Raw genomic sequence first — 102094 nt, forward strand, 5'->3', positions numbered from 1 at the left:
CGCCCTGCGGGGCAGCGGTATGTCTTTTGGTACTCCGCCAACACTTAAACCGATCAGAGGTCACCTCATGGACCAGTTCATTCTGCAAATCCTTAACGGACTTGATAAGGGTTCGGCTTATGCGCTTATTGCGCTCGGGCTTACACTTATCTTTGGAACGCTTGGCGTTGTCAACTTCGCCCACGGGGCGCTCTTCATGCTGGGCGCGTTCTGCGCCGTCACCGTCAGCAAACTTCTTACGCTCAGCCACAAAGTAGTGGATGAAACACGGACCGACTTTTTGGGTAACCCAATGCAAGTCGAAGTTCCTTATATTCACGATATATTTGGCGCCACGCTTGGCGATAAAATGATCGACTGGGCAGTTCCGCTTTCAATCCTTTTCGCTATTCCTGTGATGATCGCAATCGGCTTCATCATGGAGCGCGGTTTGATCAAGCACTTTTACAAGCGCCCGCACGCTGACCAAATCCTTGTGACCTTTGGCCTCGCCATCGTTATCCAAGAGATCATCAAGTATTACTACGGCGCGAACCCAATCCCCACCCCTGCCCCAAGCGCCTTTAAAGGAAGCTTCGACTTTGGTGTGCTGATTGGCTTTGATCCGAACGCGATCATCTATCCGTACTGGCGTCTGGTGTATTTCTTCTTCTCGCTTGTTGTTATTGGCGCTGTCTTTGCTTTCTTGCAGTTCACTACCTTCGGGATGGTTGTTCGTGCAGGCATGGCAGACCGTGAAACAGTGGGCCTGCTGGGCATCGACATCGACAAACGGTTCACCATCATGTTCGGCATTGCGGCCGCAGTCGCGGGTCTTGCTGGGGTGATGTACGTTCCAATCAATCCACCAAACTATCACATGGGCATGGACTTTCTGGTGCTGAGCTTTGTGGTTGTGGTCGTGGGCGGCATGGGGTCCCTACCGGGCGCTGTCGCTGCAGGCTTCCTCTTGGGTATCCTCGAAAGCTTTGCCTCAACCTCTTGGGCGGTCAGCAACCTGCCAGGAATCAACCAGGTCATCATCTACCTGGTCGCAATTATCATTCTATTAACACGTCCGCGTGGCCTGATGGGTCGCAAAGGCGTGATGGAGGAATAAGCCAATGCTCGGTCTCGAAAAGAAAGACTTCCGGCTGCTTCTTGTTGTCATTGGCCTGACACTATTCGCACCAATTATCCTGAACCCGTTTCCTGCGGGGTCAGAGATGGCCCAGTTCAACGCAGGCTATCCTGATCTAATGCAACGCTTTGTGATCTTTGGTATCTTTGCCATTGGGTTTAACATCCTGTTCGGCCTCACTGGGTACCTGTCATTCGGACACGCTGCGTTCTTGGGTGTGGGTTCATACTCTGCCGTCTGGATGTTCAAGCTGCTTAGCATGAACGTGCTGCCAGCAATCATCCTTAGCGTCATCATCGCGGGCCTGTTCTCGCTGCTGATCGGGTTCATCTCGCTGCGCCGTTCGGGGATCTACTTCTCGATCCTGACACTTGCCTTTGCGCAAATGTCATTCGCGCTGGCCTATTCGGTACTGACACCTATCACCGGTGGTGAAACTGGCCTGCAACTTGCACTTGATGATCCACGTATCTTGGGTGCGTCACAGACAGCAAGCGGCAACATCCCTGTGCCATCCCTGTTCGGACTTGAGATGCGTGCATCTTACGAAATGGCAGTCGGCGCATGGTCGTTCACCTTTAACGCAGGTTACTACCTCGCTGCGATCATCCTTGTGCTTGCCTTTTATCTGGCGATCCGGATCTTCCGGTCCCCATTTGGCATGATGCTTCGTGCGATTAAATCCAACCAAACGCGCATGAGCTACACAGGTCTGAACGCACGTCCTTACACACTGGCCGCATTTGTCATCTCTGGCATGTACGCGGGTCTTGCTGGTGGTCTGATGGCTTCAATGGATCCGCTGGCTGGTGCTGAGCGAATGCAGTGGACGGCTTCAGGTGAGGTTGTTCTGATGACCATCCTTGGTGGTGCAGGTACGCTGATTGGCCCAGTTTTGGGTGCAGGTATGATCAAGTACTTTGAAAACATCTTCTCCAAGATCAACAGCCAAGTTCTGCACGAATGGTTTGGCTTCCTGCCAGATGGGCTCGAAGACTTTGTTGTCACGCTGATCTACCCATTCGTGGGTAAGGGTTGGCACCTGACACTGGGTATTGTGTTCATGCTTGTCGTGATCTTCCTGCCAGGTGGCCTAGTTCAAGGTGGTCAGAAAATCCTCGCTGCCTTGCGCCGCAAAAAAACCGATGACGCCAATCCCGGCGCCACTAAACCGGCCGAATAAGGAGAAACGGATATGGGAATCCTTGAAGTAAAAGGCATCAACAAACGGTTCGGTGGCCTGCAAGCGCTAGGTGATGTGAACCTAAGCGTCGAAGAAAACACCGTCCACGCGATCATCGGGCCGAACGGTGCGGGTAAATCCACACTACTGAACGTTCTGGTTGGCAAACTGATCCCTGATAGCGGTTCGGTCATGTTTGACGGGCAGTCAGTACTGGGGCGCAAGCCGCATGAGATCAATCAGATGGGGATTAGCCGGGTGTTCCAAACACCCGAAATCTTCACCGATCTGACAGTGTTCGAAAACGTGATGATCCCCTGCTTTGCCAAACGTGACGGTGCATTCCGTATGCACGCGATCGAAAGCATCGTGTCCGAAAAAGGTATTCGGGCACAGGCCGAAGAAATGCTCGCCGACGTGAACATGCTTGAAAAGCGTGACATGCTGACATCCAGCCTTTCACGTGGTGACAAACGTCGTTTGGAAATGGCGATGTGTCTGGTGCAGGATCCAAAACTGCTGTTGCTCGATGAGCCAACAGCAGGCATGGCGCGGGCTGATACGGAAAACACGATCAACCTGCTCAAAGAGATCCGGACCAAACGCGGCATCACGATGGCCATTATTGAGCACGACATGAACGTTGTGTTCTCATTGGCGGAACGGATCACCGTGTTGGCACAGGGTACACCCCTTGTCGAAGACATCCCGGAAAACATCAAAGGCCACCCAAAAGTGCGCGAAGCCTACCTTGGCGAAGCACAGGTCTAACCTTCATCCAGCGGCCAATTCTTGTATCAGGAATTGGCCACAAACTCTGACACAGAGTTTGGCACCCCGGAGACAAACATGAACGAACCATTCAACAAACACGCAAATAACGCGGCCACCCACCCCGCCTTTCTTAGCGTTTGGGAAATCGAAGCCTACTACGGCGAAAGCTATATCGTCCAAAACGTGAGCTTCAACATCCACGAAGGCGAAATCCTCGCGCTTCTTGGCCGAAACGGTGCTGGTAAAACATCAACACTGCGCACGATCGCACGTCTTGACGACCCAGAGCTGAAGCACGGTGAAATCTGGCTAGACCATAAGCCGCTACACGAAATGAAAAGCCACCAAGCAGCTGCCGAAGGCATCGCATTGGTTCCCGAAGACCGTCGGATTATTCCGGGCCTAACAGTGGAAGAAAACCTGCAGCTTGCACAAATCGCACCACCAAAAGGCTGGTCGCTGGACCGCATCTACGATCTATTTCCTCGCCTAGGTGAACGCCGCAAGCAAGAAGGCGTGACACTTTCTGGTGGTGAACAGCAGATGCTGGCCATCGCACGCGCACTTGCTCGCGACATCAAAGTGTTGCTGCTTGATGAACCTTACGAAGGTCTGGCACCGGTTATCGTTCAAGAGATCGCCAAGACGCTTGGGATCATCCGCGACCAAGGCATCACAACGGTGATCGTTGAACAAAACGCGGTTGCTGCGCTGAAACTGGCCGACCGTGCGGTTATCCTTGATACCGGAACTGTGGTCTTTGACGGCTCTGCTGCTGAAGTGCTCGAAAACGATGCGTTGCGCGCGCAATATCTCGCAATCTAACACGAAAAAGCCGGGCGTTTCTTTCGTCAACGCCCGGCTATATCCAAGTGGCAACACAACAAATTGCCAAAGCGCTGCATTTTGATGCGCGCCCGCTTCCCCCCCCGGCAGGCTTGCCCTATAAGTAGCCCAATGCTTTGTGACGTAACGTCGCAATGCGAGCGAATTAAAGGCAAACGGCCGAGGACAATATGAGCAACAAAACCTCTCACGACAGCGATGTCAGCTTTATTCAGGCTCTGGCAGAGCTTTTGCGCGAAAACGATCTGACAGAGCTTCAAGTCAAGCGTGACTATGCTGAAAATGATAGCCTTAACGTCCGCGTTAGCCGCCAAACACAGACGGTTGTGCAAGCTAGCGTTCCTGCTGTGGCCCCTGCCCCAGTAGCCGCCGCAGCGCCTGCAGCAGCGGCACCGGCAACCGAATCTGCTGATCCAGCAAGCCACCCGGGCGCAGTCACATCACCAATGGTTGGTACCGTTTATATGGCCCCTGAACCGGGTGCCGCGCCATTCGCATCTGTTGGCGCGACCGTGAATGAAGGCGACACACTGCTTATCATCGAAGCGATGAAAACGATGAACCACATTCCTGCTCCGCGGGCTGGTACCATCAAACGCATCCTGGTCGAAGACGGCGGCGCCGTCGAATTTGGCGCCCCTCTTGTGATCATCGAATAAGGGCGGGCCCATGTTCGATAAAATCCTTATTGCAAACCGGGGCGAAATTGCGCTGCGCGTTGTGCGCGCTTGCCGCGAAATGGGTGTCAAATCCGTTGCGGTACATTCGACTGCTGACGCAGATGCAATGCACGTCCGCATGGCTGACGAAGCCGTCTGCATCGGCCCACCTTCATCAACGCAAAGCTATCTATCGTTTCCGGCGATCATCTCGGCCTGTGAAATCACTGGCGCACAGGCGATTCACCCCGGCTATGGTTTCTTGTCTGAAAACGCTGCATTCGTGCAGGCAGTTGAAGATCACGACCTAACCTTCATCGGCCCCACAGCGGAACATATCCGTACGATGGGTGACAAAATCACCGCCAAAGACACGATGAAGGCGCTTGGCGTTCCATGTGTCCCCGGATCTGACGGCGGAGTTCCTACGCTAGAAGACGCGCAACGCATCGGTGAAGAAATCGGTTACCCCGTCATCATCAAGGCAACAGCCGGCGGCGGTGGACGCGGCATGAAAGTGGCGAAAACAGCCGCTGACATGGAAAAGGCGTTTCATTCGGCCCGTGCCGAAGGCAAAGCCGCCTTCGGTAACGACGAAGTCTACATCGAAAAATATCTGACCACACCGCGCCACATCGAAATTCAAGTTTTCGGTGACGGCAAAGGTAACGCGGTACACCTTGGTGAACGCGATTGTTCGCTTCAGCGCCGCCACCAGAAAGTGTTTGAAGAGGCGCCCGGCCCCTGCATCACACCTGAGCTCCGTGCGAAGATCGGTAAGGTCTGTGCGGATGCGGTTGCGAAAATCAACTACATTGGCGCGGGTACCATCGAATTCCTGTTCGAAAACGACGAGTTCTACTTCATCGAAATGAACACGCGTTTGCAGGTTGAACACCCAGTGACAGAGGCCATCTTCGGCGTCGATCTGGTGCGCGAACAGCTACGCGTGGCTTCTGGACTGCCTATGTCCTTTACGCAGGACGATCTGCAAATCAACGGCCATTCGATCGAGGTCCGGATCAACGCTGAGAAACTTCCAAATTTCTCGCCTTGTCCCGGCACGATCACGCAGTATCACGCGCCCGGTGGCCTTGGTGTTCGCATGGATAGCGCGCTTTACGACGGGTACCGTATCCCTCCCTACTACGACAGCTTGATCGGCAAGCTCATCGTCCACGGTCGTGACCGCCCAGAGGCGCTTGCGCGTTTGGCACGTGCCCTTGGTGAACTGATCGTCGATGGCGTCGATACCACGGTGCCGCTGTTTCATGCGCTTCTTGCAGAAGAAGCCGTGCAGACCGGTGACTACAACATTCACTGGCTCGAGCACTGGTTAGAAGAAAACCTAAACGGTTAAATCGAAATCACGCGGTCCGATCATTCGGGCCGCGTTTCTTTTAGGCGGCATACACGACGATCAAAGATGCAAGATCTTACTCCTGAACTTTTGTTGTCGGCCTATGCACAAGGCGTGTTCCCCATGTCAGAAAGCCGCGACGACCCGGAAATATTCTGGGTCGATCCAGCCATGCGCGGTGTTCTACCCCTCCATGGCTTCCGAATTTCGCGAAGCTTAGCCAAGACACTAAAGCGTGGTCATTTTGAGGTGAGCTTTGATACGGCATTCCCAGAGGTCGTACGGGGATGCGCTGACCGGGACGAGACGTGGATAAACGATACAATCTTTGATCTTTACTGCACACTACATGAACGCGGCGACGCCCATTCGGTTGAGGTCTGGCAAGATGGCGAATTGGTTGGCGGTGCTTATGGCGTCACTGTTGGCGCGGCATTCTTTGGTGAAAGCATGTTCAGCCGCGTCACAGACGCATCAAAGGTCGCCCTCGCCTATTTGGTAGATCGGCTACGCTTGGGTGGTTTTTTACTTTGCGACACGCAGTTTATCACTGACCACCTTGCCAGTCTTGGCGCGGTCGAAGTCACCCGTTCAGATTATCATGAGTATCTTGCCGCAGCGATCAGACAACCCGCATCATTTGACGTACCGGGAAGCGTTCCGTCGGCTCAGGACGTACTACAGCGCAACGCCCAGACATCATAACGCGGATGATCCATGGCGTTCAGAGCCGGAGAAGAGGCGATCATCCATCCAGCAAAAACAGGTTCTTCTTGATCGCGATACTTAACGACCAGCTCAATATACGCGTCACCCGAAGGATTTGATTCGGGGTAGCGGCAATCGTTCAATGTGACGTGCAAATAACCCAGCCGACCAGTTTCACCGGTCTGCAAGGTCAAGTCTGTATGATCGCCTGTCAGCTTATCCAACACGCGCACAACGCCGCTTGTTGCTGAAACAGCAACCTCTTGTTGGGCAGTAGCGGCCAATGGCAGCAAAGCCGCAATCGTCGTCGAAAAGATCAGTGATTTAAGCATGATCAACGCACCCTTACTCGGGGGTCCATGCCTCATAGTCGGAACGTTCAGCAGGTGCCGCTTTACGGATAGAACCGGCCGGCGCATAAGCCCCCGTAGTGCCTGTCAGGTTTTCCTGGTGTGGCTTTTCCCATGGTTTATGCGTTAACGCGACCTCTGATGGGGCCTCGTCCCATGTGTGGTGCAGCCAGCCGTGCCAGTCGGGGCTCACGCGCGACGCTTCGTTTTCGCCGTTATAAATCACCCAGCGACGGCTATCGTCAGCATTGCGATAGAACACGTTGCCTTCGGCATCTTCGCCGACTTTAGTGCCGTTACGGCTTGTCCAAAGTTGGGTGCCAAAAGATTGACCATCCCACCATGTAAAGATGCGTTTGATATTATGACCTAGGCCCATGTCGCGTCTCCGTTTGCGTTGCCTCTCCATGCCTGAAATAGGCAGAAAGGTCTAGTCCGGTTAAAGCCCTGCGCGATACGCGGTAAGCTCAATTTCAATTTTGTACTTTGGGTCGATCAGCGGGCAAGAAATCATCATCGCAGCAGGTGGATTGTCACCAAATGTCTGCGACAGGATCGGCCAGCATGCCTCAAAATCTGACGGGTTAGGAACGACGTAGGTCACCCTAACAGCATCAGCAAAGCTCGCTCCTGCTTCGGTTAGCGCCTTTTCAATGACAGCCAACGCCGCGGCACATTGTTCCGCTACATCGGTTGAAATGCTTTCCCCCGGTGCGACGGTCCCTGAAACGTGAACCCAACCATCTGCAACAACCGCGCGGCAATACCCGATTTTATCCTCGAAAATGCCGCCCGATTTGATGCGTTTCATGATTTAGCTAGCTGAAGCAGTTTCTTTGGCTTGTTTACCATCGTCGTGGATCATCAGAGGTGCCACATCAGATGTCACAGCCTCTTCGTTCACGACAACCTCGGTCACGGTGTCCATGCCCGGCAGGTCAAACATCGTGTCGAGCAAGATGTCTTCCATGATGGAACGCAGACCACGCGCACCAGTTTTGCGTTCAATCGCTCGTGCGGCAATCGCAGACAGCGCATCTTCGGTGAAGGTTAGCTTGGTGTCTTCTAGTTCAAAAAGGCGTTGGTACTGCTTAACCAGCGCGTTCTTTGGCTTTGTCAGGATCGTGATCAGTGCGTCAGCATCCAGATCTGTCAGTGTCGCAATCACTGGTAGACGACCAACAAACTCTGGGATCAGCCCGAATTTCAGCAGATCTTCGGGCTCCAGGTCTTGGAACACTTCGCCAACGCCACGTTCGTCAACTTCCTGCACGTCGGCACCAAAGCCCATGCTTGTACCTTTGCCGCGCTGCGCGATGATCTTATCCAGACCAGCAAACGCACCGCCACAGATGAACAGGATGTTCGTCGTGTCGACCTGAAGGAATTCTTGCTGCGGGTGCTTACGGCCACCCTGCGGCGGCACAGATGCAACCGTACCTTCCATGATTTTCAGCAATGCCTGCTGCACACCCTCGCCCGATACGTCACGGGTGATAGAAGGGTTGTCAGACTTGCGAGTAATCTTATCGACCTCATCAATGTAAACGATACCGCGTTGTGCGCGTTCAACATTGTATTCAGAAGCCTGAAGCAATTTTAGAATGATGTTTTCAACATCTTCACCGACATAACCAGCCTCGGTCAGTGTCGTCGCATCAGCCATTGTGAACGGTACGTCCAGAATACGCGCGAGCGTCTGCGCCAAAAGCGTCTTACCGCAACCGGTTGGGCCGATCAGCATAATGTTGGATTTCGCCAGCTCGATATCAGATTTATCGGCGTGGTTAAGGCGCTTATAGTGGTTATGCACAGCGACCGACAAAACACGCTTTGCATGCATTTGGCCGATCACATAATCATCAAGCACCTTACAAATTTCGGTCGGGGTCGGCACACCATCGCCGGATTTAAGGCCAGCGGTTTTGGTTTCCTCACGGATGATATCCATGCACAGTTCAACGCATTCATCGCAGATAAACACTGTTGGCCCGGCAATCAGCTTACGCACCTCGTGTTGGCTTTTGCCACAGAAGCTACAGTAAAGCGTGTTTTTGCTGTCGTTTCCGGTCGTAGTCGCCATCTCAAACCCCTTGGCCTATAGGCCCGTCAAACATAATTCGGGCTGCCCCTATCGCAACTTTAGGGCAGCCCGGCAAGGTCCACAACGTCAAAATGACCCAAGATGGGTCACGTTAACGAAACCCTCAATCTTCAGCTTTTTCGCGGTTCTCAACGATTTCGTCGATCAAACCCCAATCTTTCGCCTCTTCCGGAGACATAAAGTTGTCGCGCTCAAGGCCTGCTTCAACTTTTTTCAGCGTGTTGCCAGTGTGCTTAACGTAAATTTCATTCAAGCGTGTCTTGAGCTTCTGGGTTTCGGCAGCGTGGATCATGATGTCCGTCGCCTGCCCCTGATACCCACCAGATGGCTGGTGAACCATGACGCGGCTGTTCGGCAACGAGAAACGCATGCCGGCATGGCCAGCGGTCAACAAAAGCGACCCCATAGAAGCGGCCTGACCAATAACCAGCGTGCTGACCTTTGGCTTGATGTATTGCATCGTGTCGTAGATCGACAAACCAGATGTCACAACGCCACCTGGGCTGTTGATATACATGCTGATTTCTTTTTTAGGGTTTTCCGATTCGAGGTGCAGAAGCTGCGCCACGATCAGTTGGCTCATGCCGTCATGCACCGGGCCGTTCACAAAAATGATCCGCTCCTTCAAAAGGCGCGAAAAAATGTCATAGGCGCGTTCACCCCGAGCGGTCTGTTCAACGACCATTGGGACAAGGTTCATGTAGGTCTCGACGGGATCTTGCATATGTATTGCCTCACTGTTGGACGGTGTCGTCCTAATTCAAAAGTCCTGACAGAGTCTTAGTGACAGGCGTCAGGGGCTTCAAGGGTTGCAGGGAACGTTTGACGAATCGTAAGTAATGACTTACGGTAAGTCATGGATTACCAAGATGCAATCACCGCCCTCGCTGACCCAACCCGCCGTGTCATTATTGACCGCCTACGCGGTGGACCGCTGGCCGTTGGGGCCATCGCAGAAGGCATGAAAATCAGTCGACCAGCGGTCAGCCAACACCTACGCGTACTATCCGATGCCGGACTTTTGACCGTCACGCCATCCGGAAACCGGCGGCTCTATGCCATCGCGCCTGATGGCGTCGATGAATTGCGCAAATATCTGGATAGCCTGTGGGATGATGCCCTGACCGCCTTTGCCCGCGCCGCCCATGACAAAGCAAGAGGACCACAGAAATGAATGACCCGATCCACAAAATCATCGATGTGCCGCTAACACCGGAAGAGGCCTTTGCCCTATTCACAGACGGCATCGACAGCTGGTGGCCCGGCGCGACACATTCTGTTTCGGCCAGTGACGGCGACACCCCGCAAAACATCCGGATTGAACCGCACAAGGGTGGCAAGATTATTGAGACCACACGAGACGGCAATGAATGCATCTGGGGCGAAATCATCGCTTATGATCCCGGCGCATTCGTATCGTTCACATGGCACCCCGGCAAATCTGAAACAGAGGCCACTGTCGTCGCTGTGAGTTTTAAAGAATTCAAAGACGGTACCCAATGTGCCCTGACGCACGGCGGATTTGATATCCTAGGTCCGTTGGCCGATGCGGTCAGCACCAGCTATATGACCGGATGGGATATGGTTTTGGGGTGCTTTTGTGGCGCCTTGAAAGCTCCGGTGAAAGCGTAGGGGCACACCACAACTGACAATATCTCGTGAATTTGCGCTAGCTGGAATTCTCTTCCGAACGCGAATTCCACTTGTACCCTGTCACATCGGCTAGACGCTGCAATTGCTTCTTTCGTTGCTCAAATAGGTACTCTCCCAACCACGTAATAAGCGCGTCCCATTCAGGTGGTGCACCAAGTGCAATTCCAATATTCGCCTTCGTATCGACGACTATCTGGTCGTCTAAAATTTGCAGTTCCAAGAAGTTTTCTACTGACTCGTGGCCGTCTTCATGTGCATACCGCTTGTTCCTTAGATCCATAATCGTTTCGTGAATTTTCTGAAGGTGTGCAGGAACCTTACTCTTGCTAACCTTTCGCGTCCCGCCAACAAAAATGCGCGCGTATTCGACGACAAAGGCAGACTGCATCATATCGAGCGCGAAGATAGCATCCATAGAAATGGTTTCAGGGTCAAACGGACCAAGTTCCCTTAACCTTTGATAGATAAACGAAACCTTTGCAAAAGAATAACCGTTTTGGGTGTCATGAGCCAAGCGGTTGATGTCATCACTAAAATCTTGAAGTTCGACCGGAATTTCTGCTCCTGCGTTCTTCTTGTTCATTCAGTCCGCCATCTCGTCGCTGAGAGACCACAGTACGGAACAGCTACCCCACATGAAACAACGTCCCAAACAGTTTCGGATCAAGGCTCTCGCTTGCGAACGTATCGCCTTCGGTCAGCACAGACACCGCGTCGTGGCTGTGCAGGCTTTCTTGGTGGCTCGCAATAACTCGGAAATCTGAGACACGGCTGTCCTGTTGTAGTTGTTCGGTGAACAACCGAACGGCGTCTTCGACAAAGATCGGGTTGGCGGCGTTGAGTTCGGCAAAGGCCTGTTCATCTTCGCGTTTGACCATGACTTGGGTTTCAGTGGGCACCGCTGCGCGGGCACGGTCGATCAGGTCTTCAAACCACAGGCATTCGCTGTGCGGCTCAAGCAGGACCGAAATACGCGCGACAGATCGCTGGGAATGTGGCGTGGCAAGTTGGCCACGGAACTGGCGCGCGTGCTCTGATAACTCCAGCGAACATGGGCAAGTCGATGAATATACATAGTCCAAATGCATGATCTTTTTGCGCACGCCGGCGCTTTCGACCAGTTCCAGCGCAATGTCGTAGTATTGATAGCCTGACAGGCCAGACCGCAGGCTTTCGACCTTCATTGGAAAGGAAAACCGCATCTGAATACGCGCATCAAAGCTTTCGAGGTCGGTCTTATACGCATCAAGCGCGCGTTCGATCACGTCAAAGCTGAATGTTTCTTCAGCATGTTTATAAAACGTCCGCATGATCCGGGACATGTTAATGCCCTTCTTTTCGGCGTCCAGCGACACAGTGCCGGTTACCGAAGTCTCAAGCGTCAGATCGCCGCCATCGCGGGTATGAAAACGGATGGGCAGCCGGAAGTTGGAAATTCCGACGTGCTGGATTTGCTGCTTGGCCCCTTTGATCAGGCTCGACGGGCCGTTTTGCAGGTCAGGCATTGATGCCTTGTAGGCGTCATCGACCTCAAACGCGTCCGGATAGGCGCGGGCTAGTGCAGGATAGTTCGATACCTCTTGGCCAGGGATCAAGCGCGACACAAGCGGATCAAGCGTGGCGACCTCTTCTGCCGTCACATCGCCCGCCCAACGGCGCAACACAGCAAGCGCATCTTCAGCCTCTTGACGGCTTGGCTTATCGTTCAAGTCAGACGTATGAATGTTCACTTTCGCCCCTTCTGCCACAGGTTTACCCTCTTTTAGATGGGTGTCACCGTCGGCATTCTCAACCATATCCTTATAGATACGCAAAACATCCGACTTCAGATCAGTCATTCTCGGTCTCCACTTTCCATCGCCGAACTTGAGCGACCTTAGCACAGCAAACAATGGGTGACACGTTGATGTTAGCGGAGTTGTCACGCGCGACGTAGCCACCGCGCGCTAACCGTTAACCAATCGCTGCGCGCAGATCAGCCAAAAGATCGTCGGCATCTTCAAGACCAACACTTAGGCGGATAAGGCCCGGGGTGATCCCAAGGTCGGCCTTGGTTTCTTCTTCAAGGCGCTGGTGCGTCGTGGTGTAGGGATGAGTAGCGATCGATTTTGCGTCACCAAGGTTGTTCGAAATTGTAAAAATCTCGAGCTTGTTGAGCAGAGCAAAAGCCGCCTCCTTGGAGCCTGCATCAATCGACAGCACCGTACTGCCCGACCCCATCTGCGCCTGCGCCAATGCGTTTTGCGCATGGCTGGAAAGGCCCGGGTAGATTACGTTTTCAAGTTTCCCGTCCGCCTCTAGCCCAGTCGCAATTTTCAGCGCCGCATCGGCTTGGGCATGAACACGCAGTTCAATTGTCTCAAGCCCCTTGAGCATCAGCCAAGCTGTAAACGGCGACATCGAACCGCCAGTGTGTTTCATGTAGGGTTCAACTGTACCGCGGATGAATTCTTTGGTCCCAAGGATGACACCGCCCAATGCGCGCCCCTGCCCGTCAATATGCTTGGTCGCGGAATAGATGACCGCGTCGGCACCTTGGGCAATAGCGTCAGAGAACACAGGCGTGGCAAAGACGTTATCAATGATAACCTTTGCGCCAACAGCCTGGGCCAGCTTCGCAACCGCTTTGATGTCGACGACTTCCAGCGTGGGGTTTGATACGCTCTCAAAGAAGACCGCTTTGGTGTTTGGCCGAATTGCTGCTTCCCAAGCGGACATATCAGTGCCGTCTACAAAGGTTACTTCGACACCGTAGCGGGTCAGGATTTCTTCAAGAATATACAGACAAGACCCAAACAGCGCCTTGGCCGAAACCACGTGGTCGCCCGCACGCAAAAGCGAAGATAGCGCGCCGTTGACAGCCGCCATACCAGAAGCAGTCGCAAAGGCATCCTCGGCCCCTTCGAGCGCTGCAATGCGTTCTTCGAACATCGCGACGGTGGGGTTCCCGTAACGCGCATAGATGAATTCATCATCACCCAAAGCAACAAAACGCGCCTCGGCGTCTTCGGCAGTCTCATAGACAAAGCCCTGCGTCATAAAAATCGCTTCGCTCACTTCGCCGTAATGACTGCGCCGTGTTCCTGCGTGCACCGCTGTTGTCCGCTTGCTCCAGTTTTTCATCGTCATATCCCCGCGCAATCGCGCATTAAAAAACCCCGACACCGGGAAAAGGGTATCGAGGCCGTAAAAACCGCAACCCTCTTTAGCAGATTATTTAACGTGGCCCGCAATCCGGTAACAAATCGCCACGTTGTTTGCATAGGCCCCATGCGTAAATACGTCAAGATGTGCGTGTTGTTACACAGCCTTAATCAACCCATCACAGATCAGTCAGCAAAGCTGCCAAGACTGCCCAACCGGAACGTGGGTTTGAGCGGCCTACCACGCCCAATTGCATCAAACGCAAAACACGCCACTCCCCTATTTTAAGGTACTGCTGAACGAAGGAAGCGCAGACACCGATTAAACAACCTTGCCAAGCGAAACCATTTCTTAAACCTGCGCTGATAGCACTGATAGGGTCCTTATCAGGTGATAATCATGCAACATCGCTCCCACAGATACCGTACGCAATACCCCATCGAAATGCGCACGCCTGTCGGGGTAGTGATGGGGAAAATCGCTGACGTGAACAATCACGGTGCCCGCATCGAACGCGTGCGCCCGATGCATCGGGGTAGCAAAGTATCGTTCAATGTCTTGGGGCGCCCGGTGAATGCTGTTGTGGTTTGGTCGACTAGTGATCAGATCGGGATCACCTTTCGCCCGCATATCAACGATGATGTGTTAGATACATTACGTTACCGCCGCGACGCGCGTGCGGGATCACATCGCGGGGCTGTTGGATTTGGCTTTACGGAAATGCGTTAGTCTTGCGTATTCTCTGGTTCTTCAATCAAATACTTTTGCAACCCAACGATCTGCACCCAAAGGAATACGAACAGCGCAGCCGGAAAAGCAAAGGTTTCAAGCTTGACCCATAGATCGGTCGTTTGCGTGCGCCAGATGACTTCGTTTGCGACTGCCAGCACAACAAACATCCCAGTCACGCGTTTGGTGAAAATCATCCAACCTTCCCGTTCCATAGGCAGGAATTCTTCCATCACATACTGCAGATAGCTTTGACCGCGAAGTAGGCCGACACCCAGAATACCCGCCATGAAACCGTAAACGATGGTCGTCTTCATTTTAAAGAACCGCTCATCGTTGAAATAGGCCGTGAGCCCACCAAAAAAGATGACCATAAAGGCAGTGAACACCTGCATCCGGCTAAGTTTTCCGGTTAGTTTCCAAAGAATAGCCATCGAGATGAGCAGGATCGGAATGAACACAAGCGCGGCGACAATAAAGCCGGAATATTCCGTTCCGCCAAACAGATAGGTTTCGTCTTTGATCTTCACATAGATCAAGAAGAATGCCAGCGTTGGCCCCAATTCAAGAACCTGTTTCAATACTGGATTGATCTGTTTTTCAGCCATGGATGTCTCCCTTAGCCTCCCATTTCTACGATCACAGCGCCTAGTGCAACCAGCGCCATCAAGAACAGGCGGCGAGGCCCGACCTTTTCACCTAAAATGAACCAACCGATTAAGGCGGCAAATACGGTGGATGTCTCGCGTAGCACGGCCGCCTCGCCTACTTTGTCGAGGCGGGTCGCCATCATCACGCCGCCGAAACTGACCCATGCGATCAACGCACCAGCCAACCCACGCCACATCAGTGGTCGCAGAACAGGCGGCGCGGCCATACGCCGATACCGCAATACAGCCAAGATGGGCATGTCGAGCGCGGTCACGAAAAAGAACCACGCCAAAAACGTAAACGGATCAGGTGACTGTCGAATACCGTAGGCGTCATATGTCGTGTAAACCGCAACAAGCATCCCGCAAACCAATGCCCACAATAGCCCAGTTTTAAGCGCGGCAATGTCGATCATTTCTTCTGACAGATTCCGCAATGCCAGCAACAGGATACCACCAGAAAGGCAGGCAACGCCGACCCACTGAACCGCGCTGAAATGCTCGCCAAAAAACAGCGATGCCGCAATAACGGTGACAAGTGGCCCAGTGCCCCGCACCACCGGATAAACCACTGTGTATGCGGCCTTTTCATACGCAAGCGCCATTGTGACCTTGTATGCAAAGTGAACGACAACCGCCCCCACAAGAATGATCGCGGTTGTCGCGTTGGGCCATGGAACCAAAAACAGCGCGACTGGAGCCGAAATGATGGCGAGCCAAATATCAATCGCGCCGCGTGACAACCACGGGTCGTACCGCCCCTTTTGCAATGCGCCAAATACCGCATGTGCAACTGCCGACACCAAAGCTAGAATCGTAGCCAGCCGCGCGCCCTCGGGAGTGCCCGCGATTGAGACCAGCCAGTCTGCTAAATTATTCAAAAATCACCTGATTTCCAAGACAGATCAATTGTCAGACCTGAAAGCAACACCCCCATGGCTGTCGCGATGTCATCGTCGCTTTCCGCGTTTCTTAATGTTGCAGACGGTATCCCCACCTGCATCGCACCTAACCCTCGCTCAGAAGAGATAGAGACATCCAGCGTGCCCTGCCGTTCAGCCACCATGCTCAGGAACGCTTGGCGGGTGTCAGTGCTAACTTGCAAACGTGGCACATCGCGTAGCGCATTGCCGACGCTAACGCGATTGACCGCGGACAGATCGATATCAAGATCATCCAACAAGGATTGGTTCACCGCGACTTGCCCCCGCAGGTTGGCCATCCGCATACCTAGTAGGCTGGACTGCATATTCGCTACGGAACTAAAATACGCCCCCTGCATCAATACGCTTGCCGAGACCCCGCTCCCGTCTGTGTGACGCAAAGTGACATTTTCGACGATCAGCTCCCCTACGTCAGCCAATCGACGCAACCGAAGTGATGCATCATATTCCCGCGCGCCCAGCGCAAGATCATCAAAGCGTAGCGCCATCGCTTCTGGCAGGCCCTCACCGGCGAGCAAAGGATCGACGTCTTCGAACTGAAATCCGAGTGTCGAAAACCCCGCTTCAGCCCATTCTGGCAGCTGCTTGCTATTGATCTCGCACCAGCCATCATCGGCCAGTGTCACGGTTACCTTCTTCGGGGACTTATCCATATTTGCATATGGAATCACTGCTGCTTCAAATGCTTCCCAGCTATGTTGGCATTGGTCCGCGGTCATAGTGTCATAAGCAACTGCTGGCGATGCGGCCATGCATGCCGCAAAGATCAGCGTTCTCATGCGTCGACCCCAACCAGCGCTGCTGCAAATTCTTCAGGATCGAATGGCGCAAGGTCATCGATCTGCTCGCCAACGCCAATCGCGTGGATAGGCAGGCCGAATTGGTCGGCCAGTGCGACCAGCACACCGCCCTTTGCCGTGCCATCCAGCTTGGTCATCACCAATCCAGACACATCGGCAAGTTCTTGGAACACCTTAACCTGTTGGACCGCGTTCTGCCCTGTCGTTGCATCAAGCACCAACAGCGTGTTGTGCGGTGCATCGGGGTCTTTCTTGCGGATCACCCGCACGATTTTTGCCAGTTCTTCCATCAGGTCAGACCGGTTCTGCAATCGCCCGGCGGTGTCGATCATCAAAAGATCGGCGCCATCGGCCTCGGCCTGCGTCATGGCGTCGAATGCAAGGCTAGCTGGGTCGGAGCCTTCGGGGGCGGTCAGCACAGGTACTCCGGCGCGATCACCCCATACCTGCAATTGCTCAACGGCAGCCGCGCGGAAGGTATCACCCGCAGCGATGACAACCTTTTTGCCCGCCGCCTGAAACTGGCTGGCTAGTTTACCGATTGTCGTTGTCTTACCTGCGCCATTCACGCCAACGACCAGAACCACCTGGGGTTTCTTCGCATAAAGCGGCATGGGCCGCGCGACAGGTTCCATGATCCGCGTGATCTCATCCGCCATGAGCTGTTTGATTTCAGCCACCGACAGTTTCTTGCCCAAGCGCCCTTCGGCCATGTTCGCCGTGACGCGCAGCGCGGTATCCACACCCATGTCAGCCGTAATCAGCAATTCTTCAAGCTGCTCTAGCATCTCATCGTCAAGCGTGCGGCGCACAACGGTTGCCTGTTCAGCACCGAACATGCGTCCTAAAATGCCAGATTTTTTAGGGGCTTCTGGTGCGTCCTTGACCTGCTCAGGTTCATCAACAGCCACTTCAGGTTCCGGTACCGGCGTCGGTTCGGGTACTTCGACCTTGGGCGCCTCAACGACGGGCGGTTCTTCCACTCCGCCATCGCTAACGATCGCGTCCAGACCTTCGTCAATTTTGGAAGATGATCCCGTTAGCCGATCTTTGAGCTTTTTGAAAAACGACATGCGCCAGCGCCTTTGGTAAATTACGTCTTATGACCTAATCCCTTGGGCAGTGATTGAAAAGACCCGGTCAGATTTCGTCGCTGAAATGCTGCATGACCAGTTTAATCGGGTTCGGCGCCGCCTGCCCCAGCCCGCAAATCGATGCATCTGCCATCGCTGCGCAAAGTTCGGTCAAAAGCGGTTGATCCCAGTGATCGGCCTGCATCAGTTTAACCGCCTTTTCACAGCCAACCCGACAAGGTGTACACTGGCCACAGCTTTCGTCCTCAAAGAAGCGCAGCATATTCAGCGCAGCACTGCGTGCGCTGTCTTGGTCGGACAACACGACAACGGCTGCGGATCCGATGAATGTGCCGTGCGGCTGCAATGTATCGAAATCTAGCGGAATGTCGTTCATCGATGCAGGCAACAACCCCGAGGATGGGCCGCCCGGTTGATAGGCTTTGAACATATGGCCGTCGGCCATTCCGCCGGCGGCACCAATAACGTCAGTAATGGTCGATCCTGCTTCCAACAGATAAACACCCGGGTTGGCGACACGCCCAGAAACCGAATAAGAACGCAGGCCCTTGCGTCCGTTCAATTCATTGCGGTGCAGCACCTCTGGCCCTTCGCGACAGACACGCGCCACCCAAAGTAGCGTTTCGACATTGTGCACTAACGTTGGCCTGTCAAAGATGCCGACTTGCGCCACAAACGGTGGACGGTGACGTGGAATGCCGCGTTTACCTTCGATGCTTTCGATCATCGCGCTTTCTTCGCCACAGATATAGGCGCCGGCCCCGCGACGCAGATCAATGTAACCCGGCGCGACAATACCCGCGTCCTCTAAGGCGGCAATCTCACGGCGCAAAATTTCAAGCACCGCCGGATATTCGTCGCGCATGTAGATAAAACACGTATCGGCCTCGACCGCCCACGCAGCGATCAACATACCCTCAAGCATCAGATGCGGGGTGCGTTCGAGGTAGAACCGGTCTTTAAAAGTACCCGGCTCGCCTTCGTCACCGTTTACCGCCAAATAGCGTGGTCCAGGGTTTGCACGTACAAAGCCCCACTTCTTGCCTGACGGGAAACCCGCGCCGCCTAAACCGCGCAGGCCAGATGATAGTAGTTTGTCTTGGACGGCCTCCCAATCTCCACCGTCGCGTAATTCGCTCAAGACACGATAACCACCGTCGGCAATGTAAGCAGCGTAGGTTTGATATTCTGGGACATGGGCGTGAGTATCATTGGCAGCAATCGCGGCCTGCACCTTATCGACAGTTGCGTGATCAATATGGTTGTGACCGATCTCTAACATCGGCGCGGTATCGCAACGCCCCATACATGGCGCACGCAACACGCGGACTTGGGCAGGGTTCAACCCATCCTCTAGTGCTGCTTTCAATTGCTGCGCCCCTGCAAGCTCGCACGATAGGCTATCGCAGACCCGGATCGTCAATGCAGGCGGTGGCGTGTCGTCTTCTTTGACAATGTCGAAATGTGCGTAAAAGCTCGCGACTTCATAGACTTCGGCCTGTGACAATCGCATTTCTTCGGCCAATGCATACATGTGAGCCGCTGACAGATACCCATAAGCGTCTTGAATGAGATGCAAAAATTCAATCAGCAAATCCCGTCGACGGGGACGATCACCCAAAATCGCTTTGACCTCTGCCCAAGCAGCATCGTCCAACTGGCGACCTTTTGGGGTGTGACGCCCTTTGCCCTTGCCGGATTTCCAGACACCGCTTTGTCCGTCTGCTGCCATTTCATTCCCCTTCGTCGTTGGCAAAAACATATCGTCACGCCCCATGGGCGACCACAAGAAAGCGACGTAACGCGCCAGTTAGCGCCTCACGCCACATTTGAAGTGACGCAACCAAATCACCATGGTACCGATGCCATATGACCCCACAAATGCGCCAATTTGCTATAATTACCTTAGTCCCGGTTGCCTTGCTTGGCATGGCTGCAGTTCAAGGTGGGCTTTGGGTCCTTGCCGCGTTGATCTACCTGACAGGTTTTGCGCGACTTGTTGATAATGCAGTTAAAACTGACAGACCTGCATCCGAATTTTCGGCGGGTACGACGCTGTCTGTGGCGCTGGCGCTGGTGCATTTTGTGCTGCTTGCACTTACCGTGTTTGCCCTTGCTGGCAATGACCACGCCTTGATGGAAAAACTGGGTCTTTTCATCGCTGCCGGGATGTTCTTTGGTCAGGTCAGCAATGCGAATGCACATGAGCTGATCCACCGTGGTAGCCGCGCCCTGCACCGGTTGGGTATGTGGGTTTATATTTCATTGCTATTTGGGCATCACACTTCGGCACATGTTCTGGTGCATCACCGTTATGTCGCCACACCATCAGACCCAAACACATCGCGACGCGGAGAAAGCTTTTACCGCTTTGCATTTCGCGCATGGATTGGATCGTTTCGTCAAGGGTATGCTGCAGAGGCCACACGACTCGCTAAGGTTAACCGTCCAAAGTGGCGCAACCCTTATGTCGTTTATGTGGGTGGGGCCGCTGGATTTATGCTGCTTGCGCTGATGATCAGCCCGAAGGCGCTGATCGCCTATGTCTTGCTGGCGGGCCACGCGCAGATGCAGCTGCTTATGTCTGACTATGTGCAGCATTATGGGCTAATGCGCGCAATGGGTGAAAACGGAAAACCCACCCCCATCGGGCCAGAGCACAGCTGGAACAGCCCGCATTGGTTCACCTCTGCAATGATGCTGAACGCGACCCGGCATTCAGATCACCACGCGCATCCATCACGTCATTACCCTGCCCTCACGATTCCAGATCAGGCGCCGATGCTGCCAAAGCCTCTGCCAGTGATGGGGGCAATTGCTTTGGTGCCCCCAGTTTGGCGCCGCATGATGGACCCGCTCGTCGATAGGATGTCCGATGCTTAAATCGCTGTTTATCCTGCTGATGCTGACTGGCGCAGCCAATGCCCAAGACCGCATGGACGCAAGCACCTTTGAGGCACATGTCGAAGGCCGCACGGTGATCTATGAATACATCGCCAACGGCAACATTGGTATCGAACGCTATTTGCCCGGACGGCGTGTGATGTGGTCATCCAAAGCAGGCATCTGCCAATATGGCGTCTGGTTCGAAAGCAAAGGCGACATATGCTTTCGCTACGACGATGATCCAGAACCCAAATGCTGGACCGTCTATGATGAACCCGGAGGCATACGCGGCGTCTATACGACCCGACCACCGTTCACAGTCATCCGCGAACTGCCCGACCGCGACGACCCGTTGATCTGCAACGATCTGTCTTCATGACACCTAACGCCACCGCGCTTGCCCGTTTTGGCTTAGCAAACCCGGTCCTTACGGATCAAAGCAAGATCGCGACAATCTGGAAGGTCGAACGCAAAGGCCGCCCTGCAGCGCTAAAGATATATCACGATGGCGACAGCAAGGACGAATGGCCCGGCTTTGCACTTCTAGCAAGCCGCAAAGGCAATGGCGCAGTTGAGATTTTTGATACCCACGATGGAATGGCCGTTATGGAATGGCTGGATGGTCCGTCTTTGGGTGATATGTCCCGCACAGGCAATGATGACGAGGCCAGCGCGATTTTAGGAACGACAGCAGCGGCGCTGCATGCCGTCAATGCAGACTGCGACCTGCCGTTATTAACGGACCGGGTCAACGCGCTACTGCAGTTTAGGGCCCAATCCGGCTGGCCCCAGCACACCACTGAAGTGATCCGCGCGGCACAAAGCCTCGCGCACTCAATGATCAAAAACCAACGCAATATCAGACTACTACACGGCGACCTTCACCACGATAACATTCGCCAAGGTACCCGAGGTTACGTCGCCTATGACGCCAAAGGGCTGATTGGCGATCCAGCCTATGATTTGGCGAGTGCATTTCTAAATCCGATGGACGCGCCAGCAAGGGTTGGCTGCCACGCGCGCATGATCAGGATGGCCGCGATCTTGGCCAATACCACGGGAATTTCTGCGAAGCGTTTATTGGATTGGGCCGCAGTCCACTGCGCCCTAACCATAGCTTGGAAAAACGCGCCTGTGCCCGATGTCACCCTGCTTACGACAATGATGGCGGCGCGCGAAGTCAGTCCGCGTTAACTCTTACACGACCATCAGCGAATTCAATTTCAAGTCCACCCACGGCTTGGGCTTGGCGCGTGACAACACCTGCCTCACCGCGCACCACCGCGTACCCCCGCTCGAGCGTCGCTTTATAGCCCAAGGTTTCGCGCAGTCGTTCTAATGCAGCCAGCCGCGCAACACGTTCGGCCTGTTGACGCGACGCACGATCAGATAAGCGCGACAATACCGTTCCTAGGCGTTCAGATTGCCGCGTGACCCGCGCAGCCAACAAGGTTGGTGCCAAACGATCAGAAAGCGCAGTTAAACGGCGCCGATCTTCGGCAATACGGCGGCTTAGGATCGCCGGGCGAAGTGACGCCTCTGACAATTGCAGCCGCTTTTTCGCGGCCGCCGTTTTCAATGCAACAGGAAGCCGTTCGCCAAGATGGTCCAAACGCTGTGCCGGAACATTCAGCAGGCTTTCCGAACTTGGTAGCGCACGCCCCAAATCACGCACTCGCTGCTGTCGCTGCTGAACGCCAGTCGACAAAGCACGGCCAAGACGCGCGCCCTGCTGATCGACCCAAGCAAGCAATTCCATCCGAACCGGCACTGCCAACTCGGCCGCCGCTGTCGGGGTTGGTGCACGATGATCGGACACAAAGTCGATCAGTGTCGTATCGGTTTCATGCCCTACTGCCGATATCAGAGGAATTTGCGAAGCGGCGGCCGCGCGAGCAACGATTTCCTCGTTAAAGCCCCACAGATCCTCTAGTGATCCACCGCCGCGGGCAACTATCAACAAATCTGGCCGGGGCAAAGCACCACCCGGTGTTAACCGGTTGAACCCTTCGATAGCTGCAGCAACGTCAGGCGCACAACGCCGCCCTTGGACAGCCACCGGCCAAACCAACACCTTGCGCGGGAAACGATCACGCAATCGGTGCAAAATATCACGAATAACTGCGCCCGACGGCGAGGTCACCACCCCGATGATTTCGGGCAAATAAGGAAGCGGTTGTTTGCGTTCTGGCGCAAACAACCCTTCGGCAGCCAAGGCCGCCTTTCGCTTTTCCAGCATTGCCATCAAAGCACCAGCACCCGCAGGTGCGATATCTTCGATGATCATCTGATATTTAGACTGCCCCGGAAATGTTGTCAGCTTGCCGGTTGCAACGACTTCCATGCCTTCTTCGGGGCGATGCGCGAGCGCTTGTGCACGGCCCTTCCAAATGACGGCAGACAGAACAGCGCGATCATCTTTTAGATCAAGATATAAGTGTCCTGATCCGGGACGCGAAACGCGCCCAACTTCGCCACGCACGCGAACGTGCGAAAAGCCGCCTTCGATCGCCTTTTTTACTGCCCCAGACAGTTCTCCAACTGAAAACTCCGGCGTGTTATCCGCCGGTCCATCATCAAACAGGTCCATCAGCTTTCCTTTGGTGTCGAGTTTTGCAGCGGCAAGGATGAGTATTTCCACTGCAAGAATGCGCTGCCTGTGATGACCATCGCGCCGAAAAATGCAAACAGAAACGACGAAAATATCATCGACAACGCAAAGGCGGCAAAGCCAACAGCCCACATCAAAAACTGCGATAGGCGCACAAGGCCGTCATCCGGATCGGGCCAGTACTGCACCTGTGGGCGACCAAATTCTTGCGCGTAGTAGTCCAAAGTCAGCCCATATGCTGGGTCATCTTCTAGTGGCGGCAAATCGTCGGCGCGGTGAATCGTGCGACCGATGACCCTTGGACAGAAGTCTTCGAAATAGGCGCGGTGATCTGCGATATGCAAACGCCATACTTGGTCCACAATCGGCGAGGGAGTCAGATCTTCGCCCGTACTACCGATCAGGTACATGAAGCGACGGTATTCCTCGACCATCGTGTAGCAAACATCGACCGAATGACCTGTCGCGTCCTCAAGTTGGTCAACCAGCGAACGCGACAATGGGCGTTCGTGAAAGCTATAGCCTTCAAGACGATGCCAAAGCCTGCGATCCCGCTTTTCGTAGTTCATCTGCGGCCCTTTCAGCACTTTGGGTGTAAAATTAGCGCGTTAGGCAACAAAAGGCCAAGCAGAAATCAGAAAACGCGCGGATAAGCGGATTCTGTACACTTGTGATCAGACCCGTCCAACCGTAGAACCGCGCAAAGACACCAACGCATATGGGGCAGTGATGAACATTTTGATTTTGGGCAGCGGCGGACGTGAACATAGCTTGGCTTGGGCCGTCAAACAAAACCCCAAATGTGATCGCTTGATCGTTGCGCCGGGGAACGCCGGTATCGCTGCAATCGCGGAATGTGCGGATATCAATATCCTTGATGGCGACGCGGTTGCCACCTTCGCCGAAGAAAACGCGATTAGCTTTGTCATCGTCGGACCAGAGGCCCCGCTTGCCGCTGGTGTCGCTGACCGGCTGCGCTCGGCTGGACTGCTGGTATTCGGTCCCAGCCAAGAAGCCGCGCAGCTTGAGGCATCGAAATCATTCACCAAAGCTATCTGTGATGCGGCCAACGCGCCAACTGCTGCTTATGCGCATTTCACAGACGGCGATGCCGCACGCGACTATATCCGCGCCCAAGGTGCCCCTATTGTCGTCAAGGCGGACGGACTTGCTGCTGGTAAGGGCGTGATTGTCGCCATGACAGAAGATGAAGCCCTCGCTGCGATTGACGACATGTTCGACGGTAGCTTTGGCGATGCCGGTGCCGAGGTCGTGATCGAAGAATTCATGGAAGGCGAGGAAGCATCATTCTTTGTCCTATGTGACGGAAAAACGATTCTGCCTGTGGGCACTGCCCAAGACCACAAACGTGCCTACGACGGCGACACCGGGCCAAACACTGGCGGCATGGGCGCCTATTCCCCTGCCCCGGTCATGACGGACACGGTCACCCAAAAGGCGCTAGATGAAATCATTCAACCAACCATGGATGAGATGGCAAAGCGCGGCACACCATTCCAAGGTGTTCTATTTGTGGGGCTGATGATCAAAGACGGGCAGCCACGTCTGGTCGAATACAACGTGCGCTTTGGTGATCCAGAGTGCCAGTGTCTGATGATGCGATTGGGTGGCCAGATTCTTGACCTGCTGCAGGCCTGCGCCGAAGAACGCCTTGATCAGGTTCAGGCAAACTGGGCAGACGATCACGCGCTTACCGTTGTCATGGCTGCAAAGGGATATCCAGGCGCATACGAAAAAGGCACTGTGATCAAGGGACTTGAAACCCAACCCGAAGACAGTTCCCACATGGTATTTCACGCTGGGACGACCGAAAAAGATGGCCAGATCACAGCTACTGGTGGTCGTGTCCTAAACATTACAGCACGTGGTGCCACCTTGGCTGAGGCGCACGAGCAAGCCTATGCGATGGCGCAGAATGTGGATTGGGATCAAGGATTCTACCGGTCCGACATCGGTTGGCGCGCACTTTAGATACGGCTGCGCCGACGGTAGATACGAAGGGGTTAATACGCTTACCCCTTTCGTATCAGACGGCCTCCGAAAGGCCTGAGAATTATTTAACATTCCGATAGTGAAATGCAAATTTCATCGATATTGCTATTTACAGCAATGGTTCAGGTATCTATTGCCTGCAATCGTAGATAGCGATATTAATAGATATACAAGCTACAGTTGCATATATTATCACTGTCGTGAGGTTAGAATGTCTTGTCGGATTATGAGTTGTGCGCTGGTTGCTGCACTAATTTCTACAACTGCGGGGGCTGATTGTTTCGAACGCCCGGATCGAATTTCGATTCTGCTTGGATCAGAGCATGTGAACGCCACGACTGATTACACCGAGTTCAACCCCGGTGTATTTTTGTCATGGGACTGCGAAAGCATTATTCTTACTGCTGGCGTGTATACAAACAGCTTTGGGGATGCCTCTCCGTCGGCTCTTGTGTCCTACCCCATTATCGAAACAAACGATGGTAGCTTAGCCGCCTTTGCCGGAGCGAGCTATTTCCCTGACGTTGAAGGTTTGGACTTAGGGTATTCTGGGAACGTCGTTCCACTCATGGGGATGCAGCTGAATTACAAAAACACCTTCGTACAAGTGCTGCCCGGTGTCGAAGACAGCTTTGATCTACTGATCACCGCGGGCCTTCGCTTTCACTTAAATTAATCACAAAAGCCGCACTCACTAGAGCGCGGCTTTTTTGTTAGATTTACTTGACGCTTACGCGGCGCGACCAACCAATACCGATGTGATCTCTTCGCCGGCAACAGATTCCTCGCTACCTGCAACGGCAGCAAATTCACGTGTCAGGCGCTCAAGCGCTGCTTCATAAAGCTGACGCTCAGAATAGCTTTGCTCGCGCTGGTCGTCTTGACGGTGCAAGTCGCGCACGACCTCTGCAATCGCAATCAAATCACCCGAGTTGATCTTCTGTTCGTATTCTTGTGCACGGCGTGACCACATAGCCTTTTTGACTTTGGCCTTACCTCTTAACGTTTTCATCGCGTGTGACACCACATCTGGGGTCGCCAACGCGCGCATACCAACTTCGGTTGCTTTGTGCGTAGGTACGCGTAGTGTCATCTTGTCCTTTTCGAACGAAATGACAAACAGCTCGAGCTCAAACCCGGCTACCTCTTGGGTCTCAACCGATACAATTTTGCCAACCCCATGTGCAGGGTAGACAACAAATTGCTCAGGGCTGAATTCACTTTTCTTCTTACTCATGGTCGTCCTTTCTTAATGATCCAACGGCGACAATGACGACAAAAAATCCGGCGGAGACTTTACGTCACCGTCGGCGATATCGTCTGTGTCATAGGATCAATTTGTTCGCAGCATTAGCGTTATCATATCATAAAAACGCCACATCTAAAAGCGCCGCATTGCAGCGATAAAAACGTCAATGAAATCAGGCAATTTGGCAGCCGTATTGCGCCGAATCAGCCGCCTTCGCCGGGCGCTTCAGAAAGCAGCTCTAGCTTGCCTTCTTTGCCATCCATTTCCTCGGCTGTGGGCAATGGATCTTTTTTGGTCACGATCACCGGCCACATCTCGGAATACTTGCGGTTGAACTCAACCCATTTTTCCATGTCCGGCTCTGTGTCCGGACGGATCGCATCTGCGGGGCATTCAGGTTCACACACACCACAGTCGATGCATTCATCAGGATGGATGACCAATGTATTCTCACCCTCGTAGAAGCAATCTACGGGGCATACTTCAACGCAATCTGTGTACTTACACGCGATGCAATTTTCGGTGACAACATAGGTCATAGGCACGTTCCACTTTGTATCAAAGGCCTAGCTAGGACAGTGCGCCCGATCATTCAAGGTCAATTGAACCGTCTATGCTGCGATGCGTCATCATATCCCGGCGATCCTTCTTTGTTGGACGCCCTTTCCTATCACCGCCCGGATTATAGGGACGACGTTCTACGACAGGTGACATATCTTCATAGAGTGTTTGCGCTTCGGGCGCAGGGCCGCGTCGCTCACCACAACCAAGGATTCGCACGACCTTTGTTGCGTCGGCCTGCGTGAACGTCAAAACGTCACCGGGCCCAACAGCGCGGGCTGGTTTGCTGACGGGTGTTCCGTCAACACGTACCTTTCCAGAAGTAACCACCCCGGCAGCAAGGCTGCGCGATTTGAAAAACCGCGCATGCCACAGCCATTTGTCTAGCCGGATCGTTTGCCGGGGTTGGTCGGTCAATCCTTTTTGAACCCTGCCAGTGCGGCTGCAAACGGGTTGTCAGGATCAATCGCTTTTTCGCGCTTTGGCTTGGCAGCGAAGGTTTGTGGTTTGTTACCACCCTGCTGCTTACCTTTGCCCTTACCCTTGGGCTTGCCTTTACCGCGTGGGCGGTCGTTTTGCGGACGCGCAGGGCGTGCAGCACGGCCACCCCACGTGAAGGTGTAAAACACTTCCATCTCTGGGCCGGTTTCTTCGGCAGGTGCGGCAGGTTCTGCTTCTGCAGTAGCAGCTGGCGCGGCCTCTGCGTCAGCAGAATCAGCGGCAGGTGCTGCTTTCACTTTTTCACGCTCAGCTTTTTCGGCTTTGTAGCCAAGTCCGCTCATCAGATCAGCGAACTGTTCAAGCGTCATACCTGTGATCGACAACATGTCAGGATTTGCTTCAAACCCGCCACGGCTGTCTTTGTCACGCAGCATATCGGCCAGACGTTCCAGCATATCGATACGAATCGCACGCTCGCCGGCAGCACGGTAGCCTGACATCGCATAGTAACCCGGCACCGCATCTTTGGCGGCAGGTACAGTCACCAGACCCGGTGGTGGGCTTTCTGGAAATTCTTGCAGACCTTTGGCCAGCGACCAAAGAACCAAACGCAGACGTGTCGGCGCAGGCTTTAGCAAAAGCGGCTGGAAGATCGTGAACTGACCAAAGCGAACGCCATGCTTGCGCAGCGAACCGCGTGCATCTTGATCAAGCGCTTTGACTTCATCGGCAACTTCACCACGTGGGATGATGCCAAAACCTTCGGCCATCCGGTAGGCAAAGCCTTTTGCCGTACCTGTCAGCGTTTCATCGTTTTTCAACGCAAGCAGACCCTCAAAGCCCGCTGCGATTTTACGATCAATGAAATGCTGTAGACGGCGCTGCACCTTTGCAGCAACGTCTTCGCCGGCCTCGTCATCAACAAAAGCAGTGACACCCGGTTTGAACGGATCAGATCCGGCAACGAGTTTACCTACCGCATGGTCGCCCCACATAAGGCCACCCTGTTCGGTAAAATCAATCTCGGGGTCTGGTGCGTTATAGAACCGGTCGGCAAGCAGGTGGAACTGTGGAACCAGCGCCTGTACTGACGCCTGACGCAATGTCTTGGCCTCATCTGGGCTACCAGCCTTATCCATCCGAAAGCGGAATCCTTCCAACCGTCCGACGAATTCGCCCTCTACGGTTACTTCACCTTTGTCGTTTACGTCAGCCAAAAGGCTCTCCTTCTGTTTGAGCCGCCGAAGCAAAATGCTTGTCCGCCGGTCCACAAATCTTTGCGTTAGCGCGCCGTGAAGCGCGTCTGATAGTCGGTCTTCTACAGCGCGCGTCTCCTCGCGCCAATGGTTTTCGTCACGCAACCAACCGTTGCGCTGTGCAACATACGTCCACGTGCGGATGTAGGCCAGCCGTTTTGATAGGATATCAATGTCCCCGTCCGTGCGGTCAATGCGTCTGACCTGTAGACCGAACCAGTTGGCGGACACATGCCCAAGCTGATGCAAGTCGTTATAAATATGCGTCAAAAGGCTGGCATGTTCACCCGAAGAAATCCCACGAAAGTCCGGCACGCGGCAGACGTCCCATAGCAGTTTGACTGAGGGACCATCGGTCGCACGTGCGGCGACCTCTGGATCACCACCCAGTGTCTTTAACGCCTTAAGGTCATCGCTTTCGCGAACGCGGGTAAGCCAGCGATCATTCGTGCGTTCTTCTAAGGTGGATATCAGCCGTTTTACGGACCCGAACTGCAAACGGCTGTTGCGCCACTGCAGTTTCGTTACTGGGCTGAACTTGTGTTCTGTTATCGCTTCGACAACCGCATCGTCCAGCGGAGGTGCCTCGCCTGTTACGCCAAAAGTACCGTTTTCCATATGGCGGCCTGCCCGCCCTGCGATCTGCGCCAGCTCCTGCGGCTGCAAATGGCGCATGCGGTGGCCGTCAAATTTAATCAACGATGAAAACGCGACGTGGCTGATATCAAGGTTCAGCCCCATCCCAATGGCATCTGTTGCCACCAGATAGTCGACATCGCCGTTTTGGTACATTTCCACCTGCGCGTTGCGCGTGCGCGGTGACAACGCGCCCATGACAACGGCGGCGCCACCTTTCGTGCGGCGCAAGAGTTCAGCGATTGCATACACATTTTCGACTGAAAACCCGACGATCGCAGACCGCGCAGGCATTCGGCTTAGCTTTTTCGAACCTGTATAGGTTAACTGCGACATGCGTTCGCGGTACATAAATTGCGCTTCGGGAACCATGGCAGCGATTGCACCGCGCATCGTATCAGCACCCATAAACAGGGTTTCATGCAGGCCACGCGCATTCAACAAGCGGTCTGTAAAGACGTGACCACGTTCGGGATCGGCACAAAGCTGGATTTCATCAATGGCAAGGAAGTCGCAGCCCATTCCCTCGGGCATAGCCTCGACGGTGCAGACCCAATAGGCCGCACGCGGCGGCACAATACGTTCCTCGCCCGTGATCAGCGCGACAACGCCGGGACCCCGTTCTGCGACGATACGATCATAGACCTCGCGGGCAAGCAGCCGCAATGGCAGGCCGATCACACCTGTCCGATAAGACAGCATGCGTTGAATGGCATAATGGGTTTTGCCAGTGTTCGTCGGGCCAAGAACGGCCGTAATCCGCGCGGTGGTCATGGTTTTCCTCAGGACTTGCCCGCGCCTTAAAGCGCTTGCCCCTCTAGTTGCAACTGCAAACGCGCAACGGCGTCTTTTGTCGCGACGGACTGCGGGTTGATTTCAAGAATCATTTTGTACAGTTCCAGCGCATCTTCGGGGCGGTTCAACTCTTCCATGATCACGGCCAAACCGTCGATCGCTTGAAAATGGCGCGGCTCAATATCCAGCACGTGGCGCACGTCCTCTAAGGCAGGGCCTGTCATACCAAGCAAATAGTACGACGTCGCGCGCCCAAAGTACCCACCCGCAAAATGCGGAGCGTGATCGACGAGTGCCGAAAAATGTTCAACAGCAGCATCTGTTTGACCATCGCGCAACGCGTCCTGACCACGGCGCAATAGCAAATCCATCGCAGGTGACCCGCTTTTTTCCCACTGTGCGACAATTTGCTGCTCAATACGCGCGTAAGAACCCTCATCTGCCTCGAGCAGCTCTTGATATAAGTTATTCAGCGTCGTTTCCTGCGCACCAGCAGGTAAGGAAATCCCCACTGCCAAATAAAGTGCCGTAACGATACGTTTGATGCGATGTGTCAGCGTAACCATAACAACTAATGTAACGCAGAACGCGGCCAACACCAGAGGTCGGCCGCCACATCAACGAAGAAGGACGAAAAAACATGAGCGATGTTGTGACCGAGGCCGTAGCTGCCCTGAACGCAAAGATGGACGGCGCAGGCTTTGACGGCTCTGCCAAATTTGTAATCGAAGGTGAAGGTTCAATCATCATCGATGCAGACGGCGCGCGCGCAAGCGACGACGACGCAGACGTTTCTTTGACCGCTGACACCGAAACATTCAAAGCGATTCTTGACGGCGAACTGAACCCAACAACGGCATTCATGACCGGAAAACTGACTGTCGATGGCGACATGGGTCAGGCGATGAAGCTTTCTAGCGTACTGGGTTAACGATGGAATCAGCACCTCTTTTTGACGACATTGCAAATGGTCCTGCGGGGGGTGCTGCCCATTGGCTACGAACAACTGATGGGCTGCGCATTCGCGCGGGCCATTGGAAGAAAAAGGATGCCAAAGGCACCGTACTGATCTTTCCTGGTCGCACCGAATTTATCGAAAAATACGGACGCGCGGCAAAGGCATTGCACGAACGCGGCTTTGCTAGCGTTGTCGTCGATTGGCGTGGTCAGGGCATTTCTGATCGCATGACGGCGAACCGGGCAATTGGCCACGTCGCTCGTTTCCCTGACTTTCAGCATGATGTTGCGGCACTTGTGGCCTATGCAAAGGCCCAAAACCTGCCAAAACCCTATTATATGATTGCCCATTCAATGGGTGGCTGCATTGGCCTCCGCTCTTTGATCAATGGACTTGATATCAAAGCTGCGATGTTCTCAGCGCCGATGTGGGGCATTCAGATGTCTGTTGCCCTGCGCCCTATTGCATGGGGGCTTTCGACAGTAAGTAGGCATCTTGGGTTTGATGAAACTCTTGCACCCGGACAATTTGAAAAACCTTACGTTTTGCGCGCCTCGTTCGAGGGCAATACGCTAACGAATGACCGCGACATGTACGAAACACTGGGACAACAGCTGCGCTGTCATCCTGACCTAGCGCTTGGTGGTCCGTCATTGCGTTGGCTAAATACATCCTTGCGTGAGATGCACCGCCTTAGCGCGCTTCCGTCGCCTACGAACATCCCATGCCTCACCTTTCTTGGAAGTAACGAAGCTATCGTTGACCCAGTGCGCATCCGCGACCGCATGGCAAATTGGCCGAACGGCCAATTGCGCGTCATTTCCGGCGGCCAACACGAGATGATGATGGACAGCCCTGCTATTCAGGCAAGCATCTTTGATGCGACAGCGTCCCACTTTGAAGCGACATCGAACGCCAAAGTCATCGCCTAACGATCAAACCTTTGAACATGTTGGGGGCTTTCAACTGCCCCGGCACATACCTATGTTGTGCGCAAACAACCGTTCAGAGGTATGATATGAAGTTCCCACAGCCCGTATTCGACGCAAACGCCATTGGCGGAAAAGACTTGGGCAATCTGCCTGAGTGGGATTTGAGCGATCTTTACACAAGCGAAGACGCACCCGAACTGACGCGCGATATGGGCTGGCTCGAAACCGAATGCGCCGCATTTGCGAGTGATTATGAAGGTAAACTGGACACCCTAGACGCTGCAGGGCTTCTGGTAGCCGTTCAGCGGTACGAACAGATCGACGTGATCGCTGGGCGCATCATGTCTTTTGCTGGGCTGCGTTATTATCAAATCACAACAGATAGTGACCGCGCAAAATTCATGGCGGACTGCCAAGACAAGATTACAAATTTCACCACCCCGTTGGTGTTCTACGGCCTTGAATTTAACCGGTTGGATGATGACCATCTTGCCGGGCTATTGGCTGCAAACGACGACCTTGCCTGTTACAAACCTGTGTTCGACCGAATGCGTGCGATGAAACCGCATCAGCTATCCGATGAGCTAGAGAAATTCCTGCACGACCAATCCACTGTTGGGTCTGCCGCATGGAATCGCCTGTTTGACGAAACAATGGCCGGGCTTGAATTCGACGTCGATGGCGAGACCTTGAACCTTGAAGCGACGCTAAACCTGCTCACCGAACAAGACCGCAGCAAACGCGAAGCCGCGACACATGCTTTGGCGAAGGTTTTTCAAGACAACATCAAAATCTTTTCTCGCGTGCACAACACGCTTGCCAAAGAAAAAGAGATCGAAGACCGCTGGCGCAAGATGCCGACCCCGCAAACAGGCCGGCACCTGTCTAACCACGTCGAACCCGAAGTCGTCGAAGCGCTGCGCAACGCCGTGGTCGCCGCCTACCCGCGCCTGTCGCATCGTTACTACGCGCTGAAAGCCAAATGGCTGGGACTTGAGCGGATGCAGACATGGGACCGCAACGCGCCCCTCCCGATGGAAACGACCCGTACCGTTGATTGGGACGAGGCGACAAAAACCGTGTTGGATGCCTACGCGAGCTTTGATCCAAAGATGGCAGAAATCGCACAGCCGTTCTTTGACAAAGGCTGGATCGACGCCGCCGTTAAGCCCGGCAAGGCCCCCGGTGCATTCGCCCACCCTACGGTCACACCAGTGCACCCCTATGTCATGTTGAACTATCTGGGCAAACCCCGCGATGTCATGACACTAGCCCATGAACTGGGGCATGGCGTGCACCAAGTTCTGGCAGCAGAACAAGGCGAACTGCTCTCGTCCACCCCGCTGACACTGGCGGAAACGGCATCAGTGTTTGGTGAGATGCTAACATTCCAGAAACTTCTGGACGGGGCAAAAACCAAAGAAGAACGCAAAGTCCTGCTAGCAGGCAAAGTCGAAGACATGATCAATACGGTCGTGCGTCAGATCGCGTTCTACGATTTCGAATGCAAACTGCACGCAGCCCGCGCCGAAGGCGAGCTGACACCGGACGACATCAACGCGCTTTGGATGTCAGTGCAGGCGGAATCATTGGGTGAAGTCTTTGACTTTGCACCCGGTTATGAAACCTTCTGGGCCTACATCCCGCACTTTGTGCATTCGCCCTTCTACGTCTACGCCTATGCGTTTGGCGACGGGCTAGTGAACGCATTGTACGCCGTCTACGCAGAAGGCGATGCTGATTTCCAAACCAAGTATTTCGAAATGCTGCGCGCGGGCGGATCCAAACACCACAAAGACCTTCTTGCACCGTTTGGCCTTGATGCGTCTGACCCAAAATTCTGGGACAAAGGCCTGTCCATGATCGAAGGTTTCATCGACGAACTTGAGGCAATGGAAGAGTGACATCCGTCACGCTGACGCCGCTCACACCTGCCCTAGCTGACAAGCTACGGCAGGTTACGGTGGCACCTGATCAGGTCGTGTTTTCGGGGCAACCTACTGAAGTCATCGACCTGAACGATCCCGTAATTGATGTGCATGTGATTTTGTCTGACGGCGCAGCCGTGGGCATGTTTCGCATTGATCGCGGGTTTCACAACCACCACCAGTTTGCCGCGCGCAGTATCTTTGGGCTACGAACGTTTCTGATTGATCAGCACAAGCAAGGCCGTGGCATAGCAAAGGCATGTTGTCAGCAGCTCCATTCCTATCTGTCTGCTGCATACCCAAAGGCCGAGGCGATCATGCTCACGGTCAACTTACGTAATCCCGGCGCATATCGCGCCTATGTAAGCGGTGGGTTTATCGATACTGGCGCCCAATACATGCACGGCGGTGCAGGGCCACAAAATATCCTGAAGTTTCAGCTAAAAAAATAGGGGCCGCGCTGGCCCCTATTTGCATCATTTTGTTGTCTTTACCGGACTTTCAGCGTCGCTAGACCGATCATCGCGAGGATCAATGAGATGATCCAGAAGCGGATGACGATCTGCGGTTCGGCCCAACCCTTTTTCTCGTAGTGGTGGTGGATCGGCGCCATCAAGAACACGCGTTTGCCGGTACGTTTAAAGTACAGCACTTGGATAATCACGCTTAAGGCTTCGACGACGAACAGGCCGCCAACCACGGCTAGGACGATCTCGTGCTTGGTTGCAACGGCAATGGCACCCAATGCACCGCCCAATGCAAGCGACCCAGTGTCGCCCATAAAGACCGCCGCAGGTGGCGCGTTATACCACAAGAAACCAAGCCCACCGCCAATAAGCCCGGCACAGAAAATCAGAATTTCACCCGTACGCGGCACATAGTGGACATCCAGATATTCTGTAAAGTCGGTCCGGCCAACCGCATAGGCGATGATCCCAAAGGTCGCGGCGGCGATCATCACAGGCATAATTGCCAATCCATCAAGCCCATCAGTCAGGTTCACAGCATTCGCAGCGCCGACGATCACAACAACCGAAAACGGTACAAACAGAATGCCCAGGTTGATCAGCGTATCTTTGAACACGGGCATGGCAAGCTGGTTGCTTAGGTCATCTGGGTGGTAAGCGGCGGCCCAATATCCGGCAACGCCCGCAATCAAAATACCCAGCAAAATACGCACCTTACCGGATACACCTGCGGTATTCTGTTTTGATACTTTCGCGTAGTCATCAGCGAAACCGATCGCCGCAAATGACAGCGTCACGAACAGAACCATCCATACGAATGGGTTATCAAGCCGCGCCCAAAGCAGTGTCGATGTTGTCAGCGCGCCAACGATCAGCAGCCCACCCATTGTAGGGGTGCCTGCCTTTGCAAAATGTCCCTCGGGGCCATCGTCGCGAATTGGCTGACCTTTGCCCTGCTTGCGACGCAGAACGTTGATTAGGGGCGGCCCAAAGATGAAACCGAACAGCAGTGACGTCATGAACGCCCCGCCCGCGCGGAAGGTGATATAGCGGAACAAGTTGAAAAAATCGCCGCCATCGGAAAGTGACGTAAGCCAATAAAGCATGAGGGAATCCTATTCTTCTTGGGGGCGGCGATGCCCCAGTTTACGGATGGCGTCAACGACCAGACTAATTTTACTGCCAGCCGACCCTTTAACCAGCACAACATCGCCTGCGTCCAACATGCGTGAAACTTGGGGAACAAGGTCGGCGGGGCTTTCGGCCCACAGCCCGCGCTGGTGCTGCGGCAAGGCACGCCACAGATGATACATCAACGGACCGGCACAATGGACTTGATCCATTTTCTGCAAATGACAGTTTTGCGCCAAGGCACCATGCAATTGTGCGGCACCTACTCCCAAACCGCCCATATCCCCAAGGATCACGACGCGCCGTCCTTTGATGATCCGACCTACGTTGTCATGGGGTTCAGAGGCTGCAATGACTTCTAGCGAGGTATCGACAGATGTCGGGTTAGCGTTGAACGCATCATCCAACAGTTCAATCGTTTCCCCATCATTTGCGGGGTCGAGTACAATCCGTTCACGCGTACCGCGTCCGGTCGATGGGGCCCAATGCGCAAGATCAAGTGTAGCCGTAACGGTATCAACGCCCATCGCCGTCACAGCCGCGAGCGCACCAAGCGCGTTTACCGCGAAGTGCCGCCCCGGCACCGAAAGCTTGAACAAATAGTCCTGCCCCTGCCCGTTCGCCAAAATGACGGTCACGTCCCGGCTAAGCCGCACATTTCGTAGCGCCCAATCATTGCCTGCCTTGCCAAAACTGGTGGGCTGGCCTTTGCCCGTGCCTACACGCAAATGCACGGCAGTCTCGTCATAACCGTGAAAGATTGCGACGCCGTCTTTGCCTAGCCCATCAAAGATCGATGCCTTTTCATGCGCGATTGCGGTGATGCTTCCGAATGCCTCTAGGTGTTCAGGGGCAACCCGCGTCACGATGGCCACATGTGGCTGAACAAGTTGCGAAAGCGGGCCAATGTCGCCGGGTCGGCGTGCGCCAATTTTAATCACGGCAAAATCGGCGTCTGGCGGTAGCGTCGCAAGACAAAGTGGTACATCCCATTGGTTTATATAGGAAGCTTGGGGTGCGTGGCATTTACCCTGCCCCGAAAGCATAACGCGCAACATTCCAATGGTAGACGCTTTACCAACCGACCCCGTAACCGCAACAATCTGTGCTTTAGCACGGAACCGCGCTGCACGCGCCAGATCACGAAGCGCCCGGAGCGTATCGGGCACAGTGACAAGCGGCATATCGGCGGACACGCCAGTTGGGGATTCGCATACAATTGCGGCGGCTGCGCCCTTTTCAAACGCCTCGGCGACGTAGTCGTGCCCATCTGCGATATGCTTCAATGCAACGAATAGATCGCCCTTGCGCAACGTGCGCGTATCAACAGAAACACCTGTGGCGGACCAATCGTCAGGGCCATGGCCGCCTGTGGCAGCTACAACATCTTCACCGGTCCAAAGCGTAGTCATATTTTGCCTTCGAGCGCCGCGACAGCCATGCTTGCTTGTTCGACGTCATCAAAGGGTAAAACAGAATCGCCGACGGTCTGTCCTGTCTCGTGGCCCTTGCCTGCAACCAAAAGCGCATCACCGGGACGCAGCATATCAACAGCGCGCAGGATCGCCTCGGCACGATCACCGATCTCGGTCACGTGGTCCGCGCCGCCTGCGTCTAGCGCACCAGCCATGACCGCAGCACGAATTTTCGCTGGGTCTTCTGAGCGCGGGTTGTCGTCAGTGACGATTACAATATCTGCGTTTTGCGCAGCCGCGGCCCCCATCAAGGGACGCTTAGTTGTATCGCGGTCCCCGCCAGCGCCAACAATCGCAATAATGCGGCCCATGACATGCGGGCGCATCGCCGTCAGCGCAGTTTTCACCGCATCAGGCGTATGTGCATAATCAACAAACACCGCTGCGCCGTTTTCGCGTGTCGCAGCAAGCTCCATCCGGCCATGGACCGTACCAAGATGCGGCAAGGTATCAAAAACGTCCGCAGGTTCAGCACCAGCAGCGATAACCAATCCAGCAGCAAGTAACACGTTGTCCGCCTGAAATCCGCCAATCAGACCAAGCCGCACTTGCTGCGCCTTGCCTTGCCACTCAAACAACAAATCTTGTCCGGTTGCATCGAACCGTTGTCCAGTCAGACGCAGGCGCGCCGACGGATGCCGCCCAACGCCAATCACCTCTTGGCCGCGCTCTGTGCAGATTTCAGCGACCTCCGGGCCTTTCGGGTCATCAAGGTTTACGACCGCAACACCGTCCTCAGACAAAACGCGCGTAAATAACCCCATCTTCGCTTCGAAATAGGCCTCGAAGGATTTATGATAATCTAAATGGTCTTGGGTAAAGTTGGTGAAACCTGCAGCTGCAAGAACCACGCCATCCAACCGGCGTTGGTCTAAGCCATGCGATGAGGCCTCCATCGCGACATGGGTGACGCCATGTTGAACGGCCTCAGCCATTACGCGATGCAGTGTAATCGGTTCTGGTGTCGTGTGTTTGAGCGGATGGGCCCAAGCGCCTTCAACGCCTGTCGTGCCTAGGTTCACACCAAACAGGCCCAGTTCCTCCCAGATTTGGCGACAAAAAGTCGAAACCGAGGTTTTACCATTGGTACCTGTCACGGCGACGACCGTACCGGGATGGGCCCCGAACCAAAGCGATGCAGTTTGCGCTAGCGCTTGGCGTGGGTCTTGGGCGACGATTGTTGCAACATTTGACGCGGACAGAACATCAGCGGCAATCTGTGCGCCAGCGGCATCCGTCAACACGGCGCTTGCGCCCAGCTCGATCGCTTTTGCAATAAAATTACCGCCGTGGACCGTGGCGCCCGGCAAAGCCGCAAACAGGTTTCCAGATTTCACGTTACGACTATCTACAGTCAGCCCCGTGATCTGGACCTCGCGTCCGTTTGCCGCCGTCAGCCCCAGTTCAGCCAGTGTTTTCATCGTCTACCCCGATCAGTTTGAGGTGAGTGTTACACCGATGGATTGGGGCGTGTCCACGTGTGGTCGCAGCCCCAAAAGCGGTGCGACGCGGCGTATCATTTCCGCGGCAACAGGCACCGCTGTCCAGCCTGCGGTACGGCGTGTTTCACCAAGTGTGTAAACCGAAGGTTCGTCCAGCGTCACGATCAAAACATACTTTGGATCGCTTGCGGGAAAGACGGACGCAAATGTCGCGATGACCTTATCATCATAATAGCCGCCACCGTTTTCACGCGGCTTATCGGCGGTCCCGGTTTTGCCGGCGACCTCGTATCCGGTAACCTCGCCCAGTGACGCAGTACCGCGCACAACTACCTGACGCAGCATGTGAATCGCGCTTTGGCTCACAGCGTCACTTAAGATGCGCGGTCCCACTTCTGGTGTCTGGACTCGCAGCAATGTTGGTTCGACCCGATGACCGCCGTTCGCGATTGACGCATAGGCCGTTGCAAGGTGCACAGGGGATGATGACAGCCCGTGACCATATGAAATAGTCATGGCCGAAATCTCGGACCAATTGGCGGGCAGCAACGGTTTACCAGACGCTGCTTCGCCCATTTCAACCGACGTGGCCTCAAGAAACCCGAGTGAGCCCAAGAAATCACGCTGACGATCTGCACCGATTTGCATCGCGATACGGGCCGTTCCAACGTTTGACGATTCGACGATCACATCAGTTGACGTAAGCTCGGGACCATAGTCGTGGAAATCGCGAATACGGAATCGACCCCATGTCAGCGGGCCTTGGGTATCGATCATTGTGTTGGCGTTGATCAGGCCCAACTCCATCGCTTGCGCGACCGCGAAAATCTTGAAGGTCGAACCAAGCTCATAAACACCCTGCACCGCACGGTTAAACAACGGGCTGTCAGACTGATCACCAGTAGTCAGCACGCGTGGCCGGTTATTGGGATCAAAGTCTGGCAGCGACACCATCGAGATGATCTCTCCAGTGTGCACATCCATCAAGACGGACGCAGCACCTTTGGCCGACATGATAGACATACCGCCAGCAAGCACCTGTTCAGATGCCGCCTGCACGGTCAAATCCAAGGATAGTTCGAGCGGTGCGCCCTCGTTCGCGGGATCACGCAAGAAACCATCGAATTGACGTTCAACACCCGCGACACCAATCACTTCGGCGCTCGCTACGCCTTCGCGACCATAGCTGGCACCACCTAAGATATGCGCGGCAACTGAACCGTTTGGATATAGGCGCATTTCACGCGGACCAAACAGCAGGCCCGGGCTACCAATATCGTGTACCGCTTGCATCTGCTCTGGGCTGATCTGGCGGCGAATCCATAGGAATTTCCGCTCGCCAGTGAAATCGGCTAGCAGTTCAGCTTCGTCCAGTTCAGGAAAAATTGCGGCAAGGCCTTTGGCGGCATTCGCTGGATCAACCATGTCGCGTGGGTGCGCGTATAGCGAATGGGTCGCAAGGTTAGTCGCTAGGATGCGTCCATTTCTATCAACAATATCAGAACGTTGCCCGATAATCGGGTTACCGACTGTCGTCGCGCGCGGCTCTTCCGGCACTGACGAAGCAAGCGTGCCCATGCGTGCGCCGATGGTTGTAAACGCGCAAAAGAAAGCAAGCCCCAACACCAACAGCCGCCCCTCGGCGCGCTGGCGGGACTTGTCGTGCATTTCCTCGTGACGCTTGGCGCGAATTTCGGCCTCGATCACATCAGGGTTTTCGCCGGTTTCCCGCGCTTTCAAAATCCGAGCCAGCGGTCTGAGCGGCGTGCGGGTCATAGCGGGTTCTCCACGCTTTGAAAGGCATCGCTGGATAGCTCAATTGGGTTCGTAATCGGCAGGATCGGCGGCAGAGGATAGATAATCTGATCAACACGACCAAACGCATCAGGCATGATTGGCAATAGACCCAAGCGGTCAAAATTCAGTTCAGCCAAATCCGCCAGACGATCCGGGCGATTCAAATAGGCCCACTCTGCCCGCAACATGCTTAGCCGCTCATGCGACGCGCCGATTTGCGCGTGCAGTTCACGGACTTCGCGGATAGTCGCCTGCGTTTTGTAGTTTTCCTGATAGGCCCAAAAGGCCAACCCCATCACTGCAAGAGCGGCGACAACAAATAAAATACCACGCACTTACCTGCCCCCCTTTTTCTTTTTCATTGGCATGCCAAGGTCAGCGGGATCAATATCCTGCGCCGGGGCATCAGTACGGATCGCAACACGCAATTTGGCCGAACGCGAACGCGGGTTTTCCGCCAATTCTTCGGCGTCTGGACCGATTGCTTTGCGCTTTTCGATACGGAACGCCGGGGTGATTTGTTCGACCTCGGGCGCATAGCGGTTGGCGTTTGCGGTGTTACCCGAACGCGCCTGCAAGAAACGTTTAACCATCCGATCTTCGACGGAATGGAATGTCACGACAGCCAACTGACCACCGGGCTTCAGCGCGCGTTCAGCGGCCATCAACCCTTCGGCCAGTTCGCCATATTCATTGTTCACCGCAATGCGAAGCGCCTGAAAGGTGCGCGTCGCCGGGTGTGACTGATTTGGCTTTGCGCGCGGCAAACAGCTTTCGACAACCTTCGCCAATTGCAAAGTCGTGGTTAGCGGACGCGCAGCAACAATCGCACGCGCAATACGCCGCGACGCACGTTCTTCACCATACAGAAAGATAATGTCAGCAAGTTCAGATTCATCAGCAGTGTTCACCAGATCAGCCGCAGAAGGCCCGTCCTGCGACATCCGCATATCTAACGGCCCGTCACGCATGAACGAAAACCCGCGTTCTGCTAGGTCAAGCTGCATAGAGCTGACGCCAAGATCCAGCACCACACCATCCAAGTCGGATGCATATTCATCTAGCTTTGAGAACGTGCCAAGCTGCATTTTGATCCGGTCACCATAGGCATCGGCCCACTCTGCGGCCATTTCAAACGCAAGCGGATCACGGTCCACTCCGATGACTTGATCAGCGCCAGCCGCCAACAATTCACGGGTATAGCCGCCAGCACCAAAGGTCCCATCAAGCCAGACGCCAGAAACAGGAGAGACCGCTGCAATCAGCGGTCTAATCAGAACAGGAATATGAGGTTTATCGTCGGAGGCAGCTGACATCGTAATCCCCTAATCGTCCAAAAGGCTTAGCGGATCAAAATCCTCGCCCTGCTCATCAAGCCAGCCAGTCAAATCATCCACGATCTCTTCGGCGTATGTTTCGGCTTTCCAAATTTCAAAGTGATCGCCGAGGCCACTGAACTTCAGTTCACCATCAGTCAAGCCAAGCTTTTGCCGCTGCTTGATCGGCATAACCGTGCGACCATCCTTATCGACGTCCAATTTGATGGACTGACCGATAATCAAACGCGACAGTTTCTTCTTGTTCGCGGAACCCCGCGGCATCGCATTGATCTGATCGACCAAAGCGGTGAATTCGTTAACAGTATAACCGTGAAGTTCGTTTTTCAGGTGGTCACCGTACAAAAGGTACATACGCGGGAACAGACCTGTCGTCCATTCGGGGTCACCAGCTTCAAGCACACGACGAAAATCAGCCGGGATCGACATGCGCCCCTTGCTGTCCACCTTTTGGGTGTGTTCGCCTGTGAAACTTAGAACCACTGTCCCTCGGCCCTTTACCTTGTACTTACGCCGCGAAATGCGGCCCTGAATGTAGAAACGGCGAATTGCGCTGCTGCCACTGCACAATCCGCCGCCTTGCCCCACGTTGGGGGAAAAGTCCGACTGCGCGTGCCACCTGGGGGGATGTCTGCTCGCTCACGCGCCGGATCTGTTTTGAGTAAAGACGAAGCCTGTATGAAACCTGCTTTTGCCGGTTGGGGTTCTTTTGCGCCCCGTTTGAAGTCGTGTCCGCCGTTACCGTGCAACTGTTTTGACAGCAGAACGCGATGCGATCAACAGTTTTCTGGGAATTCATGGAACCTGATGGGGAATTCCACCGACACAGGATTGCACCGGGCGGCGAATCACGCAATTTTTACAGAAATTGTAGCGAACAAGACAAAACAAGGCACAACATGTTGTGCTATCTACTCACCCGAAAAAAGTTCCAGAAATTTCCACATTACTGGCGATAATCGACGCCAGAGCAGGTTCTCAAAATGAATATTTGGATAGATAATTCATTTCGAGCCGCTCAGATGCGCCCCTAGCGTCGAATCACATTGAGGTTCCATAGTTTCCCAACCTTACCCACCAGAACGCCGCAACGGCCGTGGCATTCCGGCCACAGGGCCACCCCGCCATCAAAAAAGGACGGCAAAGCAAATGCTCGCCGCCCAAAATGACAGATATAGTGTCTTTCTGTTGGCGCTAAGCCATCCCACCGTCAATGAACCGCCGGGCAAGCTGGCGGTATGCGTCGGCCATTGGACCATCACCCGCTGCGATTGGCGTACCAGCGTCACCTGCCAGTCGCGTATCAAGATCAATCGGCAAAGCCCCAAGCAAAGGCACACCCATCTTGTCTGCCTCGGCCGCGACACCGCCGTGACCAAAGATATGGGACTCATGACCGCAATTCGGGCAGTGGAACGTCGACATGTTTTCGATCAGGCCAAGGACAGGCGTCTTTAGCGTGTTAAACATATCAATCGCCTTTCGCGCATCAATGAGCGCCACATCTTGCGGTGTGCTCACCACGACCGCGCCAGTCAGATTAGTCTTTTGACATAATGTGAGCTGCACATCACCCGTACCGGGCGGCAGATCGACGATAAGAACGTCTAGTTCACCCCACTCAACCTGCCCCAACATTTGCTGAAGTGCACCCATCAACATAGGGCCACGCCATACTACGGCCTTGTCCGGGTCCACCATTAAACCAATCGACATCATGGTGACGCCATGCGCCTGCAGTGGAATAATGGTTTTACCATCTGGACTAGCCGGGCGCTTACTAACCCCCATCATACGCGGCTGACTGGGACCATATATATCAGCGTCCAACAAACCCACACGACGCCCCTCGCGTGCCAACGCCACAGCAAGGTTAGAAGATACTGTCGACTTACCAACACCACCCTTACCGGACCCGATCGCCAAAATGCGGTCTACACCAGCGACAGGCGCCGGACCGGCCTGCGGTGTCGGGTGACGACCTACCTTCAAGGAAGGGGCTTCTGGCGCCTTGGGTGCCGGGCCATGCGCTGTCAGAACGACAGACACGGAATCGACACCATCCATACCCCGCACAAGTTCTTCAGCTGCGACACGGATTGCGTCCATCTTGGCGGCCTCTGCCGGATCTGCGGCCTCAATAACAAAACGGACGGCACCAGATTCGATGGTCAACGCCCGGATCATATCGCGCGAGACCAGATTCTCACCGCCCGGCAACGTCAGCCGCGCAAGTTCGCTTAGAATTTCATCACGCGTAATCGCCATAGCAGGCCCCTTGTTTATAAAGCGTCTATTTCGTGACCAACATCTGGCACGTTTTATGCAAACCACAAGCCCTAGGGCTGATCTGCACAAGAATACTACAGATTGATGACGTTAGGTCAGCGATGCTTATGCATTTTCTGCATAGCAGCAATGACCAATCGTCCGTTGTGCAGCTGCAGCATAATCCTTCATAAGGAGGACAACCAAAGCGACACGGGTCGCAACGACGTAATGAGATAGACGAGTAAGTAACATGACATACCAAACACAAACACAATTCGCTGGCGCTTCTTTTGCAGCACGCTTCTCCGCTTTCCGCGCTGAGATCGCTCAGAAACTGGCAAACCGCAAAGTGTACACAACAACAGTTAACGAGCTGCAGGCTCTTAGCAACCGCGAACTGGCTGATCTTGGCCTGGGTCGTTCAGAAATCAAACGTATCGCTCTAGAAGCTGCATACGGCAACTAATAACGAGATCGGAACTGTCGCTTCCTCCCTGAAAAGACAGTTCTGAAACGACCCAACGCTCCTCCTCCTCCCTGAGCTTGGGTCACACATAAGGTGGCGACATTCACCTCCTCCCGGATGTCGCCACTTTACACCAGTTTCGGAACCGCCACCTCCTCCCGGCGGAACCGATCATACCGCAGGCCGCGCTCACCTCCTCCCGAGCAACGCCTGCGAGGAAGCGCCTCGCTCTTCTCCTCCCAGAGCAGGCAGGCGCTGAACATAGAGACGGTCATGCCCACCTCCTCCCGGGCATGACCGTTTTTTTATGCGCAAACGGTATTCCTCAATTGCAGCGCAGCGGTTTTGCCCGCTAGACATGCAGCATGAGCATGCCGCCAAGATTTCCAATCACTGCAGATCAAATCACGCTGGTCGTGAATCAGTTCTATGCTGCCGTCCGCGCGAACCCAGAGATTGGCCCAATCTTTGCGAAACACGTCACCGATTGGCCCAGCCACGAATCAAAAATCGCGGGCTTTTGGCGCAATGCGATTCTGTTTGAACGGAGCTATGACGGCAATCCGATGCAGGCACATATGCGTACAGGAAATGTACGCCCTGAACATTTTGATATTTGGTTAGGGCTGTTCGATACGATTCTAGTAAAAAACCTGCCCACCGACACAGCCGCATCATGGTCCGCACTTGCCCATCGTATCGGCCGCGGGTTGCGTTACGGCGTTGAGCCAACTGAAGGACCACCCACCCTGACCTAGGCGCGCGTATCCTTTGGGGACCCCATCACCATATAGCTCGTGATCGAACGCACATGCGGCACCGTTCCCAAGATTTCGGTGTGAAACGCCTTATAGGCAGGCAGATCGGCGACCTCGACACGCAGCATATATTCAAACGCACCAGCGACATTGTGGCATTCGACCACCTGATCTGCGTTTTCCATCGCACGTTCAAACCCCTCTTGCGCGGCCTTCGTATGCTCTGCCAATCCCACAGCGACATAAACCACATAGGCCCGCCCGGTTTGGGCCCGATCGAATCTGGCGCGATATCCCTGAATCACGCCGGTTCGTTCCAATTCTTGTACACGCCGCAAGCAAGCAGAAGGCGACAGCCCGACCTGATCGGCAAGCTGCAAATTGCTAATGCGACCATCACACGCCAATACGCGCAATATCTTGTCGTTAATTGGATCCATAGCCGCCATTCATTGCTACATTTTCACAAACGCCACACAATAAAAAATCTCATTGCGCGATTCTTCGTGCATTATTGTGCGATGAATTACGAAATCTTAACAGCCCTCATTGGCTTTGCCTTTGCAACGTCAATCACCCCTGGTCCAAACAACCTGATGCTGATGGCGTCAGGCGCAAATTATGGATTGCGGCGTACCCTGCCGCATATGTTCGGCATTTCGCTAGGCCATGCGTTTATGGTCGTGGTCGTTGGACTGGTTCTTTTGCAGCTTTTTGAACAATTTCCTGTGCTCAATACGATTCTAAAGGTGCTGAGCGTGGGCTATATGCTTTGGCTGGCATGGAAAATCGCGAACGCGGCACCGCCAAGCGACAAAGCCCCTACTGGCAAGCCCTTTACCTTCCTGCAAGCCGCAGCATTTCAATGGGTAAACCCAAAGGCTTGGTCGATGGCGATCACCGCAATCAGCGGCTACGCACCACAAGATCGCGGCATTTTCTTTGGCTCGCTCATTGTGGCCTGCGTTTTTGCGGCGACCAACCTACCCTCAGTTTCGGTCTGGGCATGGATGGGCGTTCAAGTCAGACGCTGGCTCGGCACTTCAAACAGGCTCCGTATCTTTAACGTCACAATGGCGCTTTTACTGGTCGCGTCGCTCTATCCGATTCTGACCCATTAAAACGGAATGTCATCCGCCTGATCAGCCGCCACAATAAAGCGTGCGACGACGTGCTTTGACCCGGCCTTATCGAATTCGATCACGAGCTTGTCGCCCTCGATCCCCATCAATTCGCCGTAGCCGAATTTCTGATGGAACACGCGATCACCGACGGTAAAGGCACTGACAGCCTCTAGATCAATGGTAACGCTCTGCGCCCGCGGAGTCGCGGACGTTCCGCGCTGTTGGCTACGGCTTTGAAGGCGCTTCCACCCGGGCGAATCATAGACATCGGCGGAATGGGCTTTCTCGTGCAGCGTCGATTTGGCCGCGCCAGCAATTGCGGGGGACGCGCTGGCAGACATGCCCGCCGCACCATAATTCCCACCATACAATCCGGGAGGCGTCAGCACTTCTACGTGTTGCTCAGGCAATTCGTCGATGAAACGCGACGGCAGTTGCGATTGCCACTGCCCGTAAACCCGCCGGTTTGCGGCAAACGAAATCGTGCATAATTCCTCGGCCCGCGTGATGCCGACATAGGCCAGCCGCCGTTCTTCCTCTAACCCCTTCAGCCCGCTTTCATCCATGGACCGCTGGGACGGGAACAATCCATCCTCCCAACCGGGTAAAAACACAGCTGGGAATTCAAGACCTTTGGCCGCGTGAAGCGTCATGATGCTGACCTTCTCGCCCTGCTCTTCTGTTTCATTGTCCATGATCAGGCTGACATGTTCGAGGAACCCTTGCAGGTTCTCAAAATTCTCAAGTGCTTTAACCAGTTCTTTTAGGTTTTCGAGCCGCCCCGGTGCCTCTGGCGTTTTATCGTTTTGCCAAAACCCGGTGTAGCCAGATTCGTCCAAAATCATCTCGGCCAGTTCAACGTGATTATAATCGGCAGCTTCCGTGCCAAACCCTGCATCAACCAGACCGTCATCCAGAACCGCATCGTCATCTATCACTGGCATCGAAGGGCCACGCGTGACGGCACGCCAACGGTCAAGCCCATCGACCAAAATCGTCAATTCTTTCAGGCCCTTGCCGCCCAGTAATTTGCCTTGGCAAACCAGCCGTGCACCTTCGACCAAAGACACGCCATTGTCGCGTGCTGTGCGTTGTATGGTCTGAACAGCCTTGTCGCCCAATCCACGTTTTGGGGTATTTACGATCCGCTCGAACGCGAGATCATCATCTTGACTGACCGCGAGCCGGAAATAGGCCATCGCATCGCGGATCTCCATACGTTCATAAAACCGCGGGCCACCGATGACGCGGTACGGCAAACCGATGCTTAGAAAACGGTCCTCGAACGCGCGCATCTGGTGCGAAGCACGGACAAGGATTGCAATTTCATCGAGACTAAATGACTGGGGAATCGGTAGGTTGCTAACACCTTGCGGGCTCAAACTCTCTGCTCGCATCAAGTTTACTTCGTGGATGTCACCTGCCGAGTTCTTCGAAACTATCCCACCTTTGGCAATACGGTCTGCTTCTTGGGTAGCGGTTGATGATCTTACATTGTGTCGGCGCTTCGCGGCAGCAGCAATGCCACCGTGAAGCGCTTCGATTTCCTCGCCTATGCTGCGGGCCTCTTCTTCACCGTCCCAACAGCCCATCAGTTTAACCTTCTCGCCATCCACAACTGAGGTAAACAGCGTCTTACCCAGACGGCCCTTGTTCGCTGCAATCACACCAGAGGCAGCAGCCAGAATATGTGGCGTGGACCGATAGTTTTCTTCGAGACGGACAACATGCGCACCGGGAAAGTCAGTTTCAAACCGTAGGATGTTGCCAACCTCTGCACCGCGCCAGCCATAAATCGACTGGTCATCATCACCGACGCAGCAGACGTTTTTGTGCTTGCTCGCCAGTAGGCGCAGCCACAGGTATTGAGCAACGTTCGTATCCTGATACTCGTCCACCAGTATATAGCGGAACCAGCGTTGATATTGGTCCAGCACGTCTTCGTGTTTTTGAAAAATGGTGACCATGTGCAAAAGAATGTCACCAAAATCGACAGCATTCAGGTCGCGCAAGCGCATCTGATAGGCCGTGTAAAGCGCGATACCCTGATGATCAAAAGCAGCGCTATCTGCGAATGGCACCTTATCAGGCGTCCATGCTTTGTTTTTCCAATTGTCGATAATGCCCGACAGCATGCGCGGCGGCCAACGCTTTGCGTCAATGCCAGCGGCGTCAATCAACTGCTTCATCAGGCGAACCTGATCGTCTGTATCCAGAATGGTAAAGTTCGACTTTAACCCAACTAATTCCGCATGACGGCGCAGCAATTTTGCACAGACAGAGTGGAACGTGCCAAGCCAAGGCATGCCCTCAACAGCCTCGCCCATCAATGACCCAATCCGCGACTTCATTTCGCGGGCCGCCTTATTGGTGAATGTCACCGCGAGGATTTCATGCGGCCGCGCCGTTCCGGTCGCCAAAAGATGCGCAATCCGTGTCGTCAGCGCCTTTGTCTTCCCCGTGCCAGCACCCGCCAACATCAAGACAGGACCGTTCAACGTCTCGACCGCTTCGCGCTGTGCTGGGTTCAAGCTGTCCAAATATGGCATCGGACGCGCAGACATTGCACGTTGGCTAAGCGGGACGGCAGCAGCCTCAAAGGCGTCTTCTTCGGAAAAATCATTCATGCTGGACACGATACCCGCAAACCGCAGGCAGGAAAAGCCTTGTTCACATAATGTTCCCAGCTTCCCTTGCCGAAATTGTTCGGCTACGCATTGCATATGTTTCAGGTCATTCTTCTCGGAAGCCTTGCAGGCGCGATGATCCCCCTTGGGGGCCTGATCGCCGCCAATGAAAACATTCAGCGTTACTGGCTGCGCAACGAATTTCGGCACAGCGTTGTTGCCTTTGGCGGCGGTGCGCTGCTGAGTGCCGTGACCTTTGTACTGATCCCAGATGGTGAAAAGGCGCTTAGCACATTCGCTGTCATTGGCTGGATTGCAGTCGGAGCGATATCGATGGCCGCTGTTGACGCGCGCCTTTCGCGCCGTGGATCGCACCGTGCACAGCTTGTTGCGATGCTGTCCGATTTTATCCCCGAAGCCGTGGCTCTCGGGGCCGTAATCGCAAGCGGCGAGAGTTCGGGCCTACTGCTCGCCATGATGATCGCCCTGCAAAACCTGCCCGAAGGCTTTAACGCGTTTCGTGAACAGCGTGATTCAGGTGCAAAAACGGGGCGAATATTGCGTAATTTTGTCGGCCTCTCACTGATAGGCCCAATCGCTGCGCTTGCTGGCTTTCTGCTTCTTGCTGATTTCCCCCAAGTCACAGGGACAATTATGCTGACTGCGGCTGGCGCTATTTTGTACCTGATTTTTCAGGACATCGCGCCGCAAGCAAAACTGGCAAACCGGCACGGTCCCGCGCTTGGGGCTGTTGCGGGTTTTCTACTGGGCCTGACCGGCCACCTGTTGATTGGATAGCTAATTGTCACTGCATACGAAATACCCAGCCATTGGCGATCTAAAAGCGCGGGCAAGAAAACGTATCCCGCATTTTGTATGGGAATATCTGGATAGCGCGACGGGAACTGAAGCGACGCAAAAGCGCAATCGTTCCTCGCTTGATCAAGTCCTACTCAAACCCTCGATCCTACACGGCGAGTTTGATCCCGACCTTCGCACTACGTTTCTTGGCAGAGAATACTCACTGCCAATCGGGATCGCGCCGGTGGGAATGTCTGGCTTGGTTTGGCCCGGCGCAGAACAAATGCTCGCCCGCACCGCAGCAAAAGAAGGCATTCCCTACACTCTATCCACGGTCGCCAGCCAACTGCCAGAAGACGTTGGCCCACATGCGGGCGATCAGGGATGGTTTCAGCTATATCCGCCCCGCGATCCAGAAATCCGCAAAGACATCTTGAACCGCGCCAAAAACTCCGGCTTCCACACGCTGGTTCTAACCGTTGACGTGCCCGTCGCATCACGGCGCGAACGCCAAACGCGCGGCGGCATGACAAACCCACCTAAGCTAACACCGCGTTTGGCGATGCAAGCAGCACAATGCCCTGCATGGCTGAACGGCATTCGCAAAACAGGGATGCCGCGTTTGCGCCTGATGGAAAGCTATTCCAACATCAAAACCGCCCTGCCGTCGACCCAGCATATCGGGTATTTGCTGCGGACCTCGCCCGACTGGGACTATCTAAAATGGCTGCGCGATCATTGGGATGGACCGCTGATCGTAAAAGGTGTCGGAAACCCCGATGATGCAGCACGGCTGGCGGATGAGGGCGTCGATGCAATCTGGGTCAGCAATCACGCCGGGCGGCAATTTGACGGCGCACCTGCAACGATTGATGTCCTTCCCGGCATCCGCGCTGCAACCACCTTGCCGCTTATCTTTGACAGCGGCATCGAGGGCGGTCTTGATGTATTGCGCGCCCTCGCACTTGGCGCTGACTTCGTGATGCTGGGACGCGCGTTCCATTATGGATTAGCCGCACTGGGTGAACCTGGCGCTGCGCATGTTTTGGACATTTTGCGTCAGGATATTATCAGCAACATGGGACAGATCGGTGCGCGTAACCTTGCGGAAATTCACCGGGCAAGACTTTAATACAACACGTTAGCGCTAACATTAGGGCTGGACAATTCCTGATCCGCACCCGACAATGCTGCAACTGCGAAGGGGAGAGCAATGGCTGAGTTTAACAAGATTTTGATCGCAAACCGTGGTGAAATCGCCATCCGGATCATGCGGGCAGCAAACGAGATGGGCAAAAAGACCGTCGCGGTCTATGCCGAAGAAGACAAGCTTGGCCTGCACCGCTTCAAAGCGGACGAAGCCTACCGCATCGGTGAAGGCATGGGGCCTGTTGCTGCTTACCTTTCTATCGAAGAAATCATTCGCGTCGCCAAAATGTCTGGCGCTGACGCGATCCACCCTGGTTACGGGCTTCTGTCCGAAAACCCCGAATTTGTAGATGCTTGCGAAGCAAACGGTATCACGTTCATCGGCCCCAAGGCCGCAACCATGCGCCAGCTGGGCGACAAGGCCAGCGCCCGTCGGGTTGCGATCGAAGCAGGCGTGCCCGTCATCCCAGCAACCGAAGTTCTTGGCGATGATATGGCCAAGATCAAGAAACAAGCAGCCGAAGTCGGCTATCCTCTGATGCTCAAGGCGTCATGGGGTGGTGGTGGTCGCGGTATGCGCCCGATCATGTCCGAAGACGAACTTGAGGAAAAGGTGCTAGAGGGTCGTCGGGAGGCCGAAGCTGCTTTTGGTAACGGCGAAGGTTATCTGGAAAAGATGATCATCAAAGCCCGCCACGTCGAAGTGCAAATTTTGGGCGATACACATGGTCAAATGTACCACCTATGGGAACGCGATTGTTCTGTGCAGCGCCGCAACCAAAAGGTCGTTGAACGCGCCCCTGCCCCATATTTGTCAGGCACCCAGCGTGAACAACTGTGTAATTTGGGCAAGAAAATCTGCCAGCATGTGAATTATGAGTGTGCCGGTACTGTCGAATTCCTGATGGATATGGACAGCGGCGAATTCTATTTCATCGAAGTTAACCCCCGCGTTCAGGTCGAACATACTGTCACCGAAGAGGTCACAGGTATCGACATCGTACGTGCACAAATCCTGATCGCCGAAGGTAAATCACTGGTAGAAGCTACAGGCTGCGCATCCCAATACGACGTCAAACTGGATGGTCACGCACTACAGTGCCGTGTCACCACAGAAGACCCGCAAAACAACTTTATCCCCGATTACGGTCGCATTCAGATGTACCGTTCAGCGACTGGCCCAGGCATTCGTTTGGATGGCGGCACCGCCTATTCCGGCGCAGTCATCACACGCTATTACGATAGCTTGCTGACGAAAGTTACTGCACGCGCACCTACGCCAGAAATGGCAATCGCACGTATGGACCGCGCCCTGCGCGAATTCCGTATTCGCGGCGTATCCACCAACATTGCGTTTGTGGAAAACCTGCTTAAGCACCCGACGTTCCTGAACAACGAATACCACACAAAGTTCATCGACCAGACACCTGATCTGTTTAACTTTTCTAAGCGTCGGGATCGTGCAACCAAGATCCTAACGTATATCGCGGACATCACTGTGAACGGTCACCCCGAAACAGCTGGTCGTGCGCGTCCTGCAGCGGATGTGAAGCCACCGAAACCACCGGTGAAACCAACCACAGATGTAACCCCCGGCACACGCAATATCCTTGAAGATTTCGGACCAGAGGCAGTGGCCGACTGGATGCGCGATCAAAAGCAACTGCTGATCACCGACACCACAATGCGTGACGGTCACCAGTCTTTGCTGGCAACGCGGATGCGGTCGATTGACATGATCAATGCAGCGCCTGCCTACGCGGCGAAGATGAACCAATTGTTCAGCGTTGAATGCTGGGGCGGCGCGACATTCGATGTGGCCTATCGCTTCTTGCAAGAATGCCCATGGCAGCGTCTGCGTGACATTCGTGCGGCGATGCCAAACATCATGACACAGATGCTGCTACGCGCCTCTAACGGTGTGGGCTACACCAACTACCCCGACAACGTCGTACAAAGCTTTGTGGCGCAGGCCGCAAAATCAGGCGTCGACGTGTTCCGCGTATTCGACAGCCTAAACTGGGTCGAAAACATGCGTGTCGCGATGGATGCGGTTGGTAAAGCAGGCAAAGTCATCGAAGGCACGATTTGCTATACTGGCGACCTGCGTGATCCGAACCGGTCAAAGTATGACCTAAAATATTACGTCGGGATGGCCCGCGAGCTAGAGGCAGCTGGCGCACATGTGCTTGGCCTGAAAGATATGGCCGGCCTTATGAAACCAGCCGCCGCAAAAACGCTTGTCACGGCCCTAAAAGAAGAAATCGGTCTACCGATCCACTTCCACACGCACGACACATCTGGCGCGTCCATCGCGACTGTCCTTGCGGCATCTGCTGCTGGGGTGGACTGTGTGGATGCGGCGATGGATTCTTTCTCGGGGAACACATCACAGCCTACGCTGGGTTCCATTGTCGAGGCACTGCGCGGTGATGCGCGCGATACTGGACTTGATATCAAGGCAATCCGCGAAATCAGCAACTACTTTGAACAGGTCCGCGAACACTATACCGCCTTTGAGTCCGGTCTTCAGGCCCCTGCATCCGAAGTATATCTGCACGAAATGCCCGGCGGGCAATTCACCAACCTCAAGGCCCAAGCACGCAGCCTTGGCCTAGAAGAGCGTTGGCACGAGGTCGCGCAGACCTATGCAGATGTGAACCAGATGTTCGGTGATATCGTCAAAGTGACGCCTTCATCCAAAGTCGTCGGCGACATGGCCCTGATGATGGTTTCACAAAACCTGACACGCGCCCAAGTCGAAGATCCAAAGGTTGACGTCGTCTTTCCTGACAGCGTTGTGGACATGATGCGCGGTAGCCTTGGCCAGCCTCCGGGCGGATGGCCCGAAGGCATTCAAAAGAAGATCCTGAAAGGTGAAAAACCAATCACAGAGCGCCCGGGTAAATCCCTACCGCCTGTTGATCTGGAAGCGACCCGTGCGGACCTGTCAAAGCAACTTGATGGTGCCACCGTCGATGATGAAGACCTGAACGGTTACCTGATGTACCCTAAGGTGTTCCTTGATTACATGGGCCGTCACAAAACCTATGGCCCTGTGCGTACCCTGCCCACGCGGACGTTCTTTTATGGCATGGAACCGGGTGAAGAAATTTCAGCCGAAATCGACCCCGGCAAAACGCTGGAAATTCGCCTCCAAGCCGTGTCTGAGATGAACGAAGACGGTGAGGTCAAAGTGTTCTTTGAACTCAACGGTCAGCCGCGTGCAATTCGTGTGATGAACCGACTGGCAGCTGCCGAAAAGGTTTCACGCCCCAAAGCCGAAGCTGGTAACCCTGACCACATTGGCGCGCCAATGCCCGGCGTCGTGGCAACAGTTGCTGCTGTCCCCGGGAAGGAAGTCAAAGAAGGCGATCTACTTTTGACGATTGAAGCCATGAAAATGGAAACCGGCATCCACGCAGAACGCGATGCCGTGGTTAAGGCAGTGCATGTGCACGCTGGCAGCCAGATCGACGCCAAGGATCTGTTGATCGAGCTGGAATAAGTCACTCACCTTTGGGCGGCAAGCGTCGCCCAAAGGATAAACCAGAACAGTAATTTTGGAGACACCATGTTACCCATTACGGCGATCTACGGTGCTTTGACTGCACTGGTTTACCTAACCTTGACCATCCGCGTGATCGGTCAACGACGGGCATTGAAAATTTCACTGGGTGACAAAGATAACCCCGCCATGCGCCAGCACATTCGTGCCCACGCAAACTGCGCGGAATATGCGCCGATGGGGATTATCCTTCTTGGCCTTGTCGAACTGAACGGCGCCGCAACTTGGCTTGTCCATCTGTTGGGATTGATGGTTATCTTGGGCCGCGTTGCACACGCAGCCGCATTCTGGAAACACCCGATGAGCTTTCCACTGCGCCAGCTGGGCATGTTGCTTACTATGGTGCAACTTGCGCTCGCTTCACTTGTAATCCTTATCAGCGCGTTATTCTAATTGCAGCGCCTGGCCCTGCTATCGTTGGTGGTCCCCGACTACGACGCGGGAATTGCATTTTTCGTCGATGTCATGGGATTTGAGCTACTAGAAGACACCGATCTAGGCGGCGGCAAGCGCTGGGTGCGGGTTGCCCCGAAGGGTGCGGAGACTGCGTTTCTTTTGGCCCGCGCAGTCGGCGACAAACAGGTCGCGGCCATAGGCAATCAAGGCGGCGGGCGTGTTTGGCTGTTTTTGCAGACTGACGACTTTGATCGTGACCATGCCGACATGCTGGCCAAAGGCGTGCATTTCGAAGAACAGCCACGCGACGAACCATATGGCCGCGTGGCAGTATTTAACGATCCCTTCGGCAACCGATGGGACCTCGTTCAGTTTAACCCAAAATCTGCGTAATCGCCTTTTTAGTGGCATCAACCACTTTGTCGATTTCAGCCTCGGTGATGCAGAACGGTGGCGCAAACCCGATGATATCACCCTGTGGCATAGCACGTGCGATCACGCCTTGTTCTAGCATAGCAGCCGCGATCTGCGGACAGATTTTATTAGCAACATCAAAGCCTTGCTTGGTGTTTTGATCCTTGACCAGTTCCACGGCGCACAACAGGCCCTCGCCACGTACTTCACCCAAATTGACGTGACCGCCCAGCGCATCCTGCATCGCGCCATTCAGATATGCCCCCATCCGCCCGGCATTCGCGACCAAATCCAGATCATCCAATAACTTTAGGTTCGCGACGCCTGCCGCCGCGCAAATTGGGTGTGCGGAATAAGTCCAGCCGTGGCCAATGGGACCATTTTCATCTGTACCTTGTTCAAGCACTTTCCACATTTTGTCAGATACAATTGAGCCCGACAGCGGCGCGTAGGCCGATGTCAGGCCCTTGGCGATCGTGATCAAATCGGGCTTCAGCCCATAATGTTCTGACCCAAACATCGTTCCCAATCGCCCAAAGCCAGTTACGACCTCATCCGCGACGAGCAGAATGTCATGTTTATCAAGAACCTCTTGAATGGCCGCCCAATAACCTGCGGGCGGTGGAACAATGCCGCCAGTTCCCAATACTGGTTCACCAATGAACGCGGCAATCGTATCCGCCCCTTCACGTTCGATCAGCGCCTCTAGTTCTGCCGCGCAATGGGCCGAGAACTGTTCTTCGGACATACTTTGATCTGAACGGCGGTAATAATACGGCGCCTCGGTATGGATGACCTGTGTCAGTGGCAAATCGAACTTCTTATGGAACAGCTCTAGCCCCGTTAACGACCCGGTCATCAAACCCGACCCGTGATATCCCCGCCATCGCGAGATAATCTTTTTCTTCTCGGGCCGGCCGAGGATATTGTTGTAATACCAAATCAGCTTGATGTTGGTCTCATTCGCGTCAGACCCCGACAGCCCGAAATAAACTTTGGACATATGATCAGGTGCACGATCCATAATCATCTTAGACAAAGTGATCGATGCCTCGGTCCCATGGCCCACATAGGAATGATAATAGGCTAATTCGTGAGCTTGGGCTGCGATGGCATCTGCGATCTTGGAATGACCATAACCGACGTTCACACAGTAAAGACCCGCAAAAGCGTCCAGCAGATCATTGCCTTCACGATCTTTGATATGCACACCCTTTGCACCTGTAATCACGCGCGTCGGCGTTTCACCCCGCGCATGCATCGCCAGATGGGTTGAAGGGTGAAAGAAATTCTCGCGGTCCCATTGGTCAAGCGGATCGTTCTTTAGCATATCGCGTCCTTTGGTTTATTCAGTAATCTCTATGGCCAGCACAGCGACGCAGTCGCCGGGCAAAACAAGGCCGGGGTGGTGGCGCGCTGTCAGGATGCCGTCCATCTGCGCCTTGATTGTACGTGGCGGGCGCCCCGTGTAGTGGACCGGCCAGATATGCGCGATGTCATCGTTCTTGCGAACGTTTTCGCCTAGTGGGATTGAAAACTCGATCAGGCCGCCAGTATCCGCAAAGTGAAAACAATTGTCGTCGGGCTGGCTCAGAACGCGGCTTGGAGAAAGATCAAGCTCGCCTTGCAATATGCCTGCATGGATCAGCAGATTATGTATACCCTTGCGGGCAACGCCCACGGTTTCAGGGCAAGCGGTACCTCCGCCGCCCAATTCGGTCGTGACAAAGGTTTTCCCTAGGGACTCAGCCGCATCATCGTACATGCCCAGCGCGTCGATCTCTCGCATTTCCACGCTGAAAGGTGCGTTGAACGCATCACGCGCAGCGCGACAACGGGCCATTTGTTCCGCGTCATCCAAAACATGTGAAGCCGCGAACGGTAAGAAATCCAATGTCTTGCCACCCGAATGAAAATCAAGAACGATATCGGCCATTGGCAGCAAAGTACGCTGGAAATAATCCGCAATTTTAGCAGTTGGCGTACCGTCAGGCGCGCCGGGAAAGGCGCGGTTTAGGTTTACATCATCAATTGGAGATACGCGTGTACCTGCCAAGAATGCGGGGTGGTTCATGAAAGGGACGATTATGATGGTGCCGGTGATATCCTCGGCCCGCAAAGTCTGCGCAAGACCGACGAGCGCAAGCGGACCCTCGTATTCGTCGCCGTGATTGGCACCAGTCAGCAGCGCACACGGGCCTTCACCATTTTTAATCATGGTAATTGGAATCTGAATAGACCCCCATGCGCTTTCGTTACGGCTATATGGAAGGCGCAGGAACCCGTGCTGCACACCGTCCTGACCAAAGCTGATCGTGGGGCTAATTGGATTGTCGCGCATAGATTAACCCTTGACGACAAGTTCACGCGGCGTGGAGCAGAAACACTCCGCACCTGTTTCAGTAATAAGAATCGGTTCCGTAATCTCGAGCCCACCGTCGTCCAGCCAAAGCGCAGGCATGAAATGAAAGGTCATACCTGTTTCCAGCACAGTTTGATCACCCGCGCGGAACGACATCGTGCGTTCGCCCCAATCTGGCGGATAAGATAGGCCAATGGCATAGCCGCACCGACTGTCCTTTTCAAAACCGAGCTTGTTCAATGTACCGTTAAAGGCGCTTGCGATATCTTCGCATAGGTTGCCGGGGCGGGCCTGCTCTAGTCCGGCATCAATCGCCTCTAACACTGCTTTTTCGGCGTCCAAGTATTTCTGTGGGACCTTACCCAAGAATAAAGTGCGCGACTGCGGGCACTGATACCGACGATAAGCCCCCGCAATTTCAAAGAACGTGCTTTCACCAGTTTTAAGTAGTGTATCATCCCATGTGAGATGTGGCGCGGTTGCGTCGATACCTGACGGGGCCATCGGCACAATCGCAGGATAGTCGCCCCAATAGCCATCAACGCCAGCGACAGAGGCGTGGTAGATATCGGCAATCAGATCGTTCTTGCGCATTCCCGGCTCAGCTTTTTCGCGAATGACTTCATGCATTTTTTCAACAATGCCTGCCGCCCCGCGCATGTAGCCGACCTCAGTTTCGGACTTTACCGCCCGCTGCCAATTCACCAACCCTGTAGCGTCCACTAACGTTGCTTGCCCCAAACCCGACTGCAACGCCATGAACGCCGAAGCGGTGAAGTAGTAGTTATCCATCTCGAAGCCGATTCGACCGCCTGCTAGGCCGCGCTCGGTGATCAGCTCTACCAGTGTTGTCATTGGATGCTTTGCCGGGTTCTGAACAAATGTGTCTTCATACCCTACGATGTTATCATGGTTCAGATATGTGGTGCGCTGCGCACCTACCGCATCCATCGCGCGGCCCCACCAGACCGGCTCTCCCTCTTGGGTCAGCAATACGCCCTGATGAACATAAAACGACCAGCCGTCATAGCCCGTAAGCCACGCCATATTGGATGGATCAGTTACAAAAATCGCATCAAACCCGCGCGCTGCCATCTCTTTGCGCGTCTTGGTTAGGCGGGCGGCATATTCATCAACACCAAAAGGCAAATCGGGCATCTAGATCTCCAAATACGACTTTGTGATATTAGCTTTATCTTAGGACCGTTATCTGCAAAGATTTGAATTATTCGCATAATTTCCGCGACATTTTTCAACTGCTAACGAAATAGCCTATGATTGACGAAATTGATAAGAAAATACTGCAGCAAGTGCAGCGCAATAATCAGCTTACGAGTGCCGAACTATCTGAACGCGTAGGGCTTTCGCCCACATCGGTCCAACGTCGCCTTCATCGGCTACGTGACCAAAAGATCATCGAACAGGACATTTCCGTCGTTTCGACCGCCGCCGTGGGACGCCCGCTTACGATGTTAGTTTGTGTCGAACTCGAACGCGAGCGTTCGGATATTATTGATCGGTTCAAGAAATCCGTTCGTGATTGCCCCAAAGTTCAAAGCGCCTATTACGTAACCGGCGAAACCGACTTTGTTCTTACGGTCACCGCCAAAGACATGAGCGACTACGAGGCATTCACCCGCGATTTCTTTTACAACAACCAAGATATCAAAGGGTTTAAGACAACCGTGGTGATGGACCGCATCAAAGCGTCTTTCGAGCTACCATTTGACTAAACCCTTTGCTTTCTAGCAAAATTGTAAAAATGCGTCGGCGCATGTCTTTTTCGCTTGCGCCCTGATCGATTGCTTTATAGATCACGCCCACTAACGGAGTGCGGGCGTAGCTCAGGGGTAGAGCATAACCTTGCCAAGGTTAGGGTCGAGAGTTCGAATCTCTTCGCCCGCTCCAACAAAACAAGGCCTCTCGGCGACGAGGGGCCTTGTTTGTTTTCTGACCCACAACAATTACAAATCAGTGTAATTTTTCTGAAATCGGCTATTGCACCCTGCGCCGACTCTTTGTAAATCACGGCTCACTAACGGATGCGGGCGTAGCTCAGGGGTAGAGCATAACCTTGCCAAGGTTAGGGTCGAGAGTTCGAATCTCTTCGCCCGCTCCAGTTAGAAACCTACGAAAAGGTCACCCTCCGGGTGGCCTTTCGTCGTTATACAGCCTCTTAACAACGTTAGAATTTTTCGCGGCTATTGAAGAGCAAGGCTGCCAGTTGGGCGCCCTTCCCCGATAATGCTGACCTGTGCAATATTTGCAGATGCAACCGAACGGCTTGCAAATGTTTCGAACACAGGAACCCGAATATCCGCGTGGAAAACCCGGTCATCGCGCATGGCTGGGTGATCGGCCAATGCCGGGGTAGCCGCCGCAACATCGGCATAGGCCGGGATGTCATCGAATTCACCAACCTCCCCATCAGGCTGCTCGCCTAGATCGCCCTCTGCCCAACTGAAATCATACTCTTCTTCATCTTCCGCGTCCGCCCGCACATTCCGCGCCACACGAGCAGAAACTGCGTCCTTGTTGCTGACCGAAGCTACCGCAAGCTGCCCCAACAACGGCGCAGAGGTACGCTGGCCGACCAAAGCATGCAGGCATGGGATCAGATCGTATAGTTCATCAGCGTCCGGGCCGATCCGGTCGGTCAATAGGATCGTACTCAGGAAAGGGTTATGCCTTTCCCCAGAAAGCGCCAAGGAATGGGTCAACCGGCCCTCGATCGCCTCATCCATTACCAGCAAATCAATCAGGTCCATCTTTACCAATGCGCAAGCAACGTCGTGCCGGTCCACACAAAGGATCTGGAAGCCTTTTTCAACGAATACACGGGCGGTTGCAGCAGCCGCAGCGGGGTCGCTACGCATGATCAAAGCTTTCATCGGGTTCTCCTGACAGATGAGCAATTTCCACTAACCTACGAATCTAACCCTTAAATATTGCTGAAAACCCGCGACATTTCTTGCGCAGGCTTGGCCCCTGCCCCTGTTCCGCCTATAGAAACACACAAACAACGAAGGACGCGCATTATGCGGACAGCAACGATCACACGCAAAACCGCCGAGACTGACATCTCGGTTACCGTGAACCTTGATGGTTCAGGGGTTTATGATAATCAGACCGGTGTTGGTTTTTTTGACCACATGCTGGACCAGCTTTCGCGTCACGCGTTGATTGATATGACCGTTCGGGCAACCGGCGATCTGCACATTGATGATCACCATACTGTCGAAGATGTGGGCATTGCTTTGGGTCAGGCACTAACCGAGGCTTTGGGCGACAAACGCGGTATCCGCCGCTATGGCAGTTGCCACCTTGCGATGGACGACGCGCAGGTGCGCTGTGCGCTTGACCTGTCCGCGCGTCCTTATCTGATCTGCAACCTTGATCTGCCGTTCGGCAAAATCGGCACATTCGACACTGAACTGGTACGCGAGTTCTTTCAGGCACTTAGCACACATGGCGGCATCACGCTGCACATTGATAAGCTACACGGCTTTAACGCGCACCACATTGCAGAAGCGGCGTTCAAAGCAGTCGCACGTGCACTTCGTGAAGCGGTTGAAACCGACCCACGCAAGACTGACGCAATCCCGTCAACCAAGGGCAGCCTATGATCACTGCCCTTATTGATTACGACAGCGGCAACCTGCACTCGGCGCAAAAGGCGTTCGAACGCATGGCAAAAGAGGTCGACGGCGGCGAGATTATCGTGACCGCTGACCCTGACGTCGTGGCCCAAGCTGATCGTATTGTTCTGCCCGGCGATGGCGCGTTCCCACATTGCCGTGCAGAGCTTTTCGCGCGCACGGGTCTTGCTGAGGCGATTGTTGAGGCGGTTACAGTCAACGCGCGCCCATTCTTGGGTATCTGCGTCGGCATGCAAATGCTGGCAACGACTGGCCACGAATACGAAGAAACACCCGGCTTCGGCTGGATTGCAGGCGACATCCGCAAAATCAAACCTGCGGACCCTGCACTTAAGGTGCCGCATATGGGCTGGAATGATCTTGTGATCGACCACCCACACCCCGTGTTGGATGGGATCAAAACGGGCGACCACGCGTATTTCGTACACTCCTACGCAATGGACGTTGCAAACCCGAACGAACGATTGGCCCACGTCGATTACGGCGGCGATGTCACCGCGATTATCGGGCGCGACACGATCATCGGAATGCAGTTCCACCCCGAAAAAAGCCAAGACGCGGGCTTGCGTATGATCGGCAATTTCCTAACGTGGGCCCCGTAACAAACGGGATCCCCTCATGATCACACGTCGTACGATGATAATCGCCGCAGCAAGCAGCTTTGCTGGCTGCGGTCGCCGCAATCGCAGGGATGAATCGTCATCGCGATCCATTCCGCTTTACCCGAATGAAACGCCTGAACTGCGGCGGTTGATCAACAAATACGCTGATGTTCACGACATTCCAGTCACCCTATTGCACCGGGTTATCGTCCGTGAAAGCACCCATAACCCGGCCGCACGAAATGGCCCCTACTACGGGTTAATGCAAATCCTGCCACAGACCGCACGTACGATGGGCCACAAAGGCCCGGCGACCGAATTATTGGATGCGGAAACAAACCTCAGATATGCGGGCAAATACCTGCGCGGGGCTTGGCTATTGTCCTACGGCGACGAAGAAACCGCAGTAGGCTGGTACGCCCGCGGATATTATTACGAAGCCAAAAAGCGCGGTATGTTGGTCGAAACAGGATTGCGCCAAGGCTGAACACAAAAGGCCCCCGCAAATGCGAGGGCCTTATTCATTAGCTTGTTGCGCGCTTTAGTTCACGCGTGTCCAGTTTTGGCTTGCGCAAATCAGGCCACCTGCGACGCAACCACGGAGACGCAGTGCATTACCGGAAACGTCCATCTTGCCGATGTACATCTTGTTGTTCGACGGACGCCAAACTTGGCCCTCATAAGCACCACCACCCTGTGGCACCATATCGATCACGATCTGACGGCCAAGGTTGGGTGACTGGTATTCACCGCTGCCATTGAAGGTGCGGCTAATCGTGCCGCAAACAGCCGCACCACATGGTGCAACAGTCACATGCGCGTATGCGCCGTCGTCGACTTCTGTCTGCCAAACGCCAACAGCCGCATCTTGGGCTTGGGCCGCGCCACCGAATGCCAAAGCAGCCGCAATCGCGATAATCCGAGTTTTCATATCTATTCCTCCCTAGATCTGCAGTGAGCATGCCTGCGATCCATGATTCCGATCAAGCATGACGTAAGGTTGCGCCACGCGTTGCATTTCCGCAAGCGCCGTGCATAAACGCGCCAACAGTTATGAAAGGCCGCCCGATGATCCTCTACCCTGCTATCGACCTCAAAGACGGTAATGCTGTGCGATTGGTGCATGGGGACATGGATCAAACGACGGTTTTCAACGACGATCCTGCGGCCCAAGCCCGCGCCTTTGTCGAGGCTGGCTGCGAATGGCTGCACCTTGTTGACCTGAACGGCGCATTCGCTGGCGAACCAGTGAACGCCGCCCCGGTTGAGGCAATCCTCAAGGCCTGCCCGGTCCCTGCCCAACTGGGTGGCGGCATCCGTGACATGGCCACGATTGAACGCTGGCTGGACAAAGGGCTTGCCCGCGTGATTCTTGGAACTGTCGCTGTCGAAAACCCCGATTTGGTACGCGAAGCGGCCAAAGCATTCCCCGGCAAAGTCGCCGTCGGGCTAGATGCCCGCAATGGCCGCGTCGCAACACGCGGCTGGGCCGAAGAAACTGACGTGATGGTGACCGACCTTGCCAAATCGTTTGAAGATGCCGGGATCGCAGCAATCATCTACACCGACATCCTGCGCGATGGCGCGATGAAGGGGCCAAATATCGACGCGACTGCAGCGCTGGCGCGTGCCGTCGATATTCCGGTCATTGCCTCCGGCGGCGTATCTTCGATGGCTGACCTGACCGCGCTCATGGACACTGGTGTCATCTCGGGCGCGATCTCAGGACGTGCACTTTATGATGGTGCAATTGATCTTGCTGCGGCGCTCAAGCACCTCAAGGCATAGGTCACTCTGCGCCAACAGCCTTAGCAGTCAGTGCCGCCAAGGCACCATTCATCTTGGCGATAACTTCGGCGTCAGCGCTGATATCAAGCCCTGCAAACAAATCCTCAGCTGGCGTCCACGTCAGCTGAGTTGTTCCGTTAGCGTCAGCATAGGCAAGCACACGCAAGGGCAGCACCAGCCCCGCCCGAATGTCTTCCTCCATTGCCAGTGAACCCAAGGCAGGATTCCCGAATATAAGAAGCTGCGCATCCGGCAGCGACGTTCCAACGCTTTGCGCCCCGGCAGCATGATCAACACGTGCAAATACTGTCGCCCCGGCCCCGGTTACGGCAGCCTCCAGTGCGTCAATTGTTTCGGTGACAGAAAGTGGTGACGTTTTCATCATGTCTTCGGCCATTGCTGTTGTCGAAAGCCCGATCAGGGCGGCGGCGATAAATGTCTTCATGAAATTCTCCTGTTTCAGGATCACCGTCTTCACGGGCACGGCTTGCGTATTGCTATCACCTCCCTCTTCCAATTTCGCCTAAATCCTCCTAGAGATCACAGCATGTTGAAAACACGGATCATCCCCTGCCTCGATGTCGCCGAAGGGCGCACAGTGAAAGGCGTGAACTTTGTCGATCTGATTGACGCGGGCGACCCCGTTGAACAGGCCATAGCTTATAACGCCGCCGGCGCAGACGAGCTGGTGTTTCTTGATATCAAAGCAACCCACGAAAACCGTGGTACAATGTTTGACCTCGCTACGCGGACGGCTGAACAGTGCTTTATGCCGCTGACGATCGGCGGCGGTGTACGTACGCACCACGATGTGCGTGACCTGCTGCTTGCTGGCGCCGACAAGGTCAGCTTTAACTCTGCCGCTGTCGCTGATCCCAATGTCGTCGCCGAAGCAGCGATGCGTTTTGGCAGCCAGTGCATTGTCGTGGCAATTGACGCCAAAACAGTTGCACCCGGCAAATGGGAAATCTTCACACACGGCGGACGAAAATCTACCGGCATTGACGCCGTAGAATTCGCACGGACAGTCGTTGAGAAAGGGGCCGGAGAAATCCTGCTCACATCAATGGATCGCGACGGCACCAAATCGGGCTTCAACATCCCACTGACACGCGCGATTTCAGACGCGGTTGATGTACCCGTGATCGCCTCTGGCGGTGTCGGAACCTTGGATCACCTCGTCGAAGGTGTCACCGAAGGCGGTGCATCCGCTGTTCTTGCCGCCTCTATCTTTCACTTTGGCACCTACACCATTGGCGAAGCCAAAGCACACATGGCCGCTGCAGGCATCCCGGTACGACTATGACACTTGATGATCTCGCTACACTGATCGCCTCGCGCAAAGGGGCCGACCCTGAAACCAGCTGGACAGCAAAGCTGTTCGCCAAAGGTCCCGAAAAATGCGCCGAAAAATTCGGTGAAGAGGCGATTGAAGCCATTATTGAGGCCGTCAAAGGCGACAAAGAAAAACTAACGTCAGAGGCCGCAGACGTGATCTATCACCTGCTCGTCATGCTTGCTGCGCGTGACGTAAGCCTGAACGACGTGCTAGCAGAGCTTGCGCGTCGCCAAGGCATGTCGGGCATCACCGAAAAAGCAAACCGCGACTAATTCACTTCGATTTCAAAGTCCCAGGCGCGGTATTTCAATCTTTGGACAGCGATCCTGAATGACATCAACGCCGCGTGCTTCTGCCTTTGCCGCAGCATCTGGACTGTGAACACCCAATTGCATCCATATCGTCTGTAGCGTTGGCCATCGTGCAAGCGCTGCATCGACAATACCCGGTACAGCATCGCTCGCGCGGAAAATATCCACCATATCCACGTCGAAGGGGATAGAGGTCAGATCGGCATAGACCATCTCACCAAATAGCATCTGTCCAGCCAGCCCTGGGTTTACACCAATCACGCGATAACCCTCGGCTGCCAGATACTCACCAACGCGGCGACTAGGGCGTGCAGGATTGGCCGAGGCTCCGACCAAAGCAATTGTCTTGGTGCGCGTCAGAACCGCGCGCAGATGTTCATCAGAATATTCCATAAAGCCACCCTACCCAGCCATTTGCCAGAAAAAAAGCACCCGGAATAATCCGGGCGCAAAGTTTGGAACGAGGGACAGTGATAAGAGGCACGTCGGTTCCAAGAACGCGCCTTCGCATATCAACATATGTCCGATTCTTCCTCCTAAAAGGGGTGCTCCGCATAATGTGATCACATCGCGATTAGTCGAATAAATCGTCGAATACGTCTTCGATCTCATCCCACAGCTCTGCAATCATCTTTCGAACAAACGATGCAGGCCCGCGCTTGTCTTTGCGTTTAGGCGCAATGGCGCGCTTGGTGGGGCGGGCGGGCGTCGCCGCAGGCGCGGTCGACTGGACCGCCGCAACTGGCATGTTCTTAAGTGCGCGCAATGGCGCCCCACAGTTTGAACAGCTCAGCTCATGCCGCTGCTTGCCGCGCAGACGCAATGCTGCGCGGGTTCCACAATAACAACAGGTCGCAATCTTATTCGCGGGCATAAGTGTTACTTAGGCTTTGGCCGCATAAAGTGCTACAGCGGCAGCATTAGAAACGTTCAGCGACCCAAATTCAGCCGCCGCATCGATCTTGACCAGCTGATCACAGGTTTCGCGGGTCTTCTGGCGCAAGCCCGGCCCTTCGGCCCCCATGACCAGCGCCACCGCGCGGTCGCGCTTCCCCTCAACCGCAGTCTCGATGGTGTCGTCCGCTTCGCCGTCTAGCCCCAGCACAAGATAACCCATCCCCTGCAATGCGATGATCGCATCTGCCAGATTGCGTACGCGCAAATAAGGCTGGCGCTCAAGCGCACCGCTCGCCGTTTTCGCCAGCGCACCTGTTTCAGGGGCCGCGTGACGCTGCATGGCGACAACGGCACGTGCACCAAAGACTTCGGCAGAACGTAGAATCGCACCGACGTTATGCGGATCTGTCACGCGATCCAGCAAAACGATGCGTGGCGGCTGCGGACCATCCCCCAACGCGACATCCTCAAGCGATCCCCAATCCAGTGGTTTCACCTCAAGCGCAGCCCCTTGGTGCACAGATTGTGGATCAAGCGGCGCTGCAAATTTACGTGGATCGGAAATTTCGGGCTCAATGCCCCCCTTCCCTACGGCTTCGCCCAAACGTTCAAGCGCGTTACGCGTAACAACAAGGCGAAGTTTGACGCGATTAGGATTCTCTAGGGCATCCCGAACCGCATGCAGGCCAAATAGCCAAACGGTTTCGTTTGCGGCAGCGCGCTTACCCTGCTCTTTCGCAATGACCCACTTTGGCTTTTTCATTTTGTTTTTCCGTTCCTGACACTGTTTCAAAGGGGCGATACCCGACAAAATGAACTCTGTGAAGACTTGTCGCAAAAACCGACACTTTTGCGGTTGACGGGGCATGGGGCCACAGGTAATCAGCCCCCCAGTGGGCGACAGGCCGCAAGGTGTGGCAGGGGACTGTAACTCCCTCGAGGCGACTCACGCCTGGTTCGATTCCAGGGTCGCCCACCATTTACTGATATATCAGTATCTTAGATGCGTGAACTCCCGGTAATACACCGGTGAGCCACGCACCTAAAGAACAACCTCCCAAGCACAAGCCTTTACGAACATCCCATGCGAGTGCAGCCGTTTCCTACTCTAATAACAATCCACTTTGCGCGAGCATTCGCGTGTCATCGATTTGCCGCAACATGCTGATCGCACTTGCCGATGTGGCCGCAACCATATGATCGCCATGGCCACCATCACTTAGGTCTGTCAGATCAACAATCACGACGTTCAACCCAGCAACATCATCAGCCGCGTCCAATTGGCCAACTTTTGAACGACCGCCGATCAAATATGAAGAAAGGCGAAGCGCCCGATCCGTGCCACTGGTCAAAATGACATATGGCGCGTTGCGGTCGCCGATCGTATCAACCTGCCGTCGAAAAATGTCCGGGTCGATATCAGGCGATAACAGAATCACGGTGCCGATGTCATTCAGCGCATGATCTTCACCTGCAATGGCGAGCTGCCGCATCGCCTCCATGATTAATTGCGCCCCCATCGAGTGCGCGACCAACGTCACCGTTTTTGTTGAATTGTGTGAAATATCTTTCAGTAAAGCGGTCAAATCGTCTCGGGCAAACAGGACGCTGTCACGATCATAGACATATGCCCCCGGTGACGCGGCAGAGGCCCACGAAAAAACCGCCTTAACGTCTGTCAGCCCAAAGTCATGCCCCATCTGGGCAAATCGAAACACAGCCTCTGTCGTGGTCGTGTTATAGCCATGTACGAAAAGCAGGATCTCTTCTCCGGGTGCTGCGTTTAACGCAGCGATATATTCAGCCCGATTTTGAGGTTGATAGCTGGCCATCGTGAACCCACCCAGCGGATCCCGTGGCGTTTCAACGCGCCCGGGAGCGTGATGGGGTGGCACAGCTACGTCGACACGCGCAAACTGTGGCTGCGTCACACGATCATTGTAAACTAACGCACCAGTCACCGCAGGTGTTTGCTGTGTGGTAACATATACAGTTTCCGTCACAGCCCCACGCACGCCCGGCGCCACGGTAATGTCATAGGGCCGCGTGCATGACATCATCCCCAAACACGAGACAGCAAGCAGTAAACGAGTCACTAGCTTAGTCGAGTTCTGTCCAAGGCCACGGTTTGACCTCACTTGCTGCAACCTGATACCGGGCCGCTTTGGCCATCCAAACGCCCATCGTGGTACCGATTTCAGCAAGCTGTTCGTTCGGTTCGCGCTTTTTAAATAGCATTATCAGGAATTGGGCGATGGTTAGCAGCCCCAAAAGCGAGCTCGCCATGCTCATCAAAACGGCGATGATCACCATATGCACCAAGCGCAGCCAGATGCTTTCGAAATCCGAAGCCACTTCGCTGTTTTCTTCTTCGGGCATGCCCCTCTCCTATTTTGCGCCTGCGGCGAAAACCATATCCATCATCTTTTGCGTTCCCCGCGAAAATTCAAGGGGGCATGGATAATCAGCGCCAGTGCGCACAGAATTACAGAAATTTTCAACCTGCAGGACATAGTGATTTACGCCCGGCCAGCGTTCAGTCGTAACAGTCGTCCCCGCGACCGCCAGTGTCAGTTCGGCTTGATCAAAGACATTGGCGTTGAACGGGCAGGTCAATTGTAGCACCCCGGCTTCACCGTGGAACGTGACCTGCTGGCGGTTGAACAATCGCATAGACACGATGGCCGAATACGTGAATTCAGGGAAATCTGCCGCAACCTGCGCAAATACATCAACGTCATTTTCAAGCCGCAGATTCGCATAGGGTATCTGAGTGGGTTCTTCCCCAGTCACAAACCGCGCCGAACCAAAGGTATAAACGCCAATATCGCGCAAACCTCCCCCACCAGCTTTGGCCTGATTGCGAATATTGCCAGTATCATCGTTAAAATATGTGAACGTCGCCTCCACATGTTTCAACGCGCCAATCGCACCGCTTTGCACCAATTCCTGTGCGCGCTGAAACTGCGGGTGGTGCACAATCATAAACGCCTCTGCGGCAAGCATCCCGGATTCGTCACGTGCAGCGATCAGCGCGTCAAAATCAGAGTCAGACAGCGCAATCGGCTTTTCGCATAGAACGTGCTTGCCTGCTTTCAGGGCTTTGATCGTCCATTCGACATGTAAATGGTTCGGCAAAGGCACATAGACAGCATCAATATCGGGATCGGCTAACAGCGCGTCATAGCTATCGTGAACCCGTAAATCGGGGGCAAATGCCTTAAACGGCTCTGCCTTTTCTGGGCTCGACGTCGCAAGCGCCGCAAACTGGGCACCCTTGGCGGCATGGATAGCCGGCGCCATGTGATTTAATGCAAAATTAGCTGCGCCCAAAACGCCCCAACGGATCGGTGTCATAGAACTCTCCTATTCAGCGCGATGTTAGCGCTAAGCCTGACCAAAGGGAAAGCACCGGTTTTCTAGTTTCCATAAAAATATCCCCGCCAAAGATACTCTGACGGGGATAGATTAAAACCGCTTCGCGTTAGAAGTTATGCTGACTCCAGCATACCTTTTTCTTTCGCGAGCTCCTGCATCTTTGCTTGCAGCTTTTCAAAGGCGCGCACTTCGATTTGGCGAATACGTTCGCGGCTGACGTCATACTGACCGCTTAGGTCTTCCAGAGTGATCGTTTCATCAGATAGGCGACGCTGCACCAAGATATCCTTTTCGCGATCGTTCAGCACTTCCATCGCTTCGGCCAACAGTTCACGACGCACATCAAGCTCGTCATGCGCCTCGTAATCTGCAGCAGTATTAGCGCTTTCGTCTTCCAGCCAATCCTGCCACTGCATGGTGCCTTCACCATCAGAGCCGACCTGCGCGTTCAACGACGCATCACCACCAGACATACGGCGGTTCATCGAAATCACTTCGTCCTCGGTCACACCAAGGTCTGTCGCGATCCGTTTCACGTTTTCAGGACGCAGATCACCGTCTTCCAACGCGCCAATCCGAGACTTCGCTTTGCGCAGGTTAAAGAACAGCTTTTTCTGTGCAGACGTTGTGCCAAGTTTGACCAATGACCATGACCGCAGAATGTATTCCTGAATCGACGCACGAATCCACCACATGGCATAGGTCGCCAAGCGGAAACCCTTTTCCGGGTCGAAACGCTTCACAGCCTGCATAAGACCAACGTTAGCTTCGGAAATCACCTCTGCTTGGGGCAGCCCGTAACCACGGTAACCCATGGCAATCTTGGCCGCTAAACGCAGGTGCGACGTGACCATCTTGTGCGCGGCTTCCGTGTCTTCGTGATCGACCCAGCGCTTGGCCAGCATATATTCTTCCTCAGGCTCCAACATTGGGAACTTGCGGATTTCTTGCATATAACGGTTCAGCCCACCCTCTGGGGTTGGTGCTGGTAAATTTTTATAGTTGCTCACTGTCTCTGCCCTCCTACTAATGTTTAAAGGCTTAACATGGATATGGTGACGCTAACGTGACGTTTCAAGTCCAAGTATTGAATTTTCGTAAATCCAATATGAACCGGTCAGTTTAGTAATGCGAGACCGTTTTTCGTGCGCTCACGCACATGGGACCGAATATTTCAGCCCTTATATCCAAGTGCAGCGATCAAAGCGGACATATCTTCTGGCAACTCGGCCTCAAACTGCATGAATTCACCAGAAACCGGATGCTCAAACCCAAGCGTCGCGGCATGCAACGCCTGACGGCCAAATGCCGAAACGGCGGCGACACCCGCCTCGCCCACCGCCTTTGGTGACAGTTTGCGCCGCCCACCATAGACAGGATCACCGATAAGCGAATGACCACAATGCGCCAGATGCACACGGATCTGATGGGTACGCCCTGTTTCCAGCCAGCATTCGATCAGCGCAGCACAAGGCGGTGATCCCAAGGGTTCTACGATACGCGATCGCGTAACTGCATGGCGGCCAGTCGTGAAAGAAACCGCCTGCCGTTGCCTATCAGTTTTATGGCGACCCAAAAATGTCTGCACCTTTAGGATATTACCCGGCTCAAACGAAGTCCCCTTGATCCCGCGCAAGCGCGGATCGTTGGCGTCAGGCACACCATAACACACCGCCAAATAGCGCCGTTCAACAGTATGCGCTGCAAATTGTGCAGCCAGATGGTGATGCGCACGGTCAGACTTTGCAGCCACCAACAACCCGGTCGTCTCTTTATCAATGCGATGCACAACACCGGGCCGTTTCATCCCCCCCACACCGGACAGGCTGTCGCCGCAATGATAGATCAATGCGTTCACAAGTGTTCCGCTGGGTGTGCCAGGCGCAGGATGGACGACCATGCCGGCTGGCTTGTTCACCACGATCAGATCGTCATCTTCAAAGACGACTTCTAATGAGATGTCTTCACCGACAATATGGCTTTCTTCGGCAATCTCAACCGCGACGTCGATCTGCGCGCCTTCGGCGACACGAAACCGCGGGTCGGTCACAACAGCACCGTCAACCTGCACAGCACCATCAGCAATAAGCTTTGCCAACCGTGAACGACTCAGCGACGCATCTTGCGGAACATCACGCCCTAGCGCCTTATCCAAACGAGCAGGAGGCGTTGCCTGAATCACAAATGAAATCACGTCTGCCATGGCTATATTCGCCCTCGCTTTGGGTAAAATACTCCCGTCGGAGGCTCCAACGGATCAAGTTTTGTGGGGTTTGCGGGATTAATTAGGAAATAGCAAGACTGCGCTATCAGCTGTCAAAATCTGCCAATTGGGGAATGGTACCGCCTCCCCGGCTTGAACGGGGGACCCCTGGTTCCACAAACCAGTGCTCTAACCAACTGAGCTAAGGCGGCATTGCGGGTGATTTAGCGGCCCCAGTTCGTGAATGCAATACCCTCAGAAGGAAATCTGCCAAGTCTCTTCAACAAGATCGACGCCAAACGAATGGACAGGTTTCGCGCTTACCCTCGCAAAGCCGTTGCGCGCGTAAATTTTGCCAGCGGCGACGTGGCTCTCGTGCGTCCAAAGCGTCATATCGCGATAGCCTGCAGTGCGCGCAAACGTAAGGCAACGATCCAAAAGGGCTTGCGCCGCGCCAGTGCCGCGCGCTTCTGGGACAAGATAAAACAATCGTAGCTTGGCCGTTTGATCACCATTGCGGACGCAGAAAATGCTGCCAAGCCTCATATCACCGTCGTGGGCAACCCAGCCCGACTCGGACTTCGGATCGTGGCCGTCCAAGAAATCCTGAATAATGCTCGCGACAAGCGGGCCAAAGGTGTCATCAAACCCTTCGGCCTTAGCATAATGATCGGCATGCTGCCGGATCAGCCAATCAGCGTCATCTTTTAAAAAGGGGCGTATAGAATAAGTCATCAGCGTAGTTTGCCCGCCAAACACTTGCCAATCAAGGCATTCACACGCTAGGACACCTAGGCAGTCTAGGGGATATGACATGGGAATTAACAGCGAACGCGACATCGAAGCCAACATGCAAATCGGTCCGACCGATCTCGGCATGGTCCGAATCTTTATCGAAGCTGGTGGTGTCGAAATTCCAATGGATTTTGAACCGGAAGAAGCTGACGAAATCGCCGAAGAAATCCGTGCCGCAGCAATCGCAGCCCGCGCAGTCAAAAAACGTTAACAAATCGCGGGTCACGTGCAGCATGCGCACGCATTGCTGCATGTCTCGCGAATTTTTGTACCATCACCTTTCGACGGGCCGGCGCAAGCTTTGCTTCCGGGCTCATCTTTACGATCTCTGCGCCATATCCGTCAGCGAGGATCAGTCCGGTATCATCGGGCAGTAACTCTGTCGGAAAGTCGGTATCGACCGCCCAAAAGAACCGATCACACCATTCGAGATAACCCTCCCACTTCTTGTCGGACAAATAGTCAGCGCGACTCGACTTACATTCGATTATCCAAATCTCGCCTTTCGGGCCCAACCCCATGACATCGACGCGCAGCCCTGATGTCGGGACAAGTTCTTCTACACTAACAAAGTCATGGCTCCGCAAATGGCGGCACACCCCGCGCGCCAGAAGCTGGCCGGGCATTAATTCGATCTGTGCATATTCTTCGGACATGGGCCGAATGTGAACAATAAGTGAACAAAACTCAATTGCGTATTTTCAAATCAGCGCGAGCAGACAGCAAACGAAATGGGCAGCGGCAACAATGACCAACAAAACAAAGACATTAAAACCCGATCGGCAACAAATCGCTTTTTTCCCTTAAATGCCAACCACTAAGCGAAAATCTGCCAGAATTTTCGACAAGGCCCAAACCAGCTTTATGTCCCAATTGAGGCAAATGACCCGACATCACAGGCCAAATCACCACCCAACCGTCACTATTTCGTCCGTTTTAGCCGCCATAAAGAGAGGGACTTTAGAAGGAACCAAGCATGTCTATTTTCCAAGGAATTACCGTTTACGAGGTATCGATGGCTCTTATCCTGGTTGGTTTCGCGGAACGCCTTTTGCTTGCTTACGCTCCGATTGAAATGGTCGGCCCCAACGGTTGGCTCATCAAAGGCGACGTTGAAGAATAAACTGTCGCTGACCACTTGCCCTGCCCCGCATTCAGTCCTACCTGTTGCCTCGGCGGGCTTCTGCGCTTCTCGTTATCCCGGGTACAAATCCAGCGGCCTTAAGCAAATCCTTGGGGGCTGGCTCTGTTCTAACCCTGGTTAGTTTACCTGGCACCCACCTGTACATACAGGTCCTCAGGATTAGCTACCCTTACGGATGCCGCGGTTCCCGCCACCTTTTCTTACTCAATCTTCTTTGGTTACTTTTCGGAAACGCTGCTCGCCAGCGCAACGAACGCGATTCCTGTCGTCAAAAAGTTAATCCCGAGCAATAGGCCAATCGCCCAAAGCGCAGTGCCCGGCAAGCCCGCGATCAACAAGAACCCAAGCAAAAGCGTAACGGCCCCGTTCATAGCCAGCCAGCCCCACCCTGCTTTTTGGCGATGCTGCAACGCGATGACACCTTCAACTGCCCCCTGCACCAAAAACACAACGCCGAGCACGAACGTCAAACCAATCAGCCCGTTCAGTGCAAAGAGCGCGAGATAAACACCAAGCGCCAAATGGAGCACGGCAATTAACCCACTCCAAACCGCCGACTCCCAGCGTTTCGCTTGAAATGCGTGATACAGCAGCGCAGCCCCTGTCAGCAGGAAGACCCACCCAAGCAGTACTTTTGCCGCAATCGAGAAGAATAGCGGGAATATTACGGCCAGCAGCCCCAGCACGATAAGTACGATTCCCGTTGTACGGAATTGACCACGAAACTTGCGCACGGCCTCAAGAACTTCGGGAGGTTGTTGATTTGTATCAGACATTGGGTCACTCCTTTATCTGACTAAACTGTGGTCCCATTGCCAAAACTTCAATACCGGCCTTGGCTGGCTTTGATTTAGCGTGACGTATTGCGCGCCCCGACACCTACAATTTACGTAAATGGCATGACCATTTTTTGCGACCATTCAGATTGAAAGACAGTATTATGTCCGACGACCGAACGATCTCCACGGATAGACTCTTTCTCACTCCATTTGCGCCAGCGCATACGGATGCCCTTTTCGAGATGAACTCCGACCCTGATGTTATGCGCTACTTAGGCGGAACACAGACACGAGAAGAAACCGAAGAAGGGATCGCGCGCGTTCAGCGGCGATGGTCTGCATATGGGCATGGATGGTGGACTGTGTTTCTTAAAGGCACCGAAACCGTTGTAGGTGCGGCATGCCTGCAATTTCTTGATCATCAAGAAAACGCACCGCTGGAGGTCGGCTGGCGCTTGAAGACACAGTATCATGGCAACGGGTACGCGACGGAGGCAGGGAAAGCCGCAATGGATTTCGGTTTTGACCGAATTTGCACCGATTACATTTGCGCTGTCGCTGAACAAGCCAACACCGCATCGCAGAGGGTGATGGAACGCTTGGGGATGACCTATGTAGGCATTCAAACCCACTACAACACCGCATGCACGGTTTACGAGATCTACAAGAACCGCCGTCCTTAAAGCCGCCCAAGTTGGGGATCACCCCAACCAGATAACCGCTATTAAATGGGTTCTGCCTCGCCGAAAGCGAGCCTTAGAACTTTTCAGGCTGTGCTTCGCGCGCCATGTGATCCAGAACCGCATTCACGAACTTTGGCTCTTTGCCATCGTGCGAAAATGCCTCTGAAACTGCGACGAATTCACTGATCACGACCTTTGGTGGGGTCTGCCCTGTCTTCAGCTCACCACCTGCAGCGCGGAACAATGCCCGCCATGTTGGGTCGATCCGCGCGATTGGCCATTTCGCGACAAGCGCACGGTCCGTCATCTGGTCGATCGCGGCCTGCTCGTTCACAGCGGTTTCCATCAAACCACGGAACGTTTTCAGATCACCTTCAATCATTTCGGCATCGTCATAGGTCGCGCCAAAACGGTGATCCTCAAATTCGCGGATCACTTGATCCACGGTCTGCCCAGAGGCTTCCATCTGGAACAACGCTTGCACAGCATAAAAGCGTGCAGCAGATTTCATTTTACGCAGTTGGTTGTTCGAAATGGTCATGCTGTTGTTTTGCCACCTGTGTTACCAGCCAGCAGAATTTCCTGTGTAAAGCCCACCGGTTTATCGGATTTGCCCCATTTACGGGCGAGCGCGATAAGGTGCAAGGCCGCAGCGGCGGCTCCGCCACCTTTATTCATCTGCGCGGGGTCGGCGCGCACAACGGCCTGATCACGGTTTTCGACAGTCAGGATGCCATTGCCGATACAAACACCCTGAAGTCCCAAAAGCTGGATCGCGCGGGAACTGTCATTACAAACAGTATCATAGTGGGTTGTCTCGCCCCGGATCACACAGCCCAGTGCAACATAGCCGCCAAAGTTGCTTAGCCGCTCAGCGATGCCGATCGCAGTCGGAATTTCCAACGCGCCGGGAACCTCAACAATTTCCCATGTCGCGCCAGCCTTTTCGATCTCTGCCTTGGCACCCGCGATCTGGTTGTCAGAGATATCCTTGTAGTATGGCGAGGCCACAATCAGGATTTTCACTGGTTTCTCAAATTCTGGCAGCGGCATGATGTAATGCGATGGTCCAGCCATTATCCGATCTCCGAAATTTTGCGTGTGCCTGTGATTTCTAAACCGTAGGCATCAAGGCCCACAACTTTTGGCATTGGCGAATTGGTCAGGAGCTCAATCTTATGCAAGCCAAGCGAGCTAAGGATTTGGGCACCCAGACCATATTGGCGCAGCGTTTGCGGTGATGTTTCTTCGTCCAGATCAATCTGCATATGCAGATCACGCAAAAGAACCAAAGCACCGCGGCCTTCTGCCGCTATGACATTCATCGCATCGCCAAATTCATTCCGGCGCCCAGCTGGCCCTGCACCCACGACATCAAGCATCGGGTCGAGAGCATGCATGCGCACCAGAACAGGTTCTTCCGTTGTGATGTCACCCTTCACTAGCGCGATATGTTCCGCACCTTGGGTTTCATCTGTATAAATCCGCATCTCCCAGTTTCCGCCAAATTCAGAGTGAATTTGGTTTACTTCGCGCACACGCACCAGATTGTCGTGACGACGGCGGTAAGCAATCAGATCGCTAATCGTACCGATCTTAAGCCCGTGCAATTGTGCAAAGGCGACCAGATCAGGCAGACGCGCCATTTCGCCGTCTTCTTTCATGATCTCACAGATCACACCCGATGGGTTCAAACCGGCAAGGCGCGAAATATCAACGGCGGCTTCGGTGTGACCTGCACGAACCAAAACACCGCCCTCGCGGGCGCGAAGTGGAAACACATGACCAGGCGTCGCGATGTCTGCAGCACCCTTTGATGCATCAATCGCCGTCGCGACGGTGCGTGCGCGGTCATGGGCCGAAATACCAGTACTAACACCTTCGCGAGCTTCAATGCTGACAGTAAACGCAGTTTCGTGACGCGAAGAGTTGTGAGACGCCATAAGCGGCAAGCCCAGCGCATCAATGCGCGAACCGGGCAAAGTGAGGCAAATGAGGCCACGACCATGCGTCGCCATAAAGTTAATTGCATCCGGTGTGGCCATCTGGGCCGGGATCACAAGATCACCTTCGTTTTCGCGATCTTCGTGATCGACAAGCACGAACATGCGGCCATTGCGGGCGTCTTCGATGATGTCTTCGATCTTGCTAATCGCGTCAGACCAATCGCGTTCGACTGGACCGGGTGTTTCGAATTTCTGGCTCATGCGGATCCCCGAATGTATGTTGCTTCGCAGATAGCCCAGCAGTGCCAATTTGGAAAGGGTGGTGGATCAAGATCCACCCTACGACGTCACGACCAAATATAGGAAACGCCTTTTACAGCTATCGGTTCGCAGTGACGCACAACGAAACTTGCAGGCTGACGGCAATCTTTGGGCAGAAACACCGCGCTTGACATGATACCTTTAGGTTTCATATAAAGAAGTACCAAACGGTATCATAAAGGAATCGCGATGAGACAGCTTTTCATCTCCTCGATGGTCGACGCATTTAGTGCGTCACTGCCAGCAAGTGCCGACAAGTTTACACTGTCGGATTCTCGCGATTTGGTATGGAAGACTCCCCCCGACGGCGTTTCATTTGAATCCGTTGAGGTGCAACAATGACGGATGCCGAACAAATGGGGTTTCGTGCGCTCGCGGACCCAACCCGACGCAAAATTCTACAGTTGTTGGCAACAAACGACATGACGATCGCGGAAGTCGCGGAAAACTTTCAGATGACCAGAGCGGCAGTAAAAAAACATTTAACGATATTAAATGAAGGCAATCTCATCTCTGTCCAAGTCGACGGCAGATCGCGGCTGAACACGTTGAACACCACCGGACTAAAGCAGGTGTTCGACTGGTTTGGGTACTTTGATGAATTCTGGGATAGCCGGCTCGACGCACTCAAATCAGATATTGAAAAGGACATGCAATGACCGACACAATACTGCAAAAATCGATTTACCTCAAAGCGTCCCCAGCTCAGGTTTGGGCCTATTTGACTGACCCAGCAAAGTTAGCGATTTGGTTCCACAAACCCGATGCGCCATTGGTCGAGGGCAGCTATGAAATGTTCGGGACAGACAGCGGTGAAAAGCTTATGTGGGGTACGGTCCTGGTCGCAGAACCATATTCTCGTCTTGAGTATACATTTACCATCAATCCCATGGGCGATCAGGTCAGTACTGTGAAGTGGGCTTTAACCGAGGTTCCGGGCGGCACGAACCTGTCCTTACGCCACGAAGGCCTACCACAAGGGGCAGAAGCTTTTGGACTTATTCTCGCGCTCGACAAAGGTTGGGACGACCACCTTGCACGCATGCGAGGCTCGGCGCACGGCGACTAGCGCAGACGCCATCGCGACAGAAGCTACGACGTAGGGTGGGTTTTAACCCACCTGCCCTTCAAAATAGATATCTGCGGGCAAATAACCGGCAAGCTGCGCGGCCTCGCTCCATTCCCGTTCAAACCCTGTATCGCCGATCAAAACAAAACGATCCGCCGGTACTTGCTCGGACTGTATGACCGCCTTCATGTGATCACGCATATCCGCCCAGCTTCCCGCAAAGCGCGGCGCACTATGGGCTCGGTCGATCTGAGCTAACGAACTAAGGTGTGTTGGTGTGACTGGGGTATGTGCCAAACCAACCCGATGTGTCGAAATCAAACTATCTAACTTTGCCACTTGCGCGGCAGGCATCGCCTGCCCGTCACGCAGCACATGCAACGCATTGCTCGAAAACAAAAAGCCGATCAAATCATGTCCGGTACTCGCCCGAATACCAGCATAGGTCTTATACGGCAGCCCCAATTGCTCCGCACGTCGGACACGCAAGCGAACAACCTCGATCGGCAGGGTCGGCATCAGTTTCTTGCGGGCCTTCGTCCAGACGTGCTTGCGCCAGCTATGGCCCGGCTCATCCACGCGACCTGAATTATGGCCGATACCAGCCATTACGCGAACTCCTGCAGCCGCGCCACGTAACGCGCCATTGTGTCGATCTCGATGTTGATCAGGTCGCCCTCTTCGATGTCACCCCACGTTGTTGCGGTCTTGGTGTGCGGAATGAAGTTGATACCAAAGTCACCGCCTTCGACTTCGTTGACGGTCAGCGATGTCCCGTTCAATGCAACGGACCCTTTAGGCGCAATAAATTTTGCCAGTTTAGCAGGCGCACGGAACGTTACGCGGGTGCTATCACCTTCGTTGCGAATTTTGATGATTTGCGCAACGCCGTCGACGTGGCCAGACACGATATGCCCGCCCAGCTCATCTCCGACCTTTAGCGCACGTTCAAGGTTCAGCCGTTTACCAACCTGCCACTCACCGACGTTTGTCGCGCTTACAGTTTCAGCCGAGATTTCCACATCGAACCAGTTGCGCGGCGCAGTGCCTAACGCGATCACTGTTAGGCAAACGCCATTGCATGCAATTGATGCTCCGATGTCGATCCCGTCCACATCGTAGCTGGTTCCAATCCGCGCGCGCAGATCACCGCGTTGCTCCAGTCTGATGATTTCACCAATATCTGTGACAATCCCCGTAAACATGCGCAGTTCCTTCCAATGTTCCCCCAGAGACCTAGCCCGTGATTGAACCGCAGGCAAGCAGCGCAACACGTGCATTTCTTTACGGCTAGCCGCTTACCTCTGGCCGCACGAATGGCTATAAGTGTTCACAATGAACACGCAGCGCAACTTTTTGTTTCTACAAGGGCCACACGGGCCGTTCTTTCGGCAGCTTGGGCGCATGCTTCGTGCTGCGGGTGCCGGTGTGCATCGGGTTGGTTTCAATGCAGGCGACCGCGCCTTTTGGGGCCACGCGCCGAACTATATCCCATATCGTGGCGACCAAGATATGTGGCCAGAAACACTGGCGCAGATTATCACCACGCGCCAGATCACCGACATCGTAATTTACGGCGACACCCGCCCAATTCATGCAGAGGCGGTAAAGCAGGCCAAAACGGCTGGTCTAAAGGTACATGTGTTCGAAGAAGGCTATCTGCGCCCCTACTGGGTGACTTATGAACGTAGCGGTAGCAATGGGCATTCTGAGCTCATGAATATCACCGTGGATCAGATGCGAACGCGGCTTGCCCAAGGTGCCACTGACATACCAACACCCCCATCCCACTGGGGCGACATGCGCCAACATATTTTCTACGGCGCCCTGTACCATTGGTTTGTGATGTTCAGAAACAGCGGTTACCCACAGTTCCGCCCGCACCGTGCACTGCCAATCCGCCGCGAAGCAATTTTGTATTCAAAGCGACTATTGCTAATGCCATTTTTGGCTGCACATCGCGCCTATGCCACACAACGGATTAAGGCAGGTGGATACCCCTATCACATTGCCTTGCTTCAGCTTGAACATGACGCCAGTTTTCAGGCGCATTCGTCGTTTGAAGATACACACGCATTTCTAAAGGTCGTCATTGATGGCTTTGCTGCCGGAGCGCCTGCACATCATCATCTCGTATTTAAGGCACATCCATTGGAAAGCGGACAATCACCCTTGCGGCGTATGATCCGAGAGCTATCGCAAAGTAAGGGCATTCGCGACCGTGTACACTATGTCCGCGGAGGAAAACTCGCGGTGCTACTGGATCAGGCACGCAGCGCTGTGACCGTTAATTCTACCTCCGGGCAACAGGCGCTATGGCGCGGCATTCCGCTTAAGATTTTCGGGACAGCCGTTTACAGCAAACCTGAATTTGTATCCGATCAGCCCCTGCCCGCCTTCTTTGCCAACCCAACCCGGCCAGATGCGCAGGCCTATCGCGACTATCGTCAATTCCTGTTGCAAACGAGCCAAGTACCGGGCGGTTTCTATTCCAAGAAAGGGCGCAGACAGCTTATGCGGCAACTTGTGGATATGATGCTGGCACCCGATGGGCCTTACTCTGTCCGTAATAGATCGCTTGCGACCCCACTACATGCCGTCAAGTAAACAGATGCATTCCGAAATGACGTCGAAAAAGCGCGAAAACTTGTACGTCTACAATGGTGGCTTGCTGACCAAAGGCCGTGTGCGCCGCATCGTCGAATTAGCCGGGTTCCATATCCGCATTGGTGTTCCAAGCGAAGGCGACCTTGTTGGTGTATGGGGGCAAAGCCCCACTTCCCCACGCGGCGAAGCTGTCGCCGAACGCAAAGACGCACCTGTGGTCCGGATCGAAGATTCCTTCCTTCGCTCCGTCGGCCTAGGCCGCGATGGCGACGATCCAATCGGTCTAAACATTGATCGTCGCGGCGTGCATTTCGACCCAAGCACGCCATCTGACCTAGAGATGATATTGGCCGAAGATCCGCTTGATAATACCGCGCTACTAGATCGGGCACGCGCTGGCATCGAGACGATAAAGTCAGAGCATCTTTCAAAGTACAACAGCTTTGATCCGAAACGGCCCGTCCCCGATCCCGGCTATGTCCTTGTCATCGACCAAACGCGCAAAGATGCGTCGATCAAGGCAAGCGGCGCAGACAGTAATACGTTCCGCGAAATGTTGTTCTATGCCCAAACGGAACATCCCGGTGCACAGATCATAATTAAAACGCACCCAGAAACGACGGCGGGACACCGCGAAGGGTACTTTAATGAAAAGGACGTCACTGATCGGATTAGCCTGTGTGACGCCCCGCTATCGCCTTGGGCGCTGTTTGAGGGTGCAATCGCCGTCTACACGGTGACCTCACAACTTGGGTTCGAGGCCATTCTGGCCGGGCACCGCCCGGTGGTTTTTGGGCAGCCGTTTTATATGGGTTGGGGGCTTAGTGATGATCGCAAGCCGCTTCAACGCAGGCAGCGCAATCTGACGCGAGCGCAGCTCTTTGCTGGGGCAATGCTTCTTTACCCGACGTGGTATGATCCGTTCCACGATCGCCTGTGCAGCTTTGAAGAGGCTACGGTGACACTTGCCGCAGCAACAAGAGCATGGCGCGATGATGGCCAAGGCTGGGTCGCTGCCAATATGCGCCTTTGGAAAAGGGCCCCCTTACAAAAATTCTTTGGCAGTCAAAAGCGGGTCATCTTTGCGCGAGGAGAAAACGCTGCGGCTAAGGCCACCGCGACGGGCCGCCCTCTCTTGCGATGGGCGAATACTGGTGCAACAGATGCCACGCTTGTCGAAGATGGGTTCTTACGATCACGTGGCCTGGGGGCGGATTTGGTCGCTCCGCTTAGCCTCGTGCTTGATGATATTGGCATTTATTACGACGCAACGCGCCCAAGCCGGCTCGAGGCTCTTATAAACGCTTCTACCAACCTTAGTGACATGGAAAGAAACCGCGCGTCAGCATTGATCCAGCGGATCATTGAAGCGCATCTTTCCAAATATAATCTAACCCGTCCTGCCCCGATTGACCTTCCCAAAGGGCGTCGCATTCTGGTTCCCGGCCAAGTCGAAGATGATGCATCAATCCAAAAAGGGTGCACTGATGTCGCAAGCAATGCCGCGCTTTTGCAAGCGGCGCGCGCGGCCAACCCAGCAGCAATTATCGCGTACAAACCGCATCCCGACGTCGAAACTGGCCTGCGTCCCGGTGCGCTCCCTGATGCGATGAAATGGGCAGATGTCGTTTTGGCGGATTCTGATCCTATCGCCGCGCTTGATCATGTCGACGAGGTTTGGACCATGACCTCCCTGATTGGGTTCGAGGCGCTACTGCGCGGCAAAAAAGTGACCTGCCTTGGCATGCCGTTTTATGCGGGATGGGGCCTTACGGATGATCGCTCATTGCCTATTGCGCGGCGGACAGCGCGCGTCGACGTCACCGCCCTGGCACATGCGACACTGATCGCATATCCGCGCTATTTTGATCCGGTGACTGGCCTTCCTTGCCCCGTTGAAGTGATCGTTGATCGGTTAGAAAACAACGACATCCCCGCGCCCGGGCGCATGAACCGAAGCCTTGCCAAGCTGCAGGGATTTTTCGCGAGCTACGCGTTCTTGTGGCGCCGTTAAGTGCGGCGCCAGCTATGCATAATATCATCACCTAAGGGCTGAACAGCATCCAGCGCAAAGCGCGGCGCATGCGCCAAACGATCCACCCCCATAGCAGCAAGCGATGGTGTACCCTCGGCCCCAATCGCCATGCCTGCAGTGAAAACAACAAGCCGATCAACCAAGCCAGCCGACAATAATGACGCAGCAAGCATCCCACCACCTTCACAAAAGACGCGCGTGATCCCACGTTCTGACAAGGCAGTCATAGCAGAGTGTGGTTCAACCTGCCCTGCAGACACATCGCACGGCAAGCTAACCGCGCCCTGATCCACCCAGGATTTTGGGTCGCTATTCTTACCATGGCAAAGCCAAACAGGAATATCATGGGCGCTGCGTGCTAATCCGCAGTCTGCTGCAATCTTCATCCCTCGTGACACAATCACCCGAACAGGCTGCCGGGTAATACCAAGCCCACGCACCGTCAAAGTCGGATCATCCGCCCTTACAGTTCCCGCCCCCACCATGACGGCATCATGGCGCGCGCGCATCATGTGAACCGCACGGCGTGCCTCTGGCCCAGTGATCCACTGACTTTCGCCGGTAGCAGTCGCAATGCGCCCATCAAGAGTGCCAGCAAGCTTTAGCGTCACGAATGGCCGGTTCTTAGTCACACGCAAAAGAAATCCAGCGTGGTCTTCACGGGCTTGATCGGCAAGCACATCGGTCGTCACCGAAATCCCTGCATCACGTAGCATTGCAATACCGCGACCAGAAACACGCGGATCAGGATCACCCAATGCAATCACCACCCGCGCAATGCCCGCGGCAATCAGCGCATTCGCGCAGGGCGGCGTTTTACCATCATGAGAGCAAGGCTCCAGCGTGACATATGCTGTCGCACCACGCGCTGCCGCCCCTGCCTGCGCCAGAGCAACTGTCTCGGCATGGGGACGACCACCGTCAGCGGTGCGCCCACGGCCGATGATCACACCATCTTTTACGATTACACAGCCAACCGAAGGGTTTGGCCAAACGCGCCCCATTCCGCGCCGCCCCAAAGTCAGGGCAAGCGCCATAAAACGGGCGTCAGATGAAACCGTCACTCTTCCGGAAGGGCGTCAGGACGCAGTTCGCTAACGAATTTATCGAAGTCATCAGCGGCTTGGAAGTTTTTGTAAACACTCGCAAAACGCACATAAGCGACGGTATCAATCCGTGCGAGACTTTCCATCACGATTTCACCAATTGTGCCCGATGGAATGTCCGTTTCGCCCAAGCTTTCAAGCCGGCGCACTATTCCACTAATCATCTGATCAATGCGATCTGGTTCAACCGGCCGTTTTTGTAGCGCGATACGGATTGAGCGTTCCAGCTTTGGCCGATCAAAGTCTTCGCGGCGACCGTTGGTTTTGATCACCACCAAATCGCGCAACTGCACGCGTTCGTAGGTCGTAAAGCGCCCACCACATGCGGGGCAAAGTCGGCGACGTCGAATAGCCGAATGATCTTCGGCAGGCCGTGAATCTTTTACTTGAGTGTCAACATTTCCGCAAAAAGGGCAACGCATGTCCGGTCCTTGTCAGCTACTGCTGGGGTCATGACCCCAAGTTATCCACAGGCACTATAGGAACCTAAGCAGGTTTTGGGTAGAGGGCAATTTCACACGCTAGATAGAGGAAGAAACCGTGACCGTTCAGACTCACTTCGCGAGTTATCTAGCTTGAAAGATGCGCAACGACGCGCCGTTCGTGCGGGCGATCACGGTGTTCGAAAAGATAGATCCCCTGCCACGTTCCCAAGGCAAGCCGCCCGTTGCTGACAGGAATACTAAGCTGAACAGGAAGCAGAGCCGCCTTGATATGGGCAGGCATATCGTCAGGGCCTTCGTAGGTATGGGTCAAATAGGCCATCGAAGGATCGGTGGTTGGCGGAACCAGACGGTGAAAGAAATTCTGCATATCAACCCGGACTTCGGGATCGGCGTTCTCTTGGATCAGCAAACTGGCCGAAGTGTGCTGAACAAAAAGCGTAAGCAAGCCAGTGCCTTCCACCCAACTGCTCACTTTGTCGGTGAATTCATACAGGCCCGGTCCCTGCGTCGATACTTGAAACGTCTTTTGCATCCGGCAACACTGCGCTGTTGGGAACACTGGTGCAAGGTGTCGACACTAGGGCATTTGGCTTGTCGGCACCACTAAAACGTGATTTTTGATGCGACGATAACAATGTGGTGGGATCCGAAATGGCAAAATCTTCAAAATCGCTACTTCTAAAGAAGGCTGCCGCAGCGGAAACTGCAGGACAACTGAAATTGGCTGAACAGGTTTTACACAAGGCTATCACCAATTCTCCAAAGGACCCGACCGGATACGCGCAGCTTGCACGCCTTTACACACGCAAACTCAGCAACACTGATATGGCAATTGCGCTTTTGCCAATACTGCTAAAGCTTGCTCCGCGCTTGGCCTTGGCTCATGAATTAGCCGCCGAATGCTTCTGTAAGAAACGTATGTTTGAAAGTGCTATTAGGCATGCCGATAGTGCTGTCAAATATGGCCCAAAATCGCCAGATGGCCTGTACGTTGCCGCAACAGTTTATTTTGAAACAGAACACTACGGTAAGGCGACCGAATGCATGGAAAAGTGCCTGACAATTCGTCCGGAGCATTTGCCATCCCGACTATTGTACGCAAAATCTTTGCGTGGTGCAGGTGATATAAAGAAAGCCGAAGCGATCTGCCGAAGCATTTTCACGGAGTATCCTGATAGTATAGCGAATTACTCAATTTGGTATCAAACTTGTAAAATCACAGCCCACGATCAAATCTATATCCATATCCGGGACACAGTATACCCTAAACTTGTAGCCAAACAGCTACCTAATCGTGTCAGTATATTGAGGATGCTTGGCAAAGCTGAAAACGACATTGGTAATTTTGAGTTATCCTTTCAGCACTATTCGGATGCAAAAAAGCTTGCAGGTATGTCCCACGACCGAACCGTGAACAAGCTATTCGTGAATGAAATCGTTTCAAACGTTTCGCGTGCCAACTATTTTGGGAGCACGGGCCACGACAGTGAAAGCCCAGTTCTCGTTGTGGGCATGCCGCGCACGGGCAGCACTTTACTTGAGCAAATTCTCTCGAACCATCCACAAATCGGCGGAATCGGGGAGAGTAGCACCCTGCGAGAGATTGCGGTCAATGCAGGCATGAAAATGAATGACGGCGCTTCACTGTCGAAAGTCATTCACGACATGACGCCATCCCAAGCAATTGACTATGCAGAACAATACCTTAGTAGGTCCACCAAGACGCAACCTGGAATGCAACGCATAGTAGACAAAAGCCTACATAACTTTGAATTGCTCGGCTTTTACGCAAAACTATTTCCGAGAGCACGTATCATTAGCGCCTTGCGCGATCCCATGGACAATTGCGTCTCATGCTATCTAGCGCCACTCGGTAAATTTCATAGCTACACACAGGATCTGACTTCTTTAGGGCAATACTACTCCGAATTCCGCAGCTTGATGGGACATTGGGAGAAAGTACTGCCGAACCCTATCATGCAAGTCCACTACGAGGATGTCGTAGCTGACACCGAAGGCAAGGCGCGCGAAATCATTGATTTTCTTGGGTTAGACTGGGATCCAGCATGCCTGTCTTTCCAAGAGAACGAAAACCGTGCGCGCACTATCTCAACATGGCAAGTCAGGCAGCCTATTTACAAATCCTCGGTCAAACGCTGGGCGCGATATGAAAAACACCTTGATCCGTTGAAGGCCGAGCTCGCCCATTTCTATCCAGACGGTTTCTAGAACCCAGGTTCACGCGAAAAGCCAACATCACATTCTTGTAGTGCGTCAGCTGCATCATCTTTGCTGTCGACATATGGCACGATAGGAACAGAGCAAACATCTGCTGGGATATCTAGCGGGATTTCGCTGAGTATCGAAGGACTAATCTGTGCAAGCATGTCCGGTGCTGGTTCAACCGCATATCCGTACAGCGCAGAACCAAAAGCGATTGAAAAGATGAAGGGCACGACCGTTAAGTGTGGCATCGAAATATCCCCTTTCGTAATCCACAGGTAGTCTTGCGAAGCCGCCATTCAATCTGCGTCAGCTGCCTTTGGCATGCGCGATGACGCACATCACTTTTTTGGGAATACTTGTCCGGGGCAGCTGATAAATAGATGGTCTGTGATGACAAGGTAACGCCCCCTTCAGCAAACCCATTGACCCAGCTCACCTTTTTCAGCTTGGCCCTCAGAGCAATTGCTGGTTAGCTTTGTGACTACAGCTAAGGAGCCCGTTATGTTTGCAAAAGAAAAGATGTCCTATAACGCGGTTCCGGTTCCCGACAGATTGACGTTAACGGACGACGAAGCGCAGAGAAAAGCTGCTGAATTTCGCGAGTTTATGGCCAAGCGCCACTCGATCCGCGACTTTTCGGACCGCCCAGTACCCCGCGACATCATCGAAAACTGTATCATGACGGCCGGCAGCGCCCCTTCTGGTGCAAACCATCAGCCGTGGTTCTTTGCGGCCGTATCTGACCCCGCGCTTAAGGCGCGCATCAGGGCCGAGGCAGAGGAAGAAGAACGTAAATTCTATGACGGTGGCGGCAGCGACGAATGGATCAAGGCGTTAGAGCCTATTGGCACGAACCCGGACAAACCCCACCTGACCACCGCACCTTGGCACATCGTGATATTTGCCCAGCGATGGGGAGAGTTCGACGATGGCACACGATACAAAAACTACTACGTGCCTGAAAGTGTCGGCATCGCGACAGGTTTCCTGATCGCCGCGCTGCATAACGCGGGACTGTCGTGCCTGACGCATACACCAAACCCGATGAAATTCCTGAACGCGGCATTAAATCGACCAGATTCAGAAAAGCCGGTGATGATCCTCACCGTGGGCCACGCCGCCGAAACAGCGACGGTGCCGGAGGTAGCGAAGTATAAAAAGCCGCTCGAAAAAATCGCACGGTTTTACTGACCCCAAGCAGCCGCCCCCCTATCAGGCACGAAGTGAAAGCATCACAGCCCAGTAGGCAGTGGCGCACAATCACTTGCATCAAGTGTCAGCACAGGATCATTGGGGCCGCATTCTTCGTCAGAAACCGGATAATGACCGGGTTCCGCACAAGCTGCTAAACCAAACATCGCGATGATACCCACAGTCCAAGTTACAATCTTCATACTGTCCTCACTTTCGTTTGCTTATCGGATCACACGCGATGATCCGCTAAGCTCACGCTATGTGAAGCATGGTCTGGATGATTTGATTTTGCTCAATTGATGGCAGTCGAAATGTCGCTTTTAATCCGCTCTCGCTCCATTCAAGAAGGTCGTCTTCTAGAGTTCCCAAAGAGATTTGGTGAAAATATCAATCAGCGGGCAAACCGAAATCTAACCCGTCTTGCTCAATAAGCACATCGTCATGAAAAACACCTAATTCAGTCCCGTAGCCAACAATAGAGATTCCGCTACCGGCATGTATGAACGGTCGCAATTCATCGGGTATGCCACAGACGCGGCCTGCGATCAAAGCACCACCAACAATTTCCACACCTCGCTGGCATCCTTTTGTACTCGGCCAAGGATCTCGCACCACCAAGTTCAAAACCCGCCCTTGGGTCCCCCCTAGAAGGGCGTGACCCATTGGGTAAACGACAGCAACGCCCGAATAAACCGCCATCGTTCCAAATAGGACGTAGCCGGCTGCCATCCAGTAGCCAAATCTTGCACCTTTATAGTTAACTTGCCTGGACAGAACCCACATGATCAATGCGAAAAACAATCCAAAAACACAACTTGTAGCAACTATGATCTGCTCATTTTCAGCTAGCCAAGTTGGCGCAACAACAAACTTTATCAGCCCGCTAGAAACCACTAAGGCGAGCAGCAAGCACGCACATAGACTCAGCCCGAATACGCCAAGCGCCTTGACCACCTTACGAGATCACTCCAATCACTGATCCAAGAAGCTCCGCAGCTTCCGGCTCCGGCTTGGGTGCTTCAGTTTCCGCAGCGCTTTCGCTTCGATCTGACGGATACGTTCGCGTGTCACGCTGAACTGTTGGCCGACTTCTTCGAGCGTGTGGTCGGTGTTCATACCGATACCAAAGCGCATGCGCAGGACGCGTTCTTCGCGTGGTGTGAGTGACGCCAGCACCCGTGTCGTGGTTTCCTTCAGGTTTTCCTGAATGGCGGAATCCAGCGGCAGGATCGCGTTCTTGTCTTCGATGAAATCGCCAAGCTGTGAATCTTCCTCGTCGCCGATTGGCGTTTCGAGTGAGATCGGCTCTTTCGCGATCTTCATGACCTTGCGGACTTTTTCCAAAGGCATCTGCAGCTTTTCTGCCAATTCCTCTGGTGTTGGTTCGCGGCCAATTTCGTGCAGCATCTGACGACCAGTCCGAACCAGCTTGTTGATCGTTTCGATCATATGCACTGGAATACGGATGGTACGCGCCTGATCCGCGATAGAACGCGTGATCGCCTGACGGATCCACCATGTGGCGTAGGTCGAGAATTTATAACCACGGCGGTATTCGAATTTATCGACCGCCTTCATCAGGCCGATGTTACCTTCTTGGATCAAATCAAGGAACTGCAGGCCACGGTTTGTGTATTTCTTAGCGATGGAAATAACGAGGCGCAGGTTGGCTTCGACCATTTCTTTCTTGGCCTGACGCGCCTCTTTTTCACCCTTTTGAACTTGCTGTACGATGCGGCGGAATTCGGTGATATCGACACCGACATACTGACCGACTTGGGCCATATCGCCGCGCAGTTCTTCGATCTTGTCTGTCGATTTCTCGATCATCATCTGCCAGCCGCGGCCCGCCTTTTCGCTCATCTCTTCGAGCCAGTTCGGATCAAGTTCACGACCACGGTAGGCGTCAATGAATTCGCGGCGGTTAATCCGCGCTTGGTCAGCCAGCTTTACCATAGCGCTATCGATCGACATGATACGGCGGTTGATGCCGTACAATTGGTCAATCAGCGCTTCGATACGGTTGTTGTGCAGGTGAAGCGAGTTCACCATGAGCACGATTTCAGACCGTAGCTTTTGATATTTCTTTTCTTGTTTCTCAGTGAATGATGAATCTTCATTCAGGGTCGCTGACATACGTGCGTCTTGCATGTCTGAAAGCTCTGCAAAGTCATGCGCGATGACTTCCAGCGTTTCCAGAACGCGAGGTTTTAGCGCAGCCTCCATCGCAGCAAGCGACATGTTTGCCTGATCGTCTTCATCGTCGTCATCGTCTTTGGCGATCGGGTTGCCATCGGCATCAAGCTCTTGCGCTTTTTCAGCCTTTTCACCTGTGTCAGCGACAGGGGCCGCAACAACGGTTTCTTCCTCATCGCCCATTTGGTTGCCAAATGTGGTCTCAAGGTCGATGACATCGCGTAGCAAAATGTCTTCAGACAAAAGTTCGTCGCGCCAGATCGTGATCGCTTGGAAAGTCAGCGGGCTTTCGCAAAGCCCGAGGATCATCGTGTTGCGGCCAGCTTCGATCCGCTTTGCGATGGCGATCTCGCCTTCACGGCTTAGCAGTTCGACACTGCCCATCTCGCGCAGGTACATGCGAACCGGGTCATCGGTACGATCCAGCTTTTCAGCTTCGGCACCACCAATAACAACGTCACGCGAACCAGCAACGGTCGCAACTTCGGTGCTACCTTGGTTTTCTTCGGTCTCTTCGGATTCTTCTTCTTCGGTGACTTGGATGCCCATTTCCGACAGCATCGACATCACATCTTCGATCTGGTCCGACGATACCTGCTCTGGTGGCAGGACCGCGTTCAACTGATCGTAAGTGATGTAGCCCCGTTCGCGCGCATCAGCGATCATTTTCTTGACCGCGGCTTGGCTCATATCAAGGCTGATATCACCGTCTTGGTCGGCGTTCTTACGATCGTCGTTGTCTTTCGCAGCCATCAAGGGGCCCTTTCAAAGTCATCGTTTCCGAGCCGAAGTGATTCGGCCGATTCGGTTAGCGTCGAATCAACCCTGCATCGCGATGATTCGCAAGCAGGTCGCGCCTTGTTTTCAAAGTATGTTGCCAATCATGAATCTGACGTGTCTTGCCCTTTGGCATAACCGATCTGTTCAAGCAGCTGATCCAAGGCGCTTAGTTCCTCTTTTTTCAGCCGGGCACCGTTCTTGTGAACAGCGTATTCTGCCTTATCATCATTGTCCCCCCGCCCTGCACGTTCCAGCGCCGCTGACGCTTGTGCCAACCGCCAAGTCAGCCCTTCATCCGCAACACCCGACAGGTCCTCAACCGCATCTTCGATCTCGCGCGCATGACCCAACCGTGCATTTAGCTTTGCAAACTCCTCTGCCAAACACATTCGCGCGATTTCATTATCCCCGGCGCGCCGAATGGCTGGGCTAATAGCGACATGGCTGTGGGTCATCAGATTTTCAAGTACCACCGGCCCTAATGCATCAACAATGACGCTACGCAAATCATCCGCGCCCAAGTTCCGCAGCAGGCAGGCATGCACATCATCGTGTGTATGATCACGGCAGTGCAGCTGCTCTAACGCCCCTTCGAATTCCATCGCCACGGCTGGATTTGCGATCAGCGTCGCAAGGATAACAGCCTCGCGCAGGTATTCCTCTTTCGCGGCACCCGTTCCAAGTGCAGAATTTTTGCTTGTTGCAACGGGACTGATGTCGCGCTTCCAAGCGGCCTGATTGCCCGGTGCCCATTTGCGCTGTGGCGCCTTCGTACCACCACGGGCAGGCTTGCGCTTGCTGAACAGCTCCCAGCGCATTTCCTTAATCGCCTCACCGTAGTGTTCGCGGATCGAGGGATCAGCAATCAGTTTAATCTTTTCACGAAGCGCCTTATCCAACGCAGCCTTACGTTCAGGGCTGTCGTAGACTTTGCCTTCGGTTTCGCGCTGCCACAACAGTTGAACCATAGGTATCGCCTGATCGAGCAGTTTTTGCATCGCCCCTGCCCCTTGGGACTTGATCAAGTCATCGGGATCCATCCCATCGGGCATTAACGCAAAGCGCAGTGATTGACCGGCTTCCAGCAGCGGTAGCGCGATATCGATCACCCGCATCGCGGCACGTATCCCTGCCGTATCACCATCCAGCGCAATGATCGGCTCTGGTGCAATGCGCCACAGCATCTGCAGTTGGCTTTCTGTAATCGCCGTGCCGAGCGGCGCAACAGTCGCCTCAAACCCAGCCTCGGACAGAGCGATAACATCCATGTAGCCTTCAGCGACAATCAGCGGCTTGCCTTTTCCTGCCGCCTCACGCGCAGGTCCGTGATTATAAAGGCTACGGCCCTTGTCGAACAAAGGCGTCTCGGGCGAATTTAAATACTTCGCGCGCGCATTCGGGTCCATCGCCCGTCCGCCAAGACCAATGGCACGACCACGCGCATCCCGAATTGGAAAGATGATACGCCCGCGGAACCGATCATAGGGCGCGCCACCACGATCACTCTCGGCCGCTAGCCCGGCATCAATCACCAACTTCTGATCGACACCTTTTCCCTTAAGATGCGCCAGCACCCCGCCATTGCTAGGCGCAAATCCGATATTCCACCGCGCTTGCGCCTCTACGCTCAGCCCTCTGCGCTCAAGGTAGTCGCGCGCCTCAGCGGCGGCACCCGTTTGTAGTTGTAGTCGGTGATACTGAACCGCCTGCTCCATCACATCTGCTAAAACGGTACGATGATCGGCCTTTTGCTGCGCTTGCGGATCGCGTTCGGGCATCGGCATCCCGGCCTCACCGGCAAGAATACGTACTGCCTCCATGAAATCGACATTCTCAGTCTCGCGCACAAAAGAAATCGCGTCACCCTTCGCGTGACAGCCAAAACAATAGTAAAAGCCCTTGCGATCATCGACGTGAAAGCTCGCGGATTTTTCTTGGTGAAACGGACACGGCGCCCATAGATCACCCTTGCCCTGATTGGACTTGCGGGTGTCCCACATAACCTTACGGCCAACGACCTGCCCCAAAGACAGTCGTGTACGCAATTCATCAAGGAAACCGGGCGGCAGACTCATAATCGCTTTATCGCCCAGTTCGGCACAAAGGCCAATCCGTTCTTCGCATAGTTCACCATCCAGACAGCGTAAAAAGCACGAATCTTCAAGCAAACAACGAATCACAATCCCATGATCCGATTGACCTTTCGATCAAAATCTCGGACGTCGAAGCGCCAGCATGGCGACTTTTTGCCTAGATTTCACGCCCCATACATTTCCAAAAGAGAAACAGTCACACAAAAACTGGCGTTTTGATTACGCGATTCCGCGGCATTCTGACAGCTCAGAAAACACCCGCCCTAATTTCGCCACGTAACCAAGGCACAAGGCATTAGGGGTTATGAACGCCAATCCATATGACGTATAAATGACTTGGTGCTTTGCCACGAGGATAGACCATGCCAATGATGAACAAACCGAAGACGCGCGCGTCCAACACACGATTTTCACCGACGAGCTTTCTAAAGCGCTTTGCGCAAGACGAAGACGGATCAGTGCTGGTCATGACCATTTTGTTGCTGATTACGATGCTCATCGTGGGTGGCATGGCTGTCGACTTCATGCGCTTCGAATCTAGAAGAGCCGAAATTCAGGGCGTATCAGACCGCGCCGTACTTGCGGCAGCCAGCCTGCGCCAAGACTTGGATTCAGAGGCGGTTGTCGTCGACTTCTTTGAAAAGGCGGGTTATGCTGACGCAATGGTTGGCCAGCCAATCATTAACAATACTGGCACATCGAAATCTGTCCAAGTAAACGCCGAAGTTGACGTAAATACTTTCTTTCTTCGCTTGGCCGGAATCGATGAACTTAACGCACCTGCGGCGTCTCGTGCGATTGAAGGTGTAGGCGAAATCGAAGTTTCGCTCGTTCTTGACATCTCTGGCTCGATGAACAACCGAGTTGTGAAGGGTTATGAATTCGTACGCGAGGGCGAAAGTGGCTGCCGGCGCGGACAATGGTATAGTGGCTACGGCAAAGGTTGCTGGAAAACTGTTTATGGTGAAAGAAAAATTGAGCTGCTGCGTACCGCGGCAACGAACTTCGTTAACAAAATTTTAGAAGCCAACGGCGACCCGGACGATGCAACTACACCATACCGGCCAATTGTATCAATTTCCTTGGTCAATTACTCGGCTGAAGTAAATATTGGTGATGAGCTCTTTGACGCGCTGAATGTAAATGTAGTTGCAAGCACAGACCCTGATGATGAGGGGCCGGCATTCACTAACCCCACACGGTGCGTTGAGTTCGTTTCCACTGAGTTCGCAACGACCGAATTCAACAGCGCTAGATCATACGATCAGGTGGAGTATGCAGACGTACGTTCAGGCGATAATACAGAGTCCCCGGTAAACACGACCTGCCCTTGGCGCAGCTATGAAGCCATCATTCCGCTTGCCGACGAAGCGAAAACGGTGACAGATGCAATCGCACAGCTACAACCGACGCAAACAACGTCGATCCATTTAGGCATGAAATGGGGCGTATCCCTGCTCGATCCGTCAATGCGTAATGTGTTGAACAACGTGAATAGCATTCATGACGACTTTCAGGGCACGCGGCCACTTGCCTATCCGGACGAAAGCGGCATCAAAACGCTCAAGTATGTGGTATTGATGACGGATGGTGAAAACGTTGCGACAAACCGTTTGAGACCTAGCGAATATGATGAATATGAAGAGCATGTTCAGTTCCAACAGTACGGATTGCAGTACTGGATCGACAAAATCGACAATTCTAGAAATTATAATAACTTCATCGAACAGCGATACTCAGCTAGTGATGCAGACAACTGGCTTCAGGACATTTGCGGCGCAGCCAAGGATAGCAAAATCGTCGTTTATTCCATTGCTATGGGTGCCACTGATCATGGTGAAGATGAAATGAGGGACTGTGCGTCAGAACCCAAGTCGCGCTACTATCATGAAACCGAAGGTGATGCGATTCAGGAGATCTTTGACCAGATTGCTGACCAAATCACAGACCTGCGATTGAACCTATGATGGAGCAAAGAACAAAATTTTGGATCCAGCGTTTTAGGCAAGACGAGAGCGGTGTTGTAACCCTTGAATTCGTCTTGATCTTTCCAATCATGTTCGCTTTCTTCTTGATGACCGTCGAGAATGGTATCATTTCGATCCGAAACGTTATGCTGGAGCGCGGAGTAGACATCGCAATTCGTGATGTGCGCATTGGCACGAAAATTGACCCCGATGCGTCTGAGCTGCGGAATGATATATGCAAATATGCTGGTATCATACCTGATTGTGGGAATCAGCTTCAGGTCGAAATGTACGTCAGGGACCCTCGTGCTTGGGTCCCGCTGCCTGCACAAGTAAATTGTCGGGACCGCAGTGTGGAAGCTAGAAACAACTTCAACTTTACACACGGCAAGGGCAATGAACTCGTTGTTATTATTGCCTGCGCGCGTATTGACCCAATTCTGCCAACGAGCCGAATTGGCAGAACCCGAGTGCCCAGCATTGGACAAGCAATCATTGACAATGGTGATGCGCGGTCAGCTGGTTCTTACGCACTGGTAGCAACTTCATCATATGTTGTAGAGCCTCGCGATGACGATTAAAGAATTCCTAAGTAACTTTCGAAACGATGAAACTGGGGTTGCCTCTGTTGAGTTGATCCTCGCTATTCCGTTGTTAGTATGGGCTTTATTGTCAACATACGTCTACTTTGACGCGTTTAAGCATGAATCTCTAAGCACCCGCGCAAATCTGACTATCGCAGATATGTTTAGTCGCGAAGGCGTTGTAGATGACGCATACTTCAACGGAACGTTTAAGCTTTTTGAGCGTTTAATCCCAAAGAATGAAGAGCCTAGCCTTCGTGTAACCAGTTATTATTTTGATCAAGGGGATCCTGATGTAGAAACTGATGACCAATATGTGCTTATTTGGTCAAAAGAGAGAGGTGACGACTACGTTCCTCACACTCAGCCTTCGCTGGACAATGTTTCACATAAGCTTCCGATAATGGCGCATGGTGATACTTCTATTTTGGTCGAAACCCACGTTCCGTATACAGCCCCCTTTACAATCGGTATCGGTCCATTTGTTCCAACAGACCTTGAAGGAATAGAGTTCGAAAATTTCACGCCAATTCGCGCACGATTTGAAGGCGAGGTCTGCTTTGATAACGGTGGTGGCAATGAGACATGTAAACCGGAATCCTAGCTAGCAGCGATACGCAGGGCGATTTGTTCTGCCATGAATTTGGCCTGACCTGCTGAGGTCACGCCTCCGACACCAACCCGGCGCCCAAAGCGCCACCAAAGCCCCGGTGCCCAAGCCCGGGGCTTTTTGGTTTTTAGTTTAAGCGTGAAACCGTTCGATGGTTTGAAGGCGAAGGCGCCGCGATCTACCGCAAGGATTTCATCCATACGCGCAAGGACGTTGCCATTTGAATCACGGATTTCTGTGTCTGTTAGCTCAATCACGCTCAGCGTTGCGCGTCGCATTTTTTCTGCTAGCCAAAGGGCCCCTGTCCCGAAACCGATCATAAAGACCATCCAAATCGCGGCAGGTGGCTGAACCAACGCCGTGTAAATCACCAACGCACCAAGTGCGAACAGCACACCAAATGCAAAGACGCGGCGTAACGCAGACGCCTGAACTACGGCGTAAACACCGGCTTCATCGGATTGGAACATGTTGGACCTCATATTAGTTGTCACCGACCTACCCTAGCTTCGGGTAATTGCATAGGCATTGGCTGACTTGCGCTTTTCATTGTGGGCTGCGTAAAGTGCCGCCAATGCGACTGATCCCAATTCTCATATTCGCCCTCGCGGCCTGTGCGGAGTTTCCCGCACTTGATGGCACCATCAGCGATGCCGCACGCGATGCCCCCTACCCTACGTTGTCACAGTTGCCCGACTTTGCACCGCATTCGACATCAACTGATACGCAGATGGCCGCAAGAGTTGCCGCCCTGCAGGCCCGTGCCGCGCGCCTAAGACTGATCGATATCGCTGCGTTGCAGTAGCCCGCCCTATTCGCTAGTACGGCGTTGAGAAAACGAACCACGGATGGACCCCGATATGACGACACCACTACGCCTTGGAATCGCGGGTCTTGGCACCGTGGGTGTTGGCATCGTGAAGATCATTCAACAGCACGCCGAACTTCTTGAAAAACGCGCGGGACGCCCCATCGTTATCAGCGCTGTCTCGGCGCGCGCTAAATACAAAGACCGTGGTGTTGATCTGTCAAACTACGCTTGGGAAGACGATCCAGTTGAACTCGCGAAACGTGATGATGTCGACGTATTCGTCGAAGTCATGGGCGGACACGAAGGCCCGGCCAAAGACGCAACCGCTGCCGCGATTATTGCAGGCAAGGACATCGTGACAGCAAACAAAGCATTGTTGGCGATCCACGGCCAAGCATTGGCCGAATCTGCCGAGGCCGCAGGTCGCGTCATCCGCTTTGAAGCGGCCGTCGCCGGTGGCATTCCCGTAGTGAAGTCCCTGACCGAAGGCTTGGCCGGCAACGAAATTTCGCGCGTCATGGGCGTTATGAACGGCAGCTGCAACTATATCCTAACCCGGATGGAAGACGCAGGGCTAAGCTATGAGGCGGTATTCGAAGAAGCCAATAACCTTGGCTATCTTGAGGCTGACCCAGAGCTCGATGTGGGTGGTATTGATGCAGGTCACAAGCTGGCGCTGCTTGCCTCAATCGCTTTTGGTACCAAAGTTGATTTTGACGCAGTTGAGCTAGAAGGCATTGGCGCGATCACCATCGACGACATCCATCAAGCCGCCGACATGGGTTATAAGATCAAGCTTCTGGGCGTTGCACAGATGACCGGTCGCGGGCTTGAACAGCGCATGTCGCCTTGCCTAGTCCCCGATACGTCCCCACTGGGTCAACTTGAAGGCGGCACCAATATGGTTGTCCTTGAAGGTGACGCCGTCAGCCAAATCGTCCTTCGTGGACCCGGGGCTGGCGAAGGGCCAACTGCAAGCGCGGTCATGGGCGACGTCATGGATATTGCGCGTGGCATCCGAATTTCGACATTTGGCCAGCCTGCTAACACTTTGCGCCAAGCGCGCGCTGCTCGCGCCGCTGTACCTGCACCTTATTACCTGCGCCTTCAGCTTTTGGATAAACCGGGTGCCTTGGCAAAGGTTGCTCATGCCTTGGGCGAGGCAGGCATTTCGATTGATCGGATGCGCCAGTACGGGCATCTTGATACCGCTGCGCCTGTGCTCATCGTGACGCACAAGACGACACGTACTGCATTGGAAGAGGCGCTTGCTGACTTTGACAAGACCGGCGTTGTCACGGGCACGCCAGTTGCAATTCGTATCGAAGAAGTCTGATACTACGCGATAATTTGCCAAAAATTCAGCGTTGGGATTGATCGCAAATCCTGATGACCGTGGGTTAGCGCAAACAGTATTGCAGCAAGAGGACGGACAAGGTTTAGGGGGACCACACATGAAAGGATCCCCTACCGTGACCAAAGCTGCCGACTTTAACGACCGCTCACTTTCACTGGGACTTGCCCGTGTTTCTGAAGCTGCGGCCATCGCTTGTACCCCGCTCATCGGGCGCGGCGACGAGAAAGCCGCCGACCAAGCCGCTGTTGATGCAATGCGCACGCAGCTCAACAAGCTAGACATCGCTGGCGTCGTCGTAATCGGCGAAGGTGAACGCGACGAAGCACCGATGCTTTACATCGGTGAAGAGGTGGGATCGGGCGACGGTCCGGGCGTGGATATTGCGCTCGACCCGCTTGAGGGCACCACGCTGACCGCAAAAGATATGCCAAACGCGCTTGCCGTCATTGCGATGGGGCCGCGCGGTTCAATGCTTCACGCGCCTGACGTCTATATGGACAAACTGGCGATTGGCCCGGGCTACCCTGAAGGTGTTGTCACGCTAGACATGTCGCCAAGCGAACGCGTTGCAGCTTTGGCCGTCGCCAAAGGATGCAGCACACGCGACATCACCGTCTGCGTTTTGGAACGCCCGCGCCACGAGGATATGATCGCCGAACTGCGCGGCACTGGTGCTGCCATCCGCCTGATTACAGATGGCGACGTTGCGGGTGTAATGCATTGCGCCGAACCTGACGTAACAGGCATCGACATGTACATGGGTGCGGGTGGCGCGCCCGAAGGCGTTTTGGCTGCCGCTGCGTTGAAATGCATGGGCGGACAAATCTTGGGCCGTCTTTTATTCCGGAATGATGATGAACGCGGCCGCGCGACCAAAGCGGGAATCACCGACTTTGACCGGGTTTACACACGTGATGATCTTGTCACCGGCGACGTTATTTTTTCGGCAACCGGGGTCACTGATGGATCGCTTGTGAGCGGTATTAAACGTGAAGTCGGCTATGTCACTGCCGAAACGATTATGATGCGCTCTAAAACAGGGTCGGTACGTCGCATGATTTACCGCAACCCGACCTCCTAATTGCGCCTCCGGCAGGAGTATTTGATACAAACTAAGGAATAGGGCGTGGCACCAGCTGCGCCCTTTCTATATTGTGCCGAACTATGACACAGACACAACATAAAGCGTTTCTTGATGTAGCCGAATCTGCGACAGGCAGACGCTGGGTCGGACCTAGCATCGAAGAAGACCGCCTGTCCGAAGCGATGGCGCAAACCACCGGGTTGCCCGCGCCGCTTTGCCGAACACTTGTTCGGCGCGGTGTGCCAGAAGATGGGACCGAAGCGTTCCTTTCGCCAACGCTGCGCGACTTGCTTCCTGATCCTCATGATATGCGCGATATGGAAAAGGCAGCGGCGCGGTTTCTAAAGGCCGTGAGCGCGCGCGAACGCATCGCGATCTTTGCCGATTATGATGTCGATGGCGGCACCTCTGCCGCGCTACTGATCAATTGGCTGCGTGATATGGGCCAAGAGGCTACACTATATGTCCCAGATCGGATCGACGAAGGCTATGGGCCAAATGACGAGGCAATGGCGTCGCTTGCTGCGGATCATAGCCTGATCGTCTGCGTCGATTGCGGGACACTGTCACACGGACCCATTGCAGCGGCTGTCGGGGCGGATGTGGTTGTTCTTGATCACCACCTTGGCGGCGAAACGCTGCCGGACGCGGTCGCGATTGTGAATCCGAACCGTCAGGATGAAAGCGGCGATCTGGGTCACCTTTGCGCTGCTGCTGTCGTGTTCTTGATGCTTGTCGAAGCGAACAGACAGTTGCGTGAGGCAGGCACAAAAGGCCCCGACCTCATGTCGATGCTTGACCTTGTTGCGCTTGCGACTGTGGCAGACGTCGCGCCATTAATCGGCGTGAACCGCGCCTTTGTGCGCCAAGGGCTGACCGTTATGGGGCGTCGCCAGCGTATCGGGCTAACCGCACTTGCGGATGTGGCCGGGCTAGATCAGGCGCCCACCAGTTATCATCTGGGCTTCCTCCTTGGACCGCGTGTAAACGCTGGCGGTCGTATCGGTCAGGCTGACCTTGGTGCACGTCTATTGGCGAGCAATGACCGTCACGAAGCCGACGCCATGGCGAGCAAACTAGATCAGCTTAATACCGAACGCCGCGAAGTCGAAACGCAGGTCCGTGATCTAGCCATCGAACAAGCAACCGAGCGCGGGTTGGATGGCCCGCTGGTATGGGCCGCTGGCGAAGGTTGGCACCCCGGCGTCGTCGGCATTGTCGCGTCACGCCTTAAGGAAGCAACGAACCGCCCCGCGATCGTCATCGGGTTAGATGGGGACGAAGGCAAAGGCTCTGGTCGGTCTGTTTCGGGAATTGATCTTGGGGCCGCCATTCAACGCACCGCCGCTGAAGGGCTGCTGATTAAGGGCGGCGGGCACAAGATGGCCGCAGGTCTTACCGTGGCGCGCGACCAGCTCGAACCGGCTATGGAACGGCTTAGCGCGCTATTGGCCAAACAAGGTGCCGCCGATATTGGCCCTGCCGATTTGCGCCTTGATGGGATCCTTATGCCAGGTGCAGCGACCGTGGAGCTTGTCGAACAAATCGAAAAGGCAGGCCCCTTTGGCGCAGGTGCCCCTGCTCCACGTTTTGCATTCCCTGATGTTCAGATTCTCTTTGCAAAACAAGTTGGTGCTAACCACCTAAAGGTCACTTTTGGCGACGGCCTAGGCGCGCGGATCGATTCCATTTGCTTTGGTGGTATGGATGGACCGCTCGGGCCGATGCTGATGGGCCACAATGGGGCCCGTTTTCATCTGGCAGGTCGCCTCGAAGTGAACACATGGCGGGGGCGGCAGTCGGTCCAACTGCGCCTTGAAGACGCCGCGCCAGCGCACTGAAATCTTTCCCCGGTAAATGTGAAATTAATTCAAAAAACCTCTTGCGCCCCCCCACGGGTTTTCTTAAAAGCGCGACACACCAAGTGCGGTCCCTTCGTCTATCGGTTAGGACGCCAGGTTTTCAACCTGGAAAGAGGGGTTCGATTCCCCTAGGGACTGCCATGGTGTAAATCACTAGATTAGTGAGACATATCAGATGCGGTCCCTTCGTCTATCGGTTAGGACGCCAGGTTTTCAACCTGGAAAGAGGGGTTCGATTCCCCTAGGGACTGCC

Annotated in this window: 111 protein-coding genes, 6 tRNA genes and 1 riboswitch; of the genes, 55 read left to right on the plus strand and 62 right to left on the minus strand. The window is 54.1% G+C overall.

Going from position 1 to position 102094, the window contains the following annotated elements; all coding sequences use genetic code 11:
* Window positions 1–67 precede the first annotated feature (67 nt).
* The 7 genes from ACHUEV_RS05230 to aat all read left to right on the plus strand — a co-directional run bounded on the left by ACHUEV_RS05230 (window position 68) and on the right by aat (window position 6647).
* Entirely contained in the window at window positions 68–1099 is a 1032-nt protein-coding gene (locus ACHUEV_RS05230; protein ID WP_394178275.1) for a branched-chain amino acid ABC transporter permease, read from the plus strand.
* Window positions 1100–1103: 4 nt separating this feature from the next.
* Entirely contained in the window at window positions 1104–2303 is a 1200-nt protein-coding gene (locus ACHUEV_RS05235) for a branched-chain amino acid ABC transporter permease (RefSeq protein WP_394178003.1), read from the plus strand.
* Window positions 2304–2315: 12 nt separating this feature from the next.
* Window positions 2316–3074 (plus strand): ABC transporter ATP-binding protein, encoded by a 759-nt coding sequence (locus tag ACHUEV_RS05240; RefSeq protein ID WP_106355976.1) that lies wholly within the window; start codon window positions 2316–2318, stop codon window positions 3072–3074.
* Window positions 3075–3152: 78 nt separating this feature from the next.
* Window positions 3153–3902, plus strand: coding sequence for an ABC transporter ATP-binding protein (locus ACHUEV_RS05245; protein ID WP_394178004.1), 750 nt, complete (start codon window positions 3153–3155; stop codon window positions 3900–3902).
* Window positions 3903–4093: 191 nt separating this feature from the next.
* The gene (gene accB, locus ACHUEV_RS05250) at window positions 4094–4582 is read left to right on the plus strand and encodes an acetyl-CoA carboxylase biotin carboxyl carrier protein (RefSeq protein ID WP_394178005.1); all 489 of its coding nucleotides are present in this window, start codon (window positions 4094–4096) and stop codon (window positions 4580–4582) included.
* 10 nt (window positions 4583–4592) lie between these two features.
* A complete protein-coding gene (gene accC / locus ACHUEV_RS05255; RefSeq protein ID WP_394178006.1) occupies window positions 4593–5942 on the plus strand; it encodes an acetyl-CoA carboxylase biotin carboxylase subunit in 1350 nt (449 codons plus the stop codon).
* A gap of 66 nt (window positions 5943–6008) precedes the next feature.
* Window positions 6009–6647 carry a leucyl/phenylalanyl-tRNA--protein transferase gene (gene aat / locus ACHUEV_RS05260; protein ID WP_394178007.1) on the plus strand — a complete coding sequence of 213 codons (639 nt, stop codon included), beginning with the start codon at window positions 6009–6011 and terminating at the stop codon, window positions 6645–6647.
* Here the strand turns inward: aat and ACHUEV_RS05265 are convergent.
* From ACHUEV_RS05265 to ACHUEV_RS05285, 5 genes are all read right to left on the minus strand, one after another.
* The gene (locus ACHUEV_RS05265; protein ID WP_394178008.1) at window positions 6611–6982 is read right to left on the minus strand and encodes a DUF2155 domain-containing protein; all 372 of its coding nucleotides are present in this window, start codon (window positions 6980–6982) and stop codon (window positions 6611–6613) included. The two genes, aat and ACHUEV_RS05265, sit on opposite strands and share 37 nt — an antisense overlap.
* A gap of 13 nt (window positions 6983–6995) precedes the next feature.
* Entirely contained in the window at window positions 6996–7379 is a 384-nt protein-coding gene (locus ACHUEV_RS05270) for an NADH:ubiquinone oxidoreductase subunit NDUFA12 (RefSeq protein WP_394178010.1), read from the minus strand.
* 60 nt (window positions 7380–7439) lie between these two features.
* The gene (locus ACHUEV_RS05275) at window positions 7440–7811 is read right to left on the minus strand and encodes a RidA family protein (RefSeq protein WP_394178011.1); all 372 of its coding nucleotides are present in this window, start codon (window positions 7809–7811) and stop codon (window positions 7440–7442) included.
* Window positions 7812–7814: 3 nt separating this feature from the next.
* Complete coding sequence (gene clpX / locus ACHUEV_RS05280) at window positions 7815–9083, minus strand: ATP-dependent Clp protease ATP-binding subunit ClpX (protein WP_394178013.1); 1269 nt, start codon at window positions 9081–9083, stop codon at window positions 7815–7817.
* 124 nt (window positions 9084–9207) lie between these two features.
* Window positions 9208–9828, minus strand: coding sequence for an ATP-dependent Clp protease proteolytic subunit (locus ACHUEV_RS05285; RefSeq protein WP_394178014.1), 621 nt, complete (start codon window positions 9826–9828; stop codon window positions 9208–9210).
* 132 nt (window positions 9829–9960) lie between these two features.
* Here ACHUEV_RS05285 and ACHUEV_RS05290 point away from each other — a divergent pair, with 132 nt between their 5' ends.
* The gene (locus ACHUEV_RS05290) at window positions 9961–10278 is read left to right on the plus strand and encodes an ArsR/SmtB family transcription factor (protein ID WP_394178015.1); all 318 of its coding nucleotides are present in this window, start codon (window positions 9961–9963) and stop codon (window positions 10276–10278) included.
* Complete coding sequence (locus ACHUEV_RS05295; protein WP_394178016.1) at window positions 10275–10736, plus strand: SRPBCC domain-containing protein; 462 nt, start codon at window positions 10275–10277, stop codon at window positions 10734–10736. Before ACHUEV_RS05290 ends, ACHUEV_RS05295 begins: the two co-directional genes overlap by 4 nt.
* Before the next feature lie 37 nt (window positions 10737–10773).
* Here ACHUEV_RS05295 and ACHUEV_RS05300 read toward each other — a convergent pair whose 3' ends face one another.
* The 3 genes from ACHUEV_RS05300 to metZ all read right to left on the minus strand — a co-directional run bounded on the left by ACHUEV_RS05300 (window position 10774) and on the right by metZ (window position 13880).
* A complete protein-coding gene (locus ACHUEV_RS05300; RefSeq protein WP_394178017.1) occupies window positions 10774–11340 on the minus strand; it encodes a hypothetical protein in 567 nt (188 codons plus the stop codon).
* A gap of 43 nt (window positions 11341–11383) precedes the next feature.
* Window positions 11384–12487, minus strand: a complete 1104-nt coding sequence (gene folE2 / locus ACHUEV_RS05305; RefSeq protein WP_394178276.1) for a GTP cyclohydrolase FolE2 — start codon at window positions 12485–12487, stop codon at window positions 11384–11386.
* A 223-nt stretch (window positions 12488–12710) separates the two neighbouring features.
* Entirely contained in the window at window positions 12711–13880 is a 1170-nt protein-coding gene (gene metZ, locus ACHUEV_RS05310) for an O-succinylhomoserine sulfhydrylase (RefSeq protein WP_394178018.1), read from the minus strand.
* 61 nt (window positions 13881–13941) lie between these two features.
* A riboswitch (SAM riboswitch) is annotated at window positions 13942–14019 on the minus strand.
* A gap of 281 nt (window positions 14020–14300) precedes the next feature.
* Here metZ and ACHUEV_RS05315 point away from each other — a divergent pair.
* Window positions 14301–14630 carry a PilZ domain-containing protein gene (locus ACHUEV_RS05315; protein WP_394178019.1) on the plus strand — a complete coding sequence of 110 codons (330 nt, stop codon included), beginning with the start codon at window positions 14301–14303 and terminating at the stop codon, window positions 14628–14630.
* Here the strand turns inward: ACHUEV_RS05315 and ACHUEV_RS05320 are convergent.
* The 5 genes from ACHUEV_RS05320 to ACHUEV_RS05340 form a co-directional block, all read right to left on the minus strand.
* Window positions 14627–15238 (minus strand): inner membrane-spanning protein YciB, encoded by a 612-nt coding sequence (locus ACHUEV_RS05320; protein ID WP_394178020.1) that lies wholly within the window; start codon window positions 15236–15238, stop codon window positions 14627–14629. The genes ACHUEV_RS05315 and ACHUEV_RS05320 overlap by 4 nt on opposite strands.
* A gap of 11 nt (window positions 15239–15249) precedes the next feature.
* A complete protein-coding gene (locus ACHUEV_RS05325) occupies window positions 15250–16161 on the minus strand; it encodes an EamA family transporter (RefSeq protein WP_394178021.1) in 912 nt (303 codons plus the stop codon).
* Window positions 16158–17003, minus strand: coding sequence for a hypothetical protein (locus ACHUEV_RS05330; RefSeq protein ID WP_394178022.1), 846 nt, complete (start codon window positions 17001–17003; stop codon window positions 16158–16160). Before ACHUEV_RS05330 ends, ACHUEV_RS05325 begins: the two co-directional genes overlap by 4 nt.
* Complete coding sequence (gene ftsY / locus ACHUEV_RS05335; RefSeq protein ID WP_394178023.1) at window positions 17000–18097, minus strand: signal recognition particle-docking protein FtsY; 1098 nt, start codon at window positions 18095–18097, stop codon at window positions 17000–17002. Before ftsY ends, ACHUEV_RS05330 begins: the two co-directional genes overlap by 4 nt.
* Before the next feature lie 67 nt (window positions 18098–18164).
* On the minus strand, window positions 18165–19850 hold the full coding sequence (locus ACHUEV_RS05340; RefSeq protein ID WP_394178024.1) for an NAD(P)H-dependent oxidoreductase subunit E: 1686 nt from the start codon (window positions 19848–19850) through the stop codon (window positions 18165–18167).
* A 149-nt stretch (window positions 19851–19999) separates the two neighbouring features.
* Between ACHUEV_RS05340 and ACHUEV_RS05345 the strand changes: the two genes are divergently transcribed.
* The 3 genes from ACHUEV_RS05345 to ACHUEV_RS05355 are packed head-to-tail and all read left to right on the plus strand — an operon-like array spanning window position 20000 to window position 22198.
* On the plus strand, window positions 20000–21001 hold the full coding sequence (locus ACHUEV_RS05345; protein WP_394178025.1) for an alkane 1-monooxygenase: 1002 nt from the start codon (window positions 20000–20002) through the stop codon (window positions 20999–21001).
* The gene (locus ACHUEV_RS05350) at window positions 20994–21383 is read left to right on the plus strand and encodes a hypothetical protein (RefSeq protein WP_394178026.1); all 390 of its coding nucleotides are present in this window, start codon (window positions 20994–20996) and stop codon (window positions 21381–21383) included. The genes ACHUEV_RS05345 and ACHUEV_RS05350 overlap by 8 nt, the downstream gene beginning before the upstream one ends.
* Window positions 21380–22198: an aminoglycoside phosphotransferase family protein gene (locus tag ACHUEV_RS05355; RefSeq protein ID WP_394178027.1), complete on the plus strand. Its 819-nt coding sequence runs from the start codon at window positions 21380–21382 to the stop codon at window positions 22196–22198. Before ACHUEV_RS05350 ends, ACHUEV_RS05355 begins: the two co-directional genes overlap by 4 nt.
* On the opposite strand, the gene xseA is transcribed toward ACHUEV_RS05355, so the two are convergent.
* Both xseA and ACHUEV_RS05365 read right to left on the minus strand, forming a co-directional pair.
* Complete coding sequence (gene xseA / locus ACHUEV_RS05360; protein ID WP_394178028.1) at window positions 22185–23594, minus strand: exodeoxyribonuclease VII large subunit; 1410 nt, start codon at window positions 23592–23594, stop codon at window positions 22185–22187. The two genes, ACHUEV_RS05355 and xseA, sit on opposite strands and share 14 nt — an antisense overlap.
* Window positions 23594–24184, minus strand: a complete 591-nt coding sequence (locus tag ACHUEV_RS05365; RefSeq protein ID WP_394178029.1) for a glycine-rich domain-containing protein — start codon at window positions 24182–24184, stop codon at window positions 23594–23596. The genes xseA and ACHUEV_RS05365 overlap by 1 nt, the downstream gene beginning before the upstream one ends.
* 160 nt (window positions 24185–24344) lie before the next feature.
* Between ACHUEV_RS05365 and purD the strand changes: the two genes are divergently transcribed.
* Window positions 24345–25607, plus strand: coding sequence for a phosphoribosylamine--glycine ligase (gene purD / locus ACHUEV_RS05370; protein WP_394178030.1), 1263 nt, complete (start codon window positions 24345–24347; stop codon window positions 25605–25607).
* A gap of 232 nt (window positions 25608–25839) precedes the next feature.
* Window positions 25840–26304, plus strand: coding sequence for a hypothetical protein (locus tag ACHUEV_RS05375; protein WP_394178031.1), 465 nt, complete (start codon window positions 25840–25842; stop codon window positions 26302–26304).
* Between the two features lie 54 nt (window positions 26305–26358).
* On the opposite strand, the gene ACHUEV_RS05380 is transcribed toward ACHUEV_RS05375, so the two are convergent.
* From ACHUEV_RS05380 to ACHUEV_RS05400, 5 genes are all read right to left on the minus strand, one after another.
* On the minus strand, window positions 26359–26865 hold the full coding sequence (locus ACHUEV_RS05380) for a CarD family transcriptional regulator (protein ID WP_394178032.1): 507 nt from the start codon (window positions 26863–26865) through the stop codon (window positions 26359–26361).
* A gap of 215 nt (window positions 26866–27080) precedes the next feature.
* Complete coding sequence (fdxA, locus tag ACHUEV_RS05385) at window positions 27081–27416, minus strand: ferredoxin FdxA (RefSeq protein WP_106356031.1); 336 nt, start codon at window positions 27414–27416, stop codon at window positions 27081–27083.
* A 49-nt stretch (window positions 27417–27465) separates the two neighbouring features.
* The gene (locus tag ACHUEV_RS05390; RefSeq protein WP_394178033.1) at window positions 27466–27855 is read right to left on the minus strand and encodes an RNA-binding S4 domain-containing protein; all 390 of its coding nucleotides are present in this window, start codon (window positions 27853–27855) and stop codon (window positions 27466–27468) included.
* On the minus strand, window positions 27852–30545 hold the full coding sequence (locus ACHUEV_RS05395) for a helicase-related protein (protein WP_394178034.1): 2694 nt from the start codon (window positions 30543–30545) through the stop codon (window positions 27852–27854). Before ACHUEV_RS05395 ends, ACHUEV_RS05390 begins: the two co-directional genes overlap by 4 nt.
* A 26-nt stretch (window positions 30546–30571) precedes the next feature.
* Window positions 30572–31132, minus strand: a complete 561-nt coding sequence (locus tag ACHUEV_RS05400; protein ID WP_394178035.1) for a tetratricopeptide repeat protein — start codon at window positions 31130–31132, stop codon at window positions 30572–30574.
* 74 nt (window positions 31133–31206) lie between these two features.
* Between ACHUEV_RS05400 and ACHUEV_RS05405 the strand changes: the two genes are divergently transcribed.
* From ACHUEV_RS05405 to ACHUEV_RS05420, 4 genes are all read left to right on the plus strand, one after another.
* Window positions 31207–31497 carry an SCP2 sterol-binding domain-containing protein gene (locus ACHUEV_RS05405; protein WP_106356039.1) on the plus strand — a complete coding sequence of 97 codons (291 nt, stop codon included), beginning with the start codon at window positions 31207–31209 and terminating at the stop codon, window positions 31495–31497.
* 2 nt (window positions 31498–31499) lie between these two features.
* Window positions 31500–32456, plus strand: a complete 957-nt coding sequence (locus tag ACHUEV_RS05410) for an alpha/beta hydrolase (protein ID WP_394178036.1) — start codon at window positions 31500–31502, stop codon at window positions 32454–32456.
* A gap of 86 nt (window positions 32457–32542) precedes the next feature.
* Complete coding sequence (locus ACHUEV_RS05415) at window positions 32543–34360, plus strand: M3 family oligoendopeptidase (protein WP_394178037.1); 1818 nt, start codon at window positions 32543–32545, stop codon at window positions 34358–34360.
* Window positions 34357–34836, plus strand: a complete 480-nt coding sequence (locus ACHUEV_RS05420) for a GNAT family N-acetyltransferase (protein ID WP_394178038.1) — start codon at window positions 34357–34359, stop codon at window positions 34834–34836. Before ACHUEV_RS05415 ends, ACHUEV_RS05420 begins: the two co-directional genes overlap by 4 nt.
* A 38-nt stretch (window positions 34837–34874) precedes the next feature.
* Here ACHUEV_RS05420 and mraY read toward each other — a convergent pair whose 3' ends face one another.
* The 8 genes from mraY to ACHUEV_RS05460 form a co-directional block, all read right to left on the minus strand.
* A complete protein-coding gene (mraY, locus tag ACHUEV_RS05425) occupies window positions 34875–35957 on the minus strand; it encodes a phospho-N-acetylmuramoyl-pentapeptide-transferase (protein WP_106356050.1) in 1083 nt (360 codons plus the stop codon).
* A gap of 9 nt (window positions 35958–35966) precedes the next feature.
* Window positions 35967–37394 (minus strand): UDP-N-acetylmuramoyl-tripeptide--D-alanyl-D-alanine ligase, encoded by a 1428-nt coding sequence (locus tag ACHUEV_RS05430; RefSeq protein WP_394178039.1) that lies wholly within the window; start codon window positions 37392–37394, stop codon window positions 35967–35969.
* Window positions 37391–38878 (minus strand): UDP-N-acetylmuramoyl-L-alanyl-D-glutamate--2,6-diaminopimelate ligase, encoded by a 1488-nt coding sequence (locus ACHUEV_RS05435; protein WP_394178041.1) that lies wholly within the window; start codon window positions 38876–38878, stop codon window positions 37391–37393. The genes ACHUEV_RS05430 and ACHUEV_RS05435 overlap by 4 nt, the downstream gene beginning before the upstream one ends.
* 12 nt (window positions 38879–38890) lie before the next feature.
* Entirely contained in the window at window positions 38891–40675 is a 1785-nt protein-coding gene (locus ACHUEV_RS05440) for a peptidoglycan D,D-transpeptidase FtsI family protein (RefSeq protein WP_394178042.1), read from the minus strand.
* A complete protein-coding gene (gene ftsL, locus ACHUEV_RS05445; protein WP_106356060.1) occupies window positions 40672–41031 on the minus strand; it encodes a cell division protein FtsL in 360 nt (119 codons plus the stop codon). The genes ACHUEV_RS05440 and ftsL overlap by 4 nt, the downstream gene beginning before the upstream one ends.
* Window positions 41032–42012: a 16S rRNA (cytosine(1402)-N(4))-methyltransferase RsmH gene (gene rsmH, locus ACHUEV_RS05450; RefSeq protein WP_394178044.1), complete on the minus strand. Its 981-nt coding sequence runs from the start codon at window positions 42010–42012 to the stop codon at window positions 41032–41034.
* 9 nt (window positions 42013–42021) lie between these two features.
* A complete protein-coding gene (locus ACHUEV_RS05455) occupies window positions 42022–42603 on the minus strand; it encodes a division/cell wall cluster transcriptional repressor MraZ (RefSeq protein ID WP_394178045.1) in 582 nt (193 codons plus the stop codon).
* A gap of 624 nt (window positions 42604–43227) precedes the next feature.
* Window positions 43228–44301 carry an Mrp/NBP35 family ATP-binding protein gene (locus tag ACHUEV_RS05460; protein WP_394178046.1) on the minus strand — a complete coding sequence of 358 codons (1074 nt, stop codon included), beginning with the start codon at window positions 44299–44301 and terminating at the stop codon, window positions 43228–43230.
* Window positions 44302–44554: 253 nt separating this feature from the next.
* Here ACHUEV_RS05460 and ACHUEV_RS05465 point away from each other — a divergent pair, with 253 nt between their 5' ends.
* Complete coding sequence (locus tag ACHUEV_RS05465; RefSeq protein WP_106356067.1) at window positions 44555–44770, plus strand: DUF1127 domain-containing protein; 216 nt, start codon at window positions 44555–44557, stop codon at window positions 44768–44770.
* A 365-nt stretch (window positions 44771–45135) separates the two neighbouring features.
* On the plus strand, window positions 45136–45528 hold the full coding sequence (locus tag ACHUEV_RS05470; protein WP_394178047.1) for a group III truncated hemoglobin: 393 nt from the start codon (window positions 45136–45138) through the stop codon (window positions 45526–45528).
* On the opposite strand, the gene ACHUEV_RS05475 is transcribed toward ACHUEV_RS05470, so the two are convergent.
* Window positions 45525–45977, minus strand: coding sequence for an Lrp/AsnC family transcriptional regulator (locus ACHUEV_RS05475; RefSeq protein WP_394178048.1), 453 nt, complete (start codon window positions 45975–45977; stop codon window positions 45525–45527). The two genes, ACHUEV_RS05470 and ACHUEV_RS05475, sit on opposite strands and share 4 nt — an antisense overlap.
* A 72-nt stretch (window positions 45978–46049) precedes the next feature.
* Here ACHUEV_RS05475 and ACHUEV_RS05480 point away from each other — a divergent pair, with 72 nt between their 5' ends.
* Window positions 46050–46649 carry a LysE family translocator gene (locus ACHUEV_RS05480; RefSeq protein ID WP_394178049.1) on the plus strand — a complete coding sequence of 200 codons (600 nt, stop codon included), beginning with the start codon at window positions 46050–46052 and terminating at the stop codon, window positions 46647–46649.
* Here the strand turns inward: ACHUEV_RS05480 and ACHUEV_RS05485 are convergent.
* Entirely contained in the window at window positions 46646–49279 is a 2634-nt protein-coding gene (locus ACHUEV_RS05485) for an ATP-dependent helicase (protein ID WP_394178051.1), read from the minus strand. The two genes, ACHUEV_RS05480 and ACHUEV_RS05485, sit on opposite strands and share 4 nt — an antisense overlap.
* A gap of 96 nt (window positions 49280–49375) precedes the next feature.
* Between ACHUEV_RS05485 and ACHUEV_RS05490 the strand changes: the two genes are divergently transcribed.
* The 5 genes from ACHUEV_RS05490 (at window position 49376) to ACHUEV_RS05510 (ending at window position 55586) form a co-directional block, all read left to right on the plus strand.
* The gene (locus ACHUEV_RS05490; RefSeq protein WP_394178052.1) at window positions 49376–50077 is read left to right on the plus strand and encodes a ZIP family metal transporter; all 702 of its coding nucleotides are present in this window, start codon (window positions 49376–49378) and stop codon (window positions 50075–50077) included.
* A gap of 4 nt (window positions 50078–50081) precedes the next feature.
* Entirely contained in the window at window positions 50082–51212 is a 1131-nt protein-coding gene (locus tag ACHUEV_RS05495; RefSeq protein WP_394178053.1) for an alpha-hydroxy acid oxidase, read from the plus strand.
* Between the two features lie 81 nt (window positions 51213–51293).
* The gene (locus ACHUEV_RS05500) at window positions 51294–54737 is read left to right on the plus strand and encodes a pyruvate carboxylase (RefSeq protein ID WP_394178055.1); all 3444 of its coding nucleotides are present in this window, start codon (window positions 51294–51296) and stop codon (window positions 54735–54737) included.
* Between the two features lie 66 nt (window positions 54738–54803).
* Entirely contained in the window at window positions 54804–55190 is a 387-nt protein-coding gene (locus ACHUEV_RS05505; protein WP_394178056.1) for an MAPEG family protein, read from the plus strand.
* A complete protein-coding gene (locus ACHUEV_RS05510; RefSeq protein ID WP_394178057.1) occupies window positions 55191–55586 on the plus strand; it encodes a VOC family protein in 396 nt (131 codons plus the stop codon).
* On the opposite strand, the gene ACHUEV_RS05515 is transcribed toward ACHUEV_RS05510, so the two are convergent.
* The 3 genes from ACHUEV_RS05515 to doeA are packed head-to-tail and all read right to left on the minus strand — an operon-like array spanning window position 55567 to window position 59127.
* Complete coding sequence (locus tag ACHUEV_RS05515; protein ID WP_394178059.1) at window positions 55567–56937, minus strand: aspartate aminotransferase family protein; 1371 nt, start codon at window positions 56935–56937, stop codon at window positions 55567–55569. The two genes, ACHUEV_RS05510 and ACHUEV_RS05515, sit on opposite strands and share 20 nt — an antisense overlap.
* A 15-nt stretch (window positions 56938–56952) precedes the next feature.
* Window positions 56953–57948 carry a N(2)-acetyl-L-2,4-diaminobutanoate deacetylase DoeB gene (doeB, locus tag ACHUEV_RS05520; protein ID WP_394178060.1) on the minus strand — a complete coding sequence of 332 codons (996 nt, stop codon included), beginning with the start codon at window positions 57946–57948 and terminating at the stop codon, window positions 56953–56955.
* A 3-nt stretch (window positions 57949–57951) separates the two neighbouring features.
* Complete coding sequence (gene doeA, locus ACHUEV_RS05525) at window positions 57952–59127, minus strand: ectoine hydrolase DoeA (RefSeq protein WP_394178061.1); 1176 nt, start codon at window positions 59125–59127, stop codon at window positions 57952–57954.
* 116 nt (window positions 59128–59243) lie between these two features.
* Between doeA and ACHUEV_RS05530 the strand changes: the two genes are divergently transcribed.
* The 3 genes from ACHUEV_RS05530 (at window position 59244) to ACHUEV_RS05540 (ending at window position 60088) form a co-directional block, all read left to right on the plus strand.
* Entirely contained in the window at window positions 59244–59702 is a 459-nt protein-coding gene (locus ACHUEV_RS05530) for an Lrp/AsnC family transcriptional regulator (protein ID WP_394178062.1), read from the plus strand.
* A gap of 100 nt (window positions 59703–59802) precedes the next feature.
* Window positions 59803–59877, plus strand: a tRNA-Gly gene (locus ACHUEV_RS05535).
* A gap of 136 nt (window positions 59878–60013) precedes the next feature.
* A tRNA-Gly gene (locus ACHUEV_RS05540) sits at window positions 60014–60088 on the plus strand.
* Window positions 60089–60170: 82 nt separating this feature from the next.
* Here the strand turns inward: ACHUEV_RS05540 and ACHUEV_RS05545 are convergent.
* On the minus strand, window positions 60171–60860 hold the full coding sequence (locus tag ACHUEV_RS05545) for an imidazoleglycerol-phosphate dehydratase (protein WP_394178063.1): 690 nt from the start codon (window positions 60858–60860) through the stop codon (window positions 60171–60173).
* Window positions 60861–61007: 147 nt separating this feature from the next.
* Here ACHUEV_RS05545 and hisB point away from each other — a divergent pair, with 147 nt between their 5' ends.
* Genes hisB through ACHUEV_RS05560 form a run of 3 tightly spaced genes read left to right on the plus strand, consistent with a single transcriptional unit; the run spans window position 61008 to window position 62717 of the window.
* Window positions 61008–61595 carry an imidazoleglycerol-phosphate dehydratase HisB gene (hisB, locus tag ACHUEV_RS05550; RefSeq protein ID WP_394178064.1) on the plus strand — a complete coding sequence of 196 codons (588 nt, stop codon included), beginning with the start codon at window positions 61008–61010 and terminating at the stop codon, window positions 61593–61595.
* Complete coding sequence (hisH, locus tag ACHUEV_RS05555) at window positions 61592–62230, plus strand: imidazole glycerol phosphate synthase subunit HisH (protein ID WP_394178065.1); 639 nt, start codon at window positions 61592–61594, stop codon at window positions 62228–62230. The genes hisB and hisH overlap by 4 nt, the downstream gene beginning before the upstream one ends.
* Window positions 62231–62246: 16 nt before the next feature.
* Window positions 62247–62717, plus strand: coding sequence for a transglycosylase SLT domain-containing protein (locus ACHUEV_RS05560; protein ID WP_394178066.1), 471 nt, complete (start codon window positions 62247–62249; stop codon window positions 62715–62717).
* Window positions 62718–62771: 54 nt separating this feature from the next.
* On the opposite strand, the gene ACHUEV_RS05565 is transcribed toward ACHUEV_RS05560, so the two are convergent.
* Window positions 62772–63161, minus strand: a complete 390-nt coding sequence (locus tag ACHUEV_RS05565) for a DUF2147 domain-containing protein (RefSeq protein ID WP_394178067.1) — start codon at window positions 63159–63161, stop codon at window positions 62772–62774.
* Window positions 63162–63298: 137 nt separating this feature from the next.
* Between ACHUEV_RS05565 and hisA the strand changes: the two genes are divergently transcribed.
* A complete protein-coding gene (gene hisA, locus ACHUEV_RS05570) occupies window positions 63299–64018 on the plus strand; it encodes a 1-(5-phosphoribosyl)-5-[(5-phosphoribosylamino)methylideneamino]imidazole-4-carboxamide isomerase (protein ID WP_394178068.1) in 720 nt (239 codons plus the stop codon).
* 1 nt (window position 64019) lies between these two features.
* Here the strand turns inward: hisA and ACHUEV_RS05575 are convergent, their stop codons facing one another.
* Window positions 64020–64463, minus strand: a complete 444-nt coding sequence (locus ACHUEV_RS05575) for a DUF302 domain-containing protein (RefSeq protein ID WP_394178069.1) — start codon at window positions 64461–64463, stop codon at window positions 64020–64022.
* A 102-nt stretch (window positions 64464–64565) separates the two neighbouring features.
* Here ACHUEV_RS05575 and hisF point away from each other — a divergent pair, with 102 nt between their 5' ends.
* Both hisF and ACHUEV_RS05585 read left to right on the plus strand, forming a co-directional pair.
* Window positions 64566–65324 carry an imidazole glycerol phosphate synthase subunit HisF gene (gene hisF / locus ACHUEV_RS05580; protein WP_394178070.1) on the plus strand — a complete coding sequence of 253 codons (759 nt, stop codon included), beginning with the start codon at window positions 64566–64568 and terminating at the stop codon, window positions 65322–65324.
* Entirely contained in the window at window positions 65321–65629 is a 309-nt protein-coding gene (locus ACHUEV_RS05585; RefSeq protein WP_394178071.1) for a phosphoribosyl-ATP diphosphatase, read from the plus strand. Before hisF ends, ACHUEV_RS05585 begins: the two co-directional genes overlap by 4 nt.
* 12 nt (window positions 65630–65641) lie before the next feature.
* Here the strand turns inward: ACHUEV_RS05585 and ACHUEV_RS05590 are convergent, their stop codons facing one another.
* From ACHUEV_RS05590 to rlmB, 3 genes are all read right to left on the minus strand, one after another.
* Window positions 65642–66061, minus strand: coding sequence for a CoA-binding protein (locus tag ACHUEV_RS05590; protein WP_394178072.1), 420 nt, complete (start codon window positions 66059–66061; stop codon window positions 65642–65644).
* A 181-nt stretch (window positions 66062–66242) separates the two neighbouring features.
* Window positions 66243–66542 (minus strand): hypothetical protein, encoded by a 300-nt coding sequence (locus ACHUEV_RS05595; RefSeq protein WP_394178074.1) that lies wholly within the window; start codon window positions 66540–66542, stop codon window positions 66243–66245.
* A 9-nt stretch (window positions 66543–66551) separates the two neighbouring features.
* Entirely contained in the window at window positions 66552–67328 is a 777-nt protein-coding gene (gene rlmB / locus ACHUEV_RS05600) for a 23S rRNA (guanosine(2251)-2'-O)-methyltransferase RlmB (protein ID WP_394178076.1), read from the minus strand.
* Between the two features lie 132 nt (window positions 67329–67460).
* On the opposite strand from rlmB, the gene ACHUEV_RS05605 reads away from it, so the two are divergent.
* Window positions 67461–67544: transfer RNA gene (locus ACHUEV_RS05605), tRNA-Tyr, on the plus strand.
* A 124-nt stretch (window positions 67545–67668) separates the two neighbouring features.
* Here the strand turns inward: ACHUEV_RS05605 and ACHUEV_RS05610 are convergent.
* The 7 genes from ACHUEV_RS05610 to ACHUEV_RS05640 form a co-directional block, all read right to left on the minus strand.
* Window positions 67669–68661, minus strand: coding sequence for an alpha/beta hydrolase (locus ACHUEV_RS05610; protein ID WP_394178077.1), 993 nt, complete (start codon window positions 68659–68661; stop codon window positions 67669–67671).
* A gap of 4 nt (window positions 68662–68665) precedes the next feature.
* A complete protein-coding gene (locus ACHUEV_RS05615; RefSeq protein WP_394178078.1) occupies window positions 68666–68944 on the minus strand; it encodes a DUF4389 domain-containing protein in 279 nt (92 codons plus the stop codon).
* 9 nt (window positions 68945–68953) lie between these two features.
* The gene (locus ACHUEV_RS05620; protein WP_394178079.1) at window positions 68954–69922 is read right to left on the minus strand and encodes a Gfo/Idh/MocA family protein; all 969 of its coding nucleotides are present in this window, start codon (window positions 69920–69922) and stop codon (window positions 68954–68956) included.
* Between the two features lie 134 nt (window positions 69923–70056).
* A complete protein-coding gene (rpoH, locus tag ACHUEV_RS05625) occupies window positions 70057–70953 on the minus strand; it encodes an RNA polymerase sigma factor RpoH (RefSeq protein WP_394178081.1) in 897 nt (298 codons plus the stop codon).
* A 164-nt stretch (window positions 70954–71117) separates the two neighbouring features.
* Window positions 71118–72146, minus strand: coding sequence for an RluA family pseudouridine synthase (locus ACHUEV_RS05630; protein WP_394178082.1), 1029 nt, complete (start codon window positions 72144–72146; stop codon window positions 71118–71120).
* Window positions 72147–72281: 135 nt separating this feature from the next.
* Window positions 72282–72358, minus strand: a tRNA-His gene (locus ACHUEV_RS05635).
* A 43-nt stretch (window positions 72359–72401) separates the two neighbouring features.
* A complete protein-coding gene (locus tag ACHUEV_RS05640; RefSeq protein WP_394178083.1) occupies window positions 72402–72881 on the minus strand; it encodes a GNAT family N-acetyltransferase in 480 nt (159 codons plus the stop codon).
* 79 nt (window positions 72882–72960) lie between these two features.
* Between ACHUEV_RS05640 and ACHUEV_RS05645 the strand changes: the two genes are divergently transcribed.
* A complete protein-coding gene (locus ACHUEV_RS05645) occupies window positions 72961–73152 on the plus strand; it encodes a DUF6324 family protein (RefSeq protein ID WP_394178085.1) in 192 nt (63 codons plus the stop codon).
* Here ACHUEV_RS05645 and ACHUEV_RS05650 read toward each other — a convergent pair.
* The gene (locus tag ACHUEV_RS05650) at window positions 73139–73597 is read right to left on the minus strand and encodes an MmcB family DNA repair protein (RefSeq protein WP_394178086.1); all 459 of its coding nucleotides are present in this window, start codon (window positions 73595–73597) and stop codon (window positions 73139–73141) included. The genes ACHUEV_RS05645 and ACHUEV_RS05650 overlap by 14 nt on opposite strands.
* A 320-nt stretch (window positions 73598–73917) precedes the next feature.
* Between ACHUEV_RS05650 and ACHUEV_RS05655 the strand changes: the two genes are divergently transcribed.
* On the plus strand, window positions 73918–74064 hold the full coding sequence (locus tag ACHUEV_RS05655) for a hypothetical protein (protein ID WP_394178088.1): 147 nt from the start codon (window positions 73918–73920) through the stop codon (window positions 74062–74064).
* A 239-nt stretch (window positions 74065–74303) separates the two neighbouring features.
* On the opposite strand, the gene ACHUEV_RS05660 is transcribed toward ACHUEV_RS05655, so the two are convergent.
* Complete coding sequence (locus ACHUEV_RS05660) at window positions 74304–74861, minus strand: HdeD family acid-resistance protein (RefSeq protein WP_394178089.1); 558 nt, start codon at window positions 74859–74861, stop codon at window positions 74304–74306.
* 164 nt (window positions 74862–75025) lie between these two features.
* On the opposite strand from ACHUEV_RS05660, the gene ACHUEV_RS05665 reads away from it, so the two are divergent.
* Window positions 75026–75547, plus strand: a complete 522-nt coding sequence (locus tag ACHUEV_RS05665) for a GNAT family N-acetyltransferase (RefSeq protein WP_394178090.1) — start codon at window positions 75026–75028, stop codon at window positions 75545–75547.
* 73 nt (window positions 75548–75620) lie between these two features.
* Here ACHUEV_RS05665 and nusB read toward each other — a convergent pair whose 3' ends face one another.
* The 3 genes from nusB to ribB are packed head-to-tail and all read right to left on the minus strand — an operon-like array spanning window position 75621 to window position 77754.
* Window positions 75621–76088: a transcription antitermination factor NusB gene (gene nusB, locus ACHUEV_RS05670; protein ID WP_394178091.1), complete on the minus strand. Its 468-nt coding sequence runs from the start codon at window positions 76086–76088 to the stop codon at window positions 75621–75623.
* Window positions 76085–76624: a 6,7-dimethyl-8-ribityllumazine synthase gene (locus tag ACHUEV_RS05675; RefSeq protein ID WP_394178092.1), complete on the minus strand. Its 540-nt coding sequence runs from the start codon at window positions 76622–76624 to the stop codon at window positions 76085–76087. The genes nusB and ACHUEV_RS05675 overlap by 4 nt, the downstream gene beginning before the upstream one ends.
* Window positions 76624–77754, minus strand: a complete 1131-nt coding sequence (gene ribB, locus ACHUEV_RS05680) for a 3,4-dihydroxy-2-butanone-4-phosphate synthase (protein WP_394178094.1) — start codon at window positions 77752–77754, stop codon at window positions 76624–76626. The genes ACHUEV_RS05675 and ribB overlap by 1 nt, the downstream gene beginning before the upstream one ends.
* Window positions 77755–78152: 398 nt before the next feature.
* Between ribB and ACHUEV_RS05685 the strand changes: the two genes are divergently transcribed.
* Together ACHUEV_RS05685 and ACHUEV_RS05690 are read left to right on the plus strand one after the other, a co-directional pair.
* Window positions 78153–78473, plus strand: a complete 321-nt coding sequence (locus ACHUEV_RS05685) for a metalloregulator ArsR/SmtB family transcription factor (RefSeq protein WP_394178096.1) — start codon at window positions 78153–78155, stop codon at window positions 78471–78473.
* Complete coding sequence (locus ACHUEV_RS05690) at window positions 78470–78883, plus strand: SRPBCC family protein (protein ID WP_394178097.1); 414 nt, start codon at window positions 78470–78472, stop codon at window positions 78881–78883. Before ACHUEV_RS05685 ends, ACHUEV_RS05690 begins: the two co-directional genes overlap by 4 nt.
* A 42-nt stretch (window positions 78884–78925) precedes the next feature.
* On the opposite strand, the gene ACHUEV_RS05695 is transcribed toward ACHUEV_RS05690, so the two are convergent.
* Together ACHUEV_RS05695 and ACHUEV_RS05700 are read right to left on the minus strand one after the other, a co-directional pair.
* Complete coding sequence (locus ACHUEV_RS05695) at window positions 78926–79492, minus strand: hypothetical protein (RefSeq protein ID WP_394178098.1); 567 nt, start codon at window positions 79490–79492, stop codon at window positions 78926–78928.
* Window positions 79492–80088, minus strand: coding sequence for a riboflavin synthase (locus tag ACHUEV_RS05700; protein WP_394178099.1), 597 nt, complete (start codon window positions 80086–80088; stop codon window positions 79492–79494). Before ACHUEV_RS05700 ends, ACHUEV_RS05695 begins: the two co-directional genes overlap by 1 nt.
* A gap of 130 nt (window positions 80089–80218) precedes the next feature.
* Here ACHUEV_RS05700 and ACHUEV_RS05705 point away from each other — a divergent pair, with 130 nt between their 5' ends.
* Window positions 80219–81490, plus strand: coding sequence for a capsule biosynthesis protein (locus ACHUEV_RS05705; protein WP_394178100.1), 1272 nt, complete (start codon window positions 80219–80221; stop codon window positions 81488–81490).
* A gap of 16 nt (window positions 81491–81506) precedes the next feature.
* Complete coding sequence (locus ACHUEV_RS05710) at window positions 81507–83504, plus strand: capsular polysaccharide biosynthesis protein (RefSeq protein WP_394178101.1); 1998 nt, start codon at window positions 81507–81509, stop codon at window positions 83502–83504.
* Here the strand turns inward: ACHUEV_RS05710 and ribD are convergent.
* From ribD to ACHUEV_RS05725, 3 genes are all read right to left on the minus strand, one after another.
* Window positions 83501–84589 carry a bifunctional diaminohydroxyphosphoribosylaminopyrimidine deaminase/5-amino-6-(5-phosphoribosylamino)uracil reductase RibD gene (gene ribD / locus ACHUEV_RS05715; protein WP_394178102.1) on the minus strand — a complete coding sequence of 363 codons (1089 nt, stop codon included), beginning with the start codon at window positions 84587–84589 and terminating at the stop codon, window positions 83501–83503. The genes ACHUEV_RS05710 and ribD overlap by 4 nt on opposite strands.
* Complete coding sequence (nrdR, locus tag ACHUEV_RS05720) at window positions 84586–85053, minus strand: transcriptional regulator NrdR (protein ID WP_394178103.1); 468 nt, start codon at window positions 85051–85053, stop codon at window positions 84586–84588. Before nrdR ends, ribD begins: the two co-directional genes overlap by 4 nt.
* A gap of 148 nt (window positions 85054–85201) precedes the next feature.
* Window positions 85202–85609, minus strand: coding sequence for a secondary thiamine-phosphate synthase enzyme YjbQ (locus ACHUEV_RS05725; protein ID WP_394178104.1), 408 nt, complete (start codon window positions 85607–85609; stop codon window positions 85202–85204).
* Between the two features lie 119 nt (window positions 85610–85728).
* On the opposite strand from ACHUEV_RS05725, the gene ACHUEV_RS05730 reads away from it, so the two are divergent.
* A complete protein-coding gene (locus tag ACHUEV_RS05730) occupies window positions 85729–87306 on the plus strand; it encodes a tetratricopeptide repeat-containing sulfotransferase family protein (protein ID WP_394178105.1) in 1578 nt (525 codons plus the stop codon).
* On the opposite strand, the gene ACHUEV_RS05735 is transcribed toward ACHUEV_RS05730, so the two are convergent.
* Window positions 87303–87551, minus strand: a complete 249-nt coding sequence (locus ACHUEV_RS05735) for a hypothetical protein (RefSeq protein ID WP_394178106.1) — start codon at window positions 87549–87551, stop codon at window positions 87303–87305. The two genes, ACHUEV_RS05730 and ACHUEV_RS05735, sit on opposite strands and share 4 nt — an antisense overlap.
* Before the next feature lie 253 nt (window positions 87552–87804).
* Here ACHUEV_RS05735 and ACHUEV_RS05740 point away from each other — a divergent pair, with 253 nt between their 5' ends.
* Window positions 87805–88494 carry a nitroreductase family protein gene (locus ACHUEV_RS05740; protein WP_394178107.1) on the plus strand — a complete coding sequence of 230 codons (690 nt, stop codon included), beginning with the start codon at window positions 87805–87807 and terminating at the stop codon, window positions 88492–88494.
* A gap of 41 nt (window positions 88495–88535) precedes the next feature.
* Here ACHUEV_RS05740 and ACHUEV_RS05745 read toward each other — a convergent pair whose 3' ends face one another.
* The 4 genes from ACHUEV_RS05745 to dnaG form a co-directional block, all read right to left on the minus strand.
* The gene (locus tag ACHUEV_RS05745; protein WP_394178108.1) at window positions 88536–88697 is read right to left on the minus strand and encodes a hypothetical protein; all 162 of its coding nucleotides are present in this window, start codon (window positions 88695–88697) and stop codon (window positions 88536–88538) included.
* 187 nt (window positions 88698–88884) lie between these two features.
* Window positions 88885–89451 (minus strand): hypothetical protein, encoded by a 567-nt coding sequence (locus ACHUEV_RS05750; protein WP_394178109.1) that lies wholly within the window; start codon window positions 89449–89451, stop codon window positions 88885–88887.
* Window positions 89452–89469: 18 nt separating this feature from the next.
* Window positions 89470–91446: an RNA polymerase sigma factor RpoD gene (gene rpoD / locus ACHUEV_RS05755; protein ID WP_394178110.1), complete on the minus strand. Its 1977-nt coding sequence runs from the start codon at window positions 91444–91446 to the stop codon at window positions 89470–89472.
* A gap of 128 nt (window positions 91447–91574) precedes the next feature.
* Window positions 91575–93548, minus strand: coding sequence for a DNA primase (gene dnaG, locus ACHUEV_RS05760; protein WP_394178277.1), 1974 nt, complete (start codon window positions 93546–93548; stop codon window positions 91575–91577).
* Window positions 93549–93928: 380 nt separating this feature from the next.
* Between dnaG and ACHUEV_RS05765 the strand changes: the two genes are divergently transcribed.
* From ACHUEV_RS05765 to ACHUEV_RS05775, 3 genes are read left to right on the plus strand one after another with little or no spacing between them, the layout of a single operon-like run.
* Window positions 93929–95533 (plus strand): TadE/TadG family type IV pilus assembly protein, encoded by a 1605-nt coding sequence (locus ACHUEV_RS05765; protein WP_394178111.1) that lies wholly within the window; start codon window positions 93929–93931, stop codon window positions 95531–95533.
* A complete protein-coding gene (locus ACHUEV_RS05770; RefSeq protein WP_394178112.1) occupies window positions 95533–96114 on the plus strand; it encodes a TadE/TadG family type IV pilus assembly protein in 582 nt (193 codons plus the stop codon). Before ACHUEV_RS05765 ends, ACHUEV_RS05770 begins: the two co-directional genes overlap by 1 nt.
* Window positions 96104–96721: a TadE/TadG family type IV pilus assembly protein gene (locus ACHUEV_RS05775; RefSeq protein WP_394178113.1), complete on the plus strand. Its 618-nt coding sequence runs from the start codon at window positions 96104–96106 to the stop codon at window positions 96719–96721. Before ACHUEV_RS05770 ends, ACHUEV_RS05775 begins: the two co-directional genes overlap by 11 nt.
* On the opposite strand, the gene ACHUEV_RS05780 is transcribed toward ACHUEV_RS05775, so the two are convergent.
* Entirely contained in the window at window positions 96718–97197 is a 480-nt protein-coding gene (locus ACHUEV_RS05780; protein WP_394178114.1) for a hypothetical protein, read from the minus strand. The genes ACHUEV_RS05775 and ACHUEV_RS05780 overlap by 4 nt on opposite strands.
* Window positions 97198–97301: 104 nt before the next feature.
* Between ACHUEV_RS05780 and ACHUEV_RS05785 the strand changes: the two genes are divergently transcribed.
* From ACHUEV_RS05785 to ACHUEV_RS05810, 6 genes are all read left to right on the plus strand, one after another.
* Window positions 97302–97532: a hypothetical protein gene (locus ACHUEV_RS05785; protein ID WP_394178115.1), complete on the plus strand. Its 231-nt coding sequence runs from the start codon at window positions 97302–97304 to the stop codon at window positions 97530–97532.
* Window positions 97533–97587: 55 nt separating this feature from the next.
* A complete protein-coding gene (locus ACHUEV_RS05790) occupies window positions 97588–98874 on the plus strand; it encodes a homoserine dehydrogenase (protein WP_394178116.1) in 1287 nt (428 codons plus the stop codon).
* Window positions 98875–98992: 118 nt separating this feature from the next.
* Window positions 98993–99976 carry a class II fructose-bisphosphatase gene (gene glpX / locus ACHUEV_RS05795; RefSeq protein ID WP_394178117.1) on the plus strand — a complete coding sequence of 328 codons (984 nt, stop codon included), beginning with the start codon at window positions 98993–98995 and terminating at the stop codon, window positions 99974–99976.
* 83 nt (window positions 99977–100059) lie between these two features.
* Window positions 100060–101820, plus strand: coding sequence for a single-stranded-DNA-specific exonuclease RecJ (gene recJ / locus ACHUEV_RS05800; protein WP_394178118.1), 1761 nt, complete (start codon window positions 100060–100062; stop codon window positions 101818–101820).
* 87 nt (window positions 101821–101907) lie between these two features.
* A tRNA-Glu gene (locus tag ACHUEV_RS05805) sits at window positions 101908–101982 on the plus strand.
* A 38-nt stretch (window positions 101983–102020) separates the two neighbouring features.
* A tRNA-Glu gene (locus ACHUEV_RS05810) sits at window positions 102021–102092 on the plus strand.
* The last annotated feature ends 2 nt before the right edge of the window (window positions 102093–102094 follow it).

Origin of the sequence: Yoonia maritima (assembly GCF_043641945.1) — a bacterium.
In the GTDB taxonomy this organism is placed as follows: Bacteria; Pseudomonadota; Alphaproteobacteria; order Rhodobacterales; family Rhodobacteraceae; genus Yoonia; species Yoonia maritima_B.

Excerpts from the sequence above, each read along its gene's own strand:
- ACHUEV_RS05640 (WP_394178083.1), bottom strand. The coding sequence starts at position 72,881 with ATGACTTATTCTATACGCCCCTTTTTAAAAGATGACGCTGATTGGCTG.
- rsmH (WP_394178044.1), bottom strand. The coding sequence starts at position 42,012 with ATGTCAGCTGCCTCCGACGATAAACCTCATATTCCTGTTCTGATTAGA.
- ACHUEV_RS05740 (WP_394178107.1), top strand. The coding sequence starts at position 87,805 with ATGTTTGCAAAAGAAAAGATGTCCTATAACGCGGTTCCGGTTCCCGAC.
- doeA (WP_394178061.1), bottom strand. The coding sequence starts at position 59,127 with ATGCCCGATTTGCCTTTTGGTGTTGATGAATATGCCGCCCGCCTAACC.
- clpX (WP_394178013.1), bottom strand. The coding sequence starts at position 9,083 with ATGGCGACTACGACCGGAAACGACAGCAAAAACACGCTTTACTGTAGC.
- ACHUEV_RS05415 (WP_394178037.1), top strand. The coding sequence starts at position 32,543 with ATGAAGTTCCCACAGCCCGTATTCGACGCAAACGCCATTGGCGGAAAA.
- hisB (WP_394178064.1), top strand. The coding sequence starts at position 61,008 with ATGCGGACAGCAACGATCACACGCAAAACCGCCGAGACTGACATCTCG.
- ACHUEV_RS05395 (WP_394178034.1), bottom strand. The coding sequence starts at position 30,545 with ATGACCACCGCGCGGATTACGGCCGTTCTTGGCCCGACGAACACTGGC.
- ACHUEV_RS05490 (WP_394178052.1), top strand. The coding sequence starts at position 49,376 with ATGTTTCAGGTCATTCTTCTCGGAAGCCTTGCAGGCGCGATGATCCCC.
- ACHUEV_RS05690 (WP_394178097.1), top strand. The coding sequence starts at position 78,470 with ATGACCGACACAATACTGCAAAAATCGATTTACCTCAAAGCGTCCCCA.
- ACHUEV_RS05575 (WP_394178069.1), bottom strand. The coding sequence starts at position 64,463 with ATGAAGACATTTATCGCCGCCGCCCTGATCGGGCTTTCGACAACAGCA.
- ACHUEV_RS05530 (WP_394178062.1), top strand. The coding sequence starts at position 59,244 with ATGATTGACGAAATTGATAAGAAAATACTGCAGCAAGTGCAGCGCAAT.
- ACHUEV_RS05655 (WP_394178088.1), top strand. The coding sequence starts at position 73,918 with ATGTCTATTTTCCAAGGAATTACCGTTTACGAGGTATCGATGGCTCTT.
- ACHUEV_RS05380 (WP_394178032.1), bottom strand. The coding sequence starts at position 26,865 with ATGAGTAAGAAGAAAAGTGAATTCAGCCCTGAGCAATTTGTTGTCTAC.
- ACHUEV_RS05745 (WP_394178108.1), bottom strand. The coding sequence starts at position 88,697 with ATGAAGATTGTAACTTGGACTGTGGGTATCATCGCGATGTTTGGTTTA.
- ACHUEV_RS05590 (WP_394178072.1), bottom strand. The coding sequence starts at position 66,061 with ATGGAATATTCTGATGAACATCTGCGCGCGGTTCTGACGCGCACCAAG.
- ACHUEV_RS05515 (WP_394178059.1), bottom strand. The coding sequence starts at position 56,937 with ATGCTAAAGAACGATCCGCTTGACCAATGGGACCGCGAGAATTTCTTT.
- ACHUEV_RS05345 (WP_394178025.1), top strand. The coding sequence starts at position 20,000 with ATGCGCCAATTTGCTATAATTACCTTAGTCCCGGTTGCCTTGCTTGGC.
- ACHUEV_RS05730 (WP_394178105.1), top strand. The coding sequence starts at position 85,729 with ATGGCAAAATCTTCAAAATCGCTACTTCTAAAGAAGGCTGCCGCAGCG.
- ACHUEV_RS05440 (WP_394178042.1), bottom strand. The coding sequence starts at position 40,675 with ATGACCCGCACGCCGCTCAGACCGCTGGCTCGGATTTTGAAAGCGCGG.
- ACHUEV_RS05235 (WP_394178003.1), top strand. The coding sequence starts at position 1,104 with ATGCTCGGTCTCGAAAAGAAAGACTTCCGGCTGCTTCTTGTTGTCATT.
- ACHUEV_RS05650 (WP_394178086.1), bottom strand. The coding sequence starts at position 73,597 with ATGTCCGAAGAATATGCACAGATCGAATTAATGCCCGGCCAGCTTCTG.
- ACHUEV_RS05470 (WP_394178047.1), top strand. The coding sequence starts at position 45,136 with ATGAGCATGCCGCCAAGATTTCCAATCACTGCAGATCAAATCACGCTG.
- ACHUEV_RS05290 (WP_394178015.1), top strand. The coding sequence starts at position 9,961 with ATGGATTACCAAGATGCAATCACCGCCCTCGCTGACCCAACCCGCCGT.
- ACHUEV_RS05695 (WP_394178098.1), bottom strand. The coding sequence starts at position 79,492 with ATGGCTGGTATCGGCCATAATTCAGGTCGCGTGGATGAGCCGGGCCAT.
- ACHUEV_RS05645 (WP_394178085.1), top strand. The coding sequence starts at position 72,961 with ATGGGAATTAACAGCGAACGCGACATCGAAGCCAACATGCAAATCGGT.
- ACHUEV_RS05765 (WP_394178111.1), top strand. The coding sequence starts at position 93,929 with ATGCCAATGATGAACAAACCGAAGACGCGCGCGTCCAACACACGATTT.
- ACHUEV_RS05365 (WP_394178029.1), bottom strand. The coding sequence starts at position 24,184 with ATGAACTACGAAAAGCGGGATCGCAGGCTTTGGCATCGTCTTGAAGGC.
- aat (WP_394178007.1), top strand. The coding sequence starts at position 6,009 with ATGCAAGATCTTACTCCTGAACTTTTGTTGTCGGCCTATGCACAAGGC.
- ACHUEV_RS05300 (WP_394178017.1), bottom strand. The coding sequence starts at position 11,340 with ATGAACAAGAAGAACGCAGGAGCAGAAATTCCGGTCGAACTTCAAGAT.
- ACHUEV_RS05435 (WP_394178041.1), bottom strand. The coding sequence starts at position 38,878 with ATGAAAACACTGGCTGAACTGGGGCTGACGGCGGCAAACGGACGCGAG.
- hisA (WP_394178068.1), top strand. The coding sequence starts at position 63,299 with ATGATCCTCTACCCTGCTATCGACCTCAAAGACGGTAATGCTGTGCGA.
- ACHUEV_RS05585 (WP_394178071.1), top strand. The coding sequence starts at position 65,321 with ATGACACTTGATGATCTCGCTACACTGATCGCCTCGCGCAAAGGGGCC.
- accC (WP_394178006.1), top strand. The coding sequence starts at position 4,593 with ATGTTCGATAAAATCCTTATTGCAAACCGGGGCGAAATTGCGCTGCGC.
- ACHUEV_RS05560 (WP_394178066.1), top strand. The coding sequence starts at position 62,247 with ATGATCACACGTCGTACGATGATAATCGCCGCAGCAAGCAGCTTTGCT.
- ACHUEV_RS05620 (WP_394178079.1), bottom strand. The coding sequence starts at position 69,922 with ATGACACCGATCCGTTGGGGCGTTTTGGGCGCAGCTAATTTTGCATTA.
- ACHUEV_RS05245 (WP_394178004.1), top strand. The coding sequence starts at position 3,153 with ATGAACGAACCATTCAACAAACACGCAAATAACGCGGCCACCCACCCC.
- ACHUEV_RS05790 (WP_394178116.1), top strand. The coding sequence starts at position 97,588 with ATGACGACACCACTACGCCTTGGAATCGCGGGTCTTGGCACCGTGGGT.
- metZ (WP_394178018.1), bottom strand. The coding sequence starts at position 13,880 with ATGAAAAACTGGAGCAAGCGGACAACAGCGGTGCACGCAGGAACACGG.
- ACHUEV_RS05545 (WP_394178063.1), bottom strand. The coding sequence starts at position 60,860 with ATGAAAGCTTTGATCATGCGTAGCGACCCCGCTGCGGCTGCTGCAACC.
- ACHUEV_RS05595 (WP_394178074.1), bottom strand. The coding sequence starts at position 66,542 with ATGCCCGCGAATAAGATTGCGACCTGTTGTTATTGTGGAACCCGCGCA.
- ACHUEV_RS05330 (WP_394178022.1), bottom strand. The coding sequence starts at position 17,003 with ATGAGAACGCTGATCTTTGCGGCATGCATGGCCGCATCGCCAGCAGTT.
- ACHUEV_RS05775 (WP_394178113.1), top strand. The coding sequence starts at position 96,104 with ATGACGATTAAAGAATTCCTAAGTAACTTTCGAAACGATGAAACTGGG.
- ACHUEV_RS05705 (WP_394178100.1), top strand. The coding sequence starts at position 80,219 with ATGAACACGCAGCGCAACTTTTTGTTTCTACAAGGGCCACACGGGCCG.
- hisH (WP_394178065.1), top strand. The coding sequence starts at position 61,592 with ATGATCACTGCCCTTATTGATTACGACAGCGGCAACCTGCACTCGGCG.
- ACHUEV_RS05230 (WP_394178275.1), top strand. The coding sequence starts at position 68 with ATGGACCAGTTCATTCTGCAAATCCTTAACGGACTTGATAAGGGTTCG.
- fdxA (WP_106356031.1), bottom strand. The coding sequence starts at position 27,416 with ATGACCTATGTTGTCACCGAAAATTGCATCGCGTGTAAGTACACAGAT.
- hisF (WP_394178070.1), top strand. The coding sequence starts at position 64,566 with ATGTTGAAAACACGGATCATCCCCTGCCTCGATGTCGCCGAAGGGCGC.
- ACHUEV_RS05405 (WP_106356039.1), top strand. The coding sequence starts at position 31,207 with ATGAGCGATGTTGTGACCGAGGCCGTAGCTGCCCTGAACGCAAAGATG.
- dnaG (WP_394178277.1), bottom strand. The coding sequence starts at position 93,548 with ATGAGTCTGCCGCCCGGTTTCCTTGATGAATTGCGTACACGACTGTCT.
- purD (WP_394178030.1), top strand. The coding sequence starts at position 24,345 with ATGAACATTTTGATTTTGGGCAGCGGCGGACGTGAACATAGCTTGGCT.
- ACHUEV_RS05270 (WP_394178010.1), bottom strand. The coding sequence starts at position 7,379 with ATGGGCCTAGGTCATAATATCAAACGCATCTTTACATGGTGGGATGGT.
- ACHUEV_RS05350 (WP_394178026.1), top strand. The coding sequence starts at position 20,994 with ATGCTTAAATCGCTGTTTATCCTGCTGATGCTGACTGGCGCAGCCAAT.
- ACHUEV_RS05480 (WP_394178049.1), top strand. The coding sequence starts at position 46,050 with ATGAATTACGAAATCTTAACAGCCCTCATTGGCTTTGCCTTTGCAACG.
- ACHUEV_RS05770 (WP_394178112.1), top strand. The coding sequence starts at position 95,533 with ATGGAGCAAAGAACAAAATTTTGGATCCAGCGTTTTAGGCAAGACGAG.
- ACHUEV_RS05665 (WP_394178090.1), top strand. The coding sequence starts at position 75,026 with ATGTCCGACGACCGAACGATCTCCACGGATAGACTCTTTCTCACTCCA.
- ACHUEV_RS05355 (WP_394178027.1), top strand. The coding sequence starts at position 21,380 with ATGACACCTAACGCCACCGCGCTTGCCCGTTTTGGCTTAGCAAACCCG.
- xseA (WP_394178028.1), bottom strand. The coding sequence starts at position 23,594 with ATGGACCTGTTTGATGATGGACCGGCGGATAACACGCCGGAGTTTTCA.
- ACHUEV_RS05565 (WP_394178067.1), bottom strand. The coding sequence starts at position 63,161 with ATGAAAACTCGGATTATCGCGATTGCGGCTGCTTTGGCATTCGGTGGC.
- rlmB (WP_394178076.1), bottom strand. The coding sequence starts at position 67,328 with ATGAAAAAGCCAAAGTGGGTCATTGCGAAAGAGCAGGGTAAGCGCGCT.
- ftsY (WP_394178023.1), bottom strand. The coding sequence starts at position 18,097 with ATGTCGTTTTTCAAAAAGCTCAAAGATCGGCTAACGGGATCATCTTCC.
- ACHUEV_RS05485 (WP_394178051.1), bottom strand. The coding sequence starts at position 49,279 with ATGAATGATTTTTCCGAAGAAGACGCCTTTGAGGCTGCTGCCGTCCCG.
- ACHUEV_RS05725 (WP_394178104.1), bottom strand. The coding sequence starts at position 85,609 with ATGCAAAAGACGTTTCAAGTATCGACGCAGGGACCGGGCCTGTATGAA.
- nusB (WP_394178091.1), bottom strand. The coding sequence starts at position 76,088 with ATGACCATTTCGAACAACCAACTGCGTAAAATGAAATCTGCTGCACGC.
- ACHUEV_RS05685 (WP_394178096.1), top strand. The coding sequence starts at position 78,153 with ATGACGGATGCCGAACAAATGGGGTTTCGTGCGCTCGCGGACCCAACC.
- ACHUEV_RS05275 (WP_394178011.1), bottom strand. The coding sequence starts at position 7,811 with ATGAAACGCATCAAATCGGGCGGCATTTTCGAGGATAAAATCGGGTAT.
- recJ (WP_394178118.1), top strand. The coding sequence starts at position 100,060 with ATGACACAGACACAACATAAAGCGTTTCTTGATGTAGCCGAATCTGCG.
- ACHUEV_RS05505 (WP_394178056.1), top strand. The coding sequence starts at position 54,804 with ATGTTACCCATTACGGCGATCTACGGTGCTTTGACTGCACTGGTTTAC.
- ACHUEV_RS05785 (WP_394178115.1), top strand. The coding sequence starts at position 97,302 with ATGCGACTGATCCCAATTCTCATATTCGCCCTCGCGGCCTGTGCGGAG.
- ACHUEV_RS05430 (WP_394178039.1), bottom strand. The coding sequence starts at position 37,394 with ATGACTACGCTTTGGACCGGTGAAGATGTTGTAGCTGCCACAGGCGGC.
- ACHUEV_RS05295 (WP_394178016.1), top strand. The coding sequence starts at position 10,275 with ATGAATGACCCGATCCACAAAATCATCGATGTGCCGCTAACACCGGAA.
- ACHUEV_RS05285 (WP_394178014.1), bottom strand. The coding sequence starts at position 9,828 with ATGCAAGATCCCGTCGAGACCTACATGAACCTTGTCCCAATGGTCGTT.
- ACHUEV_RS05475 (WP_394178048.1), bottom strand. The coding sequence starts at position 45,977 with ATGGCGGCTATGGATCCAATTAACGACAAGATATTGCGCGTATTGGCG.
- mraY (WP_106356050.1), bottom strand. The coding sequence starts at position 35,957 with ATGCTTTATTGGCTTACGTCACTTTCCGATGGCGGCGATTTTTTCAAC.
- ACHUEV_RS05410 (WP_394178036.1), top strand. The coding sequence starts at position 31,500 with ATGGAATCAGCACCTCTTTTTGACGACATTGCAAATGGTCCTGCGGGG.
- rpoD (WP_394178110.1), bottom strand. The coding sequence starts at position 91,446 with ATGGCTGCGAAAGACAACGACGATCGTAAGAACGCCGACCAAGACGGT.
- glpX (WP_394178117.1), top strand. The coding sequence starts at position 98,993 with ATGAAAGGATCCCCTACCGTGACCAAAGCTGCCGACTTTAACGACCGC.
- doeB (WP_394178060.1), bottom strand. The coding sequence starts at position 57,948 with ATGCGCGACAATCCAATTAGCCCCACGATCAGCTTTGGTCAGGACGGT.
- ACHUEV_RS05315 (WP_394178019.1), top strand. The coding sequence starts at position 14,301 with ATGCAACATCGCTCCCACAGATACCGTACGCAATACCCCATCGAAATG.
- ACHUEV_RS05660 (WP_394178089.1), bottom strand. The coding sequence starts at position 74,861 with ATGTCTGATACAAATCAACAACCTCCCGAAGTTCTTGAGGCCGTGCGC.
- ACHUEV_RS05630 (WP_394178082.1), bottom strand. The coding sequence starts at position 72,146 with ATGGCAGACGTGATTTCATTTGTGATTCAGGCAACGCCTCCTGCTCGT.
- ACHUEV_RS05500 (WP_394178055.1), top strand. The coding sequence starts at position 51,294 with ATGGCTGAGTTTAACAAGATTTTGATCGCAAACCGTGGTGAAATCGCC.
- ACHUEV_RS05465 (WP_106356067.1), top strand. The coding sequence starts at position 44,555 with ATGACATACCAAACACAAACACAATTCGCTGGCGCTTCTTTTGCAGCA.
- ACHUEV_RS05780 (WP_394178114.1), bottom strand. The coding sequence starts at position 97,197 with ATGTTCCAATCCGATGAAGCCGGTGTTTACGCCGTAGTTCAGGCGTCT.
- ACHUEV_RS05375 (WP_394178031.1), top strand. The coding sequence starts at position 25,840 with ATGTCTTGTCGGATTATGAGTTGTGCGCTGGTTGCTGCACTAATTTCT.
- ACHUEV_RS05710 (WP_394178101.1), top strand. The coding sequence starts at position 81,507 with ATGACGTCGAAAAAGCGCGAAAACTTGTACGTCTACAATGGTGGCTTG.
- ribB (WP_394178094.1), bottom strand. The coding sequence starts at position 77,754 with ATGAGCCAGAAATTCGAAACACCCGGTCCAGTCGAACGCGATTGGTCT.
- ACHUEV_RS05460 (WP_394178046.1), bottom strand. The coding sequence starts at position 44,301 with ATGGCGATTACGCGTGATGAAATTCTAAGCGAACTTGCGCGGCTGACG.
- accB (WP_394178005.1), top strand. The coding sequence starts at position 4,094 with ATGAGCAACAAAACCTCTCACGACAGCGATGTCAGCTTTATTCAGGCT.
- ACHUEV_RS05265 (WP_394178008.1), bottom strand. The coding sequence starts at position 6,982 with ATGCTTAAATCACTGATCTTTTCGACGACGATTGCGGCTTTGCTGCCA.
- ACHUEV_RS05615 (WP_394178078.1), bottom strand. The coding sequence starts at position 68,944 with ATGCCCGAAGAAGAAAACAGCGAAGTGGCTTCGGATTTCGAAAGCATC.
- ACHUEV_RS05340 (WP_394178024.1), bottom strand. The coding sequence starts at position 19,850 with ATGGCAGCAGACGGACAAAGCGGTGTCTGGAAATCCGGCAAGGGCAAA.
- ACHUEV_RS05400 (WP_394178035.1), bottom strand. The coding sequence starts at position 31,132 with ATGGTTACGCTGACACATCGCATCAAACGTATCGTTACGGCACTTTAT.
- ACHUEV_RS05240 (WP_106355976.1), top strand. The coding sequence starts at position 2,316 with ATGGGAATCCTTGAAGTAAAAGGCATCAACAAACGGTTCGGTGGCCTG.
- nrdR (WP_394178103.1), bottom strand. The coding sequence starts at position 85,053 with ATGCGTTGCCCTTTTTGCGGAAATGTTGACACTCAAGTAAAAGATTCA.
- ACHUEV_RS05735 (WP_394178106.1), bottom strand. The coding sequence starts at position 87,551 with ATGCCACACTTAACGGTCGTGCCCTTCATCTTTTCAATCGCTTTTGGT.
- ACHUEV_RS05320 (WP_394178020.1), bottom strand. The coding sequence starts at position 15,238 with ATGGCTGAAAAACAGATCAATCCAGTATTGAAACAGGTTCTTGAATTG.
- ACHUEV_RS05700 (WP_394178099.1), bottom strand. The coding sequence starts at position 80,088 with ATGTTTACGGGGATTGTCACAGATATTGGTGAAATCATCAGACTGGAG.
- ACHUEV_RS05675 (WP_394178092.1), bottom strand. The coding sequence starts at position 76,624 with ATGGCTGGACCATCGCATTACATCATGCCGCTGCCAGAATTTGAGAAA.